The following is a 115,343-nucleotide window of genomic DNA, read 5'->3' on the forward strand; positions in this document are numbered from 1 at the left end:
AAAAGAGCCTCTATTTCATCCTGCGATACAAATTCAGGCTCCGGCTTTTCTTCTTTTTCCTTTTTGCCGTCATATCCCGAGAGCAGGGACTCAATTTCATTCTGAGAAATTGATTGTGTGTCAGGCTCATCAGCTGAAACAACAGGTTTGCTTGAAAAAAGGCTGTCAATATCGTCCTGGGATACAGTTTCAAAAGTTGCAGGTTCCGCAGGTTTTGGAGGCTCCGGCTTTATTGCAGCGCCGAGAAGGGCATCAATATCATCCTGGGAAACGGTTGAAGACTCTGCTTTCTCCTGAACAGGCGCAGCAATTGGCTCTGGAACAGGTTCTGATATTGACCCCAAAAGACTGTCGATGTCGTCCTGGGAGATGGCTTTTGCAAGATCCTCTTTAGCTGGTTTTTTAGGTTCCGGCTTTGCAGTGCTTCCAAATAAAGAGTCTATGTCGTCCTGGGAAACAGTTGCCGATTCAATTTTTTCCGGCTTTTCAGGTTTTTCTGATACAGGCGCAGGAGTCTGTTGCGGAGCTTCCGGTTTCAGAGCAGCACCGAGAAGTGAGTCAATATCATCCTGGGAAACGGTCGAAGATTGAGGTTTTTCCTGAACAGGCTCAGCAATTGGCTCTGGAGGAGGTTCTGATATTGATCCCAAAAGGCTGTCAATGTCGTCCTGGGAGAAAACATCAAAATGACTTTCTGTCTGGGGTTTTGATTCAGCAGGTTTTTTATCGTCTGTTTTGAATACGGAAAGCAGACTGTCAATATCATCCTGATTAACTATGCTGCCAATGCCCGGGCTTTTTTCTTCTTTTGTTTCAGAAAGGTCTGTATCGATTGGTTTTATGCTGCTGAGAAGTGCATCTATATCGCCCTGGGAGACTGATTCGGCAATATCAGATGATTCTGGCCCGGTTTGCCCGGAGACAACAGGAGAACTCTGACCTTTTTCAGGATTTTTTTTACCTGATGAAGTCTCGGCCTTGTTTGTCTTTCCTGACAAAAGGGCATCAATATCATCCTGGGATATGGAGTCGAAATCCTGTTTGTCTTGGGCCATAATCAATCATCCCTGTTTATCTGTAGACCGAAAGGCGGGATCTGAGTTTGATGAGCGCTCCTGAATGTATCTGGCATATTCTTGATTCGGTCAGATCCATAACCCTTCCTATTTCCTTCAAGGTAAGTTCATCATAATAATAAAGGGAGATAACCACCTGTTCTTTTTTTGAAAGCAGACCTATTGCCTTTGCCACAGCCTTTTTCAGTTCTTCCTTTCCCATATTATCGGAAGGATCGTCTTCTCCCTGAAGATTATCCTGAAAAGTTCTTTTTGATTCCGTGTTTTCCTCGTTCCGTAAAAAAGTATCAAGGCTCAGTATGGATGCCGCATGAATCTCAAAAAGCATTTCATGATACTCTTCAATGGATATGTGCATTTCAGCAGCGATATCTTCGTCATCGGCAGGCTTTGCCTCCCTTGACTCAAAGGCGAATACCGCCTTTTCTATGTCGTGAATCCTTTTGCGCATCGATCTGGAATACCAGTCCATGCTTCGGAGTTCATCGAGTATTGCGCCCTTTATTCTGTACTGGGCATATGTCTTGAGACTGACATCTTTTTTTGGATTGAACTTGTCCACCGCATCTATTAGGCCAAGGCATCCTGCGCTTATAAGCTCGTTAAGATTAACTGAAGACGGCAGCCTTAAGGAAATTCTGTGTGCTATCTGTCTCACGAAAAACGCATATTTTACAATCTGAGCCTCCCTTTCCTCGGGTGAAAAAAAGCCTGATCCATGGCTTTCATAGGGATAAAAAAATGTATTCATGCTCATATGCAGATGAACCTTATTTATAAGCCTGGTTCATTTATCATGATACCGGCTTTCCTGAAGAGGTCTTTGGAGTGGTTTATATGCATTCATTCCAAAAAGAATAACCCTTGAACCATCCTTTTTTCTACAGGAATACCGAATTTCAGGAAAGCTTTTCTTATCAAGTGCTTAAAAAACTGATCATGCAATAGTCTGTCTATTAAAATAAAATAATGCCTGGATTTAGTATTTTAAATAAAAATAAATAATTATGGCTTAATTGCCCATATTGACGAATCTTTTTACAAAGAATTTTATATTACCGCCTGATTCGGATGTGCGCGGAGACATCATTATCATTCTTGCCAGTTTTTTTATGCTCTGGCTTGAGGCTGCTCCGGGATTGTCAACAATTACCGGAACCCTTTTAATTACGGATCTTTGAAGTGTTTCATCCTGTGGTATGAATCCCATGTATTCAATGACCACATTGCTAAGGAATTTCTGGGCAGCGTTGCTCAGGTTAAGATAAACGGCCTTTGCCTCTGAAGACTCCCTGACCATGTTTATGAGCAGCTTGAACCTTCTAATTCCGTGTTGGGTGTTCATGACCTTCATCATCGCGTAGGCGTCGGTTATGGAAGTTGGTTCCCTTGTTGCTATTATCATGCAGTCATCAGCCGCAGCATTGAAATAAAGGACATTTGGAGAGATTCCTGCGCCCGTGTCCACAAGAACTATATCAAAAGAGCCTTCGAGTGTACCAAGCTCCACAAGAAGATTCATTTTCTGACCCTGGGTAAGATGGGTCAGCTCGGTTACTCCTGAACCTGCCGGAAGAATTTTTATTCCTGTCGCTGTGGTGAGGAGAACTTCCGAAATGTTTTTTTCTCCGTCGATTACGTGGCCGATATGATACTCGGGATGCACCCCGAAAATTATATCAACATTTGAAAGTCCAAGGTCAGCGTCAATTATCAGGACTCTCTGCCCCATGGATCTGAATGCTTCCGCAAGGCTTGCGACTATATTTGTTTTACCAACTCCGCCTTTGCCACTGGTGACTGATAGGACTATGGTGTTTTTTGAATTTCCTGCCAGAGCAAATCCGGTTTCGGTTGTTTTCTGATCCATCAGTTTTCTTAGGCTGCTTGCCTGGTCAACCATTTGTGACTCCAGTCATTAAATTTAGGCGATATTCATAAAATTTGGATCAGGTAGAGCTTATCCTTAATCCGTTTTTCACCTTACGATGAAATTCTGCGGCTCTCAAATACAAATCCCATTATTTTTTTACGTGTGGCAGCCACAAGGTCGTCGGGAACTTTCTGGCCGTTGGTCATGAAAGCAACCGGCATGCGCATGTCCAGTATCTGGTCAAGGATGACACCTGGCCTGCATGTCTCGTCGAGCTTGGTAAAAACATAGGCTGAAGGATTCAATGCAGAGTATCTCTTTGAAGCTTCGAGCATGTCCTCTTTGGATGTGGTCGCGCTTAAGACAAGAAGGCTTGAAATATCGGCGTCTTTTTGAATCAGATCCGAGATCTCATTCATCTTCTGGGTGTCAAAATGACTATAACCTGCCGTGTCTATGAGAATGACATCCTTGCCTTCCATCTTGCTCATGGCAATGGCAAGATCTTCCCTTGAAAATGCGGCCATGCACTGGATTCCCATTATGGACGTATATGTTTTGATCTGTTCTATGGCCCCGATTCTGTAACCGTCAATCGAGATTACACCTACTTTGAGCTTTCTGACAATACTCAGTTCAGCCGCAAGTTTGGCTATGGTCGTTGTCTTTCCTGATCCAGTCGGGCCTATCAGCGCAAAAGCCTTGTTCTTTTTTGTATTGCCGCTGTTTATTTCTGTAAAAGGATCGGTTACTTCAAGGGTTCCGAGAAGAACATCTATCAGTTTTCTGTTAAAATCCGAAGCTGAAAATTCCTTTCCTTCCATGGCCTCATACGCAATGCTCATGAAACGTCTGGCTCTTCTCTCTGTCAGCCCGGTTCCTGCAAGTCTGTTAAATAAAGCCATACATTCAGGCAGGCGTCTTACTTCATCAGGAATTCCGTCCGAGAACGACAGCGTTTTAATCATGTCTTTGAGGGCATCAAGCTCAGCCTGGATTGTCGCAAGGGCAGAGTCCGGTTTTTCTTCATGACTTTGGCCGCTAAGCTGAGCCGGGTTGAACAGGTTCTGTACCGGTTGATTCTGAAGCCTTTCAGTTTTTTTTATGAGCGAGGCTCCCTGCTTTGAATTCTGTGAGGCAGGGCCTGATGACTGGGTTGCTATGACCTCGAACATGTCCTTGCCATATGGATCCCTGGTTTTTTTCGGCAGTCTTCTTGTGTTCAGAATGACAGCATCTGGTCCGATGCTTTCCTTTACCATGCTTATGGCTGCCTGTATGCTTTCTGCTGTAAATGTTCGGGATGCCATATTTTTTTCTCCAAGGTCTTAACGGTTTTTTAAAACTCAGCGTCCGGAGGTCTGTTATTTCGCTTCTCATTCAAGATGACACCAAGGCGGCAAGGAGGAAGCCCCGGAGGCCTACGTTGTTTGTACGCCGAGGAGCTGACGACGATGCCAACGCAGGTGCCGCTTGAATACGGATGTAAATTATATTTCTATTTTGGCCACAGCCCTGAGACTTATGCTCGGCATTATCTCGGCATGTGACGTTACAATTACTGCAGGCAAGAAGTGTTCCACCATTCTTCTGAGATGGCGTCTTACTCCCGGAGGAGTCAGGACAATTGGCTGTACATTCATGTCCATGGCCTTTTCAGTGGCCGTCTTGGTGGCAAGAATTATTTTTTCAGCAACATTAGGATCTATGGACATATATGTTCCATGATCAGTATGCTGGAGACTCTTCGTCAAAATATCCTCGACCTTTCTGTCCATGGTAATGACAGAAATTACCCCATCCGGCTGAACATATGGTGCAAGTATGGATCTGGACATTTTCTGGCGCACATATTCTGTTAGAAGATCAGGGTCTTTTGTCATTGTCGCATAATCTGCAAGGGTCTCAACTATTGTCAGCATGTCGCGTATTGATATGCGCTCACTGAGCAGATTCTGGAGAACTTTCTGAACCATGCCTATACTCATGAGGTTAGGAACAAGCTCTTCCACAGCTTTTGGACTCGATTTGGCAACATTTTCAATGAGATGCTGAACTTCCTGACGTCCGAGAAGATCAGAAGCATTGGATTTTATTATTTCCGTAAGATGAGTGGCCACAACGGTTGAGTTGTCCACAACCGTATATCCGGCAAATCTTGCCTCTTCTTCCCTTTCAGGCGGTATCCAGATGGCAGGGAGATTGAAAGCAGGTTCTCTTGTCGGTATTCCGTCAATCGGTCTCGCAACGTCTCCAGGGTCCATTGCCAGAAGGTGATTCACCATTAACTCTGATTTTGCCATTTCCACGCCTTTGATAATAAAGCGGTATTCTGACGGCCTCAGCTTGAGATTGTCCCTGATGTGAATTGGTGGAACAACCATGCCCAGGTCTGATGCGAACTGGCGCCTTATGGACTTTATCCTGGCGAGAAGACTTCCGTCCTGGGACTTGTCAACAAGCGGAATTATTCCGTAACCAACTTCAAGCTCCATGACATCCATTGAAAGAAGATGATCCACCTCTTCCGGGCCTGATGGTTCAGCTGCTTCTTCCTTATGGCCGGGCGCTCCTGGAAGAAGTGCTTTTTCTTCGGCTTTATCCTTGGAAAAATAATAAACGCTTCCGGACAGAGCAGCCGCAAGAAACATGAATGGAATGGCAGGGAGCCCGGGAACAAGTCCCAGGAAGAAAACTATTACTGAACCCATATAAATGGGAGCAGGGCGCTTGAAAATATGGTTTGAAAATTCCTTGCCCATTCTTTCTCCGCTTCCTGCCCTTGAAACAAGAACACCTGAGGCTGTGGAGATTATCAGGGCAGGGATCTGGCTGACAAGACCGTCGCCAACTGAAAGAAGGGTATAGTTTGACGCTGCTGTCGCCATGTCAAGCCCGTTTGAAACCCCTATTATGATTCCGCCGATTACATTTATCAGGGTAATTATTATGCCCGCGACAGCGTCCCCTCTTACAAACTTGCTGGCACCATCCATTGCTCCGTGGAATTCCGACTCATTGGCAACTTCTTTTCGTCTCGCTCTTGCTTCGTTTTCATCAATCATTCCTGCATTAAGGTCTGCGTCTATGGCCATCTGTTTTCCTGGCATGGCGTCGAGTGTGAAGCGTGCCGCAACTTCAGCAATACGGCCTGCGCCTTTGGTGATAACCATGAAATTGATGATGACCAGAATAACGAATATTATGAGACCTACGGTATAATTACCGCCAACTACGAATGCACCGAATGATTTGATTATGTCTCCGGCCGCATCCGGGCCTTCATTCCCGTGGAGAAGAATAAGTCTTGTGGATGCCACGTTCAGCGAAAGCCTGAAAAGGGTCAGGAAAAGCAGCATTGTAGGAAATATGGCAAAATCCAGTGGCTTTTCAGTATACATGGTCGTGATAAGAACGATGACCGAAAGAGTAATGCTGAGGGCCAGAAGAAAGTCGAGAATAAGGGTGGGTACAGGTAAAATCATCGCGAGGAGAATTGCTATTACGGCCGCGACCATCCCTATATCCGAGGACTCGTTCATGATTGCTTTTATAACGCCTGTGTTTTCAGCAGCCATCTTATTCACCTTTTATGTCATAATCTTGACTGTCTGTGCCAATAGTATGACGCTTTATGGATGTTTCAATAACCAAAATTATTCTTAATAAGAAGGGCAAGCTTTAGCGGCATAAATTATAATTATTGGAGTGCCGTCGTTATACAGAAGAAATCAGAACATTTTCTTGCCCTTAAGTTTGTATACATAGGCGAGGATTTCAGCAACGGTCTGGTAAAGATCCGGAGGAACCTCATCACCTATTTCTGCTAACTTATACAAATTTCGGGCCAAAGGTGGATTTTCCACGACAGGAACACCGGCTTCTGCGGCAATTTCCCTTATTTTCAGGGCAATTGCGCCTGCTCCTTTTGCAATTACCTTGGGCGCTGTCATGTTCATGGTGTCATACTGGAGTGCTACTGCAAAGTGGGTCGGGTTTGTTACTACAACATCGGCTTTAGGAACTTCATGCATCATTCTCTGGCGCGCGGCCTGCATCTGGATGCTTCTTATCCTGGATTTTATCTGGGGATCACCTTCTGTCTGCTTGTATTCGTCTTTTATTTCCTGCTTGGACATTTTCAGCTGCTGTTCATGGCTCCATTTCTGGAAACCGAAGTCTATAGCCGCAAGCACGAACATGGCAACAAGAACCCAGAAGAACATCCTGAAACAGTCATTTAGTATGAATATAACGATCTGTTCTATGGTGTTGTCGTAAAGCATGAATAGCTGTCCAATGCTTCCCTTTACCGAAGAATAAGCAACAGACGCGATTATGATTATCTTGAAGATGCTCTTTACAAGTTCCATGGCGGATTTTTTCGAAAAAATGCGGCCAAAGCCTTTCATTGGGTCGAGTTTGTCAGGTTTTGCCTCAATGGCCTGCCATGAGACCGTAAAACCAACCTGGATAAAGTTCGAAAAAAGGGCTGCAATAAAGGCTGCAAGTAAAACAGGTGCAATTGTTATGAAAAAGACAAAAGTGAAATGATAGGACTGCCTCACAAGTTCATGTATGTCCATCAGGGGGATTCTGTCAAAGGAAAGGCTGCGCCGGATAAGATCGTGCATCTTTCCGTATACAAAGCCTATGAGAAAATAAAGTGTGACAATCGAAGCAAGTAGCACGATTACAGAGGGAATTTCAACGCTTCGGGCGACCTGGCCTTCTTCTCTGGCTTTTTCCCGTTTTCGGGGGGTGGCCTCTTCGGTTCTTTCTTGTCCGCTTTCTTCAGGCATCAGCCCCCTCCCATAAGAGCCATAAAGCTCCTCAGAAGCAGATTAAGTCCTGAAACAAAAGATCTGCAGGCGATAAGGAAGGTGGTCAATGCTAATCCGCACATGAACAGTCCGCCTATTATTTTGACTGGGAATGCTACTGTCAGGATATTCATCTGCGGGGCGAATTTGGTCATTATGCCGAATGCAGCGTCAATAAGAATCATTGTCGCCATTATTGGAGCCGCCATTTTGATTCCAAGGACGAACATGCCGGCGGGCATTTCGATCAGTTTTTTAGCCAGATCCGGGCCATAAGTCAAAACACCGGGTTTGAGAAGTGTGAAACTGTCAACCACGGCAGAAAGGATTATATGGTGGCCTCCGATTTCAATAAAAATTACAAGAACAACCCAGTAGAACAGCTGATCAAGTACAGAGACCTGGCTTCCTGACTGGGGATCTATTACGTTGATCATTGAAAAACCGAGCTGGAAGCCCGCGATCTGTCCAGCCATCTGTACTGCCGCGACAAAAACCCTCACACTGAAGCTGAGAATAAAGCCCACCATGAATTCTATGACTCCCATCATGGCAACGCCTGATGCGGAATCAGGCCAAGCAGACGCATCAACTTTAACGACTGGAAAAAGAAAAATGGTAAGGGCAAAGGAAAGCCCTGCCTTTACAAATGCAGGGAATGAAGGGCTTCCGAAAAATGGGAACAGAAAAAGAATCGTGCTTATTCTGGTGAGAATAAGGAAAAAAGTTTTGTATTCTTCATGGGTAAAGGCGAAAAGTTCCATATTTTGGAAATTCTATCTGATATACATCGGAATGTTAGTGATAATTTTTTCTATGAAAGTCACCAGTTTTTCAAGCATCCACGGCGCAAAAAACAGAAGTCCCATAAAAACAGCGAGTATTTTTGGCACGAAGCTGAGTGTCATTTCCTGAATGGATGTGACAGCCTGGAAAATACTGATGGCAAGCCCTACGATAAGCCCCAGCCCAAGCATTGGCATGGACACAAGTATCGTAAGCATTATCGCTTCCTTGGCAAATCCCACAACAAATTCCGGCGTCATAGGTTCACCACAAAGCTTTTTATGAGAGAGCCCGCAAGAATATTCCATCCGTCAGCAAGTACAAACAGAATGAGTTTGAAGGGTAGGGAGATCATTACCGGAGGAAGCATCATCATACCCATGGCAAGAAGGACGCTGGCCACAACCATATCAATAATAAGAAACGGCACATAAAGGATGAATCCTATAATGAATGCCGTCTTTAGTTCGCTTATCACAAAGGCAGGGATGAGGGTCGTAAGTGAAACATCATCCTTTGTCTGGGGCCTTTCAAATTTGCCGAGTTTTATGAAAAGCGCCAGATCCTTTTCCCTGGTGTTTGCGAGCATGAATTTTTTCATTGGTTTTTCAGCATTAACAAGTGCTTCCTTATAAGTTATCTTGCTGTCAAGATAAGGAGTCAGGGCGTTTTTATATACATCGTCCCATACAGGTTTCATTATAAAGAAGGTCATGAACATGGCAAGCCCGATCAGCACCTGGTTCGGCGGAGAGGATTGGGTTCCTATTGCCTGTCTGAGGAAATGCAGCGCCACAGCCACTCTTGTGAACGATGTCATGAGAATGACTATGGATGGGGCTAAGGACAGAATTGTGAGAAGGGCGATTATCTCAAGTGCAACAGCCACCTGGTCGGTGTTCTGGGCCTTTTCCACTCCGATTTTTATTGAAGGGATCGGCATTATGGGAATGTCTGCCCCAAAGCAGGGGAGGGCAATGGCAAAAATAAAAAACAGCGCCATTACGGCAGCTATAATGCTTTTATTATTGACGGATATTTTTTTTATAAATTCAGGCATATTTTATTCCTGTAGACAAATTCCAACTATACAGCGCATGGTCTCAAATTGAGGTTTTCAAAATAACTCCTTCTCCACCGCTCCGGGGGAGAAGGTTGGGATGAGGGGGCTGAAATCATTCAGTTTAGCCCTCACCCTGACCTGTAATTCCGCCGATTAACGATTTGTTATGTAGGTCGGGTTAGAGCGCTCTTTGCTCGTAACCCGACATAAAGCTGCCGCCGCTTTATTTTTCAGATTCCATTCTCACCTCAAGCTCTTTTCTGAATGCCTGATCATCTGCTTCAGAATGCTTTTCCTGAGTTTCAAAGACTTCAATTTTCTCTATTCTTCCAGGAGTGACTCCAAGAAGAATTTTTTTGCCGAAGACCTCCACGATCACAAGCTTTTCCCTCGGAGAAAAGTGTCTTGCCCCGATTATTTTTATTTCTTCCTGACGGCCTGGAAGGGAGGTGAATCTTTTTGCAACGAAAAGAATGGCTGCAAGGATTCCGATAATAATAACAAGTGCTCCGCCTGTCTTGAAGACAAGAGGCCATATTTCAGGAATTATATTGGGGCTTATTGAAGGATCCATTTCAGAACCTATGACGTTTTAGTGGCTGCAAGGCTTCTGACCCTTTCAAGCGGACTTATTATGTCCGTCAGACGTACCCCGAATTTTTCGTTTACAACTACGACTTCGCCCTTTGCAACGAGCTTGCCGTTTATGTAAACTTCAAGCGGCTCACCTGCCAGCTTGTTAAGTTCTATGATGGAACCCTGCCCGAGTTGCAGCAGATCGTTTATGAGCATCCTGCTTCTGCCCAATTCCACCGATAATTCCAGAGGAATATCAAGTATAAAGGCAAGTTCCTTGTCAAGATGCCCTATTTCTGCCCTGGTTTCGTTGGCGTCATCACTCATATAAAGACCTCATTTAAGTAAAAGCTTTTCATCAACCCGAAATGCCTGGAATCCTCTCTGAACTCCTGCGAATCCGGTTATCTTGTCAAACCCTTCGATTTTTGCGGTGATGGGGTCTGCCGCATCCTGATCAAGCTGGATTATATCTCCCGGCTTAAGCGACAGAAGCTTTTCACCTGTTATTTCTGTGGAGCCAAGCATGACCTGTAGGTCAACATGGGACTCCAGAATGATTTCCTTCATTCTTTTTACCCAGGTCAGGTCAATATCTTCTGTCTCTGCCTGGAATCCTGCTGTGAGCTTGTTTCTGAGCGGTTCTATCATTGCGTAAGGCATACAAAGAATCAGCATGCCCGCAGCCTGCTCAAGCTCCACCTCGAATTTTGCGACTATTACAAGGTCTGTTGGCAGAACTATTGTTGCGAACTGGGGGTTTACTTCAGATCTTACAAGATGCGTTTTTACAGGTTCAACAGGAGCCCAGGCTGTTTCAAGATCCATGAGGCAGGATTGCACGACCTTCTTGATCATTTTTTCTTCGATCGGAGTAAATTCGCGGCCTTCGATTTTTGCCTTGCCCATTCCTTTTCCGCCGAAAAAAGTATCAATGAGATTGAATACAAGCTGGCTTTCAAGAACAAGCAGGGCGTGACCCCTTAAAGGCTCCATCCTGAAAACGTGCAGGCTTGTGGGAACAGGAAGTGATCGTCCGAAATCAGAAAATTTGATGGTGTCAAGATTCTCGCTGCTTATGTCAACTGTTGTATGAAGAATGGAGCTGAGGCTGGAGCGCATTTCCCTTGCAAAACGCTCGTTTATTACCTCAAAGGTGGGCATCCTGCCGCGGATGACCCTTTCCTGACTCATGAAGTCGTAGAGGGCTACCCCCGTAGTATCCTTGGGGACGTCTGTCTCAACCTCTACTTTTCCGGAGCTCAGACCGCTGAGTAAACTGTCAACTTCATCCTGGGTTAAAATATCGCCCATAATCAGACCTGCCTACTGTATTGTGAATTCAGTGAAAAAAATATTTTTAGGCCTGGTTTTTCCATCAGTTACCTTTTCCGATATCCTTGAAATTTCGAGCTTCAGCTTCAGCTTTTCACTGAAATTGAGAAGTTCGTCTTTGTTTTTGGTTGCTATTATCTGTCCCAGTTGCTTAAGGGTTTCAGGCGCATATTCCTCAAAAGCCTTTTTTTCTTCCGCATTTTTAAATTCGAGCGCAAGGCGGATAATGAGAAATTTCTGGCCTTCCTTGGGCTGTTCTTCTTGTTCCTTTGCCTTCTTAAGCGTCATTTTTTTGGCTTTCCCATCGTCTTCCTTTACAGGAGGGGACAGAGGAAGCGTAAGTCGATCCGTGAAAAATATTGCAGGGAAAAAGGTTTTCTCATCCGGCTTTTTAGGTTCTCCTTCGCCTTTTTTTTCTTCTTTTTCAGGCTTTTCCTCTTTGCCCTTTTTTTCTTCCTTTGCGCTTTCAGGGGCTTTTTTGTCCTGCCCTTTGCCTTTAAAGAAGAAATATACGGCTGTTAAAATTATTATAAGCACTAAAGCAATAACCGCGCCAATAATCAGCCATTTTTTTAGGGGCTTTTTGCCTTCTGCAGAAGCTTCTGTTTTTTCGTGTCCTGCTTTATGTTCCGGTTTACTTTCTGGTTTATGATCTGAACTCATTTGGGTTTCCTCAGTATGAATTCTATTCTTCGGTTTCTTGTCCTGTTTTTATCAGAATCGTTTGAAAATGCTGGTCTTGAGTCTCCGTATCCGCCTGCTGCAATTCTTGACGCAGGGACATCAACTCTCTCATTCAGGTATTTTGCAACTGCGAGTGCCCTTTCGACAGAGAGTTCCATATTGCTGCCGTATTTGTCTGTCTTAACAGGAATGTCGTCTGTGTGCCCCATTATTATTATATCATTGTCAATATTCCTGAATAACACCCCGAGAGCGTCAAGCAGATGCCAACCTGATAACGGCACCCTTGCTTCTCCTGACTGGAAAAGAGCATCAGATGACAAAGATATGGATATTCCCCTTTCATCCTCTTCCGCGTTTATTTTTTTCAGTACTTCCTGATTTTCGAGTTCTTTTTTGAGCATTTCTTTTCCGAGGATTATTTTTTTCTTCTGGCCTACCACAGGAATATCACCTGAAGAGTCTTCTATATGTGCATGCTTGAAAAGCTGGGAGAAAACATCTCTTATGAACAGTTTGTCTATGGATCTGGTGCTGAAAATCATTACAAAAAAGGTAAGAAGCAGCATTACAAGGTCTGTGAACGTGACAAGCCATGCATTGGGATCAGGCCCTATGTTATTGATTTTTTTTGATTCTTCCTGGTATTCTTCTTCGTCCATGATCAGTCCAGAACCTTGAAGATAAAATCTTTGAATTTCAATGATTCATCTTCTTCTAAGCCGCTTCCGGCTTTAAAGGTTATTTCCATATAGTCCGGCGCTTTGCCTTCAATATCTGTTTTCGCGTCTTCGGGGGATCTTTTGCCTGTCCAGGAAAAAGAGCTTAATCTGTTTATGGGAATATTGCCTTTTTCAGAAAGATGAAGGGCTATTGTCATTGCCCTGAGTGCCGAGACTCTTGATTCTTTTGGGCTAAAGGCGGAAGGGTAGCCTGTTATTTCGGCAGAATATCCGCCTTTTCTGATCAGATCGGCTATTTTGTCCAGGGACTCGATGGAGCCCTGACGTATTTTGGTATCTGTTCCTTCAAAAAAGTAATCGGCAGGAACTACAAGTGCGGAATATTCATATTCCACCCTTATTTCCGCATATTTTGCAAGCTCCGAGTCTCCTGAAATTATGGGAGAGAAATCAACAGGCGCCTTTGCAATACGTTTCTGGTTTATAGGGGCTTCTGTTTTTCTTTCAGCCATGGACAGTCCGCCGAATGTTTTTTCAACAGAAGCCAGAAGGGATGTTTTTTTATTTTTTTCAGGACTTGATATGGCCACAGTGAAAATGAAAAATGCCAGCACAATAATAAACAGGGACAGGGCAATGGTGTTGGATCCTCCTGAAGGGAGCTGGTCTTCTTCTTCTCTTTGATCCTGATTGCTCATGGCTTTTTCATGGCTCTATTTGTTTTTTTTGCCAAAGGTTCTATCCTTGCCTGATACGAAGCTCAACATTTTCTGTTCCATTATGCGGGGATTTTCTCCATTAGCCAGGGATACCACTCCTTCAACAATCATTTCCTTGGTTCTTGCTTCTTCCTTGCTTTTAGTCCTGAGCTTTCCGGCCACAGGAAGAAAGACAAGATTGGAAAGAACAGCTCCGTAAAAGGTCGTGATCAGAGCCACAGCCATGGCCGGGCCTATGGATTCTGGGTTGTTCATGGATTTGAGCATCTGGACTAGTCCGATGAGTGTTCCTATCATCCCAAGTGCTGGTGCGTATGTTCCCATTGCCGTGAAAATTTCAGACCCTCCCTGGTGTCTTTCCCTTATGGATGAAATTTCCGAGTTCATTATGTTTCTTATGGAATGGGGCTCAAATCCATCCACCGTCAGTTGCAGCCCTTTTTTTATGAAAAGATCTGATACTGTTCTTAGATCCGAGTCTATGGAAAGGATTCCTTCCCTTCTTGCTTTTACTGAAAGAGCTATGAAATTAGTGATTACGACCCTGGGTTCAGTGTCCTTTTTAATGAAAAAAGCGTGTTTTAGAGTGGAAAAAGAAGCTATGACATCCTTTGAAGGATAATTTATCATGGTTGCTCCCACGGTTCCTCCAAGAACGATCAGAATTGAAGGGAGATCAAAAAATATTCCTATGCCTCCGCCAAATCCCATTGCTATGGCAATCAGCCCGAAGGCGGAAAGAAAACCTATTATTGTGGCTAAATCAAATCTAGTTTTCAAGATGATATCCCTGCCGAGAATGAAAAACTTTCTGAATCCGAGTTTTTTTTGTGCGCGGGGCCAAATTACTGACAGATGATATTGAGAAATTTCCGGAACAGCCCGGAAGAGTATTGATGGACTCGCAAAAAGTCAAAATAAGGAGTCTGCGTCATGCCGGACTTGATCCGGCATCCAGTATTTTCAGATTATTCTGGATTCCGGCCTGCACCGGAATGACGGTAATCAAACTATTTGCGGCCTTGTCAGTATTGAGTTCCCGCATATAAAATATGGATGCTGTTTTCAGTCTATAACATAACGGGAGAATCATGCCAACGGAATAGGTGTGGGGCAGGAAACCTTAGCCAATGAAAAAAATATCCGGTTTCCACAGGCGATTCAGCTTACGGGGAAACCGGATAAACGAGATTATCTCTTCATGTTGATAACTTCACCAAGAAGGGTATCAACTGTTGTTACTATTTTGGAGTTGGCCTGGAAGCCTCTCTGGGTAACGATCATTTTTACAAATTCCGTTGCCATGTCAACGTTGGACATTTCAAGGGAGTTTGGTGATAGCGCTCCGAGCCCGTTGGTGCCAGGTTTGTTTGTTATTGGGCTTCCGCTGTCCCTTGTTTCCCTGTAGAGATTGCCGCCTTCCTTGAAAAGACCCTGGTTGTTTAGAAATTTTGCAAGTGCAACCCTGTAAAGTGGAATTAGTTCGCCGTTTGAATATATACCGGTCATGACCCCGTCGCTTGCCACGTCAACGCCCTGAAGGTCTCCTGCTCCGTACCCGTTTGCATTCTGGAATGTTGTAGTGGACGATCTTGCATACTGGGTCGTGGACAGTGACTCATTAACAAAACGGCCTGTTCCGTCGTCCTTTGTCCCTATGTCAAATTCGATCAGGTTGTCTGTCGCCCCGGCCGCACCTCCAAGAAAATCAGTAAGGAATTCGTAATACCCGTTGTCGTTTGTTTTCTGGGCTTCCCATGCGGTGCTTCCTTCAAGATCGAATTTTATTGTGCTGTTTGTGGCTCCTCCGCCTGTTGTAAGAGGATCCTCGAAACGGAATTCAATATCATTGGTCCCGTCGTTGTTCATGTCTAGAAATACCTTGTCCCTGTCGCCTGAGATGGAGGCATTCGCGTATGCGTCAGGTGTATATACTGTGGTAGAAAAATTCATGGCAGCGGCGTCACCTGCTCCGCCTGTCCCGAGCGGAGGGTTGAAAGTATATACTATTGTTGAAACCCCGCCTGTCGCCGCATTGGTAAGAGTCAGGGTCATGGAGTTCTCATCGCCTGCTATGGTTGTTCCCGCGCCAGCGTATGCTGAACCTACGGCGCTTGGATCTGAAGCTGCTGCAAATGACCACGAACCAGCTCCTCCAGTTCCGTTGTACTGTAATCCGAAGGGACCTGCATTAACGAGAGCCTGGGGATTTGTCACAGCATATGTGAAATCTGTGGTCGCGATATTTGCCATTGATGAATGGGAAAGGGAATCAGGAACATATCCCATTGGCCTTACTTCCTTAAACGTACTTACATCGAATGACCCAACGTCCCCTGCGCCGGCGGTGCCAAGCGGTGTGGCAAAAGTATATGTCAGATTTGTCGTTCCACCTGTCGCGTTTGTCAGGGCAACAGTTACAGAATTGTTGTCGCCCGTAACCGTTGCAGCCGTGTATGGCGGCGGTATCGCAGGAGCCGCTATTGACCAGCTCGTTGCAGTGCCTGTTCCGTCATATTGCAGTGTGAATGGCGCTGTAGTATTAACGAGGGCGCTGGTGTCCGATACTGCGAAAGTGGTATTGGCCGCAGTCACTGATCCTGTGAAGTTGGCCATGGAGTGGATGTTGCCCCATGACCAGAATGGAGTCGTTCCGGCCGCATTCCACACTATGGTGTTGTTAGGTGCGTTGTCTGTTAGCACTTCAGGGTTGTGAATGAACAGTGTGGTGTTGTCATTGGCGGTGTCGCCAGTGTACAGGGTGTTGTTAACTCCCTGTACTTGCAGCCTGTTGGGATCATTAAGATTAAAGGTGACAGAGTCAAACGGCTGCACAGGCTCATCGAAGTTTATCGTAAGGTCGTTCACGCCTGCGACATCATTGTCAAAATTTATGCTTACGCTGTTGGCATCCCCGGTTAATACGGCATTGTCGTAAGGAGGATCAAGTCTGCCGAAAGCATTGTTGAATCTCCAGTTTGTACCGTCGAATTCAAGCCCTATGTCATAATAATCCTGATTAAAGACATCGTAGTTGTTTATTGTGAAATGTGTTTTTTCTTTAACAAGGGAACCGCCTGTCTGGATATTTCCTATAAGTCCTGTCATTCTTTCCATTGTAAGATTGGAAACAGTACCGCTGCTGTCACTGAAGGTTATCACACCCCTTGCAAGTATTCCTGCAGCGGTGGTGCCCTGCACAAGACTTCTCTGGTCTTCGGCAGGATTGCATGCAATCATGTATTCCCATTTTGCGCCGTCTTTCTTGTCATAGTATACGGTTACATCATGGGTGCTGCCCAGGGAGTCATATACCTTGACAACAGTCTGGTATTCGTAGTTGGACGATGTGATCTGGGTGTCTTCTGTCGCATCCCACACATTTGACATTACCGCAGTTTTGCTTGTCTTGTCAGCGTTTAGATTGGTCACCACCCTTATATGATCTGTTTCCTTCGGAGGAGAAGTAAAGGATTCAAGAAGAACGTCTGTCACCGCTCCAATATCTTCACCTGTATCTGAGTCGAGCTTCCATCCCTGTACAATATAGCCTTCAGGATTTACAAGATATCCTGCTTTGTCAAAATTGAAATTGCCTGCCCTTGTATAGTATTCCCTTTCCGTGCCTGACTGTCTGAGTACAAAAAAACCGTCGCCGCCGATGGAGAGGTCTGTGGTGTTTCCTGTTGATTCGAATGATCCCTGGTCAAAGGATGAGTCAACGCTTCCAAGCGCCATGCCTCGTCCAACCTGGGCGCTTCCTGACTGGGTTGAAACTGACTGGCTCAGGAGATCGGCAAAAGTGTACCTGTTGCCTTTAAAACCCACTGTATTGACGTTGGCCACGTTATCGCCAATGACCTGCATGGCGTTACCCATGTTGGTCATGCCGCTTGTTCCTGTGAATAATGAACTTGTAAGAGACATGAAACACCTCCCTGTTTATACTGAACTCACCTGCAAACCTATTTTTTACAGATAGTCTATGATTCTTTAATTTGTCTTACTGCTCCAGGATTCATAAGCACAGAACCCGAACCTGTTGAGACCTGAAGATACGGATATCCGTCCTCGTAGGTTACGCCTGTCACCTCGCCCGTAAGCACCGGATCTATGCTTGAATATCCTGTGGAATCCTTGACAAGGATCTTGAAATCGTAACTTCCGTTTGCGGCTGTGTTGCCGTCTGAATCCTTGACATCCCATCCGATTTCATGAACGCCGCTGCCGAGGCTTCCGAGATTTATTCTTCTTATTTCCTTGCCGCTTGGATCTTGGATGGAAACAAGAACTTCTGACTCACTGTTTTTAAGCGTGAAATATCCTTCTGTAGCCACTCCGCTCGAGACAAGCACCTCGCCTGTCTGTCCAGTAACTGTTTTTCCTATGTGGTTGACGTAATCGGATGTAGACGTGTTCGTGGTGGTATCGGAGGTTCCAACAGAACCTATTGTTGATGGATCCAAAAGGACGGTCTTTGTGCTTCCTGTCGGAACAACCTCCATATACTGCTTACCGTTTTTGTAGGTTACGCCTGTGACCTGTCCCTTTACAGAGGTGTCAAGCTTTGAGTAGCCGTTATCTCCAAGTACAAAGACATCATAGCTGTAATTGCCGTCAGCGACGATTTTATCGTCCGTGTCTTTTCCGTCCCAGCTAAAGCTGTTTGTTCCTGCATTCTGCTGGCCGAGATAAATTCTTTTAATCTCGGTTCCACTTGAGTCATAAACAGCTACGACGGCCTCGCCTGCCTGAGCCATGGAAAAATATCCTGTTGTTGCTTCTCCGTCACTCACGGACATTGTATTAAGGTTGCCGGTTATTGTTTTTCCTATATATCCAACATAGTCTTTGCTATCTGTGCCATTCATTGATTCCAGCATTTTCGTCAGCGTAGAATCCATATTCATGGTTTTTTCAAGCTGGGTGAACTGGGCAAGCTGGGCCGTAAAATCGGTTCCGTCCATTGGATTCAGGGGATCCTGGTTTTTAAGCTGGGCGATCAGCATGGTAAGGAAAGCCTCTTTTCCCAAGGGATCTTCATCGGTCTTTCTTGCCGTGTACTGGGATGAAATATTATTTATTGCACTGCTGCTTGATGTCGTTGTCATATTGGCCTCCTAAAAACATTATCAGGCGGTGAGACTTACCCTGTCATCGATTGTCATATTTTCATCATCATCTGATGTTTGTGTCCCGGTTCCGTCCTGGCCGCCATCCTCACTTTTTTTGTTTTTCCGTCTTCCTGATTCCTGATGCGATTGATCTTTTAACGACGCCATTGTTTGGTCAAAATTGAAGGCAAGCTGGATATCGACCTTGTCAATCTTTATGCCGCTTTCAGCAAGGAATGCCGTGAGATCGTTTTTGTTCGCATTTAGCACTTCGGAAGCCATGCTCTTTTCCGCAATGATCTGAACTTTCACCCCTGCTTCAGAATTTTCAATTCTTATCTGCATGCGTCCCAATTCAGCCGGCTTTATCTGAAGAACTATTTCTTTTTCATTTGCGTTTATAGCTTTCAGAATGCCTTTGGCAGCCTGATTGGCTACGTACGCTGGAAGAGGTTTTTGGCTCTGCTCACCCGATAATGTTTCGGAAGAAGTCAGCTCTTTGCCTGAAATCATGTCAAAAATTCTTGCGGCAAAATCAAGACTGTCTTCTGACTTTGAGGCAATATGGTCATTTTTTTCCGAGCCCATGGTTTTTTCAACGGCAATTTCAGCCTTCACGACATTTGCTGTCTTGTCTGTCTGTGGCTGGTTTGCCTGATTTTCATGTGACTGCTTAGAGCTTTTTAGGGTTGTTGTTTTATCGGTTTTGGACTTCTGGGCATCCTCTGTTGTTTTATCCTCTTCCTTGATCTGCATTCTTGCAAGCATTGCCCTTGAAGATCCTGCCGGGTCAGAAGATGAAAGATTTACTTTTACCGCATCTACGGCCTTTGAAAATGCGTCTTTCATTATTGCTGAATTTACGGTAGTAGCTGTTGAGTCAGAAGCATTGTTTTCAAGAATTGCAATGAGTCTTCCAAGGCTCATCTTGCCGTTCCTGTCATTGCTATCAATTTCTATGCCTATCTGGTCAAGTATGTCGGATGCATTAACAGCCCCCTGGGAGTCATCCGAAAAAAGCGCAGCGCTGTTTATTTTTGAATTTTCCATTGATTTAAGCGCTTTAACAAGCTTGCCGAGATTTATGCCTTTTTCTCCATCAGTTGCGTCTTCAAGCATATTCTTGACAGTTTCAGCATCCAGCCCCATGTGGGTCAGAAGAGTCTGGAGGTATGGCTGGGCCGAGACTTCAAGAAAGAATTCATCCTTGAAATAGTCGCTGTCTTCCATTGTGTTCAGCTCGGCAAAAACTTCCTTCAGGGAAATTGTGCCGTTTGTCATTTTTGCCTTGAGAGAGGAAATTATGGTTGAAACTTTGTCAGGATCAGCGCCTGATTTAAGCAGAAGTTTTTCAATTTTTGAAAGCGCTTCCAGGTCAATCTTGCTCTCCTCAAAATTTGTAATGCCTTTTCCGATAAGGGCTTTTTTGAGGCTTTCAATTATCTGTTTGCCGCTTGCCTCAATGTTCTCTTCAATATCGTTCCCAGTTTTATTGGCAAGGGCAAGACCGGCTTTTGTCCTCACGTCCTTACCATTCGCAAGACCTTTGAGGATTGAACTGAATTCATCCCTGGTGGTTGCTTTTCCACCTGTCTTCTGGGCGGCACTGCTCCCTTTGAGAGACGCTAATATCTGACTGAAATCCGAAATATCTATTGACTGGTTCATAGTTGCCTCCCTGGCAATATCTGAAGATTCTGCAAGGTATACAGCAACCAGTATGCCAATGTTTGTCTTGTCGCATATTTGGTTTTAAATCAGTTGGTTGTATGTTGAGACTTTTATTTGGAGCGAACATAAACTGCCGGTTTCAGTAAAATTCAGATGTCTCGGGGAAAAAATTGCCTGTAGCATTTATGCAGAACTGATATAAAAAATTCATATATCATCGAGATGAGATGTTTTTCAGAAAATTTGAAACAATACTTTTGGATAACGAATGAATAATGGCTGGACATATAAAGATATAATAGATCTTGAGTACGCTTTTTTTCTGGATTCCAGAAATTCTGACCTTGGGCCTGAAGATAAAGAAAAAAGAGACAGAGGGATTTTTATCGGGCTTAAGAGCAAGGGGCTTGTGGATGACTTATCTTCTGACAGCTCTCTTGTTCTTGAATGGGCAAGGGCAATAACCGCATCTTATGGATTCAGGAAAACCCCAGGCACAGCCTTGCTGATAATATGGAAGTATTTTTTGGCTGTCATGGCTCTGGCAGGATTTGTTGCAGGGGCCTCAGCTGTGTCAGCGGTGCTTTATTATAAAGGTGAAGCGCCTGTAAATGTCGCTATTTTTCTGGCCATTACTGTTCTGCCACACTGGATTTTTCTTTTTATTCTTGGTCTGAGATTTTTTTTTAGTCTGTTTTCTGCGGAAGAAAACCGGAAATGCTATCCATTGCTTTATTTATTCATTTCCCGGGCCATTTCCTGGCTGACCCTTGGGCAGGGAAACAATTTTAGAAAAAATGGTGGAGACTCGTTTGATTCATGGATAATTAAACTCTTAAAAGTCTATTCTTCTACTTTTTTTTGGCCTATTTTGGTTCTTGCCCAGGTTTTCGGGCTTGGCGCTGGCATTGCCTCATTACTTGTGACATTTATAAAAATAGCCTTTACTGATTTAGCTTTTGGCTGGCAATCTACACTCGTCACAGCACCTGAAAAGATTCACGCTGTGGCTTCCTTTTTAGCGATCCCCTGGAAATGGCTTTTTCATGAAGGATCAGGCTTTCCTGACCTGGCGAGTGTTGAAGGATCAAGGATAATTCTCAAAGACGGAATCCTGAGCCTTTCAACTCCTGATCTTGCATCATGGTGGCCTTTTCTTTGTCTTTGCATTATTTTTTATGCTGTTATTCCGAGGCTTTTTCTTCTGCTTTCAGGATTGTGGATAGCAAATAAAAAACCGGATACTCTTGTTTTCAGTCATGCTGACTGCGCCCATCTTGTCTTTAGGATGCGCTCTCCTATATTTGACACAAGGGCTGTTGAAAAGTCTTTTGAGGATGATGAACCCACGGCTTTTGACAGAATTATTGAGGAAAAAAATGAGCCCGTTCATCAAATTGCTCATGAAATTGTCCAAAAGCCTGTTATCGAGCCTGTATCTGAATCAGATTCCCTTTCAACTCCTGCTTGCAATTCTTTAGCAAACATCAGTGTGGCAATGGTTTCAGGTGATTTCATGGATCTTGGCAGCGAGGAAAATATTATTAATGAGATTTCAAGGGTCACGGGCCATAAGGTTTCCAGAGTAATAACCTATGATCCTGAACCTGATTCAGAGAAAAAGGCTCTTGGGCAGCTTGAAGAAATTATTTCACAGCTAAGCTCTTTTTCCGTAAGTCTTATAATGGAAGCGTGGCAGCCGCCCATTATTGAAACAATGGATTTTGTAAATATGACAAGGGCTGTAGCAGGCAGGGAGAAGATTATGAACATAATCCTTACAGGCAAACCAAACAGTTCCTCCTATTTTACCAGACCAACAGACACAGACAGGATCATATGGAATGCATTCATTGGAAAGCTTGCGGATCCTTATATTTTACTAACCGAATTCGGGAAATATGATGCTTAAAGATTGCTCTCTCTGCTTTGCCATTGTAGGCCACCCCAATGAAGGCAAATCGTCCGTAGTGTCAACACTTGCAGAAGATGATTCTGTCCGGATCAGTCCATATCCCGGAGAAACCAGGATAAAGCAGGTTTTTCCCTTCAGGCTTGATGGAAAAGAAATTTTAAGATTCATAGATACCCCTGGTTTTCAGAGACCCGGAGCAGTTCTTGAATGGATAAAGGCGAGGGAAGGTCTTTCATCAGATCCAGTGGCTGATTTTATTAAAGAGTTTTCAGGAAATAAAGATTTTACTGATGAGATGGAGATTTTTGAATCAATCTCCAAAAGTTCAGGCATCATTTATGTGGCGGATTGCTCCAAGCCCCTGAGGCGTCAGGACAAATTCGAGATGGAAATTCTCCGCCTGACAGGTAGGCCAAGAATGGCTGTTCTGAACAGCAAGGAAGATGGCAGCGATTTTGTTCAGGATTGGAAAAATGAATTCATGAGGAATTTCAATTCAGTCAGAATATTCAACGCGCACAAGGCTCTATGGGTTGAACGCCTTGATCTGCTTGAATCCCTGAGGCTCATGGATCAGGCTTGGAGCGATGATCTTGCTGAAGCGATAAAGAGCCTCAAAATGGATTGGGACAGAAGAATTTCAGAAGCTTCCATGCTGATTATTGAAATGCTTGAAACATGCCTCGGATATTTTGTCGAGGAAATGGTTTCAGGTTCGTCATCCCTGGAATCATCGAAAAAAAAACTGGTTGATTCTTACAGGAAAAAAGTATCCGAGATTGAAAAAAAGACCCTTTCCTCCATACGCTCATTATTCAGGCACAGGGTTTTTGATGTGGAAATTTCTGGTTCTCCTGAAATAAATTCAGAAGATCTGTTTTCAAAATCAACTTGGAAAGTGCTTGGTCTGAACCCTGGACAGCTCGCAGCTGCTGGCGGAGCTGCCGGAGCTTCTGTCGGCGCTGTTGTGGATATTGCTGCTCACGGACTTACAATGGGCGCTTTTACGGCAATCGGCGCTATCGCCGGAGCTGCCGGAGCATGGCTCAAGGGCGAGGATATGGTCACCGCAAAAGCTGCAGGAATGCCCCTTGGAGGATATAAAGTCAAGGCAGGGCCGTGCAGAAATGTCCAGTTAATGTATGTGCTCATGGACAGAGTTATGATGTATTTCTCGCACATGATAAGAAGACCCCACGGCCTTAGATATAATCCTGTGGTTTCAGCTGTAATTGATGAGTTTTCTGAAAAAAGCTTTCTTTCAAGAAACTGGGATTCCAAAAGGAAAAAAACAGCCGCAGCATTTTTTGCTTCTTTCGGATCAGGCCAGAGACAGAGTCAGATTCATAGTCATAGTCATAGACGGCCAGAAATCAGGGACGAAATGGATTCATTGATCAGGGCCGTGCTTGGGGAAATCTGCGGTAATTGATGGATTCTTTTATGCGGCCTACCTGATTTCCAGTTAATAAAGGCCTCCGGCGGGTCGCTTTTTGGAAAAAGCTCCGCAAAAACTTTAGGGTGCCTCTAAAAATTAGAATTTTTGATGTGGAAGCAAGGAAGCGGCGCACGGAGAACCGGAGTTTATGCGGTATAAATGAGGATTCGAGTACGACGCTGACGCTGCTAACGCGCAAAAAGACTATTTTTAGAGGTACCCCTTTATGGTTTTTGTCTGGGTGTAAAAATAATAATATTTTCAAAGCTTTATGGATGTTTAGATTCGTGGGTCGAATTAGAGCGCCCTTTGCTCGTAATCCGACATTCAGCTGAGCATAGCCACTTTATCTGTATAATTTATAGGGAATCAGGGAGATCAAATGTCGGATGATACAGCCATAAATATAGTCCTGATCGGCATGCCAGCTGCAGGAAAAAGTACGTCCGGGATTCTGCTTGCCAAAAAAGCCGGATATGGTTTTGTTGATACCGACATCCTCATTCAGACCAGAACAGGGAAAATGCTCAGTGATATTCTTGCGGAATCAGGCATAGAAGGTTTTCTTGAAACAGAGGAACAGGCAGCCCTTAGCATTAACGGAAAAACCATGGTCATTGCCACCGGCGGAAGCATGGTCTACAGTGAAAAGGCGATGGACTTCCTTAAACGGGGCAGGTCAATTGCAGTTTATCTGAAGCAGGATCTTGACAGGCTTTTGAAAAGAATGGGCGATCCAGGAATAAGGGGCGTTGTCTGTCCCCACGGTAAAAGCATCCAAGATCTTTATGCTGAGAGGCATCCTTTATATATGAAATATGCCGATTTTATAATCGAATGCGGAGAGAAGCTTCCTGATGTTGTTTCCGAGGAAATTCTCAGGGGATCTGCATCTTTTTTTAATAACTGATCCCAATTCCAAATCAAAGCGCTATCTACGTTGGCATCGTCGTCAGCTCCTCAACGTACAAACAACGTACGTTTGCGTCGCTTCCTCCTTGCCGCCTTGATTTCATCTTTGATTTGAAAATGGAATTCAACAAATCCTATTTAATCTGATTAAATCCGGGGCTTTCTAATTTTGGAACTATTCTTTGATTTAAAAAAAAGATTTGATGAATACTTGCGGATGTTTGATACAGAAGATCCTTTGGATTCGAATGCAATAAAGCTGAAAGTAATTCATTCCATCAGGGTTGCAAATCAGATTCTTCATCTTGGGAAAATCCTTGGTCTTGATCCTGAAAAACTCGAAATAGCCCGAATTGTCGGACTTTTCCATGACATAGGACGTTTCAGGCAGTATGCTGTTTACAAGACATTTAAAGATTCAAAATCCGAGAATCACGCTCTTCTTGGTTTGACAGAGATAGACAGGTTTGATCTTTTTTCTGGAATGCCTGATGCAAAGGCTCATAAAATCAGAATAGCCATAGGGAATCATAATATTATAAAACTGCCTGATATTAGTGATCCTGATACCAGATTTCTTTCCATGCTACTTAGGGACGCTGACAAGCTCGATATCTGGCGGGTTATGATTGCTCATGTCAAAAAAGCCAGTACCGGGCGTCAGGATCCCGTCACCCAGAATCTTCCCCTTGGCGATAATGTATCGCTAAAGCTTCTTGAGTATCTTGACACTGGAACGCCAATACCTCTTTCAGAGGTTGAAAATGTTAATGATTACAAATTGTTTTTGCTGAGCTGGTTTTTTGATCTTAATTTCAGACCAAGTATTGAGGCTGCACTAAGAAGAAAGATAATAACGCAGTTGTCCGATACCCTGCCAGCTTCTGATAATTTAAAGAAGAGTGTGGCCAGGCTTGAAAAAAGGCTTGGAGAGATGGTTCATGCTTTTTGATAGATAGTTGATTTTAAAGGTGAAAATTTGTTTGAATCCGAAAAGATGACATTTTTGCCTCTCCATATGCATATATAAGGAATGGTTATTGCTTTTGTAATCATTAACTGCGGGATTTATCTCTGGAACAGATGGGAGTTGTTCATTGGGCTATTTTGTCTGTGCCTGCAAATACAGTGGTTTTTAAGCAATTCACAGAGAAAAGATGGATATGCAAAGATATTTAAAAATTTTGATCGCTGCGTTTTTTTTGACAGTGCTTCTTTGCGTCCCTGTTTTTTCTCTTGAAAGCGAAGATTCTTCGCCAGATGAAGCCCCTGCCGTCTCCAGCGGGAATGTGAAGACTAATGCTCCGGCTCGGATAGTGCCTGCATCAGGAGGAGACTCCCTGTTTCCTGTGAAGGGCCGTTCAGGTGTCCCTTATACGAGGGGAAGCAGCATGAGAAACTCCATGAGTCAGGGATTATCCGCTGTTCGTCAGCCATCACCAGGCAATGTTTCTCCAAGGGCCAATCAAAACAAGGCTAATTTTTCAACCTCGTCACTTTCACCTGAAAAGCTTAGGGACGCATATACTTCCGGGTATGCAAGAAGTCCTGTTTCGCCATATGCCGGACTTCCTGGAAGACTCAGAAATGCAGAGCCTTTCCTCATGGAAAAACCTGAATGGGACAAGAAATACAAGACAAATTCCTTCAAAGGCTCACGGCCTGTTGATCTTTCGCTGAATCCGGCACTTATGAACAACGCCTCTTCCGGGAACCCTAATGCCGCAGCTTCAAGGCCGTGGTCTCCAAAATCAGTTGTAATCGAAAAAAATACTCCTGAGTCATCATCTGTTGACAGTGATGTCCCGTCTGTTGTCAATGCCCAGAATGTGAGAATTCTCCTTAAAAGAGTTTCCGGAAGCATTACTGTGGAGACAAGCGCCGGTATTCTTGTTTCAGGAGGCGAAGACACAGTCGGCGTCACAAGGGTAAGCGGCAAGATCATTATAGATGCCAAGGATGATAAAATAGTATCTGAAGACAGAACTCTCGGTGAAAAAATTTGTCAGATAAAGCCCTCAACATCGGGCATAAAGATCGATGGCAAGCCATACAGGGGGTATCTGACCTTGTACGCCGAAGGCAATACCCTTACGGTTGTAAACAGTCTTCCCATGGAAGCTTATCTTCTTGGGGTCGTGCCTGCTGAAATGCCTTCAAGCTGGGGAGAGGAAGCCTTAAAGGCCCAGGCTGTGGCTTCAAGATCCTATGCTGTATTTCACTTGCAGGATAACGGCGATGACAGGCTCTGGGATCTTGAAGATACAGAGACTGATCAGGTCTATGGAGGTATGGATTCCGAAAAACCCCAGGCCACCCTTGCCATTTATGCCACAAAGGGTCAGATTATTCTTTATGGCGGACGTCCGGCAGAAGCTCTTTTTCATGCTGACAGCGGAGGTTATACGGACAGCCCCGGAGATGTATGGAAAAAGGATTACCCATATTTAAGAAGCGTAAACGATCGCTTTACTTCGGCAGGAGGCCCTTTTAAATGGGAGTATTTTGTTCCTGCCGACAAGTTTTTCAGCAGGCTCCGCAGCGCAGGGATAAAAGCTGGTTCAGAAGACGAGGTTAAAATTTCGGAAAAAACTGCATCTGGCAGGGTTATGCAGGTTGCTGTGGGCGATTCCCTTGTGCCTGGAAACAGACTCAGGCAGATTCTTGATCCAAAGGAAATGAAGAGTGCCAAATATGAAGTAAAAGAATACGGCGGCGGATTCCTTTTCTCAGGAAAAGGATATGGCCACGGAGTCGGCCTCAGCCAGAATGGCGCAAAACAGATGGCTGAAATGGGCTATTCTTATCAATCTATCCTTAAATTCTATTACAAGGGAGTCCGCATAGGAAGGATGAATTCGGTGCTTTACGCAGGTCGCGACAATCCTTACAGGAAAAAAGAAATATATCAGTAATTATAGTTCAAAGAATAAACATTGGATAAAGTATGTGGCTTTTTTATCGGACTGTTTGTATAAGTTTTTAGCCCAAGTTTTTGAGCTTTTGGCGTAAAAACAAGCCCTACGGATGGCCATGCAAATTGCCCCAATAATGGGTTGATGTTATGTCTGATTAGATCAGGTATGCAGTATTCTTAGCAAGTTCTGGATTCCAATGAAGTCTAAACAAAAACTAGAAAGTGTCAGATTCGTTATTCTTTTTTTTGCAGCTTTTGCTGTTCTTCAGCTTACTATCTTTATCTCTGCAAAAAAGATTGAGCCGTACATAGCAGAGGCTCTTCACGTAAAGCCCATATGTCATATTATTTCTATACTTACTTCTTCTGTTCCTGTTTCCCAGAATGGAATAAACATCGTGTCTTCAAATTTCAGCCTTTCGGTGGATTCTGCCTGCAATGGCCTTGATGCAATCCTTTTGGTTGTTTCAGCGATTATTGCTTTCAGGTCAAATATCCTGAAAAAAATTGCGGGGATCATTTTAGGCAGTCTGTTTCTTTATGCGTTTAATATTTTAAGAATCCTGTTTCTTTTCTATTCCAATGCCTTTGCTCCGGACTTCTTTGATTTTCTGCACGTTTACGCTGGCCAGACCCTCGCAGTCATAGTAGGCGTAGCTTTTTTCTTTTTGTGGGCTTCATGGTCGACTTCCGAAAATATGGTATCACGGGTTGATGATGAGAATTAATGAGCTGGCGCAGGGCAAGCTTTTAAGGATTTTCGGATTATTTGTTCTGAGTTATTTTTTGATCTCCATTATTCTTTATTTCTCTACGCCCTTTCTTTCAAGGTTGATGTTGCCTTTCTTTGAGTTTGCCACTGAAAGAGTATCAATGGATTATGATGTCCGGAACTGCTATTACGAAAAAAATCCTGACCGGATCACTTTTGAAGTGAATGTAAACCGGATGGTTTCCATTTCTTCCAAAGGGAAGCGCTACGAATCTTTTTCACTTAAGGAATCATTGAGATCCGAAATAATCGGCATTCATTTTTTACTGGTCTTTTCTCTTTTATCAGTATGGCCTGGTCTTTTGCCAAAGACAAGAATCCGTCTTTTTCTGATTTTAATTCCTGTGCTTGTTTTTCTGACTTCATTCGACGCAGCTTTTACTCTCAGCGGTAGGATTGAAGGATATTATAATGCCCTTGTTTCTGGAAAAGCCATTTCTACGGATCATTATTCCGCAGAAACAGGGTTTGCTGGTCATTTGATTATAAAAGGCGGAAGGCATATTACTTCACTTGCAGTTTTTTTTGTAAGTCTGTATCTTGTCAGAAAAAAAACTAAACTCCCTGTCTCAGGAGTTGAAAGAAACAGCTCCTGTCCATGCGGAAGCGGCAGAAAATACAAGAAATGCTGTATGAAGAACGTATCCTGAACCTATGTTTTAAGTTTCCTCAATCACCCTTATTATTTCAAAATTTGTTTTTACACTTGTTTAAGTCTTAGTTGCTGAGTCTTAAATGCTTTTTTAGCCCATAATTTCATAGAAGCAAAAGCTCATGTTTTTCCATTTATAAATTTGATCAAGCTTTTGTTGTGTTTGTTCCAAATCACTGAATTTTTACTTGCACGCAATTAGATTGTGTGTAATTGATTTTGTAATTCGATGAAAAAATAGGCTTTTTACGCCAAAATCAAACCCCAACGGAGGAAAAAAATGATCCTTTTCAATCCAAAACTCCACAATAGAAAATATTCGGACGAAAAAACAAAGAACCTCATGCAGAAGACCATAGATTTCCTTGAAGCCAAAGGTCTCAAGTCAATCAAGAAGGATTGGCATGAGAAGAAATGGAATTTCGACTTTGTGGAATTCATGAAGGAAAATCAGGCTTTTGCCACACTCATGACCCCAAAGGGTTATGGCCCTGAAGATTCAAGATGGGATTCGTACAGAAACTCGGCTTTCGCGGAAATCACAGGCTTTTACGGAATCACCTACTGGTACACATTTCAGGTTTCAATGCTCGGCCTCGGGCCTGTCTGGCTTGGGTCAAACGAGGAAGTAAAACAAAAGACTGTAAGGCTTCTTCAGGAAGGCCGTGTTTTCGCTTTTGGTCTTTCAGAAAAGGAACACGGCGCAGATATATATTCAACAGACATGATGCTCTATCCCCAGGCTGACGGAACATACAAGGCTAACGGCGACAAATACTACATCGGAAACGGCAACGAGGCAGCTCTTGTCTCTACATTTGCAAAGATGGCTGACACCGGCGAATATGTGTGGTTCAACGTAGATTCAAAGCATCCAAACTATGAGCTCATCAAAAATACTGTAAACGAGCAGAATTATGTTTCTGAATATGCTCTTCACGACTATCCGATCACAGAAGCTGACATAATGGAAAAGGGTGACAAGGCATGGGACAATATGCTCAACACCATCAACTTCTGCAAATTCAACCTCGGATGGGGCGCAATCGGAATGTGTACACATGCATTCTATGAAGCGATTGACCATGCCGCAAACAGAAATGTCTACGGTAAATGGGTAACCGATTTTCCCCATGTAAGAAGACTCTTTGTCGATGCCTATTCTCGTCTCTGCGCCATGAAGATCTTCTCCGAGCGCGCCATTGACTATATGAGAAGCGCTTCAGCCGATGACAGACGCTATCTTCTTTACAATCCAATGGTTAAAATGAAGGTTACATCAGAAGGCGAGCATGTAATCAACCATCTCTGGGACATCATTGCAGCCAAGGGTTTTGAAAAAGAGCCATTCTTTGAAGTTGCCGCACATGAAATCAGAATGCTTCCAAAGCTTGAAGGAACAGTCCATGTTAACATGGCTCTCATCATCAAGTTCATGAACAACTACTTCTTCAACGCAAAGGAATTTCCTGCGCTTCCAAAGAGAATGGATACAGGAAACGACGATTTCCTTTTCAATCAGGGCGCCACAAAGGGCCTGAGTTCGGTTCAGTTCCATGATTACAGCATAGCCTACAACAGCGTAAATCTTCCGAATGTCAATGTTTTCAAGCAGCAGATCGAGGCTTTCAAGGCTTTCCTTGTGAAAGCGACTCCTGACAAGAATCAGGCAAAAGACATCGACTATCTACTCTCGCTTGGTGATTGCTTTACCCTCGTTGCTTATGGCCAGCTTATCCTTGAAAACAAGCCTCTCATGGAAGTTGAAGATGACCTTGTAGATCAGATTTTTGATGTAATGATCAGGGATTTCTCGAAATTTGCCATTGATATTCATACCAAGCCAAGCAATTCTGACAAGCAGAAGGAAATGGCCCTTGGAATGATCAAGGCTCCGGTTCCGAATCCTGAAAGATTCAACCGCATCTGGGAAAAAGAAGTTTACGCCCTTAAAGGTCAGTACAAGATGAACGATGAATAATTGACAATGTCGCAAAAAGTCCTATTATCGTTATTCCGGCGCAGCCCGAAACCCAGAAGTTACTGAAGTTACTGGATCCCGGATCAAGTCCGGCATGACGTCGATGCCTTTTGGGACTTTTTGTGAGTTCATCAATAATTAACATTTTCTATGATTTTATTTTGGGCGCTGGTACCCAGCGCCCAAACAATAATAATCATTCCTCCATTCCCAATTTTATTTGTATATTTTTTACATATGCGAATAAATCTTCCATTTTCTGTTGATTTCAGCTTATATTGCCGGATTAAAAAACGTCGTTCCTAAACAATTAAGATCTTGTTTAATGCCATATTTTTTTATGGTGTAATTTGTCTGTTATCTGTTTGATGCTGTGTGGCCGGTATTATGAAACGCCTTCATTCTAAAAAAAAACATAAATCTGAAGTCTGTACACCTAAAATGGTTGCCTGTTTAAAAAAGCGAATCAGTGATCTCGAAGAAGCAGAAAAAGAACGTGACAAGGCCCTTGATTCCTTGCGCCTTTCGGAAAAAATGTTTTCCAAGATTCTTACTTTTAGCCCTGACTCAATAATAATCAGCTCGATGGCAGATGGAAGATATATAAATGTAAATGACAGCTTTCTCAACGCTGTCGGTTTTAAGCGTGAAGATCTGATAGGAAACACTTCCATATCTCTTAATATATGGGACGAATCATCAGAGAGAGACAAATTTATAGAGACATTGCTTGAAAACGGCTTTGTACAGAATTTCGAGGCAAAATTCAGAAAGAGCAGCGGATGCGTCGGCACAGTCCTCATGTCGGCTGAAATGGTTGATATCGACGGAGAGCGCTGCCTCATAACTCTTTCCAAGGATATTACCGACAGAAAAAAGGCCGAGATCGCACTAAGAGACAGTGAACAGAGGCTAAGAACCATCTTTGAGACAAGCCCTGACGCCATAATAATGACAACCATGGGAGACGATGAAATCCTGGAGTTCAATCAGGTTTTTCTGGATATTTCAGGGTACACAAGGGCCGAAATAGAGTCAGGATCCATACGGCTAACAGACAGGCTGCTTGACATAAGCGGGTATCGTGTCTTCAGGGAAAAACTTGGGAAAGACGGCTTTGTAAGAAATCTAGAATTCCAGTTTTCAAGATGTGACGGAGTCGTGAAAACAGGTCTCATTTCAGCCCGTATGGTGACGATTAACGGCTCTGCCTGCGTATTATCGATCATAAAAGATATTGATGATCTTAAGCAAGTAAGGCTTGAAATAGAGTGCCAGAAAGCCAAGCTTGCCGAGTCCAAGAGAAAAATCGAAAAACTCTCGCTTCAGACCGAACAGTTCAGCCTTGCTGCTGCGTCCATGATAACAATGAAGGACGAGGATGAGTTCTTTGTAAGAATCAGCAAGGCAATAGCTGAATATTCAGATTTTAACAGGGTCGTGATTTTTTATTTCAAAGAATCATTCCCATATAGGGATATTATTGGATCCGAAGGCTTCTCAGAGGAAGAAATAAAGATTATTTCCGGTCTTGAAGCAAGAAAAGACTGGTTTTCTAGGATATTTGAGGTTGGCTCCAAGGTTGGGCAGTTTTCTTTCCATATAAATCCAAGGGCTCTGCTTTCGGAATATCCGGGCCTTGTCATGCCTGGAAGCCCTCCGTGCAATCCTGTGTCTTCCGGCTGGAATAAGGATGACTGCCTCTTTGTCAGGCTGAGTGACCAGAAGGGCAATTCTGCCGGATTCATATGCGTGGATGGCTCCAAGTCGGGTTTAATGCCTACTGATGACATGGTCAGGCCCCTTGAAATATTTGCCAGCCTCATAGCTCAGATAATCATTTCAAGAAAAATTCATGAGGAAAGGATCAAATCAGAGATCAGATACAGAACGATTCTTGAAAAGATAGATGATCCCTATTTTGAGCTTGATCTTGAAGGTAATTATAGCTTTTACAATACAGCTCTCAATAATACTCTCGGCTATTCTGACTTAGAGTTACTGAATTCGAATTTTAAAAACCATCTCCCCCAAGACGATGTTGAATCCGTTTGCTCAGAGATATTTTCCCTGAAGAGCGCCAAGACCATTCAATATGAAATTGTCAAAAAGGGCGGACGTATTATCCCCGTTGAGACTCATTTCTCTGTAATTGAGGATTCGGATGGAATCCCTGTGGGATACAGAGGTATCTCCAGAGATATTTCCATGCATAAGCAGGTCGAGTCTGAGCTGACCAAGGCCAAGGATACGGCAGAGGCGACTGGACGGGCCCAGCGGAGCTTTCTTGCAAATATAAGCCATGAAATAAGAACTCCCCTCAGCGGCGTAATCGGCATGTGCAAGCTTATGATGGATACTTCTCTGACTAACGAGCAGCAGGAGTATATTGGCTCGCTTAACGAGTCTGCCGATTTTTTGATGAATGTTATCAATGACGTACTCGATTTTTCAAAGCTTCAGGCCGGGCAGTTTACTTTGGAAAAGAGCGAATTCTCTGTTTATGATATTGTCAACAGGGCAGTCATGATCCTTAAAAATCAGGCGATGCAGAAGGGGCTTGATACTCATATTGTGGTATCTCCTGATGTGCCTGAAAGAATTTATGGAGATGCCGGACGTATTGGGCAGATTCTTGTCAATATTGTAGGCAATGCCATCAAGTTTACGGATACAGGCCATATCGAGATCAGCGTTGAACTTTCTGAAAATACTGACGATGACCTTTTATTGAAGTTCAGGGTTAAAGATACCGGCATAGGCATTCCTTTTGAAAAAATGAACAAGCTTTTCAGACCTTTTTCCCAGATTGATGCCTCGTTGACGCGTCATTATAGGGGAACCGGACTCGGACTTGCCATCTCACGGCAGCTGGCGGAGCTTATGGGCGGCACCATAGGTGTAAAAAGCAATATTGGAAGCGGTTCTACCTTCTGGTTTACTGTGAAGGTGAAAAAGGCGGCTTTGAATTTAGTAAAGCAAAAAGACCCGGAAATTAAGGACAGGCCATATTCAAGGCCTGTTGAATACGTGGCTGATTCCGTATCAGATGCTGATGGCAAGAAGAAGATTCTTATTGCGGAAGACAATGAAATTAATCAGCTTCTTGTAAAGAAATACATGGAAAAACTGGGTTTTTTCAGCAAGTGCGCAAGAAACGGCAGAGCCGCGATCGATATGCTGAAAATCGAGGACTTTGATCTTGTTTTAATGGATCTCCAGATGCCTGAGATGAGCGGAATAGACGCAACAAAAGCTATCAGGGGCGGAAGTTTCGGCGTCTTAAGAAAAGATATTCCAATAATAGCCGTAACTGCCCACGCCATGAAAGAAGACAGGGACAGGTGTCTTGCTGTCGGCATGAACGACTATATTTCAAAGCCCATAACCCTCCAGGCGCTTTCAGAAGTAATTTACAAATTTATACCCAAAGATTGATGTATGAAATGTAGCGTTGCAAAAACGCTCCCTGAAGTATTGTTTTTTGTCAGGCCTTGCTACCCGGATACGGGCAGACTTCAAGGAGATAGCATTCTTCGCACAAAGGCTTTCTGGCCTTGCACGGCCCCCTGCCAGTCATAATCAGTTCAAGGGAAAAGTCATTCCACCTTGATTTCGGGATAATTTTCATCAGATCCTTTTCGATCTGCTCCGGGTTTTTGCTTTTTGTGAGTCCAAGTCGACCGGCAATTCTTCCGACATGGGTATCCACAACCATGCCAGGGATTCCGAACGCCATTCCAAGAACAACATTCGCTGTTTTTCTGCCAACTCCGGGAAGAGAAACGAGTTTTTCAAGTTCAGCAGGAACTTCGCTCCCATATTTTTCAACCAGCATTGCAGAACAGCTTTTTATGTTTTTAGCCTTATTATGATAGAATCCTGTCGATTTTATAAGTTTCTCTATCTCTGTGATGTCTGCCTTCATAAGACTTTCGGGATCAGGGAAAGCTGCAAAAAGGGCAGGGGTTGTCAGATTAACCTGTCTGTCAGTACACTGGGCAGACAGTATTGTCGCTATAAGAAGCTCGAAAGGGTTCTTATGGTCAAGCTGGGTATTGACATTGGGGTATTGTGACTTTAGGATGCCCAGGATTTTTTCAATTCTTTCTTTTTTTTTCATGTAGAAAATCCGTACGGTTATTTTTGGATTTTTGTAACTTATTACCTGTTTTTATAAAAGCAATAGATCTATTGATGGAAAATAATTCAAACAGAACCGTAAAAGCCCTTGGTCTTTCTTCCGGTGGACTTGACAGTATACTTGCAGCCTTGGTGCTGAGGCGTCAGGGCATTGATGTTACATGGATATCCTTTGTTACCCCTTTTTTTTCTTCGGATAATGCTGAAAAAGCGGCAAAGCGTTATAAAATACCGATAATTGTCAGTGATATTTCTGAACAATACCTTGTAATGCTAAAAAATCCACCTTGTGGTTACGGTCAGAATATGAATCCCTGCATTGACTGCCATACCATGATGTTCGCAGAAGCAGGGAAAATCATGAAGGAAAATGGCTTTGACTTTCTTTTCAGCGGCGAGGTATCAGGCCAGAGGCCTATGTCCCAGACAAAACACGCCCTAAGGTATGTCGAGAAAAGATCAGGGTTTGATGGCTCTATAGTCCGCCCATTAAGCGCAAAAGTTTTGCCTGAGACAAAGCCCGAAGAGGATGGACTGGTTGACCGTTCTCAGCTGCTTGGTTTTAACGGAAGAACAAGAAAGCCCCAGATGGAGCTTGCAAAAGAGTTGGGGGTAAAGGACTATCCTGCTCCTGCCGGAGGATGCCTCCTTACCGACGTCAGGTATTCGATCAAGCTGAGGGATCTGATGGCGTTTAATCCTTTTGCAAGGATATCCGAGTATCATCTCTTAAAGGGCGGCAGGCATTTAAGGCTTGATGACAACACCAAAGTTATTGTGGGCCGGGATAAAAATGATAATGCCATTATAATGCAATATTATGATACTGCGCATGACCTGCTTTTCAAGATGAAGGACAAGCCAGGGCCTTTGGTCGTAGTGACATGCAGCGCAGGTGTTCCTGAATCCCATATAACTGAAAAAGCAGCTGTTATCTGCGCCTCATATGGCAAAACCGTGCCCGGAGAAACCGTTGAAGTTTATGTGACAATCCCTGGCTATGACGACAGGCTTGTGCAGGTGATTGCAGGGGATGCCTCGGATTTCAGTGGTATTATGATTTCATGAATTGGATCATGATTCTTGATTTCAGAATTTGGATTTATGATTGATTGCACTATTTCAAAAATCAGCAATCAAAAATTCTTAGATTCAGGTCGGGTTAGAGCGCCATTGCTCGTAACCCGACTTTGATTTTATTCTTCTTCCAGCCTTTCTTGCCTGCTCCTTGCATTTGCGCTGAGCTGACCGCAGGCAGCCGCGATGTCCGCGCCTTTGCTTTTTCTGATAATGGCAGTGTATCCTTTATCCAGAAGAAACTGAAGAAATCCGTTGATTCTTGAGTCGTCAGGCCTTTTAAACTCAGAGCCAGGGCTTTCGTTATAAGGGATGAGATTTATTTTCGCCTTAACCCCGTGCAGAAGGCTTGTGATTCTTCTGGCATCTGCCATGCTATCATTCAGATCTCTTATAAGAATATACTCAAACGTAATCTTCTGTCTTGGATCAAGCGGATATCTTTTGCATGCGTCTATTAGGGTTTTAAGAGGAAAGCTTTTGTTTATGGGCATCAGCATATCTCTTGTGTCATCATCAGTAGCGTTTAGGGATATGGCAAGATTGGCCCTGGTCATTTTTGCAAGATCCTGGAATTTCGGAACAAGACCGCATGTTGATACAGTGACTCTTCTGTGGGATAATTTCAGTCCACAGTCTCCATTTGTAATTATTTCGAGAGCTTTTGAAACATTTTCAAGATTTGCAAGTGGCTCCCCCATTCCCATGAATACGATATTCTTTAAATCAAGATCGTCTGGGCAGTCAGATTTAATTATTTCCCTGCGGACTTCGACAATCTGATCTGTTATTTCAGACTGGGTCAGGTTTCTTATGAAGCCGGCCTTTGCTGTCATGCAGAATCTGCACCCTTGGGCGCAGCCAACCTGGGAAGAAATGCACAGTGTTGATCTGTCTTTCCCGGGAATAAGAACACTTTCAATATAATTACCATCTTCAAGCTGGAAAAGATATTTTTTGGTTCCGTCAGTGGATTCCGCTGTCTCAATGGTTTTTAGGGCGCCTATGACAAATTTTTCTGCAAGTTTTGTTCTCAGATCCTTGCTGAGGTCTGTCATTTCGGAAAAATCGGATACGAGCCTTAGATAGAGCCATTTGAATATCTGGGTGCTCCTGTATGGTTCAAGTCCTGTTTCTTTAAGCCAATCCCTCATTTCCTGCATGGATAGATTTTTTATGTCTTGTTTCAATTTTTAATTCCCGGCTTGTTATTTGACGGCTTTTTCTTTACCATCTGTTTAAAAAGACATCTATTCTTATTCGGATTCTTCAGAATCATGTTGTATAAATGTCAGTTTGACTGTAAATCAGGCAATTACTTTTTCGTATCTTCATAATTTTAAAGATATTAATTGCTTTCTATTTTTCTTGACTTAGCATGCGCTAAATATTAGTTTCAAGAGTTTAGTTTAAAAGGGATAGGTGCGTAAATGTTTGATAACCTGACCGAGCGGCTGGGCCTCGCATTCAAGAAGCTCAGGGGGCACGGAAAATTAACTGAAAAAAATATTGAAGAAGGTCTTAAGGAAGTCAGAATGGCGCTCCTTGAGGCTGATGTTCACTACAGGGTTGTAAAGCAGTTCATCTCGGATATCAAGGAAAGAGCAATAGGCTCGGAAGTCCTCGAGAGTCTTACCCCTGCCCAGCATATTATTAAAATTGTAAACGAAGAACTGACCAAGCTCATGGGCAGCGGCCACGACGGCTTAAGCCTTTCCGGGCCAAAACCTGTTCCCATAATGCTGGCTGGTCTCCAGGGTTCAGGAAAAACGACAACCGCAGGTAAGCTCGCGCTTTTTCTGTCCAAGCAGGGTAAAAAACCCTTTCTTGTTCCTGCGGACATTTACAGGCCGGCGGCCATCGAACAGCTTACAAAGGTAGGTGCCCAGCTCGGATTCCCGGTCTTTGCATCAAAACCAGAGATGGATCCTGTCGATATCTGTAAAAATGCCGTGACAGAGGCAAGAAGCCAGGGCTGTGATGTCATTATTCTTGATACTGCAGGCAGGCTTCACGTGGATGAAGCTCTCATGGACGAGCTTTCCAAAATCAAAGACGCTGTCATGCCCAATGAGATTCTTTTTGTGGCTGACGCAATGACAGGCCAGGATGCGGTGAATGTAGCCAAATCCTTTAATGACAGAATAGGCATAACAGGCGTTGTTCTTACAAAGCTTGACGGCGACGCCAGAGGCGGAGCCGCGCTTTCAATACGTTCAGTTATTGAAAAACCTGTCAAATATATAGGTCTTGGCGAGAAGATGGACGCTTTCGAGCCTTTCCATCCTGACAGAATGGCTTCCCGTATTCTTGGAATGGGGGATGCTCTCACATTTATTGAAAAGGCCCAGAATCTCGTTGATGAGAAAAAGGCCATGGAAATGGAAAAGAAGCTCAGAAAAAACCAGTTTACACTGGAAGATTTCCGTGAGCAGCTTTCCCAGATCAGAAGAATGGGCGGTATAGCGGATTTGCTCAAACTGCTTCCAGGCATGGGCTCCAGCAAGCATATGAAAAAGCTGGATGTCGATGACAGGGAGCTTGTTCGTATAGAGGCAATTATCAGTTCCATGACTCCCCAGGAAAGGCGACAGTATACTATTATAAATGCTGGCCGCCGCAAACGTATTGCCATGGGAAGCGGGACAACTGTTCAGGATGTGAATAACCTCCTTAAGAACTATGTCCAGGTAATGAAGCTGGTAAAGAAATTCAATAAGGGCGGTATGCGCGGTATGGGTATGGGCAGGCGCATGCCATTTTAATGGAGGATAAAGGAAAGGCATAATGGCTGTTAGAATCAGACTTGCAAGACAAGGCGCAAAAAAGAAACCGTTTTACAGAATCGTAGTGGCAAACTCTGAAAGCCGTAGAGACGGCAGTTTTCTCGAGATTGTAGGTACTTACAACCCTATTACAAATCCAGCGGAAGTAACTTTAAAGCAGGAAAGAGTGGAACACTGGCTGGGCGAAGGCGCAAAGCCTACTGACACAGTTAGAAGTCTTATGAAAGACAAGGGTATTAAAGTCCCGGCATAACCTGTTCCAAAAGATACTCCGTCGTTTCGCAACCTCAGAAAGGAGATTATAATGAAAGAACTGATCGAATACGTTGCTCGCACGCTTGTGGATCATCCGGATCAGGTGGAGGTTTCCGAGGTTGAGGGGAATCAGACGTCAGTCTTGGAACTCAAGGTCGCAAAAGAGGATTTGGGTAAGATAATCGGTAAACAGGGAAGAACAGCCAGGGCTATGAGGACAATACTGAGCGCCGCATCAGCCAAGGTTAGAAAACGTACCGTACTGGAAATTATTGAATAAATGACATCTGAACTTCTGCTCGTTGCTAAAACATCGTCAGCTCATGGTCTGTACGGCAAGATAAGAATCGTGCTGTTTACAGAGGACCTCGGGCTATTCAAGAAGGGACGGAAGGTCTTAATTTCCAGAGAAGGAAAAAACGAGAAATCATTTGAAATCGTTTCGGCTTCCCCTTATAAAAGAAAATTTGCCATACTTACTCTATCCGGCATTGATGACCGGAATCAGGCCGAAGAAATATCAGGTTATGATATGTTTGTTGATAAAGCATATCTGCCGCCTCTGGAATCCGAAGACACCTTTTATTGGAAGGATCTTATCGGTATTTCGGTCTATGATGAGGAAGGGACATTTCTTGGAATTTTGGAAAGCATTATAGAGACAGGCAGCAACGATGTTTATGTCGTAAAAAAAGATGAGGAGGAAATCCTCATTCCTGCGCTTGCCTCTGTGGTCAAGGCTGTTGATGTTTCAAAAAGATCCATGCACGTTTCAATTCCTGAAGGTCTTCTTTAATAGAAATGTGTCATAGAAGATGAAATTTGCCGTACTTACTCTTTTTCCTGAGATGCTTGATGTTTTCTGGAGTACCGGGATCATCAGGCGGGCCGTGTCAAGCGGTCTTATATCAGGAGATAGCGTTTACATCAGGAATTTTGCTTCCGACAGGCATAAAACCTGTGATGACAGACCCTATGGTGGCGGTTGCGGCATGGTCATGAAGCCCGAGCCTCTGGCCCGAGCTTTGATGGATACTAAAGAGAGGATACCTGGTGCGCTTACGGTACTCATGAGTCCGCAGGGCAAACCTTTTGATCAGAAGACAGCCGAAAAAATGGCTTCTTTGGAATCATTGATAATAGTCTGTGGCCGGTATGAAGGCATAGATGAAAGGTTTGTCTCAGATTATGTGGATGAGGAGATATCGATAGGTGACTATGTGCTTTCCGGCGGCGAGATCGGAGCCATGGCAGTAATAGACTCCATCAGTCGTCTCATACCTGGTGTGCTTGGAGGCGGAATAGAGTCCGCTGAACTCGACACATTTTCAACAGGTTTGATTGAGCATGCGCATTACACAAGACCCGAGATTTTTGAAGGTCAAAAAGTGCCGGATGTTTTGCTCTCTGGGAATCACAAAGAAATCGACAAATGGCGGCTTGAGTCATCCTTGAAAAGAACTTTTCTGAAACGTCCTGATTTACTTGAGAACAGAACTTTTACCGCAGATGAGAAAGCGGTTTTCAAAAAGTGGAGAGAGGAGCTGAAAAGGCTTGTCAGCGTCTAATATTTATGTGGCCTTGATCCACTTTCCGGTAATGAATAAAAGAGGTGATGTTATTGCTTCTGCCGTAACGAACCTCGACCTGCATGATATAGCAAGAGCTTCCGCTACTTTTGGAGTTAAGAGTTTTTTTGTCGTCACTCCAATAGAAGATCAGAAGGAACTGTCAGCCAGGGTTATGGCTCACTGGATCGAAGGATTCGGAGGAGAATATAATCCTGACAGAAAAAAAGCCTTGTCAATGGTCAGGATTACGGATTCGGTCGAGGAAACCGTGCTTGAGATTGAAAAAATCGAAGGCCGGAAACCTAATGTGATCGCGACCTGTGCCAGACCGTGCAACGGAGCTTTGAGTTTCAGGGAACTCAGAAGCAGGATTTCTTCAACCGGAGAACCATATCTGCTCATGCTGGGAACGGGATGGGGGCTTTCTCCCAGCCTTATAGAAGGCGCCTCCGCGGTTCTTGAGCCAATAAGCGGAAATACAGATTATAATCATCTTTCAGTTAGAGCTGCGGCGGCCATAATGTTAGATCGGCTTCTGGGCGCTGAATGGTACAGTTAATTTTAATAAGCCTTTGATGGCACGATAATCCAATATTGGTGGGGGATTATGAATATAATTGAAAGCATTGAAAGAGAACAGATGAGACTTGATATGCCTGACTTCGCGCCAGGAGATACAATCAAGGTTCATGTAAAAATCAAAGAAGGTGACAAACAGCGTATCCAGGTTTATGAAGGCGTTGTGATTGCAAGACGCAATAACGGCATAGGCTCAAGCTTTACAGTTCGTAAGATTTCTGACGGAATTGGCGTTGAACGTGTTTTCCAGCTTCATTCTCCGATTATTGAGAAGGTTGATGTGGTAACCCGTGGACGCGTTCGCAGAGCCAAAATCTACTACCTCCGTAACCTTAGAGGTAAAGCTGCAAGAATCCGTGAGAAACGTACAAGATAGTAATATTTGGAAATTTGAAGAGGATGTGCGCTCAAAAGGCCATATCCTCATAGCAGGTCTTGATGAGGCTGGCCGGGGTCCCATGGCCGGCCCTGTCGTTTCTGCGGCTGTTATTCTTCCCCCTGATTTTGCTGCGTACGGCATTACTGATTCCAAAAAGCTCTCTCCCAAAAAGCGCGACTATTTTTTTGATTATATAATGGAGAAAGCGCTGCATGTCGGCGTTGGCATTGTAGGTCCCGAAGAAATAGATTCGATGAACATACTCAGGGCATCCCTTTATTCAATGCTCAAGGCTGTTCAGGAGCTTACAGTCGTGCCGGATTTTCTGCTCATAGACGGAATTTTCAAGATAGACTCTCCTATACCTCAGCTTCCTATCAAGAAGGGTGATTCATTAAGCATTTCCATTGCTTCAGCTTCCATAATAGCAAAGGTAACACGTGACAGGATCATGGATGAGTATGACAGGCTATATCCTCAGTATGGTTTTAAGGGCCATAAAGGTTATCCTACGTCGGCGCATAAAGAAGCCATCATAAGATCCGGTGTCTCACCCATACACAGAAAAACATTCAAAGGCGTAAAAGAATGCCTTTAGGCGTCTTTAAACTATTTAAATCAGCCGGTTCTCTCTCTGGCAAGGAGTTGGGGAAAGCGGCCGAAGATGACGCTGAAAGTTTTCTTGCTGATAGAGGATATAAAATCCTTGAAAGAAATTACAGGTCAAGATTCGGAGAAATAGATATTATTGCAATGGACGGAAATGTGACGGTCTTCATTGAAGTCAAGGCAAGACGAAATGATAAAAAAGGTTCCTCTTCCAGCGCTGTTACACCAAATAAACAGAAAAAAATCGGTTTGACCGCCCTAAGTTATTTGAAAGAAAAGAATATCTATGATCAGAAGGCCAGATTTGATGTTGTTGCAGTGGACGGCTCAGGCCATAATTTGAGATTCAGGCTTATTCAGAATGCATTCGAAATCAAAAACTAAAAAAACGGATTCACCTGCATTGCAGGGCGAGGGCATATTATATGTTGTTGCGACTCCCATAGGTAACCTCGAGGATATAACTTTCAGGGCAGTAAGAATACTTGGGGAAGTTGATCTCATCGCGGCAGAGGATACGAGGAATACGGCTCGTCTTCTTTCCCATTTTGAAATAAATACCAAGCTCATATCATGCCATGACCACAACGAAGATGTCCGTTCGGAATACATAATTGAACAGATCAGATCCGGGCAGTCTGTCGCCATCGTATCAGATGCGGGAACCCCTCTTATTTCAGATCCAGGTTACAGAGTAGTTGAGGCCGCAGCTTCAAGCGGAATAAAAATAGTTCCTGTGCCAGGAGCCTCATCACTCCTTGCCGCGCTCAGCGCATCAGGTCTGCCTGTGGAAAGATTCGTATTTATGGGGTTTGCACCGAGATCATCAGGTAAAAGAAGGGCGTTTCTTGAAGAATCTGCAAGATTTCAATTCTCAACCGTATATTTCGAGTCACCCCACAGAATCATCGATCTGTTGAAAGATATGCTCGCAATTTTTGGGAACAGGCCAGCGGTTCTTTCAAGGGAATTGACCAAGATGTATGAAGAGATCATAAGGGGTAGTATTTCAGAAATAATTGAGAAACTGTTAGCAAAGGATTCTGTCAAAGGCGAGATCGTTCTGATTGTCGGAGGCCCTGATGAAAATTCTGTCCAAGTCGAACAAGCAAGTGAACTTGATATTGACCAGGAAATACTCGGCCTGATAGAATCTGGAATTAAAGCATCTGAAGTTGCCAAGAAGATATCCGAAAAGTTCAAAATGCCGAGGCAGGTAGTTTATTCAAAGGTGCTGGATATTAAGAATAAATGACATTTCAACTATTTAATCTGTTAAACTTCATCATTTCATGATTGTAAAATCGAATTTTTAAGCCGCTTTCAAATTCAGGCCAATAAATGTAGTCATAACTCCCCCTTAAAAAATGAAATTTTAAAATGGTTATCATGCATACGCACAGAGGAAAACTGTGAAAGACTATCAGCCTTATAAAAAGGACAAAAACATTTTTGCAAGAATACTTGTTTCGATTTTTGCAATTGGGACTTTCACCGCCATTGCGACTGCTGTTTTATGGTTTTCTCAATGGGGACAGATAACAGAGTGCAGATATCATTTTAGCAAACTTGAGAAAAGTTTTACCGATAAAGACTGGCGCCGGATGATATCTCGTTGGATGGGTGGGATTAACACTTGGCGATGGGGAATGACAACCAGAGAATGGGCAATTGATGACAAATCCATCCCGGTCGATAAATGGAAAAACATCTCAAACTCAAACATTGCTGAGCACATGAAAATTGCAGCAGATTGGGCTGAAAAAATCAATAATCCCTCCATAAAATCTGAAGTCTATCGGAGTCTTGCAGATGTGTATGGAAGACGTTTGGGAGACAGGGCCGCAGCATCCATATACCTGAGAAAATGGATTTCAACAGCAAAGAGTATCTCAGATGAAGGAGCAAGGCAGACTGCTTTTCTTGATATCATGGAGATAGCCGGGGGGCTGAATGATCGAGAGTCTGGTTTGGTTTTACTTGAGGAAATAGCCTCTGAGTTGAGACGATTGAACAATGACATTGCGAGGGGGTACGGATTTCGCTTTCTTGCTGAAGCAGCAGGAAAAATGGGATCAGGGGAAAAGGTAGCAGCTTATATTCACGAAGCCTGTAAATCAGGAGATCTTACTAACGACATATGTTTCAAACCAATTCTGCCGGAAGCAGCTATATTCCTAATTAGGGATGACAGATCTTTAGAAGATTATTTTTCAAAATCTTTATCTTACGTCAAATCAAATTCTTATGGATTTGATCGGGCGTGCTGCTTGGGCAATCTTGCCAAAACCGCAGCTCTTGCTTTTGATAAGTGGACTTCGCTTAACTACATGAACCAGTTTAAAGCCGAATTTTTTGCACAAATGGATGGTGTATCAAAACAGACATTGATTGAAAAAATGGCTGAAGCTGCCTGTATGCTTCCAGACAGAGAGTTCGCTCTATCTTTTTTGAAATCATTATATGAAGACGTACAAACAATAAATCCTCAGTGGCCTAGGTCAATGGCATATCAGGCAATTGCTGGGGCCGCGCATCTTCTTGGAGATGACCGCGCTTCATTCAGCGATTTTATTTTTGCTGCCGAGGCAGCGCTGCAGAATGAGACTCCAAGGAAAATTGGTTGGAATATTTCTAATTTTCTTTTAGATAAGGCTGAAGAAATCGGGTTCAATCTAAAGAAATATGATTTGATGGCCAAACTCGATGTTGCTGCCTCACAAGTAGAGATAGATAACAAATGTGGTAACGCTGGAGAAGACCAGTTTTTAGTATATATGCATTTTGCTAGGATAGCGGAACGAATTGGTGAAAAAGAAAAAGGTCGACAATACTTGTCCAAGGCAAAAAGAATCTTGGTAGGCATCACATTACCGAATTCAATGCATAACGATGTGCTGGATATGGCCATAACGGCAAAAAATCTGGGGGAATTGGCCTTGGCTAGTGATCTGGGCATGAAAGCCTTTGATATGGCAAAATTGGAGAGCCAGAAAAGCCCTTTGCGTTTTTTGTGTATTTCAACAGTTGCAGGAGTAGCCAGATTGTATACCGGAATCGGAGATATTCGTTACGCCTGTTCTTTGGCTGAATCTGAAGGTTTTACCGCAGAGGACAAAGCAGAAATAATGTGTTCTGTAATGGCTGAATACTCAAAAAATCAATACCGCAGGATAAAGTCAGAATGAATAAAAATAATCTCCAAACGAATTGCAAGACAAACTCTATAGTTATTGGCGACATGAATCAATCGGCCTGGAAAAACATTGAATTTGTTAAAGTTAAAGACTAAAATTGATAGCTATGAGGCTTATGCAATTTACAGTATATTTGGGGGGTGAAGCAATGAGAGTTCCCGCGTGATGCTTTCACCAACCATTCGTTAAATGGAATAGACATAAAGTTTTACCGAGCTTTTTTTTAAAAGCGACTCGCCGAAGGAGCTCATAACTTAAAATAAGACAGACCCACAAAAAAAGCCGGACATCATAAAGACATCCGGCCTAATTTAAGCAATTTTTTCTTTTGTCAGACTACATGAGTTCTTTGTTCTTGAATGTGTATGGATATTCAAGGTGGTCTGTGTAAGTTCCCTTGAGTATACCAACAACGTCTTCAACAAAAACGAGTTCTTCGTTTGTTGGAATCATGAATACCTTGACTTTGGAGTTCGGAGTGGAAATCTCTGTTTCTCCGTTCTTGCTTCTGGTGTTCATGTTCTTTTCTGTGTCAAGTTCAAGAGAGAGGCATTCAAGTGCTTCAGCGGTCTTCTGACGGATAAGGCCCGAGTTTTCGCCAACACCGGCAGTGAATACTACTGCGTCAACTCTGCCAAGCGCAGCAGCATATGAACCAAGATATTTTCTGAGACGATAAGCTTCAATTTCAATTGCAAGCTTGCAGCGAGCATCGCCTTCACCTGCAGCAATTTCAACATCGCGTCTGTCTGTGTATTTGCCGGTAACACCAAGGATACCTGATTTTTTGTTCAGGAGCGAATCCATATATTTCGGACCAACATCAAGCTGACGCATCATGAACATAGGAATTGCAGGATCAATGTCACCGCAGCGGGTTCCCATGATCGCACCCTCAAGAGGAGTGAAGCCCATTGAAGTGTCGATTGAAACACCATTTTTGATGGCGCAGCATGAAACACCGTTACCGATATGAAGGGTAATGATGTTGCATTCTTTTGCGTCTTTTCCAAGAAGGGCAGCAGCTCTCTTGGAAACATAGAGATGGCTTGTTCCGTGGAAACCATAGCGTCTTACTGACTGATCCTTGTACCACTCATAAGGAACCGGATACATATATGCGCATGCAGGCATTGTCTGATGGAAAGCTGTATCGAAAATTGCAACATGAGGCACTTCAGGGAAAGACGCTCTTGCAGCACGGATACCAACAAGGTTTGCCGGGTTATGAAGTGGAGCAAGGTGTGAGATTTCAGCTATGTGGTTCACGATATCATCTGTGATCAGAACGCTCTTTTTGAATTTCTCACCACCATGAACAACTCTGTGGCCAACGGCAGAAATTTCGGCCATGCTTGAGAGTACAGCTCCTCCACCTGTAGTAAGCGCATTTATTACCCACTGCATTGCTACTTCATGGTTGTCTATGGCATATTTTATTGTACCTGACTTGCCAAGCTGAACTGCTTCATGTTTTATGAAAGAGTCGCCGATTCCGATACGTTCAACTATGCCCTGAGCAACAACCTGTTTTGCTTCCCAGTCAAAGAGCTGATATTTAAGTGAAGAGCTGCCGCAGTTGAGAGCCAATATTTTCATCTGGAAAATCTCCTTGATATTTTATGATGCCTGAACAGCCGTAATGGCCGCAACATTAACTATGTCCATATATTTGCAGCCGCGGGAAAGATCGTTGACCGGCTTTGCCAGACCCTGGATTATCGGCCCGATTGCTTCGGCTCCCGAGAATCTTTCCACAAGTTTGTAACCTATGTTGCCTGACTGAAGGTCTGGGAATATGAGGGTGTTTGCTTTACCGGCTATTTGGCTGCCAGGAGCTTTCTTGGCACCAACAGCTGCAACAAGGGCAGCATCAGCCTGGAGTTCACCGTCAACAGCAAGGCCAGGAACTTTTTCCTTGAGGATCTCAACAGCCTTTGAAACTTTGTCAACAACTTCATGGGAAGCGCTGCCTTTTGTGGAAAAAGACAGCATCGCAACTTTAGGTTCAACTTCAAGAAAATTCTTGCAGCTTTCAGCAGATGCAGCAGCTATGTCAGCAAGCTGATTGGAGTCTGGCATCGGATTGACGGCACAGTCTGCAAAAATAAGATTGCCTTCGTGTCCGAATTCTTTTTTATCAGAAACCATTATAAAGCAGCTTGATACGGTTTTCATTCCAGGTTTGGTTCCAATGATCTGGATTGCTGCCCTTAGAACATCACCAGTTGTATTTTTGGCGCCGGCAACAGCACCGTCAGCTTTCCCTGTTCTGACGAGCATGGCACCGAAGAACAGAACGTTTTTCATTTGTTCATCAGCTTTTTCAGGTGTCATTCCCTTGCTTTTTCTCATTTCATAGAATTCATTTGCAAAGGCTTTTCTAAGATCAGATGTTTCAGGATTAATGATATCGCATTTGACTTCATAACCTTTTGCAGCAAAGGCTTTTTTTACTTCCGCCTCGTCCCCGAGAATGATAACCTTGCCTGCAAGTCCCTGTTTTACGATTTCGTTCGCAGCATCTATTGTGCGTTCATCATCGCCTTCAGGCAGAACTATTGTTTTCTGCCTTTGTTTAGCTATGTCCAAGAATTTTTGCATTACAGACACAATGCACCTCCCAAAATTATATAAAGATTAAACTTACAGCCGACGGCTGACAAAAACAGTGTTGACGTGCGGCAATATGTTTTTGCAACACATTGATTTTAAAGTTAAAATCTATTAAAAGCGTGCTTTTTGCCGCAAAAAAGAAACTATAGTTGCTAATGATTAGAAGTGCAATAAAAAATATGAATTCCGATTATTTTGAAATCACCGGTAAAAGCTCTGGCTTTTCAGATGGTGACTGTCTTTTGAATGTGGTTTTAAAGATCATTGATAAATCTTATTTTTCAGGATTTACGCCCAGACAAAAGGCTGAGCAGCTTAGCATTTTGGCGCGAAAGGCTGCCTTGATGAGTGCGGAGCTGTCAGGAATCTGTGTTGGTATTTCATTTCATAAGAACAGCGAGGGGATGCCTTTATCTCAGAATGGAATATGGTGGGGAGTCTCGCATAAACCTGAAATTGTTGCAGGAGCTGTTTCCCACAGCCCAGTAGGATTAGATGTCGAAATCATAAGACCAGTTTCTGAAAGGCTAATGGAAAGAGTTTCTGATAAATCAGAGCGAACCCTGTTCAAGGATGATCCTGTGATAACATTTTTTAAAATATGGACATCCAAGGAGGCTGTCCTGAAGCTGCTTGGGAAAGGGCTTTCCGGGCTTTCAGAATGCAAAATCCATGATGTAATAGCAAATGATCATATTTCAGTAAGATACAAAGAAAGAATATTTTCTGTGACCTGCTTTGTTAGTGGAACTTATATTATCTCTGTTGTATCATTGCCGGATAAAGTAAAATTAGTATACGATTGCTAAAGGTGTGCAGAGTCTGTCCAGGCTGCTCTCTTATTGACTCCCTTCATTGATCTCTGCTTAAAAGCCCTGTTCTTTTTTCACTACTGCTTAATGGATTTGAGCATAATCTCATATTTAGTTTTACTTAAATAAAAAAAAGTGCTCAAGTTATTGACACTCCTGATTTTTTTGTAATAATCATGTTACGATTTTTTGGATGACTAACTTGATTTCCAGTGAAAACTGATTAAGGTCTTACAATCACTTTAAAAAGTGAAGGGGCTTTTTTTGCTTTTAAATAGGCATTGATGAACTCGCAAAAACTCGGATTTCCGTCATTCCGGTCTGCGCCGGAATCCAGAGGTATCTAAAAAATGCTGGATGCCGGATAAGGTACGGCATGACTTTTAAGTTCTTTTTCGACTTTTGCGGTCTTCTCATATTTTAAATAATGGTATTTTTTTGCTGACCGCTTTTTAAAGATTCTGCAGGTGAAAAAATGAAAATTGACCGCTCTTTTATCGGGGAGGTTTCAAAACGCAGTGGGCAAAGCTTTGATGGGTGTTTTCACTGCATGTGCTGTTCAGGCGGCTGTCCAGTCTCGGATATTATGGATTATCTGCCGAACCAGATTGTAAGGATGATGCAGCTTGGCATGCGAAAGCAGGTTCTTGAGAGCAGGGCTATATGGGACTGTATTGGCTGCTATAGTTGTGTTTCTCAATGTCCTAACAGAATTCATATACCCCATATGATGGATACTCTCAGGGAAATGGCTCTTGCTGAAGGTGTAGTAGTCGGTGAACCGGATATCTGGACATTCCACAGAGAGTTTCTCAAGCAGGTTGATAAAAGAGGCCGGGTATATGAGCTTGAATTTATGGCAAGATACAAACTTTCATCAAGGAATTTTTTCCAGGATGTGGTGCCTGGCATGAAAATGCTTTTTAAGGGAAGGCTTGAGCTCCTTCCGAAAACAGTTCACGGACTTGATGAGATTCGTAAGATTGGAGATGCCTGCTATGACCCAAAAAGAAGAAAATAAAAAAGACAGAAGAACAGGACGTTCGAGGATATACTACTATCCTGGCTGCTCGCTCATGTCCAGCGCAAGGGAGCTTGGGGACTCACTTTTTCAGATGGCCAAGATACACGGAAGCTGGCTGTCGGAACTTCAGGACTGGAATTGCTGCGGCGCATCTCCTGCTCACAGTGTTAATCAGGACTATGCACTCATGCTCGCAGGAAGGAATCTGGTTCTTGCCGAAAGGCAGGGCATAGATTCTCTTCACGTAATCTGCCCAAGCTGTTTTGTTAGGTTGAGAACAGCCGCAAAAATACTTGAAAATGAGCCTGAAAAAAATGAGATGCTTGAGTCTGTTCTTGGGAAAAAGTACCAAGGTACAGTTGAGCTAAAATTCTTTCTGGAAATGGTTACGGAAAACCGTCTGGAAATGTTCAGGGAGGCGGTTGTCAATCCTCTCAAGGGACTTAAGGGCGTGCTTTATTTCGGGTGTCTCCTGACAAGACCGGAATGGCTCACCGGCTTTGATGTGCGTCCATATGAGGAAAATCTGAATGAACTGGTAGGGGCGCTTGGGGTTGAGACGGTTAACTGGGGGTATGCAAAACAGTGCTGCGGAAGCCATCTTGCTGTTACAAAGCCGGATACGGTCGATGATATGGTCGACAGGATCAGGGACCAGGCCAGAAGGGTTGGCGCTAACTGCATGATCGTTTTCTGTCCTCTCTGCCAGGTCAATCTTGAGCTGAGAGGTAAAAATGTCGAGCCTCTTCCGGTTTTCTATGCTTCCGAGCTGATTGGCATGGCTGCAAAACTGCCGGGACACAGGGACTGGCTCAATAAACATCTAATTGATCCGAATCCTTTGCTTTCGTCTCTTAAGCTTATATAGTAAATATTGTTTTCAAGACCCGGCGTCCTTTTATTATGGATTGCCGGGTTTTTATTTCCAATAAGACCTTGCTGTTTTTTTTCTATTTTTATATGGTTTCAAGTTGATTTTTGACATTTGATTTTTATTATAAATAGGCTTTTTAAAGAACCTAACTCCAAATGATTTTTTAAGGATGGATATATGGGCGACTCTTCAAATCATACATGTGAGCAGCTGTTGATGCCTGGAGTGAATTTTTCGACTTTTATACTGTCACTTAACTCCTCGGCTCTTGTTAATCTCGGTCAGATTCCTGATCCGGCAACAGGAGCAAGGAATAAAAATCTTCAGCTTGCTAAATACAGCATCGACGTGATCATGCTTCTTGAGGAAAAAACAAGGGGTAATCTGTCAACTGAGGAGACAAATCTTATAAAGAATATTTTGCACGATCTCAAACTTGCTTACGTGAGGGAATGCAAATAGACATGATCCTGTAATTTTAAGAAGTCGCAAGGGGGATATGTGTTTGTCAGGCGGCTAAACTTAAACCTTGGGAGAAAAATATGACTTCAGGTAGTTATCTGAAAAAAAAGAAAAATGCAATTTTTGTTCTGTCTGTTCTGTTTTGTCTTTGCTTTAATGTTTCAACGTCCCATTCAGCTGTTGGACAGGCTGACGGCCAAACCGAAATGATTCCGTCGGGATTTGACAAGATAGCCGAAGCCGTAGGCCCGGCCGTTGTAAACATCAGGGCTGAAAAATTGAAGAATGTGGGGCCTGTGTTTGAGCATTTTTTCAAGGGCAATCCTTATGGAAAAGGAAATCCTTTTGATGAATTCATGGGCGAAGCGCCAAACGGAAACTCAAAGTCCTATAGGGAAAGAAGTCTTGGTACAGGCTTCATAATTGATAAGTCAGGCTATATTGCAACAAATAATCATGTGGTTGAAGATGCTGAAAAGATCCAGGTTAAACTTAAAAGTGGCGAGGAGTATGACGCTGAGATAGTTGGCCGAGATCCAAGCACAGATATCGCTCTTATCAAGATAAAACCGTCCAATGATCTTCCTGCCCTTGAGTTCGGAAATTCGGATTCAATGAAAGTTGGGCAGTGGGTTGTGGCAATAGGAAGTCCATTCGGCCTCGAGCAGACAGTGACAGCAGGTATAGTCAGCGCCAAGGGCAGGGTGATCGGCCAGGGCGCTTATGATGATTTTATTCAGACTGACGCGTCGATTAACCCTGGAAACAGCGGTGGGCCACTTCTTTCTCTGGATGGCAAAGTAATAGGTATTAATACCGCAATAATTGCGAGTGCCCAGGGAATTGGTTTTGCCATCCCGATAAACATGGCCTCCACCATCATTGAGCAGCTTAAATCAAGCGGATCTGTGGTAAGGGGCTGGCTCGGCATAACCATGAAAGATATAGACAAGGGACTCGCTGATTATCTGAAGCTCCAGGAGGCCAAGGGCGTTCTTGTCGATTCTGTGGTCAAAGGAGATCCTGCGGACAAGGCCGGAATCCATGCGAATGACGTCATTACAGATGTCAACGGAAAGAAGATTGAAGGCAGCAGGGATCTTGCAAAAATAATCGCTGCGCTTAAGGTTGGTGACAAGGCGCTTATATCTGTTGTCAGGGATGGAAAGAAAAAGGACGTTGAGGTACTTATTGCAAAAAGGACTGATGAGAAGGCCGGAGGAAAATTGCCTGCCGCAGAAGGCTCCCTTGGCATAAAAGTATCCCAGATGACCCCTGATATCGCTGAAAGACTCGGCTATACTGGTGAAGGTGGTGTTGTTGTCGAAGGCGTTGCGCCTGACGGCAAGGCAGCTCTCGCAGGTCTCAGGATGGGGGACGTTATAAAGGAAATCAACCACAAGAAACTTAATTCTCCGTCTGAGTTTAAAAATGCCGTCACTGAAGCAGGCGCTAATTTAAGAATGCTTGTATGGAGACAGGGCTTAGGCCTGCTTGTAATAGAGCTTTCTTCTAAATAACACAATGACAGGGATGAAAAGATTGGAAAAAAAGATTAACCTGCTTGCGCCCGCTAAAATAAATGCGTTTCTTGAAATTATGGGCAGGCGCAGTGACGGTTATCATGACCTGAAGACCCTTTTTATTCCTGTCTCCCTTTATGATAAAATTGAGCTTGATCTAATTTCTGATGGAATAAAAGTATTCTGCTCAGATGAAGATGCTCCAAGCGATGAGAACAATCTGGCTGCAAAGGCGGCCAGGTTGTTTTTTGAAAGAACAGGGATAGAGTCCGGTCTTGAAATAAGAATTGAGAAAAATATCCCTGTGGCTGCTGGACTGGGTGGGGGCAGCAGTGATGCTGCCGCTGTTCTGAAAGGCCTGAATTCATATTTTGGCGCACCCTTTGGTATCCGGGAGTTATGCTCAATGGGCCTTGGCCTCGGCGCGGATGTGCCTTTCTTCATTCACTCTGTGCCGTCATATGCTGAGGGCATCGGAGAGATTCTCGCACCTGTCGAAAAGATGGTTCCTTATGAAGTTTTGATTGTCAATCCTGGTGTTCCTTTGTCAACTGCCGAGGTATATAAAAATCTTAATTTGGGATTGACAAAGTGTAAAAAAGAAAATAAATATCCAGCCTTAAATCAAGGTCTTTGTGATATAAAAGAAATTCTTTGCAATGATCTTGAAATATCGGCCATGAGCCTTTGCCCGGTCATTGAGGAAATCAAGGCGTATATTACCGGCCAGGACGCTGACGGAGTTTTAATGTCCGGTAGTGGTCCGTCGGTTTTTGGGCTTTTCAGTGATGCGGACAAGGCAAAAAAAGCGGCCGGTATAATAAAAGCAAATACAAAATGGTGGGCGTGTCAGGTTGAAATGATCCTGGGCCCTTATGGATTTGCCGCGTAAGGCTTATTGCTGCGCGGCGGTTTTTTGTTTGGGGCGTCGTCAAGCGGTAAGACACTGGTTTTTGATACCAGCATTCGTAGGTTCGAATCCTTCCGCCCCAGCCATTCAAACTCAGTTTTTTTAAAAAAAGTGGCGGGTCTAAATGACGATGAAAGGCTATTCGATTTTTACTGGTAATTCGAACCCTCAGCTTGCCCAGAAGGTTTCTGAATATCTGGACAAACCGTTGAGCGGGAGTAAAGTTACCCAGTTCAGCGACGGCGAGATTCAGATCGAGATAAATGAAAATGTGAGATCAAAGGATGTTTTCATTATTCAGTCGACCTGTGCGCCGGTAAACGACAATCTTATAGAGCTTTTACTCATGATAGACGCTGTAAAACGTTCTTCAGCCAGAAGGATAACGGCTGTAATTCCATATTTCGGATATGCCCGTCAGGATAAGAAAGTGGCTCCGAGAGTTCCGATTAGTGCCAAGCTGGTTGCGGATATAATCACAAATGCAGGGGCCAATCGCGTAATTACATTGGATCTTCATGCCGGACAGATACAGGGGTTTTTTAATATCCCTGTGGACAATTTATATGCAGCACCGGTATTGATCGATTATATAAAGAGAAATTTTGCCGCAGAAGTTGCAAATGGCGAGCTTGTAATTGTTTCGCCTGACGCGGGCGGTGTTGAGAGAGCGAGAGCTTTTGCAAAAAGGCTTGGGGATGAGGTTGACTGGGCAATTGTCGACAAGAGGCGTTCGGCACCAAATGTTGCTCAGGCAATGGCAGTCATTGGAGATGTTGCAAATAAAGTGGCTATTCTTCTTGATGATATGGTTGATACCGCAGGTACGCTGACAGAAGCTGCAAGGGCTCTTGAAAGCAAAGGTGTAAAAGAGGTCCATGCATGCTGCTCCCATGCCGTTCTTTCCGGGCCTGCCATAGACAGAATAGAGGCGTCGCCGGTAAAAACACTGGTGACAACAGATTCTATTCCCCTAATTGAAAAGATCAGGTCCTCGTCAAAAATCAAGGTTCTGACAATATCGGAACTTGTTGGCGAGGCAATAATACGTTGTCACAGGGGTGATTCTGTTACATCACTTTTTAAATAAGTTCATCAGCTTTTTCGAAGCTTTTAAGGAGGTATATTTTGAAGCTAGTAGATCTTAATGCGACCGTACGCGAAAAAACAGGCAAGGAAGCTGCTCTCAAGATGAGAGCTTCCGGCCAGATTCCTGCAATTATTTATGGAGCAGACGGAGATAAGGCAATGCCTGTTTCTGTATCTGCCCGTGAGCTTGAAAAAATCATCAAGGATACCAAAACATCCCAGGTGTTTTTAAGGCTTACTGATGTAAGCGGTTCTTTCGAGCCCAAGAATGCTCTTTTAAAGGAGCTTCAGACAAATCCTGGCAGCAGAGCAATACTGCATGCAGATTTCTATGAAATAGCGTCCATGGACAAAAAAATCAGAACCAAGGCTCTTGTCACTACTGTAGGCAAACCTGCTGGTATCATTCTTGGCGGCGTTCTCAAAATAATCATCCGCGAGCTTGACATAATATGCTCTTCAGCCGATGTTCCCGAAACAATTGAAATAGATGTTGCGGACATGAAGCTTGGTGACACAATCCTTGCCGGGGACATAGACCTCGGAGACAGCGTCAAGATAGCAAACGATCCAAGTGTCGCTGTTGTTACTCTGGTTCCGCCAAAACGTTCCGAAAGCGCTGAGAAATAGTCGGCCAGAAATGATCTTTGAAAAAAGTTTTAAATGAAATGAAAGAAGGCGGAATAAATTTTGTTGTCGGTCTTGGCAATCCAGGCAAAGACTACGAAAAAACAAGGCATAATATAGGCTTCATGGTTGTTGATGAGGTCGCAAAAGCTTGCTCCATATCACTTGAGAAAAGCAAGTTTGACGGTCTGCTTGGAAAAGGTCGGGTTTTCTCAAGGCAGATAATTTTGCTTAAGCCGATGACCTTCATGAACAGAAGCGGTAATTCTGTGTCGCGTGTTCTTGATTATTTCGGACTTGATTCCGCAAATATGCTTGTGATTTATGATGACCTTGATCTTGAATTCGGGAAAATTCGAATTAAGGAAAAAGGTGGCCACGGTGGCCATAACGGTATGAGATCAATTATTTCCTCGGTCGGGATTTCCGAATTTCCGAGAATAAGAATTGGCATAGGGCGCCCCTCAGGAGAAAAGGATGTTACCGCACATGTATTGGGCGGCTTTTCAAAAGAGGAAAAAAAGACGCTTGATGATCTTATTTTACTTGCAAAAGATGCTGTTATGGCAACCCTGGAAGATGATCTGAATTATGCAATGAACCGGTTCAACTAGGATTCATTGTTAGTTTACGTTTTAACCTTATAACCATTTAATTTTTAGGGAGGATGGCATGGCTACATTAATGGCTAACATTCCACTGCTCTGTACACTCGTTGGTGTATCGGGCATCCTGTTTGCTCTCGTTCTTGCTGGCGTTGTAAAAGCTGCTCCAGCTGGTAATGAAAGAATGCAGGAAATCGCGGCAGCTATTCAGGAAGGTTCTATTGCTTACCTGAATCGTCAGCTCAAAAGCATGGGTATCGTTGGTGTTATTATTACAGCGGTAATCTTTTTTGCTCCTGGCCTTGGCCCAGTATACGCAGCAGGTTTTGTTGTAGGCGCGGTTGCTTCATTCATCGCTGGCTACATCGGAATGCGCGTATCAGTTATCGCAAACGTACGTACTGCAGAAGCTTCTCGTAACGGCCTCAACGCTGGCCTTACAATGGGTTTCAAGGGTGGTACAGTTACCGGTATGATCGTTGCTGGTCTTGCTCTTACTGCTACTGCTGGTTTCTTCATGGTTACCAAGCAGGTTATGCCTCTCGTTGCGCTTGGCTTCGGTGGATCTCTTATTTCCATCTTTGCTCGTCTTGGCGGCGGTATCTTTACCAAGGCTGCTGACGTTGGTGCTGACCTTGTTGGTAAGGTAGAAGCAAACATTCCAGAAGATGATCCACGTAACCCTGCAACCATCGCAGATAACGTTGGTGACAACGTTGGTGACTGTGCTGGTATGGCTGCTGACCTCTTTGAAACCTATGCCGTAACTGTTGTTGCTGCAATGGTTCTTGCTCATCTTATGTTCAAGGGCAATGCTACTCTTATCCTTTATCCGCTCATACTTGGCGCGGTATCAATCATCACTTCAATGATTGCTACTTTCTTCGTACGTCTGAGCAAGGGTAGTGAATACATCATGGGCGCTCTTTACAAAGGTATGTTCGGCGCAGCTATCCTTTCAGCTGTTGCTTTCTACTTTGTAACTAAGGCGTTCCTTGTAGGAGTTGAAGGCGTTAACGCTGATGCTCTTTACTACTGCACACTTGTAGGTCTTGTACTTACAGTTCTTATCGTTATCATCACTGAGTACTACACCGGTATATTCAAGCCAGTTAAAGACATCGCTCTTGCTTCAACTACAGGTCATGGTACCAACATCATAGCTGGTCTTGCAGTATCTATGCAGTCAACTGCTGCTCCAGTTCTTACCATCTGTGCAGCTATTGCAACTGCTCATGCTCTTGGCGGTCTTTTCGGTATCGCTATTGCAGCTGTGTCAATGCTTTCAATGACTGGTATGGTTATCGCGATCGACGCTTTCGGTCCGATCACTGACAATGCTGGTGGTATTGCTGAAATGTCAGAACTTGATGATTCAGTACGCGTTGTAACTGACGCTCTTGATGCTGTTGGTAACACCACTAAGGCTGTTACTAAGGGTTATGCAATCGGTTCTGCTGGTCTTGCTTCACTTGTTCTTTTTGCTTGCTATGTTCAGGAATTTGCTGTTCACGGCGGAAAAGATGCTGCTGCGATCAGATTTGACCTTTCAGACGTAAACGTAATCATCGGTCTCTTCATCGGTGGTCTTCTTCCTTACCTTTTCGGTTCAATTGCAATGAGAGCCGTTGGTAAAGCAGCTGGACACGTTGTTGAAGAAGTTCGTCGTCAGTTCCGTGAAATCCCAGGCATCATGGAAGGTACCGCAAAACCTGATTATGCTGCATGCGTTGACATCGTTACCGTTTTCGCACTCAGAGAAATGATCGTTCCTGCGCTTCTTCCAGTAGTTGCTCCAGTTGTAGTTGGTTTCCTTCTTGGAAAAGTTGCTCTTGGTGGCCTTCTTATCGGTTCAATCGTTACCGGTATCTTCTGCGCAATCTCCATGACTACTGGTGGTGCTGCATGGGATAACGCTAAGAAATACATCGAAAGCGGTGTTTTCGGCGGAAAGAAATCTGATGCTCACAAGGCAGCAGTTACTGGCGATACTGTAGGCGACCCTTACAAAGATACCGCTGGTCCTGCGATCAACCCAATGATCAAGATTCTCAACGTTGTTGCTCTTCTTATGGTTCCTTTCCTTATGTAATAAGGATTAACCAAATATTGTAAGTCCAGGGAGTCGGTATTTATACCGGCTCCCTTTTTTTGTTTGTATTGATTCTCTGCCTATGATATAAATTCTTTTTTTAAAGATAATACGTCGCTTTTCAGGTAACCCAAAATATAAGGATTTTTGTGAAATGGCAGAAAACATGATCCAGGAAAGAGCGTTTCAGGTTGGTGACCTTGCAGTATACCCAGCCCACGGTGTGGGACGCATCGAGGCCATTGAAAGCAGGGATGTCAACGGCGGAAAGCACGAGTTTTATATTCTTAAGATCATTGAGAATGGCATGGTAATCATGATTCCAACGACCAATGTTCATTCAGTTGGTCTCAGGGATGTCATTGGTAAAAATGATATTCCAAAAGTTTATGAGGTTATAAAAAAGAAAAAGGATTCCAATTCAGACAGCCAGACATGGAACCGTCGTTACAGAGAGTATATGGAAAAAATCAAGACCGGCTCTCTCTATGATGTGGCTGCAGTATTCAGGGACCTTTTTATGCTCAAGCTAACAAAGGATCTTTCTTTTGGCGAGCGCAAACTTCTTGATACTGCCCAGGGGCTCCTTCTTAAAGAACTCAGCCTCGCAAATGATACTGACGAGGCAACCATTCTCAGTGAAATTGAACAGCTGTTCGAATAAGTCTATTTAATGACAATAAATCCAGGCGAGTCTTTTAGTTTTGAAGTATCTGATGAGGAAAACGGTGAGAGGTTTGATTCTGTTGTATCAGACAGAATATCTGGAGTTTCGAGATCCCAGATAACCTCAATGATAAAGTCTGGACTAATAAAAATTGATGATTCTGATAAAAGGCCCGGTTATCGAGTTCGCTATGGCGAAATGGTAAACGGGCTTTTGCCTTTTCCCAAAGCCTACTCCTGTGAGGCCGAGGATATTGAAATTGAAGCCATCTATGAAGATAATGATCTTATTGTCATAAACAAACCAGCAGGCCTTGTTGTTCATCCTGCGCCCGGACATGAGTCAGGAACACTTGTAAATGCAATACTGTCTAAATGTCCTGACCTTCAGGGAATAGGCGGTGAGATCAGGCCTGGCATTGTTCATCGGCTTGATAAAGACACTAGCGGACTCATGATCGTTGCCAAGAACCAGAATACGCATGTCGCACTGATCGACATGTTTAAAGAAAGAGCTGTTTATAAAAAATATTTAGCAATTACTGCCGGAAATCCCATAAATGATTCAGGCGTCATAGATTTGCCGATCGGCAGGCATCCTGTTGACAGGAAAAAAATGTCAGTCGTCTCAAAAGCGCCGCGTTCAGCCCTGACATTATGGTCTGTAAGGGAGAGATATGGAATTGCCTCATTGCTTGAAGCCGAGATCAAGAGCGGAAGAACCCACCAGATAAGGGTTCATCTTGATTCATTCGGATATCCGGTTCTTGGGGATTTGGTGTATGGCGTTAAGAAAAATTCCCTTCTGAAAAAAAACATCGGGTCAGAATATTTCCCGAATAGACATATGCTTCATTCATGGAAGCTTGGTTTCTGTCACCCTTCAACCAATGAGATGCTCGAGTTCCAGTCTGATTTACCCAAGGATATGGCGGATTTTATACAATTCATCAAGAGCACGGATTTTGAATAAAATTTTTCCGGCTAAAGTGTTTAGGGGAACTCTTATTAGAAAATTCCCCTTTTAGGCATCTTGATAATGAGATGTTACGGATTCTTTTCGAATTTGATCAATGGGCACCCACCGCAGACATCAAGCCCAGGCCATGACTCTCCTCCTTTTCCAAGAAGTGACGGACCTCCGAGTTTCTCTATCCTGTTTTTAAGACTCTCCGCAGTAGTTAAAATCTCGTTTCCTGGGATAAAGAAATTCAGGTAGTTCATTTCTGTCTTTCCGGAAGTCTTTGATCCTGCGCACATTGTCATCATATTTGCTGTCTGATTCTGGAAAGAGTATATGCTTCCGCCGCAAACAGCCGAGTTGGCAGTAGCCTTGAACATAAGATGTGATTTTCCGGTGGCGCTCATGTATTCATTCAATAAATGATATGACTGATAAGGAGTTACCATGAAAAAAACAACGTCAGGCACGAAGTCTCTGTTGTCGTACAGATCAAGGGGCGCAAAATAAATACCGCCCTTGGCTTCATCTGAAAGTTTGTTTTTTATGTTGATCAGTTCCCATGATAATTCCTCGTTCATTGTGTATTTTAAATGCGCCTTTGAATCTTTATCTTTGTCAGGATCTTTGTAGCCCATGCCAATCTGTGCATTTCTACATGACAGTTCGTCAGGTCTCATGAGAAGTTCGTGGCGGGAACTTCTGGCGGCAGCCAGGAACTGACAGTACGAAAGACGGGATTTTGCCTTGTGAGTAGTTTTGATCAAAGATGCATCATTTTCTGAGGCTATAAATTTTATGCCGACAGGATCGAAATCCAGTCTGTAATTCCATATGAATAAATCATAGGCACTTTTGAATCTGGTATTGTCTGACATTTAAGCATCCTCCATAATTGAATCGGATAAGTTTTTCTTATTGATGAGACATTATTAATGTATGAAGATTAAATCAAGTATTAGTATTACTAACAAAACTCCGGGGTAAAACAGCAGGAACTAAGTTTTTATTTGGAAATTAAGATTTATTCGGGGATTATATGCTTGACAAGAACAGGTCAGGGCTATAGAAATTATTTTTCCTTTTTGAGGGACTTTTGGGGGAAGCCCTCTAATCATTGCTGATACTCAATCTTCAGACCATATTTTGGACGTCAATTATGAAAATGTCGGATGCGTTTCTACTTGATTACATCTACATAATGGTTTTTCTTTTGTTCGGCTTTTTTGCCGCATTTTTCCCTTTTATATTTGCCTGGCTGATCAAGCCTCGAACTGCAAGATCCTTAAAAAAATTCGAAACATATGAATGTGGTATGGATACATTTGGCGACGCCTGGGATTTCAGGTATGGCGTGGCCTATTATCTGTATGCGCTCATCTTTTTGGCTTTTGATGTTGATATTCTTTATCTTTTCCCGGTTGCAACAGCCTTTAAAGAAGTTTCTGCCTGGAGGGGAGTAATAGAGATTTTCATATTCGTCGGAGTTCTTACTCTTGCGATAGTTTATGCCTGGGTCAAGGGAGTGTTTAGATGGGACAGGAAAACAAAGAGTTTTTAGGCGTTGATGATTTCGCAGCTGCCTTGCGGGAACGCTACAGAAAATATGAAACCGATGAGTCTTCATTTGATGATCCAGGACTGCTCATAAGGCTTCCTTATGCTGATAAAATTATCAGGCATTGTCAGGCTAATTCCCTCTGGCCCATGACTTTTGGTTTGGCCTGCTGTGCCATTGAGATGATGGCGACCGGTATGGCAAGATGGGATATTTCAAGATACGGAGCCGAAGCTTTCAGGCCTTCTCCCCGTCAGAGCGATGTTCTTATTGTTGCCGGAACTGTAACCCGTAAAATGGCTGAGGCTGTAATTACTCTATATGAGCAGATGCCCGAGCCAAAATGGGTTATCGCAATGGGGAATTGTGCAATTTCAGGCGGCCCCTTTGCTATCAAAGAAAACTACAACGTCATTGAAGGCGTAGATAAGCTTATTCCAGTTGACATATATGTTCCAGGCTGCCCTCCGAGGCCGGAAGGACTGCTTGAAGGCATATTCAAGCTCCAGGAAAAGATAACAGGGGTTCGTCATCCATTCCCACAGAACAAACATCCGATGGGAGCATAACCTGTATGGACTCAAGTGCTGAAATAATTAAAAAATTCGAGGCTGCGGGCATTGCCTGTGAAAGGACCGAATCCTCAAAATTCGGCTATGATATAAAGGTATCTCTTGTTTCTGATAATGTGAGACCATTTGCTACCCTGATGCTCGAAAGCGGGTTTTATCTTGTATATGTTGCAGGTTTTCACGTTTCTCCTTTCATGAAGGTCGTCTATGAAATGGCAAGCTTTGAAAGTGGGGTAAGGGTTCTGGCTATGGCGGACGCAAGCAAGGACAACACAGTGCCGACCATATCGGATATCTACCACGGAGCCTCATGGCATGAGAGAGAAACCCGGGATTTTTTCGGAATAGTATTTGATGGTAATCCCGATATGAGACCGCTGCTTCTCATGGATACAGATGTTGATTTTCACCCGCTTCTTAAAAATGAAGGCCAGCTCAAATCCGTGGAGTCTGTCACATGGGCGCCAGAACCTGAAAAAAAAGTCGCTGAAACGCCAGCTTCATAAGGTGCAAAATGATTTTTCCGACAATTGACACAGAAAAAATTAAAGGCCAGAGACAGTTCTTCCTGAACATGGGGCCCCAGCATCCGAGTACACACGGTGTTCTGAGGGTTGTTCTTGAGATGGACGGTGAATATGTCCTGGATCTTGACCCTGTGATCGGATACTGCCACAGGATGCACGAAAAGATGGGCGAATGCAGGCCCTGGCCTTCTTTTTTGCCCAATACTTCAAGAATGGACTATGTCTGCGCTTTGCCCTACAACCACGGCTATGTGGCTGTTATAGAGAAGGCCACAGGCATAGTGCCGACAAGAAGGGCAGAGTTTATAAGGGTTATCTCGTCGGAGCTGAACAGAGTATCGAGCCACCTGCTCTGGCTTGGTGCCTATCTTCTGGATCTTGGTGCTTTTACTCCGATTCTTTACTGCTTTGATGATCGTGAGCAGATATTAGACGCCCTCGAAGACGTCACAGGATCGAGACTCACCTACAGCTATTTCAGGGTGGGGGGCGTGTACAGGGATATTGACGAAAAGTTCGTTGAAAGAACCAGGGCCTTTGTAAAAAGACTCAGGGGAAGATTTCAGATGTACGAACAGCTCGTCACAGGCAATGTGATTTTCAGAAAGCGCGTTGAAGAAAACGGCGTAATATCGAGGGACATGGCTTTGCGCTATGGGGTCACCGGGCCTAGCCTGCGCGGGTCAGGAATCGAATATGACATAAGAAAGAAGATGCCTTATTCGATTTATAACGAATTCGATTTTGATATACCAACAGGAACGATTGGTGATTCCTTTGACCGATATATGGTCAGGTTTCTTGAAATGGAACAGAGTCTGAGAATCATTGAACAGGCCCTGGACAATCTTCCTGACGGACCATATATGGCTAAGGTGCCGAAGAAAGTTAAAATACCGGCAGGCTCATACAGCTCGTCAGTCGAAACTGGAAGAGGCGAACTGTCGTATCATTTGGTAAGTGATGGATCAGATATACCATACAGACTTAAAGTGAGAACTCCTTCTTATTGCAATCTGAGTATTCTCCGTGAGCTTTGCAGCGGTATGCTTCTGGCCGACCTTGTGGCTGCAATTGGAAGCCTTGATCTGGTTATACCCGAGATAGATAGGTAAATAAATGGAATCTATTCTGGCCATATTTCCACCCGAACTTTTGAGAATCCTGATTTCAGGCATATTAGTAATTGCACTGGTGTTTCTCAATGGTCTCGTAATGGTTTATTTTGAAAGAAAGCTTGCAGGTTACATGCAGTACAGATGCGGTCTGATGGAAATCGGATGGCAGGGAGTGCTGCAGAGTCTTGTTGACGGAATAAAGCTTATCTCAAAAAGACTCGTTATACCAAAAAACGTTGACGGACCATTATACCGTATCGCACCCCTTCTTGCTTTTACTCCTGTTGTTCTGCCATTTCTTGTTGTTCCGTTTGGCAAGCATCTGCAGGTAAGGGATCTGAATGTTGGTCTGATATTTGTGATGGCAATGGGTTCGCTTAATGTTATGGCAATATTTATGGCGGGCTGGAGTTCAAACAACAAATACTCCATGTTTGGAGCCATGAGAACGGTTGCCCAGAATATCGCGTACGAGATTCCCATTCTTCTTTCTCTTCTTTCAGTAGTTCTCGTTACAAACACCTTTAGCATGAGTGGCATAGTTGACGCCCAGAGCGGAGGGTCCTGGTTCATACTTCTTCAGCCAGTGGCTTTCCTCATCTATCTTGTAGCTGGTGTGGCCGAAACAAACAGGGCTCCATTCGACCTTCCAGAAGCAGAGAGCGAACTGACCGCAGGTTTTCATACCGAATACAGCGGAATAGCATTTGGCCTTTTCTTCCTTGGCGAATACGCAAACATGCTGACTGTCAGCTGCGTTGCAACCACACTTTTTCTTGGAGGATGGCATGGCCCATGGGAAGAATACTTCGGGACACTCTGGTTTTTTCTTAAAGCGTATTCCATCATGTTCTTCATGATATGGATAAGATGGACTTTTCCTCGTGTAAGGTTTGACCAGCTGATGAATCTGGCATGGAAATATCTTATACCTTTTGCGTTAGTTAACCTTTTAGTCACAGCGGCCGCAGTAAAATTTCTGCCGCTAATTTTTGTGTAGGCTATGGGCGGATATTTTTCAGATTTAATAGAAGGCGGCAAGAGTCTGGCTTCCGGGCTTGCGGTTACTTTCAAGGCAATGATCTCACCTGTGGTCACAGTACAGTACCCCCGTGAGAAAATTGAAATAACACCGAATTTTCGTGGCCACATTGAACTCACCCTGGATGCTGAGCAGAGGATTAAGTGCATTGCCTGCGGTATGTGTGAAAAATCATGCCCTTCAGGGTGCATTAACGTAATCTCTGAAAAAAAGGAAGGGGAGAAGAAGAAGTCTCTGACTTCCTTCATGCTCAATTTCACAAAATGCAGCCTCTGCGGAATCTGTTGTGAATCCTGTCCTGCGGATGCGATCAGGTACTCTAACGAATATAATCTTGCAGGATTCACGAGGGAAGATTTTATAATGGATCTTGTAAAGAGGCTGGAGGACAAGAAATAATGGAACTTTACAGCCTTGTGTCGGAATTTCTTTTTTTTGCTTTCATGGGTATAACCGCATCAGGTGCGATTGTAGCTGTCAGGGCAAAAATACTCATGCATGCTGTTTTCGGGCTTGCGGTCTGCCTTCTTGGCGTGGGCGGTCTTTACTATTATCTGGGCAGCATGTTTCTTACAATGATGCAGATACTGGTATATGTGGGCGCGATCTGTATTCTGATGGTTTTCGGAATAATGGTTGGCTACACTCCGAATCAGGTCGCTGAAAAAAATCTCAAAGGAAAGCATTCTTTACTTGCGGGACTTACTGCCCTTTCAGGTGTGATTCTTATAGGAACCTCAATAGTCAGAAACAAAGGAATTTGGATAAGCACAGGCGAAAGGGTAGGCGACTACTCTCTCAATCATTTGGGTTCCAGATTCCTTCATGAATACTGCCTGGCGTTCGAACTTATATCGGTTGTACTTCTGGCTGCGATCATAGGATCAATAATACTTGCAACCATAAGGGAAGATGGAGGAGATGATGCAGCTTAATGCTTTCTACCCGAGCCTGAATCTCGAAACATACCTTATTATATCTGTGTTTCTGCTGATTACGGGCCTTTATGGAATGATACAGCATAGAACAATAATTGGCATGCTGATATCCACAGAGCTGATTCTGAACGGAGCCTGTCTTAATTTCATGGCCTTTGCAAAGTTTCTTGGCCCGGACGCAGCCACCGGACAGGTATACACCCTTTTTATCATGGGAATTGCTGCGGCCGAGGCTGCAATAGTTGTCAGTATGATGCTTGCTGTGTTCAGAAAATTCAGAAGCATTGATCCTGAAGAAATTAACGGGCTTAAACATTGACGAACCGGAATAATCCTGGGAACTCCTTAAGGTAATATGAGCATGGAAACGATTGTAACAAGTAAGATCCTGATGGCACCATTCATACCGATGGTAACAGCGGCTCTTGTCATGGCATCAGGTAAAAGACCCAACATCAGGGAATCCTGGTCTATTATCGGTGCTGTTCTGACGTTTTTGTCAGTGGCGTTCCTCGTACCTCACATATTGAAAGGCGTGAATTATTCATATGAACTTTTCTCCCTTTACCCAGGTATCACGGTTCGCTTTAATGTGGATGCCCTGGGTATTCTTTTTGCGGGGACTTCGTCATTCTTATGGATACTCGCAGGGTTCTACTGCATAGGATATATGAGGGGGCTTAACGAACACGCCCAGACAAGATTCTATGTTTGCTATGCCGTATCAGTCGGTGCTGCCGTGGGAGCAGCCTTCAGCGGAAACCTTTTTACTCTGTACCTGTTTTACGAAATAATTTCGATATTCACATATCCTCTTGTCATGCACCATCAGGATGCGGAAGGCTATGAGGGAAGCAGAAAATACCTTGTTTATCTGATGTTTACCTCAAAGGCTCTTCTTCTTCCAGCTATGGCCATAATTTACGTCCAGTGCGGAACCCTCGATTTTGCCGCCGGTGATATAGTCAACGGGATATTTCCGAGTGACGCGTCCAGGGTGCTTGTAACAGTAAGCTACTTCATGTGTCTTTTTGGTTTTGCCAAAGCAGGTATCATGCCGTTTCATAACTGGCTGCCGTCTGCCATGGTCGCTCCGACTCCTGTCAGCGCACTTCTTCATGCGGTTGTCGTTGTAAAGGTCGGTGTTTTTTCGATATGCAGGGTAATGCTTTCCCTGTTCGGAACAAAAATTCTGTCTGATCTCGGTCTGGGAATAATCACCTGTTATATTGCTTCCTTCACCATTCTGACTGCTTCCATAATAGCGCTTACAAAGACAAATCTAAAGGCAAGGCTCGCTTATTCAACTATAAGTCAGCTTTCATATATAATACTTGGTGTGGCCATGCTGGTGCCCGAGGGAATAACAGGCGGTCTTATACACATCGCAAATCATGCATTTTCCAAAATCACTCTGTTCTTTTGTGCAGGAGCGATTTTTGTTGTTTCCGGTAAAAAGGAAATTTCAGAACTTAATGGCATTGGGTACAGAATGCCCCTTACAATGATCGCTTTTGGTATAGCCTCCCTCAGCATGATCGGTGCTCCGCCTGTTAGCGGGTTCGTGAGTAAATGGTATCTTGCACTCGGAGCCATGAAAATACACAGCGTAATACTTTTATGCGTACTTCTCATAAGCAGCCTTTTGAATGCCGGATATTTCGTACCTGTTTTTTATACGTCTTTTTTTGGCAAGAATTTGAATCCAGGCGGCGAAACAGGCAGTTTAGAGAATACAACAATAGCGCGCCTGATGATTATTCCGCTATGCATTACGGCAGTCGCGTCCGCTGTTTTTGGGGTGTTTCCGGATTTGTTCCTGAAAATAATAAACTTGCTGGTGGTTTAATATGCTCGTTAAATTGATAGGCTATCTTCGTGACAGATCAGGGCTGCTAAGAATTCTTTTTTTCGGCCTTCTTGTCTGTATAGTTGGATTTGACTTCATTGCAGAACGTCATGAGGCTCATTTCTGGGGTGATAAAATTCCCGGATTCTGGGCTGTGGCCGGATTCTGCGGATGTGTCATCATGACCCTGATATGGAAGGGCCTTGCTCACTTTATCCTGACGAAGGACGAGGGGTTTTACGATAATGAGTGATTTTTTTGTACATCCGTCGATTCTGTTTATACTGGGAGCAGTTACACTGCCTTTTTTCAGAAAAATGCGTCTTGACAAGATTCTGCTTGTCCTGATTCCCGTACTCGCATTCTGGCAGATCAGATATCTTCCAGAAATTTTCGGGCAGATGAACTATCTTGGGTTTGAGATAGTATTCGGAAAAGTGGACAGGCTGACCTATGTATTTCTCCATGTATTTACCCTCATGGCAATTATAGGAGCCATATACGGGCTAAAAACCAAAGATACTGGCCAGCAGATAGCAGCAATGCTCTATGTTGCAGGTTCGCTTGGTGTTACCCTCGCCGGAGACTACCTCACGCTGTTCATTTTCTGGGAACTCATGGCTTTTGCCTCAACTTTTCTTGTCTGGTACAGAAAAAAGAAGAAGTCAGTTGATGCCGGATTCAGATATCTGCTTGTACATATGGCTGGCGGGCTTATTCTGCTTGGCGGTATTTTCCTCAGGTACAAGAATATACATGATCTGACCTTTACCCAGATAATTCCAGCTGATGCAACAATGGCTGATTATCTGATCCTGATTGGCTTTGCGCTAAATGCGGCTGTTCCTCCGATTCACGCTTGGTTGCCCGACGCATATCCGGAGGCGACTGTCACAGGCGCTGTTTTCATGTGCGCCTTTACCACAAAGACCGCAGTATATGTTCTTGCAAGAGCATTTCCCGGTTTTGAGATCCTTGCGATACTCGGAGCAGTGATGACACTATATGGTGTCGGATACGCAATAATTGAGAATGATGCCCGAAGGATTCTTGCCTACCATATTGTCAGCCAGGTCGGATACATGGTCTGCGCAGTCGGAATAGGGTCTGCAATGGCTATAAACGGAGCCTGTGCCCACGCATACGCCCATATTATATATAAGGCTCTTCTTTTCATGGGCGCTGGCGCGGTTCTTGAGATGACAGGCAAATCCAAGCTGAGCGAACTCGGCGGTCTGTGGAAAAAAATGCCTTTAACGATGATCTTTACAGTGATCGGAGGGATTTCGATTTCGGGGTTTCCTCTTACAAGCGGATTTGTCAGCAAGTCAATGATTGTGGTCGCGGCTGGAGAAGGCCACAGAATAGTTATCATGCTGATGCTTCTTCTTGCTTCTGTCGGAACTTTTCTCTCTGTCGGCGTCAAGCTTCCTTATTTTATCTGGTTTGGCAAGGATTCAGGAGTCGAGGCAAAAGAAGCTCCCATAAATATGCATATTGCAATGGGGATAGCAGCTTTTCTGTGCTTCTTCATAGGCGTTTATCCTGAGTATCTTTATAATCTATTGCCATACGCCACCGAGTACAAGCCTTATTCAGCATATCATCTCTCGGAATCGATGCAGATTCTCGGTTTTACAGGACTCGGGTTTTATCTGATGCTCAAGAAGCTTCATCCTAAAGACTATATAAATCTCGATGTTGACTGGTTTTACAGAAGAGGCGCCCAGTTTTTTATGTGGATTGCCAGAAAGCCGGTCGCAAAAACAGACGATGTAGCAAATGAGGTCTATAGAACTGTCGGCCTCAGAATGACCATGATGATAGCCAGATTCATGTCATGGTTTGACTGGAGAGCCATAGACGGAGCCATTGACGGCAGTGCACGCGGAGTAGTCAAAGCCGGTGACGGTCTCAGGCATATTCAGACAGGCAAGCTTCAGCAGTATATTGGCGCTGCGGTCTTAATCCTGTTCACGGTTATAATGATAACGGTTTTCATTTAATTGAATAAAGAGTTTGCTGCAGATAATTCACAGCAGCAAATATTGTGTTCAGATTCTATAATCTGGTTTTAATAAGGCTTGGAAATGGATCAACATCTAATTTACAACTCGATCGGATACCCTGTACTGTCCGCAGTGACATTTATTCCTCTGGCGGGCGCGCTTGTCGCTTTATTCATAAAAAATGAAACAATGCTGAAGCTGTGGGGTTTTCTTGTAACTGTATTTGCACTTGTGCTGTCGCTTCCACTTTATACGAATTTCGATGCGACGTCGGTTAAATTTCAGTTTGCCGAGGTTTACCCGTGGTTTCCGGCTCTTAACCTTGACTATGTAGTCGGGGTCGATGGCATGAGCACGCTGCTTGTGCTTCTGACCACATTTATAATGCCACTTTGTATCCTGTGTTCCTGGAATTATATAAAAGACAGGCTCCAGGAATTTATATTTGTGGTTCTTCTCATGGAGACCGCAATGATAGGTGTTTTTATAAGTCTTAACACAGTCATGTTTTACATATTCTGGGAAGCGATGCTCCTTCCGATGTACCTTATAATAGCAGTGTGGGGTGGGCCAAGAAAGGATTACGCATCCATCAAATTCTTTCTTTATACCCTCATAGGAAGCGTATTTCTTCTTGTTGCTATCATCGCCCTTTATATTAAGACCGGAACCTTTTTTATACCCGATCTCATGGGACAGAATTACGCTTTCATGTTCCAGTTCTGGATATTTCTTGCCTGTGCACTCGCGTTTGCCATCAAGATACCAATGTTTCCGCTTCATACCTGGCTTCCGGCGGCCCATGTCGAGGCGCCGACTGCCGGCAGCGTAATACTTGCAAGTATTCTCCTTAAAATGGGCGGATACGGATTTTTAAGACTCTGTCTTCCCATAACTCCGGAAGCTGTAGCAGTATGCGCTCCATATATGATCGGAATATCAGTAGTTTCAATACTTGCAGGTGGCTACCTTGCTCTTGGTCAGTCTGATATAAAAAAGCTGATTGCCTATTCCAGCGTAGGTCATATGGGATTTGTGACCCTTGGCGTGTTTTTGCTGAATTCCCAAGGGATAAAAGGCGCAATGCTCCAGATGATCAATCATGGAATTACAACTGGAGCGCTGTTTATCTGCGTCGGAATTATTTATGAAAGAACCCATAGCAGGGAAATTTCTGCAAACTCGGCCCTTGGAATGTTCATGCCGATTTATGTTACCTTTCTTGGTATCTTCTCCCTTTCTTCCCTTGCGTTTCCTGGAACTAATTCCTTTGTGGGTGAGTTCCTGGTTCTTCTGGCGGCTTTCGGTAAATACCCGGTGGTCGGAGGTCTCGCCGTTGTTGGCGCTGTACTTGCTGCGGCCTATATGCTCAGACTTCTTCAGAAAATGGTTTGGGCCGATTCAGACGGGCACGCCCACCACGGCCACGATGAAGGACACCACGGTCATGAAAAGGAAGAACATCATCTTTCTGACCTTGGTTTCAGGGAGGCTGCAATGCTTGTGTTTCTGACTATTTTTGTATTCTGGATAGGTCTGAATCCATCGCCTATCCTTAAAATCATGAATGCAAGCGTTGATAATCTGGTTACCCAGGCAGGCGCTGACAAGGTTGTGGGCGTGACTGCAGCAATGAAATAATTATGTTCTTAAGAATAATTCTGGCTTTAATAGATTAAATTATATGGAAAATTAGTATGCAGGGTTTGATATTCATTCCAGAGTTGGCGTTTATTGCGGTTTCACTGATTTTTTTCTTTATATCCCTTGGCAAGCCTTCCCGGGCCTTTGTCCAGAATGCAGCAATCGTGCTTTCTGCGATCCTTGTCCTTGCATCTCTTGGAGGGTTATGTGAAAAAGGAAGCCTCTTTTACGATGCGTACAGGATTGATGCTTATTCCCAGATTTTCAAGGTAATCATCAGCATAGGTCTGTTTCTGATTATTTTCATGGGATATGGCTTGCGGGGCATATCCGAGAAATACCACCCAGAATATCTGATGTTTCTGACCATAAGCTCTATGGGGCTTGTATTTTTGACAAGTTCGGTTGAACTGATCACCATGGTATTGAGCCTTGAGATATCATCATTCTCACTTTATGTGATCATACCCTTTAGAAAAACCGCCGGGTTTGACAAGCAGATGGAATCTGGCATCAAGTATGTACTTTTCGGCGCGGTCGCAAGCGGTATCTCTCTTTATGGATCTAGCTACGTTTACGGAGCCTGCGGAACCACCTATTTTTATCAGCTATCCAAAATAATTCCTGGAATGATAGCGACAAGTCCAATGGCAATGATTGGCCTGTTGATGCTCATGACCGGGTTTTTCTTTAAGCTTGCAATGTTTCCGATGCACTTCTGGACGCCTGATGTTTACGAAGGTGCTGCCAACGAGACAGCAGGTTTTGTGGCCACACTTCCAAAAATAGGCGCAATCGCGCTTCTTATAAGACTTGCCGCTTTTGCCGGAGTTGACAGGCCTGATTTTGTCAAGGTTCTCATGATCCTTTCGTTTTTCTCCATGACCATCGGGAACCTTTCCGCTCTTGTTCAGACAGATCTGAAGAGGCTTGCGGCTTATTCCAGTATAGCCCATGCCGGTTACATCATGATTGGTCTGCTGACCCTCAGCACATCAGGCTTTTCAGCGGCCATATACTACGGAGCCGGTTATGTCCTGATGAATGTGGCGCTTTTCTATGTAATTTACCATGTGGCTGCGGAAGGCGGAAATGTCACCTTTGACAGCCTTAAAGGGCTTTACAAGAGATCTCCTATTCTTGCCATGACACTAGCAGTTAGTGCCCTTGCACTTGCCGGAATTCCACCGACAATGGGTTTCACCGGTAAATTCATGCTTTTTACGGCAGCCATAGAAAAAAAATATTATGCAATAGTAATTCTCGCTGTAATAAATGCCGGCATAGCAGGTTTTTACTATCTGAAGCTCATTAGGGCCGCCTATACGACCACAGAAGAGAATATCGAAAAGACAGTCCTTCCTGCATCGTCTTATTGCCTGGGTTGTGTTCTGATCGTTGGTATAATAGCAATTGGTATAATGCCTCAGTTTCTTATTGAGATGGCCCTGAAGGCGCTTGAGACGATTCTGTAGCGCCTCGCTAATAATTGATGAATAAAGGGAGAATGCTGATGTGTTCTCCTTTTTTTATTTTATGACCAAGCTAAGTGTTAAAAAAACAGATTTGACGGTCTCGCAAAAAGCCAGAAAAGGGCGTCATGGTCATAACGGATTTGATACGGCATCTTTGTATTTTCAGATATTTATGGGTTCCAACCTTCGCCGGACTGGCTGAAAGATGGCTTTTTGCGACCTTGGCAGATTTGAATTAAAAATTCATGCTTCTTGAATTTTTTTTAAGCCATAATTCCTGCTCCCTGTAGTCAGGCAAAAGTTCTTCAACCTTGTCCCAGAAAAGTTTGGAGTGGTTTCTGACCTTAATGTGGGCGAGTTCATGTACAATCACATAATCAATTACCTCAACCGGGCACATTGCAAGTCTCCATGACAGATTGATATTCCCCCTGTGACCGCACGAGCCCCATCTTTTTTTTGCGCCTGTTATTTTGAGGCTTGAGGGTCTTATGCCCGTCTTTTCGGACACCATGGCGCATCTCTCGGACAGAATTTTCAATGCTTGATTTTTATACCATTCAAAGAGCTTTTTTTCAGCATCATGGAGAAAGGATTCCGGGATTTCTAAACGGTCACCGTTAACACCAATATTGTTTCTGTTTAAGGTGGATTGAAGAATATAACTTGATCCGAGGAAGGGGAAACTCTCGCCTGGAGCGAAAGCCTTTTCTTTGATGTTGCTTATCTGTCCAATTTTGTCCTTTATCCATGCGTGTTTCTTAAGAACAATGTCAAAAATGATTTCATCACTTAGTCCAAGTGGTGCTCTGACTATAATTTCTGATTTCGGGGTAATCGTTATGGAAACCGACTTTCGCCTTGTTCTGATCAGTCTGTCAATGTAAAGATTCTGTTTTTTTGAGTTCATTGGATGGAAGTATTTGGGAAAAGTCTATGAAACAAAAAAACGGATTCCGATTATTTCGGAACCCGTTGTTTTAAACCTGCTTTGACCTGGCGGAGAGAGAGGGATTCGAACCCTCGATACGCTTTTACGGCGTATACTCGCTTAGCAGGCGAGCGCCTTCGACCTGCTCGGCCATCTCTCCTGACAAGGTGTTTTATGGCGGAGGAGGTAGGATTTGAACCCACGGAGCTGTTACACTCAACGGTTTTCAAGACCGCCGCCTTAAGCCACTCGGCCACTCCTCCGAAAAAACACGCTATCTTTATCACTTAGGTATGGACAGGTCAATAACTTTTTATTGGGTTGCCAGGTCTTTGTGTTGATTATTTAGTAATTATTAAATAAATAACTGATTTAAAAATGAAAAAAAATGATGAAAAAAACTCGTGTAAAATTATGACGGTGCAAAATCAGGTAAATATCGCCCACGGCGACCATTAATAAAAATGAGCAACTTTAATTGGTGGTATAGCAAAAAGTCAAAATGGGCTGTGTTGTAATGTCTGTCTTGATTAAGCATCTTTGTAATTTCAGACAGTTCTGGATTTCAGTCTGCGCCGGAATGACGGGAATCAGACATTTTGCGAGTCCATCACAGTTCAGGCACTGAAAGGATCAATGCCGATAAAAAATACCAAAAATAAATAGAGGATCAGATGAATTTTGTTTTAATGAATAAGATCTGGTTTTTTCGAATCTTGGTTGACTTTGGTGCATTATGATTTATAAATATTGAGACTAAAGGCAGTATAACTACAAGTGCCTTAATTTGAGGAGAGAATAGGAATGAAGAGTAAATATCTTCTGAGTAAGCAGGATGGAGCCATTGTAATTGAGGAGAGGGGAGAACTCGATCCTGGTACTTTTTCATCTTTATCCGAGAAAAAAATGGATATCGAGGATTTTGATGAAGCAGTAAAAATAGGTACTGCGGCTGTTGTAGAGGTTTTCAGGGATAATAATATTTTCCCACCAAGCTCGTATGCTAATCAGATAGCAGAAGCCATAATCGAGATGCTCAAAGACGGAGCAGAACCGGAAAAAGAACTGTTATTCAATGATCTTGATTTTCTGGTCAAAGGCGAACGTCCAATTATTGTCGCTCCTGATGTCGAGTCTGAAGCAGCTGAAATAGATATCATTGATGACATGCTTGCTGATGATGTGGATGAAGAAGCAGCATTCATCGAAGATGATTTTTCAAGTCTTGAAGATCCTGAGAGCGGATCCCTCAAAGTTGCAGATGATGATATCGGTGACATGGATATCGACGTGTAACTTTAAATGATTTTTGCATTCAAGAACCAATCCGGCTAAGAGGATGCAAGCTTTGTATCGGGTTAACAAACCGGCTGTTAAGCTAACAGCCGGTTTTTAATTTTCAAGGGAAACAGGATTTTTTTGAGCTTCCATCAAAACTGATGGTCTCGCAAAAAGCCGGAAAATCGTTTAAGCGTCATGCTGGACTTGAGCCTGTATCTTTGTATTTTCAGGGGCTCCTGGATTCCGGCCTGCGCCGGAATGACGAAAATCAGACTTTTCGTGACATTGTCAAAACCGGCTAAACCTCAAATATCTGTCTGGTGTTGTCCTTGTGATCTATTACGTAAAGTAATTCCCCATGTTTTTTCATCTCTTCAAGAATGGAGGGGATCGTGTTCCTTTCTATGTCATAAATCCTTAAGTATACGTTTATGAATCCATCGGGACTCTTTTCAGACGAACTTAAAACGCTAGCTGTTCTTCCCTTGAACTGATGGATTATATCCCTCATTTCCTTTATGGATCCAGGATTGTCCTTGAGCTGGATCGCTATCTGGATTCCCCTTCCAGCCAGGCATGTCAGGGATATTAGGAGTCTGAAAATATCGCTTTTGGTTATTATTCCCTCAAGTTTTCCCTTGTCATCAGTAACAGGCAGTCCTGAAATTCGCTTTTCCAGCATTATAGCCGCAGCTTCCTCGGCAGAAGTATCAGGAGAAATTCTGTAAGGGTTCTTTTTCATGAGATCTTTGATTTTTATTTTTGATGTCAGATAAATGAGCTCATGAATATCAAGGCTGGTAGCATCTGACGGTGACGCCTTTTTAAGGTCTCCGTCGCTGATGATGCCAACGAGCTCTCCCTTGTCCATTACTGGAAGAAGGCGCAGTTTGTGCTCTTTTAATATATGAATAGCGTGCTGCATCGAGTCATCTGCATTGACCGTAATCACGTCCTTTGTCATCCATTTTTTGACCAGCATGGTTTGCCTCCTTTGAATTCAGTTTAAATCATCACAATATATATTGCATAAAGCTTTGAGGCCGGCAATCACCTATTTCATATACTCCCAGACCTTTCTTGACTTGACCGCTAAAATTCTTTATTCAAGATAGCGCATTCGAAGTTATTGAAATATCCTGATAAAGAGGTGGCATTTTATATGATTCTTGAAGTTCTACGCAGTACTGTTTCTGAGGCCCTTAAAAAGGCGAACGCAGACGGAAGCCTTACAATTGATATAGCGGGCATGCCAGAGATTATGCTTGAAGAGCCGAAGATTGAGGCTCATGGTGATTTTTCCACAAATCTTGCAATGACAATGGCAAAATCCCAGAAAATGCCGCCGAGAAAGGTTGCTGAAATACTTCTCCCTTTAATCGATACTGAAAAAAGTATTATTGAAAAGGTTGAGATAGCAGGTCCGGGTTTCATCAATTTCTATCTTAAAAAAGATGCCTGGCTGCCTGTACTCGATGAAGTTCTGAAAGACGGTAAGGATTATGGTCGGGTGTTTTTCGGAAAAGGACAGAAAGTCCAGGTTGAATTCGTAAGCGCAAATCCCACAGGGCCGCTTCATGTAGGTCATGGAAGAGGAGCAGCCGTTGGTGATGCTGTTGCTGACCTTCTTTCATTCTGCGGATACGACGTGGTCAAGGAATACTATATAAATGATTCAGGCCGTCAGATAAGTACCCTTGGCGGTTCAGTATATTTAAGGTTCAAAGAGCTTCATGGCGAGAAAATAGAGTTCCCTGAAGATTATTACCAGGGCGATTATATCATTGACCTTGCAAAGGAACTTGACGGGATTCGCGGGGCCGAGATTCTGTCCCTGCCTGAAGCAGATGGACGGCTTATCTGTGCAAGATATGCCGCTGACCAGATAATGGAAGGCATAAAAGATGATCTCAATGCTTTTGGCGTAAATCACAATAAATGGTACAGTGAGCAGAGTCTCTATGATTCTGGCAAAGTTGAAAAAGCCATAGAAGATCTTAAAGCGCGGGGCGTTATCTATGAAAACGACGGCGCATGGTGGTTCAGAACAACTGATTACGGCGATGAAAAAGACAGGGTTGTTGTAAGAAGTAATGGGGATACCACATATTTTGCCTCTGACATTGCCTATCATATGGAAAAATATGAGCGCGGTTTTGACAGGGTAATAGATGTCTGGGGCGCGGATCACCACGGTTATATTCCGAGGATGAACGCATGCATCCAGGCTTCAGGGAATTCAAAAGACAAATTCAATGTCATCCTTGTCCAGCTTGTCGCTCTTTTAAGGGCTGGCGAGCCAGTTGCCATGTCCACAAGAACCGGGGAATTCGTTACCTTGAAGGAAGTAGTGGACGAGACAGGAAAGGATGCCGCGCGTTTCATGTTCCTCATGCGTCATTATGACAGCCACCTTGACTTTGACCTTGAGCTGGCCAAGAAAAAAACAAATGAAAATCCTGTTTATTATGTGCAGTATGTCCATGCCAGAATAGCGAGCATACTTAAGAAGGCATTAGATGAAGGCAGGGCAGCATGCGTTTCATCTGATGCGTCGGGTCTTATTGAAACCGAAGAAGAAATGAGAATGATAAAGGCTATGGCAAGGTATTCCCAGATTGTGGGTCTTGCCGGCAAGAATCTGGAGCCTCACAGAATCACTTTTTATCTTATGGATCTGGCCGGTCTTTTCCATGCTTTTTATAACAAGCACAAGGTTCTGACCGAAGATGCCTCGGTTGCATCGGCAAGGCTTCTTCTCATTTCAGCAGTTCAGACTGTAATACGAAACGGGCTGAGCCTTCTTGGAATATCTGCTCCGGAACATATGTGATAAGATATGACCATTGAGTTTGATAGAAAAGAAGGAACTGAACCTGAATTTCCGGGTAAGAAGAAAAAGACGGTTACACTTGAGCGAAGAGTGATCTTTGGCTGGTGGATTTTTCTTACTTCTGTGGCTGCGTGGATGTTTTATCTTGGAATACTCGTGGGCAGGGAAAGCGCTCCCGTGTATTTTGATTCTCACCAGCTTGATTTCGATCTCATGGCCATGGTTAGCTCCGCCGTAAATCCTGAAAGTACGGATGTTGTTTTGCCTGAAACAACCGAATCCCAGGAGCTGGAGTTTTTTGAGGCTTTGAAGGATAATAAGGGCGGAAGTAAAAAAATTGAAGAACTGGCGTCTCTTCAGTCAAAAGCCAAGCTGGCTGCGCTTGAGCCTGAAAGGCTTCCTTCAACTTCAAAAGCGGCAAATAAGGATTCTGATAAAGAGGAAGGTGTTTCAAAGACTCCGGCTGATTCATCTGATAATGGCAATGCTTCAAAGTCCAAAAGCATTTCGCCTGTAAAACCGGGTGAAAAAACGGTTGCTTCTGCCAAAGAAGTGAAAGCAGCGCAGGAAAAAACTGACAAGAAGACTGATGTAAAAAAGCCGGAAGATAAAAAGACTGACGATAAAAAAACAGTTGAAATAAAGACAGGCGATAAAAAACATACTGAAATTAAGACTGATGCCTCAAAAACAGATACTAAGAAGCCTGAAAAAGAAAAAACGCCTGGCTCAGTGAAAAAAGACTCGAAGCCTGCGGTTGATACGGCAAGAAATACCCAGCAAAAACAGGATACAAAGGCTGCCTCTGCTTCTGACAAAACAAAGGATTCTAAAAAGCAGACAGATGTAAAAACTATTATGCAGGACATTGCAGCAAAAAAAGCTGAAAAGCCTACAGACTCAGTTGCTGTAACGACTTTGGATCAGTTGAAGAATCAGACAATAGCTAAAGAGCAGCCTCAGAAAATTGTCGAGCCGGTGAAGCAGGAAAAACCAAAGGAAGCAACTGCTACCAAAGCAGGGGCTGTTAAAACAGAAAATAAAACTGCCGACAAGCAGACCGTGAATAAAGAGCAGTCAAAGCCGGTCAAGTACTCGATACAGGCCGGGGCATACACAACCCAGAATGATGCCGACGCATACGCCAAAAAACTATCCGGTGCCGGATACAGCACTTCCGTTGTTAAAGGCAAGGGTAGTGATGGCAAAGAATGGTACAGAATCCGGGTGGGTACATACGGCGACAAGCAAAAGGCTGTGAAAATGGCTGAAACCATCAAGGGCGCCGGATTTCCGGCCATGGTCATTAACGTTCCTCAGGAATAAAGCATGAAGATTACAAAAGAACAGGTAGTGCAGGTTGCCCATCTTGCCCGTCTTGAAGTGGATGAGGCAGATATGGAAAGAATAGCCGAGCAGATTGATAAGATTCTTGAATATATTGACACGCTCGCTAAGGCTGACACAGAAGGCGTTGAGCCTTCGTTCCAGGGTATAGATCATGATACGGCTTTCAGGGAAGATGTTCCTGTAGGTCATGTCGGTCAGGAAAATGCCACAGCCAACGCTCCTTCTTCGGAGGACGGATATTTCATTGTTCCAAAGGTTATAGGATAAGGAAGTCAGCCATGAAACTGCATGAACTGAAAATACATGAAGCACATGAGCTTCTTAAGAAAAAGGAAATTTCCTCAAGCGAGCTGACCCAGTCAGTTCTTGGAAGAATAAGAGAAATTGAGGAAAAAGTCGGCGCCTATATCACAGTTGACGAAGACTTTTCCATGGCCCAGGCCATTGCCGCTGACAAAGTAATTTCAGAAGGGAATATTAAAACCCTCACAGGGATTCCTTTGGGTATCAAGGATCTTATCTGCACAAAGGGAATGAAGACAACCTGCGGCTCGAAATTTCTCGATGATTTTGTTCCACCCTATGACGCCACAGTCATGGCAAAACTCTACTCAGACGGTGCTGTCGTTTCTGGAAAGCTCAATATGGATGAGTTTGCCATGGGGTCATCCACAGAGAATTCTGCGATGAAGCTGACAAGAAATCCCTGGGATCTTTCAAGAATTCCCGGAGGCTCCAGCGGCGGTTCTGCTGCGGCTGTCGCTGCTGACATGTGTCTGGGGTCTCTTGGCTCTGATACGGGCGGATCCATTCGTCAGCCAGCCTCGCATTGCGGAGTTGTGGGAATCAAGCCGACTTACGGAAGCGTTTCCCGTTACGGTCTTGTAGCATATGCGTCATCCCTTGACCAGATCGGCCCGATAACTAAGGATGTAAGGGATTCTGCAATCCTCATGAACGCGATCTGCGGTTTTGATGGGAAGGATTCAACCTCGGCAAGAAGGGAATTCCCTGATTTCGTATCAGCAATAAATAATGCGGGTGACAATCTCAAGGGCATCAGAATAGGGCTTCCTGAGGAATACAATAACGCCGAAGGCCTTGATCCTGACGTTGCCGAGTCAGTAAAAAAATCCATGAAAATAATGGAGTCTCTGGGCGCTGAATTTGTTCCTGTAAGTCTTCCAAATACAAAATACGCCGTTGCTGTCTATTATGTAATAGCTCCCTGTGAGGCAAGCTCCAATCTGGCCAGATACGATGGCGTAAGATACGGCAGAAGAGCGGAGGACACTGAAGGCGGAATCATCGGCATGTATAAGGCCACTCGTCTTAAAGGGCTTGGAGAAGAGGTTAAGAGAAGAATCATAATAGGAACATATGCCCTTTCCGAAGGCTATTATGACGCTTACTACGGCAAAGCTGCCCAGGTGAGGACTCTTATCAAGCAGGATTTCAATAAGGCTTTTGAAAAATGCGACATGATCCTTTCGCCTGTTGCTCCAACTCCTGCATTCAAGATTGGAGAAAAGACCGGTGATCCTCTGACCATGTATCTTTCGGATATTTTTACGCTTTCCACAAATCTTGCGGGTATTCCGGGAATCAGCGTGCCATGCGGATATTCCAAAGAAGGTCTGCCCATCGGTCTTCAGCTCCAGGCAGGATATTTCTGCGAGGAAAAACTTCTCAAGGCGGCTTATGTTTTTGAAAAAGCTGCGGCGCTTGAGAAACGAAAACCAGCTATAAAATAATAGTCTTGTATTGTTGATGGGCTCGCAAAAAGTCCGATTCCTGTCATTCCGGCGCAGGCCTGAATCCAGGACTAACTGAAAATACAAGGATGCCGGATTAACTCCGGCCCTTTTTGGGACTTTTTGCGACCTTGTCATTGTTAAATAGCCATAAAAAAGCCAATTCGTAGGTCGGATTAGAGCGTTCTTTGCTCGTAATCCGACATTGATCCGAATGCCGCCGGTGCGTGGAAATGTCCCTGCACCGGATTCAAATTTCCCCTTGGAGGTTCATTTTGTCAGCCAGAATATCAGATAAAATATTTCCTGAAGGTGAATTTTTAAGAAAGGCTGTAAAATGGATAAACTCCGAGCTTAAAGCAGGAAGTAAAAAATCCGTCAGCATTCTTGTGGATGAAGCTTGCCTGCGTTTTAATCTCTCCCCCTCAGATTCGCTTATCCTTGAAAAGTCTTTCAAAAATCCCGAATAGATCACTCATCAAGCAGGTTTGAATGTCAAGAGTCAGAGTCCTTCCTGATATAATAATAAATAAAATTGCCGCCGGAGAAGTGGTTGAAAGACCTGCGTCCATAGTCAAGGAACTTGTGGAGAACAGCCTTGACGCCGGAAGCACAAGGATTTTTGTTGATATTGAAGATGGCGGAAAAAGGCAGATAAAGATTTCTGACAACGGAGAAGGCATGGAATATGAAGATGCCCTTCTCGCCATTGAAAGACACGCCACAAGCAAGATCATATCAGACGCGGATCTTTTTTCCATAAACACCCTTGGTTTCAGGGGCGAGGCTCTTCCAAGCATAGCATCTATTTCAAGATTCAGCCTGGAGACAAAGACAAAGACTTCGCAATCAGGCGTTTCTATTCATATTAATGGTGGGAAAATTCTGAATGTCGAAGACTCAGGATGCGCTCCCGGCACAATCATCTCTGTCAAAGATATTTTTTTCAACACTCCGGCAAGACGCAAATTCCTCAAAACTTCACCTACTGAAATGGCCCATATTACGGAGATTCTGACATGTCTTGCTCTTCCCTGGCCATCTGTAAATTTCAGGCTTTCAGGAGACGGAAAAGTTGTTAAGAATCTTCCTGCGGTTGTTTCTCCTTTTGAAAGGGCTGTGGATGTTCTTGGCAGGGATCTAAGGGGCAAGATGCTCTATGTCGAGCGCGAGACTGAACACGTTACTCTTTCGGGCTGGATTTCGGAACCTGATGTGACAAGGGGATCAGGGCAGAAAATATATATTTTCGTAAATGGCCGATATGTAAAGGACAGGGGCATTATCCACGCCATGTGCGATGCCTATAAAGGAAGCCTGATGAAGGGACGGTTTCCGATGGCAGTTCTTTTCATGGATCTTCCGAATGGTACTGTTGACGTGAATGTGCATCCGACAAAGCAGGAAGTACGGTTTTCAAACCAGAGGGATATATATGGGGCAGTAAGGGCAGCATGCCATGATGCGCTCATGAAAAGAGAAGCAGCGCGAAATGTTCCCCAGAGACCGCAGGGCAGTCTGGCAATTTCCAACAGAGCTCCAAAACCGTATGAGCCTCCTATTTTCAGAAATACTGAATCCTATGCTAAGCCAGTAATCCCGGACATTACAGCTAAGAATGCTGACAGGGTATCTTCTGGCAAGCTGTCCCATGATAAGCTGTATAGTGATAAGCTGCCTGCTGATAAAAATGACTTGCCAGATAAAGAACGGCAATCTCTTTTCAAATCAGCGGAAAGCGCGTCAAAAGATATAAAAATACCAGATGTTCAGGAACTTAAGGCCTCTTTTGACAAGACTTCTTTTAAGGAAAATCTGCCCTGTGATAATGATTCTTTGTCAAAGCCTGTAGTTGAGCAAGAAGTCCAGAACCTTAAACAAGATCAGGATTTGAATCGAGATCTTAATTTGAGTCAAGACTTGAACGGACAGGGCAGCATCGATGAATATCGTGCAGAGCCAGAAGAGCAGGGATATGCCGAAGTTCTTGAATCCTTGGTGACAGATGACAAGGCCATATCCGCAGATTTATCTGAGAATATGGATCTGGAGACTCAGGAAGCCAATAAGGATGACTATAGATATGGAGAAAAAGCTTCTGAAGCACATTCCATATTCTCTTCCCTGAAAATAATTGGCCAGTTTAAAAAATCTTATATTTTATGTGATTCTGCTTCTGGCCTTGTGATCTTTGATCAGCACGCAGCACATGAACGCGTTGTTTATGAGAGATTCCAGCAGATGGCTTCAGGGAAGCTGCGTCCATCTGTCCAAAGGCTTCTTATGCCGGAGATTGTTGAATTTTCGCCCAAGGAGACCCTTGTGCTCATGGAAATTCTTCAGGAACTTTCAACATCCGGTATTGAAATTGAGCATTTCGGGGAGAATTCATTTGCTGTCAGGGCTGTGCCGTCTCTTCTGCCTGAAAACAGGATCAAGGATCTTCTCCAGGATATTATTGACAGACTTATAGAGTTCAGCGGGAAAAAGCCGGATCATGAAGAAATTTTCGGAGAGTGTTTTGCGGTGATGGCCTGCCACGCTGCCATAAGAAGCGGCCACGAACTTGCTGCTTCTGACATGAAAAATCTTCTTAATGATCTTTCATTGTGTGGGAATCCATTTCATTGTCCCCATGGAAGACCTGTCTATATGGTTTTGTCCGGGGACGAGATGGAGAAAAAATTCGGCAGAAAAGGGTGATCGGTTCCGCTTAGATTTAGGCGGCGAAAAGTTTGCCGGAAGGATTGCCGTATTGGCCGTAAATGGCAAAAAGAGCCCACCATTCAAGGTCATTATCAAATTTCACGGCCATTCCTTTGTCATCTATTCTTGATACAGCCCCCTTGGTATGGAGAATTATATGGCTGTGCCTGGCATTCAGTACAATTTCCACATCGCATGGCGTTTGAGGCCCTAAAAAATCAGGGATTTCTATGTAGATTCCTCCCATGCCGATATTTTTCGAGGTGCCCTCGGATATGAATGTCTCATCCAGGGATTTGACATTTACCCTGGTCTCGAAAACCACCCTGTTTCTCTGTCTTCTTTCATCTATGATCATATTTGCCTCCACATCTGTACGCATTTTTTTTCTATACCATGAACCAGGAAATATGTGTAAGCAATTTTAAGCTTTTAAAACGCTGTTTTATGAACGTTAATTGTATTGACCGGGCCATATTTTAAAGTTAATAGCAAGGATTTCGGCAGTGCCAATCAGGCATATGCCATCACGGATTCTTATTCTGGAGGGAAAATGGGTTTAGCAGAATTGATGGCAATAGCCGTTGCCCTTGCCATGGACGCATTCTCCGTAGCTATCGCATCGGGCGCGTCAATGAAGTCTGTCAGTCTCAGGCAGACATTCAGACTCGCCTGGCATTTCGGGCTTTTTCAGGCATTGATGCCTGTTATCGGATGGCTGGCCGGAAAGAGCATAGTTCGATACGTTTCGGAATTTGATCACTGGGTGGCTTTTGTTCTGCTTCTTTTTGTCGGACTCAATATGATAAGAAATTCCTTTTCAGGAGGGGATGACGAAGAAGCGGAACGTAAGGACCCCACAAAGGGCGGAACCCTTATAATACTCTCTGTCGCAACAAGTATAGACGCGCTTGCCGTGGGTTTCAGCATTTCAATGGCAGGCGTTGATATAATGATGCCGGCAGCTGTTATAGGCATTGTGGCCCTTGTTTTTACGGCAGGAGGCCTTCACCTTGGCAGAAAAATAGGCCAGATTCCAAAGTTAGGGGCTTTCTCCGAAGTTTTCGGAGGGCTTGCGCTTATTGGTATTGGGATCAGAATTCTCTATGAGCACGGCATCAGGCTGCCTTTTTGAATTATTTACCGCTCATCATGAACAAAGATTTATGACTGCGTTCGGGATGGCGTTAAGTGGCAGAATCCTGTCCACGCCGCCCTTTTTTATGGCTTCGTTCGGCATTCCAAATACTATGCATGAAGCCTCGTCCTGGGCGATATTGTAAGCTCCTGCCTGTTTCATCTCAAGCATTCCCTGGGCGCCGTCATCGCCCATGCCGGTCATTATGACTCCAACCGCGTTGGCTCCCGCATATCTTGCGGTTGATCTGAAAAGAACATCCACAGACGGTCTGTGGCGGCTCACAAGCGGCCCTTCCTTTATTTCGACATAATACCTTGCCCCGCTTCTTTTCAGGAGTGTGTGCTTGTTGCCGGGAGCTATGAGTGCTCTTCCCCTGAGAACGGTGTCTCCGTTTTCAGCTTCCTTGACTTCTATCCTGCACGTTGAATTGAGTCTCCTTGCAAAGGCTGCCGTGAAATTCTCAGGCATATGCTGAACTATGACGATTCCAGGGCAGTCAACAGGAAACGCTTCGAGGAAAACCTTGAGCGCCTCAGTACCGCCTGTTGAGGCCCCCACCGCAACTATTCTCTCCGTTGTCTGGGCCATTGCCCATGTAGACGGCTTTGGAATTATCACATCAGCGGAAAGCTTTTTTTCGATTTTCCTGACTTGTCCGATCGCTTTGGGACGCACGACAGAAGCTGCTTTTACCGCATCGCATATGGCTATGGATGATTCCAGCAGAAACTGTTTTGTGCCGAGTTTGGGCTTCTGGATTATTTCAACAGCTCCGTATTCAAGGGCCTTGAGTGTGGTTTCGCATCCTTTTTCAGTGAGGCTTGAGCACATGACCACGGGGATTGGGTGCTGGGACATTATTTTATGCAGAAAAGTAATGCCGTCCATGCGCGGCATTTCCACATCAAGGGTTATTACATCAGGGACTTCCAGTCTGATTTTGTCAGCTGCCGCAAAAGGATCCGGCGCTGTTCCCATGACCTCTATTGCAGGATCAGATTCAAGGATTGATTTCAGGGTTTCCCTTACAATGGCTGAATCATCAACTATAAGAACGCGGATTTTTTTCGGCATAGGATTACCTAATATTCCTCTTTTCTGTAAACTGTGGATCCCATATGTACGAGCGGGACAGATAAACCGTTAAGATTCTCGGAATGCCCTGTAAAAAGATATCCGCCCGGAATAAGACAGCGGCAGAGCCTGTTTATTACCTTTTCCTGGACAGCCCTCTCGAAATAAATGAGTACGTTTCTGCAGAAGATAACATCCAGAGGCCCGTCGCTGTCATACTTTTCGTCCATGAAATTAACCCTCTTGAAATATACCTGGCTTCTGAGTGCGGGAATTATTCTGACTGTATTCTCGTATTTCCCTTTTCCCCTGAGAAGATATTTTTTACGCAGATTGGCATCTATAACTTCGACCCTTTCGTGGTCGTATATGGCAAGTTCCGCCTTTTTAAGGACATCCGTGCTTATGTCCGTCCCAAGTATTGAAAACGAGAATCCCTTATGAACAGCGGCAAACTCGTTAAGGCACATGGCAAGGGTGTAAGGTTCTTCGCCTGTTGAACACGGAGCGCTCCAGATCCTGAATTTTTTTTTGAATCCTGCTCCGTTTCTGTTTATGAGCTCGGGGATGATTCTTTTTGTCAGAATATCGAAATGATTGGGCTCCCTTAAAAAATCGGTTTTGTTTGTGGTTACGGAATCTATGAAAATGAACAGCTCTTCTGACCGGCCTTTTTCTGTTTTTAGATATTCGATATACCCTGCGAATGATGACAGACCAAGGATTCTGATTCGCTTAAGCAGTCTTGACAGCAGCATGCTTTTTTTTGCCGGAGGCATCTTTATTCCCGTCTCAGAGTTCACTATGGAACTGAGTTCAAGGAATTCCTTGTCCGTCATTTTAAGATTCTGGATATTATTGGCTGACATTTATTCTCCTGGCTTTGATTTATCTGAATTTTGGGCCAGCACAGAGACACGCTATCACCAAGCCGCACAGGAAAGATTCAAAAAAAACAAATATCAGAAAATAATAATTTCCTCTGTCTTTCCTGCCTCCTTCAATATCTGCTCCTGCTTTCTCTGCTCTTCTGTCATGATATTTTTTATGGCTGCCGGTATTATCTTTTTTATGAAAACGACTCCTGTGTCAGTATGAAACAGAACTTTTCTCCCTGCATCACCGCCAAGACTGCAACTCGCGAGCCTGAGCCCTTCCTGTTCAAGAAATTCGATAACAAACTCTGAATTTCTGATTCCGATGTGATCCTTGGAATTCATGGCGGACAGTGTGCATGCCCCTCCGAAAGCCTTGGCAATTATTATTTTTCTTTCTGCTCCGAGCTTCATCATCCTATTTATGAGTAGTTCCATGGCATTGATTCCGTATCTGGCCGAAAAATCGAAGTCATTCCAGTTGGCTGTTCCTGGCAAGAGTATGTGGTTCATTCCCCCGATTTTTTTGACAGGTTCAAAAAGGCATACTGCGACGCACGATCCCACCACTGTTGATATTATTTCAGGACGGCCCGATGCGTGGTATTCCCCTATATGTATGGAGACATGTCTTTTTGATTCGTGTATATACCTTCTCATTTTAATCTGTCATGCCTGTCTCTTCTCTTTGTTTTTCAAGGTTGTTTGCTATTGCTATTTCTTCGGACGAAAAAACTTTGTCAATGTCGAGTATTATGACGAAGTCCTCGCCTAACTTTCCCATACCTTTGATGAAATCGGTCTTTAGTCTTGTTCCGATTCTAGGTGGAGGCAGAATCATATCTGAATCTATATCGCATACTTCTTCCACGGAATCTGCAATGACTCCGAGAATTGTGGGATCTCCGTCTATCATTACCTCCACTATGATGATTCTGGTATGAACGGTCTTTACCGTTTCCGGCATGCCCATCTTGAGCCTAAGGTCAATAACAGGAACAACTCCTCCCCTCAGATTTATCACGCCTCGCATGAAATCAGGAGTCCTCGGAACCTTTGTTATTGTGGTAAAGTCCAGCACCTCTTTGACCTGGGTTATGTCCAGGCTGAATTTTTCCTCGTCCAGATGAAAGGTCAGATACTGTTTTGTCTCGATTTGTATTTTCTCGGCCATGCTAAATTTTCTCCGCCTTTTTGTGATCTTTTCTAATGATGACTGTTCACCATATTCATTTCCATGGTAAATGCCATCTGTGAAAGCTGGTTGACATCCAGCATGAGAGCAATGGTTCCATCGCCAAGAATTGTTGCTCCTGACACTCCTTCGACGTCCCTGTATACCCTGCCAAGCGATTTGATGACTGTCTGGTGCTGGCCTATCACCCTGTCAACCACAAAGCCGATTCTTGAGCCGTCCACTTCAGCAATGGCTATCTGGGAAATATCCGGGTGAGCGGAATTTATGCCGAAGAATTCACGCAGGGAAATATAAGGCACGAGTTCTCCCCTTAAAGTTGCCATATGGCGGCCATGGGCCTTGTTTATCGTGTCTGATGTAAGCTCTATGCATTCCTCCACAACAGAGAGGGGAAGAACAAAGCTTGTTGTTCCTATCTCGACAAGCAGACCGTCTATTATCGCAAGTGTCAGTGGCAGTTTGAGGGTAATTGTTGTGCCCCCTCCTTTTACGCTTTCTATTTCTATGGTTCCCCTAAGCGCCTCTATGCTTTTTTTGACAACGTCCATACCAACGCCCCGGCCGGAGACATCTGTGATTTCCTTGGCAGTCGAGAATCCGGGATTGAAAATGAGGGAGAATATCTCTTTTTCAGGCAGGTCTGCGTCACGGTCAATGAGTCCTTTTTCTATTCCTTTTTTCTTTATGGCTTCGGCATCCAGGCCTGCTCCGTCATCTTTTATCTTGATAAGGACATTTGTTCCTCTGTGTTCGGCGCTCAGCTTGACGGTCCCATGGGCAGGTTTCCCCGTGCTTTTTCTGATATCAGCCTGTTCTATACCGTGGTCTATGCTGTTGCGGATTATGTGTACAAGGGGATCGCTCAGGCGTTCTATAACTGTCTTGTCAAGTTCCGTGTCTCCGCCTTCGGTGATCATTTCAATGGATTTTCCAAGCTCGTCGGACAGATCCCTGACAAGCCGCTTGAATTTGCTGAAAGTCGTTCCAATGGGCAGCATTCTGATTCCCATGGCATTGTCCCTGAGGTCCGCGGTCAGGCGTTCCACCTCCTCAGCTATCATGACAAGCTCGGAATCATTCTGGACAGACGCTTTCTGGGTGAGTCTGGCCTGAACAGTAACAAGTTCGCCAACAAGATCCACAAGCTTGTCGAGTTTGTCTGCAGCCACCCTTATGCTCGAGGCCGCGACTGTTTCCTGCCTCTTTTTGCGTATATCCCTTATGTATTCCTGTTCTACGAGTGCAGACTCGACAGCTTCTGGTTCAGCCTGTCTTGACGCCACAATCAGTTCACCTATTTTTACTTTTTCGCCAAGGATCTGATTGAGGCCGTCAGAAGAAATCTCGCCCCTGCCGACCAGAATCTGGCCAAGGGGACGATATTCAACATCATCTTCTATGTCTTCGCTGTCTATTTCCTCTATGCTTATATCACTGCCGTCCTCAACAAAAATGAATACATCCCTGATTTCATTAACGCCGTTTTTTGTTGTCAGAAGTATGTCCCAGCCCATCTGGCAGGTTATGGGGTCAAGATTTTCAAGAATTGGGATTCTGTCAGGTCTTGCAGTTATTCTGCATCTGCCCAGCTCTTTCAGCTCATCCATGAGAAACAGGGGATTGCCGCCTGTGGCAAGGATCTGGGGATTGGGATAAAAACGGATTCTGTATGTGGCTTCCCTGGTTTTTTCTTCCTTTATTATTTCGGCGGGCTTTTCTTCATGGGAAGATGGCTTTTGCATTATCTCCCTGAAGCCTGAAAGGATATGCTCTGATCTGCCTTTGTCTATGGTTTCGCCTTCGACCATTTTACGGATCTGGTCACAGGCCTGGAGAGTAAGGTTGATGATTTGTTTTGTGACATGGATTTCTCCCGCCCTGACAAGGTCAAAAAACGTTTCCACATCATGGGTGAATTCGGCAATGTCATCAAAGCCGAACATTGCACCTGAACCCTTTATGGTGTGCATTGCCCGGAAAACCCGGCCTATGAGTTCCATGTCATCAGGTGTTTCCTCAAGCTCGAGAAGCGAAGCCTCGAGTTCTGTCAGAAGTTCATTCGCCTCTTCCTGATATGCCGCCTTGTGAATGTCCATTTTTCTCTCCCGTTTTTATTATCCTATGACCTTTTTCACCACCGCAATAAGCTGCTCAGGATTAAATGGCTTTACTATCCATCCTGTGGCTCCTGCTTCCTTGCCGGCCATTTTTTTGTCGGCCTGGGATTCGGTTGTGAGCATGATGATTGGAACGAATTTATATTCAGGAATTGCCCTTACCCGGCGTATCAGTTCGATTCCGTCCAGATTAGGCATGTTCAGGTCAGTGATGAGCATGTTGACGGCACAGCTTTTAATTTTCAGAAGAGCATCCTTTCCGTCAACAGCTTCGATTATGTCATATCCAGCCTGTTTAAGGGTAAAATTGATCATCTGCCGTACACTGTTGGAGTCGTCGGCCGTAAGAATCACCTTGGCCATTTATACCTCCTTTTCATCATGCTTTATGAGCTTCTCAATGGACAGGCATGCATTGTCCAGGGTCTGGAGGATTGATTCAGGGATGTTTGTGAAAGTCAGTTTTTTGCGGAGTCTGGCGGCTGATTTGCCTGCCGAATAAAGCAGCTGAATTGCCGTGAGGTCGCAGTCTGAAACCGAGCCAAGATCAATGTAGAGCTCGTCTCCTTTTTCAAATCCTGACAAAAGCTCGTTTTTGAACGCCTCTGCCTCATAAATGCTTAGGACTCCGCTTATTTTAAGGAGTGTTTTATCGTTTTCGGTTTCTGTCATGAACGCCATATGGTCTCCTTATTTTTTCCATTTAATGTGACGAAACGGCCAGCCTGTTCCTGAAAGGGCTATGGCCTGAACGTCAACTGCAATCAGAAAAGTTCGACATTATTGCCAAAATCATCATCCTTGTTTTTTTGACCTGGTTTTTCAGACTCTTCGGCCGCATTGGAATCAATGACTTCTTTTTTCAGGATTTCTTCTCCATTTTCACTGACAGTTCCCGCATCGTTACTGTCAGTCGTATCAAACAGCTCTATATTGTCCCACAGCTCGACAGGCGCTTCGGCTGCCATAACCGCTTTTGTTTTTGAGGCCAGCATCTTTTCATGAACTTCTCTCTGCTGTTGCATTGTGTAAGTTTCTGCGAGACTGTCCGCAGATTCCGCCATATATGAACCCTGATTTTGAGTCCATGGCTCAAGGGCTACCAGATCATTCTCTATTCCCGATTTTATTTTTCCGAAATCTTTGGCAAGAATTTTAATGAAATCAAGATCTTTAACTGTTTCTGATATTGTCGAGCCTAATTCAGAGGCCTTTATTTTTGCGGCCGATTTTTTCCGCTCAAACAGATCATAGGTTTCCGCAAGCATTCTGGTTGTTTTTTCCAGATACACATAGGATTCATCATCTTTCAGATCCATTGAATTCAGTTTTTCGATCTGTTTGTTCGTATCCGAGATTATGACGTTTACCTCAGAGACTATTTCATTGATCTGGTTTGAAAGTCCCACAAGGATCTGGGCCAGTTCTTCGAGTGTTCTTCCCTCTGCTCCGAGATGGGCCGCCTTGATGATGGCGTTCAGGGCTATCAGATGGGTGTCTGTGTTTACCCTGTCCACTGTTTTCATATATTCAGAAAGTCTTGATGCCGTAGATCCTGCCTTGGCCGTGACTTCTTTAAGTATGTCCGCGATTGCCCTTGATCTTTTCATGAGCAAGGCCAGCTCTGAAAAAGACTGTTTCAGGCGCCGGAAAGGATCCCTATCCTTTGAGGCTGCATCTTCTTCTGTCTGGAGGTCGTTTATGAGGTTTTCTATGTTTGATTTTATTTCCGCAAACGCATTCCCGCATTTATGAAATACTTCTTCAACTTCCTCTGACATCGCTGCAAGCTGTGCATGCTGAAGATTGATTATTGCGTAAGCAGCCCCGATTCTCTCATTTTTTGCCTCTGATCCGGCGCCGGCTGAGATGGCTTCCCTGACCCTTGATTCCGCTTCGTTCAGAGAGCTGCTCATATGCTCTATCCTCTGGCGCATGCTGTCGTGAAACTGCATCTGCATAACGATTTCGCCGGTCTGTCTGGAGATCTTTCCCGAATTATACGTGGCCTTTTCCATGATGTTTCTTGAAAGTACCATCAGGTTTTCTATGTCATTTACAGCTTCTTTTACTGTGGATGAGGCATCCTCAGCCATTTCTCCAAATTCGGCAAGGCCGGATTCAATGCTTTTTGTGGCTGTCTGCTGGGCTTTTCTGGCATTTTCCGCATCTTCTCTTATGGCCGAGATTATCTCGATGATTTTTTCGGAAAGTGGTCTCATTTCTTCTGAAATGAACCCGAACATTTCGTTCGCAGCCGGTGATCTTCTGCTTTCAATTTTTATATTAAGTCCAACAGATCTGAAAAAACCCGCAGCTTTCTCAAATGAGTCACACAATCTGAAAAGCTTGTTCAAATTTCCTGAAATGGCTGCCATATCCGCTGATTTTTCGTGCACAAGATTTCTGTATGCATCAAGATCTTTCAGTGCTTTATCCGCAATCTCACCCGCGCTGTTTATGCCCCCGTTGCCGTCTTCTTTGCCTATCTGTTCTGCTGCCTCATTAATCAGGCACAGGAGATCCGATATGTTTTTATGAAAACTGAAAAGACCGCTTCCGAGCCGAGTGAAATTGTTTTCTGATTTTTTGCTCCTTGAAACAAGGCCTGCGCCTGATTTATTTATATTTTCAATTACTTCGTACATTGCTTTATTGGAAGGAACCATGGCTGGCTTATGGCTGAAAAAGGCAGACAGTCTTCCCCCTGTTTTTATGATTAGATTCCTGATTGAATTTATTAATCTGGGAGTCGGATTCTTCAAGAAAAGCCTCTTGATGTCTGTTTATGGTCTTGGGGAACCCTGGAATAAAGCGGCCGCCCAAAGAGTCATTTGGATAAAGCCTGGATTAGAATTGGAATTATTAAATGGAATTACTGATCAGTAAAACTGGACAAGGTATCAAAAAGTCCGATTACAGTCATTCCGGAGCAGGACGGAATCCAGAAACAGCTGAAATTATAAAGATGCCGGATCAAGTCCTGCATGACGACAAGGCCATTTTTAGACTTTTTGCGATTCCATCTAACTTGAATAATGTTCGGATTTTATGATGTATGCTGAAAATTAAGACAAAAACAATGTCTTGTTTTTTTATAGCGTTTCCTCAAGATAAGATCAATCAATTTAACCCACGTCAAAACAGGCCTCAATGATACTGATCTTGTATTCAGCTGCATCAAATAAAGATCCTACATTATCTCGGATGAAGAATTGAATTCAGGACTGTGGGGTAGAATATTTCCATTGATATGGGTTTTGAAATATAGTCATCCATCCCGGCCAAAAGACATTTTTCCCTGTCTCCCCTCATGGCGTGGGCAGTTAAGGCGATGATAGGGGTATTTTGGTTTTCCCCGGACTTCCTGATAATTTTTGTGGCCTCGATTCCCGATACCACAGGCATCTGAACATCCATGATGATAAGATCAAATGTCAGGGTTGAAAGATGATCAAGTGCTTCCTGGCCATTTTTTGCACATACAGGGAAAATGTCTATTTTTGAAAGCATTTTTTCACATAGCTCCCTGTTTACGGGGTGATCTTCTGCAAGCAGGACTTTCAGTTCTTTTTTCCCTTTTGAGGCCAGATGGTCATGGACATGCTTTTTGTAAAGTTCCAGATCCAGTCCGTTTTGCCCGGTTTTTTCATGAGAGCGGCCTGATAATGATTCAAGGCCAGGTTGTGAATACGGTAATGTTATGGTGAAGGTAAATAAGGAGCCTTTGCCTTTTTCGCTTTCTACTTCAATTTTTCCGTTCATCAGGGATGCGAGCTGTCTTGATATGGCAAGTCCCAGACCTGTGCCACCATATTTTCTTGTCATTGAACCGTCAATCTGGCTGAAAGCCTTGAAAAGACGGTCTATTTTGTCTTTGTCCATTCCTATGCCAGCGTCTTTTATCATGAAGCTTACGCAAGCTTCATGTTCATTTTTCCAGGAACATTCCAGCTCTATCTGAACATCCCTGTTTTCAGAAAATTTAACGGCATTGTCAGCGAGGTTCATTACAATCTGCTTTATTCTCAGTGCATCGCCCATAAGAAGACCTGGAAAAGATTCTGATTTATCGAATATGATGTTTATTCCCTTTTCCAGGGCTCTTGGAGTCAATGTGTCAATTATCTCTTCGATTATTTTTTCAGGCTTGAATAAATCAGGGTAGATTATCAGCTGACGGGCCTCTATCTTTGAAAAATCCAGAATGTCGTTTAAAAGATCAAGCAGATTTTCACCGCACGAGTTTATAAGATTCAGGTAATGCATCTGCTCGTCTGACAGTTCTGTATCCATGAGAATTTTTGTCATTCCCATAACTCCGTTCATGGGAGTTCTTATCTCATGGCTCATATTTGCAAGAAAAAGGCTTTTTGCCTGGCTTGCAGCTTCAGCTGCTTTTTTTGCCATTTCAAGGGCCTGTTCAGCGAGTTTTCTTGGTGTTATATCCCTTGTGACTCCTCTGAAGCCTGTCGGAGTGCCATTATGGTTTTTCATGAGTGTAATGGAGGTTTCGAGGAACCTTGGATTCCCGTCCTTATGGATGATTTCGTAAGCGACTCCCCGCATGGGTTCGCCGTTTTTATAAACTTTGTTGAATGCCTCGTAGAGGTTTTTAGCGTTTTCAGGAGTCATATAGGCCCTGTTATTCATGGCTAACATTTCTTCTGCGCTATAACCAAGGACTTTGGTTATTCCCTGATTGACAAACAAGGTTTTCCCTGAAAGATCCACCTCGTAATATCCGTCTTCGATCTCATTCAGGATTTCCTGATGCTTTTTAAGTATATGGGATTGATTTACTACCCGTCTGTACCATAAAAGCGAAGCTATTGACCCTCCTGCGGAAATCCCAAGAATAAAGTCCAGGTTTGGCGTGTTTTTGATGTTCAGGATATTGGTGAATTCAGGGCGCAGGAATAGCATCCCTGCAAATGCGGCGAGGGCTGCGAGAAGAAAAGCTATGACATTTTTTTTAATCTTGTGCTTCATTTAGATAGTATTTGTGCCGAGATGATTACGCTTAAGGCATTTTGAGCGGCAAGTGTCTTATGTCGAACTTTATCGATACTAACAGCATTTCATCCTGTTTGGTATAAAAAAGTCTTTTTTTTGTTGGCTATCTTCTTATTAAATCAAGATTTATAATGTAGATCGGATTAGAGCGTTCTTTGCTCGTAATCCGACATAAATCTTCGCTATTTCAACAGTATTGCATTCTGTATAGTCCCCGGAGTTATTGCGTTTTATGATGAAAGTGAATCACCATGGCGGTCATTTTTCAATTTTCTGAAGATCAGCGTTTCTGTTTTTTGTGAGATCAGTTCCGCCGAACACATCATCATCTTTTGGAAGAACCATATAGAAACCATTGCATATGTCTATTTTGCATTCGGCATTTTTTGTTTCAAAGGAAAGTATGTGACCGCCTTTTGTCCTGTCTTTTGAAAGAAAATGAAGATGATATCCTGGGACATTTAACCCTTTGACAAAAGGCGGACATCTGAATCCGACGATTGTTCCACTTATATTCCTCATTTTGAATCTCGGCTGATTTTTTGTTATTTCAGAAAGAGGGGAGTAGGGCTTTCTCTGGGCAGGGACGCTTCTTGTTTCCATAAAACTGAAGTCACCATCAATTCTTATGGCGCAAAACAGGTTTTTGTTTGGAGAGGCCATATCTATGATGTCTTCCATGGCTTTAAAATCAGTTTTATTTTCAATTGTTACGGTTTTTTCAGGCTTGAAATCGCAAATGGAGGCAAAAGGGCTTCCCGTATTCAAATCAGGAGAATAAACATTCCCGTCAGCCTTGATCTGGTAAATTTTCCCGTCAAGCACGACCATTTCTCCATCAAGCCCCTGAAAAGTTCCGAGACCGAAATCCCCGTTTTGGAGAAGTTCTCCGCACGACATATGACCGTCATAATTGCCGGCAATAAGAGAATCAATTGTGGAAATCTGCATTATTGTGTCAGGCCTTGATATTGAACAGCCTGAGAAGATAATGCACAGAATGGAAAGATAAATAAATGTTGTTTTTTTCATAATGAGCTCACCTTTTTATTTGCTGAAATTCTTTGAAGTGTAATCCACATCCCCAGCATCAAACATCCTGCAACAAGGCTTACCACCCCTATTGTCCTGATCTTGTTTTCCCAGTCCAGGGATATCATCCACATTGAAATGGCGCCGAATATGAAATATGAAAAAATCATGATGGATGATGCGGCTCCGGCGTTTTTGTCCACCTGCTCAAGAACGAGATTGTTGCTTGGTGGACGGCTCAGGCCTATGGAAAAAGTCAAAAGAGCCATTGGCAGGGCAAGGCTGTATGGGCCATGTCCGGCAAAAAGCAGCATCCATAAACCTCCTGTCAGGATTCCGATAAATCCGGCTGTCATAAGATGTTTTGATGACATTACCCTTAGAAGTCTTGAGCATGAAAACGAACCCGCCATGAAGGCCAGCGCGTTTGCTCCGAAGAAGTATCCGAAGGTCTGTTCTGTAAGTCCGAGCCTTGTGATGTATATGTCCGCAGAACCGCCAATGAACGCAAAAAGCGGAAACGCTGCTATGGCGACCATTATGGCGTAACCCATGAACTTCACATTCTTGAAAAGATATATGTAACCTGAGGCAAGTTCAGATACCTTTACTTTAATTGGATTTTTAAGGGTTTCTTCCATTTTGTAAACCCCGGCGAGTGAAATTGCCCCGAGAATCGCCTGGGACACAAAAATCCACGGCCATGAAAACCATTTTAAGAGCCATCCACCTAAAACAGGGGCGAGCATTGGCGCAAGCGATACTATCACGGCGATCACTGCCAGAATCTGTTCCCTTTCTTTTCCAGTAAAAAGATCCTTACTGATCGCCATGGCAAGGGTCGCTGCAGCTGCAGCTCCTGCTGCCTGGATTATTCTTGAAACAATAAGGCTTTCCGCGTTTGGAGAAAGAGCGCAGAGAATGCATGCCAGAATATATAAACCTATTCCAGCCATGAGCGGCGGTCTTCTTCCGTATCTGTCGGAGACAGGCCCGTAAACCAGAAGCGAAATGCAGTAGGCTATGAAAAAGCAGACAAGCGTCAGATTAATGACTGACAATGGCTGGTTCCACTGCTTCTGAAGAGTTGGTATTGCAGGGAGGTACATGTCTGTCGCAAGTGGTGGAAATGCGGTCAGAAGGGCTAACAAAGGGAGCTTTTTGTTCATGGTATACAACTTTATTTTAAAATGGGCCTTTGGGGCAAATTAACAAAAGCCCGATTAAATCGGATCTAATCAGACCCAATCGGGCTTTGTTTTTTTAACTTCAGAGAATCACATACTTATAAATATAGCGCTTTTCAATGCTTTTTAAATTTGACAAGGTCGCAATAAGTCAGATTGCCGTCATTCCGGCGCAGGCCGGAATCCAGAAGCGGCTAAAATTACAAAGATGCCGAATCAAGTCCGGCATGACGCTTAAGCCATTTTTAGACTTTTTGCGAGACCATCAAGCCTGGCTGAAATTCCTTAAATCCTCATAAAGATTGGCGTGCATTAATAGAATATTTTTAAGATCTATCCTTATCTTTTCAGAATCAATGGCCTGTTTACTCATGACACTGTGGGCCGCGAAAGCGTCTATTATGGCGTTCATTATCTCGCCTGCAAGATCAGGAGAGTTTGAAAACTGTTCCTTTGTGTTGTTCAAGGCCTGCTGCCTCAGAATTTCAGATTCAAGCAGCTTGCCTTTTAGCGCATGGTTCACATAAACAAGCCTGTCATTATCCGTGAGATCGCCTTCAAAAAGCTCATTCAGCTTTGAAATAAGCTCTTCAAGAAATACTCTCTGCTTTTCATTTACTGCGCCTGTTCCAGCTTCTGCCACAGGATAGAGCTTCGGATTTTCTCCGTTTGCGCCAAGCGGAACATCCTGTCTGCCCTTGTTTTTCAGGTTATGATGGGTGAGAACAAGCTTTGAAAGGTCTATGGAATCCCTTTCCCTGCCAAATGCCAGAAGCGGAAGAAGTCTCTTGTAAAACATATGACGTTTTTCAATCGCAGTGTTTCCATAGTCGAAAATCTGGGAAAGAAAGGAATATATTCTCTGATAGGTTCCAATGTCTTTTTTGAAAAGAAGCAGGGCATTAATCTCGTTCTGGGCGTCTGTTTCAGCCTGACTGTCTTTTCTGGCTTTCGCGTTTTTAAGATCCTCCACGGCATTCTTGTATTTCTGCAAAAGCCTCTGGCTGACCGGCTCTATGGCAGCAACAAGATCGCTTTGTCTGGATTTTTCGTTAAGCTCGACATTAACAACCCTGTCTATCTCAAAATCATCATAATAACCGGCTGAATCAAGCTTCATGCGCAGATCATAGACAAGATTCGGGTCTGAAACTCCTGAAAGCTCGGCAGTGGTGTAATATGTTTTAAATGCCTCAAGAACATCTTCAGGCTCATTCACAAAATCGACTATGAAAGTTGTGTCCTTGCCCGGATATGAACGGTTCAGGCGGGAAAGTGTCTGTACCGCCTGAATTCCCGAAAGCTTTTTGTCCACATACATTCCGCATAAAAGGGGCTGATCGAATCCTGTCTGGAATTTGTTTGCCACAAGGAGAATCTGGTATTCGTCCGTATTGAATGCCTCTCTTATGTCCCTGCCTTTGAGACCGGAATTCATGGCAGAGGATGTTTCAGTAAATGGATCTTCCCCGGAATCCTTATCAATCACCTCGCCGGAAAAGGCCACAAGGGTTCCCATTTTTAAGCCCTGTTCCCTGATGTATTTGTCCATGGCAAGTTTCCAGCGCACGGCCTCGATTCTGCTTGCCACAACAACCATTGCCTTTCCTTTTCCTTCAAGAAGAGGAGAAACATTTTCCAGAAAATGCTCGACAACAACCTGAACCTTTTGGGAAATATTATAAGGATGAAGCTTTACCCAGCGCATTATGCCTTTCATGGCCTCGCTGCGCTCAACCTCTTTTTCTGACAGCTCCTTTCCTGAACTTGCAAGCTTGAAAGCAAGTTTATATGGCGTGTAATTTTTCAGAACATCCAGAATGAAACCTTCTTCTATGGCCTGACGCATGGAATAGACATGAAATGGCTCCGGAAGATTATCAGGCCCGGCAGGAAGCCCTGGTTTCGGCCTTGTTCCGAAAAGCTCTATTGTCTTTGCTTTCGGGGTCGCAGTGAATGCGACGTATGTGATTCCGCTCTCTGATGCCCTTGCCGTCATCTGTGCGGCAAGAATATCTTCGGTTCCTATTTCTCCGCCGTCCGAGAGTTCTTTCAGTTCTTCCGCGTTCAGCACAGCCTTTAGTTTTGCGGCAGCGTCTCCGGTCTGGGAAGAATGAGCCTCGTCAGCAATTACTGCAAAGCGTTTGTTTTGAGTGGCCGAGAGTTCCTGAACAGCTTTTAAAGCAAAAGGAAAGGTCTGAATTGTGCAGACAACAATCTTTTTTCCGCCTGATAATGCCTTGGCAAGCTCTCCGCTCTTGCTTGTGCCTTCGCCTTTTATTGTGGCAACAACTCCGGTGGTTCTCTCAAAATCAAAAATTGCTTCCTGAAGCTGGGTGTCGAGGACTGTTCTGTCTGAAACCACAAGAACAGTATCAAAAAGCTTTTCATGGTTTGAATCATGAAGATCAGCCAGAAAATGGGCAGTCCAGGCAATGGAGTTTGTTTTTCCAGATCCTGCCGAATGCTGGATAAGATATTTCTGGCCAGGGCCGTCTTCAAGAACCTTGGCGAGCATTTTTCTTGTCGCGTCGAGCTGGTGAAAGCGGGGGAATATGATCTTTTTAATCTGCTTTTTTTTGTCTTTCTGGCTGACAATATACCTGCCTATTATCTCGAGAAAGCTTTCCCTTTCCCATATTTCCTCCCAGAGATAGGCCGTTCTGTGGCCTTTTTCGTTTAAAGGATTTCCGGCAGCTCCGCCATCTCCCTTGTTGAATGGAAGAAAAAACGTCGAAGCTCCTTGAAGATGGGTTGTCATGCGGACTTCCATGTTACTGACCGCAAAATGAACAAGTGCGCCATTCGGAAAGGAAAGAACAGGTTCAGAAGTTTGCTGGCCCTTTGGTTTGGGATGCCTGTCAAATCTGTACTGGTCAACGGCATCTTCGACGGACTGGGTGAAATCTGTCTTAAGCTCGCATGTGGCGACAGCGATTCCATTAACGAAAAGAACAAGGTCTATGCAGTTTTCATTGAAAAGGGAATATCGTAACTGACGGACAATTCTCAGCCTGTTTGCTGAATATTTGGAAAGGATATCAGGATTCATGGCAAGGGCTGGCTTGAACTGGCTCATGGAAATGGGAGATCTCAAGCCTATCATTTCAAAGCCGTGCCTGATTATTTCAAGCGTTCCGCGCTGGTTTATGGAATCCCTTAAACGGCTTAAAACAGCATCAGCCGCGTTTGTTCCGTGACTTTTTTCGAGCGCTTCCCAGGATTTTGGCTGGGTTGACCTTATCCATTCGATGACATCAGGCGGGAAAAGGGCGGTTTTTCTGTCATAAAGCTTTGCGTCGTCCTTTGAATAGATCCAGCCTTTGGATAAAAGTGACCCGCAGATCTCGTCCTCGAAACTGATTTCCTTGTGCAGACTGCTCATGCTGCCACCACGCTTTCTGAATCAGGGACAAAACCCCGGACGTCGATCTTGCCTGTGACTGCTGCCGAGATGAGGGCTGTTCTGCGCTCCTGGAGGAGGGTTATGGCTTTTTGGGCTTCGGAGATGAGGGTGTCGAGTTTGGAGGTTTCTTTGTCAAGAAAAGCAGCAATAGCTTGTTGCTCGGAGATACTTGGAGTTACAAACTTAAATTTTTTAATAATTTCAATAGTAAAACGAGGCATTGCCCCACCCACAAGACTATTCAATATAAAAGTTTTAAAAGATCTTGAATTTAGATGGTATGCTAAATATCTGGAATCAAAACAATCAGGATTCGGACGAAGCATTGCGACACTGGAAAGTAATGAAAATGGAGTATCTATAGTATTTATTGTGGCTATTCCTGCTGTTGCTCCATCCTTGATGTACAAAACGTCCCCTTTACAAACTGGACATCGTTTGTAAATTTCATCATGATCATCTTTACTAATATAAGATACATCTGAAAGATCTATGCCCCATTCCTTAATATTTTTTGCAGTAATGTAAAGATAATCTCCGCAGACATCACTTGCAGGGCTAAAGTGGGTGCCATCTTGAAGTTTATCAAGAATATAAATGGATTTTTTCACACTCCAATGCTCCGGCACATCGCCCAGCCATTCGATTCCTGAATCCTTCATCTTTGCATCAGGATTCAGACCTTTGGTGACTGCATGGGAGATAACAGCCTGACGCTTTTCCTTTAAAAGTTCTATCAGCTTCTGCTGTTCCGCAATCAGATTATCTATTTTGGCGGTTTCAGAATGCAGAAAATTTGCAATGAAATTTTGTTCAGACAATGTAGGTGATATTATTTCTATATTACCAAGCATAGATCTACTTATTCTGTCTCTTGTTCCTCCTCTTGCAACAACCTCAATAAAAGAAAGGTAAGACGTAGTTGAAAGCATAAATACAATATAATGAGGATCAAAATCTGGAGAAACCTTCACAATGCAATTATCAACGGAAGTAATCATTTTTACTCCAAGAGATGGAGCTAAGCATGCACGCCCTGCTAGAATTGTACGAGATGACTGCAATCTGCATATCAGTACGTCATTTGGATTAACTTCTGTGCATGATAATTTTTGAAAAGTTTCTTCTGATACATATCTAAAGCCTTGTTCTTCATAGACGCCAGTTCCAATATTGCCGCATTGTATTAGCCTAACGCCCTCATTTGTTATATAAGGAGTCTCAATCCAATCCCCATCAATAAAAGATTTGGAATCAGGTTTTGCAATATGCTTAATACGAACTTTTTCCCAATGCTCCGGCACTTCCCCAAGCCATTCAACCCCGCTGTCCTTATATTTCTCGTACCTCGGAAAACTCATGCTTCGTCCTCGTCTGTCACATTCTGAAGATAAGATTCATGCGGATCTGTAGGTCGGATTAGAGCGTCCTTTGCTCGTAATCCGACATGAACCGCCTTTGCATGGATGGTGCGTCGGATTACGGACAAAAAGCGTCCTGATCCGACCTACGAAAACCTTATCTTTGTCAATGGTTCTGCCATAATAAAAAATGAAAGGCGCTTGTTTTAAAAAAATTTGCCAATAAACTCATCATGCCCAAGATGGGCATGTAGGGTGCGTGCCGTCCTTGCACTCACCATTGCCTGATAAAAACGGTGCGTGGAAAAGCGCCACGCACCCTACGTTTCGGATTCATGCCAAGGAGATGGTTAAGCTTTCTTTTTCATGAAAGTTCATCCTGAAAAAATCAAAAATCCCGAATTCAAAAACCTAAAATCCACGGCGTTTTTTCTCGTACCCCGGAAAACTCATGCTTAGTCCTCGTCTGTAACATTCTGAAGATAAAATTCATGCAGCTTTGCCTGAAGAAGTTTCTTGTCAGGCAACAGGGTCTGGTATTCGGCAATCATGGCTGGAGACAGGGAACGGCTCAAGGCATATTCCACAACTTCCTCGTCCTTGCTGGCGCAGAGCAATACTCCAATGGCAGGGTTTTCGTGGGCTTTTTTCACATCACGGTCAAGTGCTTCGAGGTAAAAATCCAGCTTGCCAAGATATTCAGGCTCGAATCTTCCAACCTTCAATTCTATTGCCACCAGACAGTTCAGGCCACGATGAAAAAAAAGCAGGTCAATGCTGAAATCACGGTTGCCGACCTGCAAAGGAAATTCAGAGCCTACAAAACAGAAATCCCTGCCAAGCTCTATGAGAAAAGCCTTGAGCCTGTGCAGAAGTCCCTTGTGAAGGTCGCTTTCATCATGACCTTCCGGCATATTAAGAAACTCCACAATATATGAATCTTTGAATACATTCAGGGCATCAGGATAAATTTGTGTCACCGCTGGTGACACTTTTACAGGATTAAGGACAGTGCGCTCAAAAAGGGCGTTTTTAAACTGGCGTTCAAGTTCCCTCTTGCTCCACTTCTCCCGGATTGCCATTCTCAGGTAGAATTCACGCTCTTCTTCACGTTTGCTCTGGCCAAGAATAATCAGATTGTGGCTCCAGGACAATTGTCGCACCAGTGGCGCGACTTTTTCATCATGCCTGTAAGTCTCGTAAAACTGCCTCATTCGGAACAGATTTCTACCTGTAAAACCCTTGAGTCCTGGCTGGCTTCCGGCAATGTGCGCGGCAAGCTGTTTTACAACGCCGTCACCCCATTCCGCAGCTTCAATCTTTCGACTGATATATGCGCCCACCTGCCAGTAAAGATCAATCAGGGTTGTATTTACGGACTGATAAGCCTTCTGGCGGGCATTCCCAATGAGTTCCAGAACTTCGTCAAAGGAAACGCCTGTTGTAATCTGTGGTTTATTATTCATAATATTGAATTCAGGAGGTCTTTTTTTGCCGTTTCCCAATCTACAAACCTGTCTTTACCATCTGCAACGGCTTTTTCACGTTCGTTTAATATTTCACCATGCCAATCCGGAGACGAAAATTTTTTTTGGCTTTTGCACAGATCATCCCAAAGCATTTCCATTGCCATCAGTTTTTCTTCTGTTGTCATGTTCTGTATATTAATAGTCATAACATCTTCAAAAAAACGATATTTGACATTATCAGCGTTTAATAAAAGAATAAACTCTTTGAAGTCTCGGTTCTGCACCGTACCTCCATAAATGATACTCCTGCCTGATTTGCTCAAGAGCATCAAGCCTGAGAGCGGGTGGTTGTGAAGTCCAGTATCCGTAATCACTTTGCTGATCACGAAGATTCACTTTGGTGACTGTTTTTTTGATCTGATGTGTTTTTTCCATAAACGAAATATAATATCAGGGTGATTTGCTTACAACCGTTATATTATTAGCCTATTTTTAAGCAATCCATAAAGCGCATCATACAAACCATAACCAAAAGTTTTTGCGGAGCTTTTTTCAAAAAGCGACCGTTCGAGGCAAGCGCATCTGGTGCGCAAGCCTTAGAGCTTGAGCACCCTACGATAGGCCTAATTTACCAATCAACTCATCACGCCCCAAGCCCTTTTATCATCGTCATTATCCGGTCAGTAACAATTTTCAGGTCAGTGTCGATTTCCGTAAGAGATCTTGGAGGCTCGAAAACGTAAAAATGGCGGTTGAACGGAATCTCGTAGCCTGTCTTTGTCTTTTCGTGGTCTATCCAGGCATCTGGAACATGGGGCAGAACCTCGCGCCTGAAATATTCCTCGATGTCTTCATCAAGGGGAATGTTTTCGGTGTCCCTGAGGTTGGTGTCTGGCATGGGCTTGCCTTTCAGCTTGCCCTTTGTTCCGATTACAGGCTTTCCGTTTTCGTCTTTCTGGGGTCTTTCGACTGTTATTGTTCTGTATCCGAAAGCGGAATTTTTGAATATGCGTGAAAGTGGCGCAATCTTGACTTTTCCGCCTTCTGGCACAGCAGGCTCTTTTTCGCCTTGCAGGATTATCAGGCGGTCAGTTTCCTTTCCGTTTGAATCAAAAACATAGGCAATTTTAGCTTCTGTGAAGCTTCCGAAAAGTCTTGTTATGTCTGAAATATGCTGATCAGAAAGCTCTTTTCTCTTGCTTCCGAGACTTTTTCTCATTTTCTGCCAGAAGGAGCTTGCGTCAATGAGCTGGACAAAGCCTTTCCTGTTGTCTGGCTTGCGGTTCGAGAGAATCCAGATATAGGTTGAAATGCCTGTGTTGTAGAACATATCTGTTGGAAGCCCGATTATTGCCTCGACCAGATCGTTTTCAAGAACATAGCGCCTGATCTCGCTTTCACCTGATCCTGCGCCGCCGGTAAAAAGAGGGGAACCGTTTAAGACAATGCCGAACCTGCTTCCTCCGGCTGCGGCTGGCTGCATTTTGCTTAAAAGATGCATCAGAAAAAGAAGTGAACCGTCCGAAACCCTTGGAAGGCCGGGGCCAAAACGTCCGTTAAAGCCCTGCTGTTCATGCTCCTTGCGGATTTCCTTTTCAACTTTTTTCCATTCAACACCAAAAGGCGGATTTGAAAGCATATAGTCAAATTTACTATGGCCGTGGCCGTCATCCGAAAGAGTATTGCCTGGGATGATGTTTGCGACTTCCTGACCCTTTATGAGCATGTCGGCCTTGCATATGGCGTAGGATTCGTCGTTCAGCTCCTGTCCGTGCATTGTCAGACGGGCCGTCGGGTTATGTTCTTCAAGATATTCTCCTGCGACCGAGAGCATTCCGCCTGTTCCTGCTGTGGGATCGTATATTGTACGGACAACTCCGGGCTTGGACAGAATCTCGTCGTCCTCCACAAAAATCAGGTTGACCATGAGGCGGATTACTTCCCGGGGCGTAAAATGTTCTCCTGCTGTCTCGTTGGAAATTTCCGCAAATTTTCTGATAAGCTCTTCAAACACAAGGCCCATCTGGAAATTTGAGACAGTTTCAGGGTGAAGGTCGATTCCTGAAAATTTCTCAGTGACAAGATAAAGAAGGCCGCATTTGTTAAGACGATCTATCTGGGTGTAAAAATCGAAACGCTCGAAAATATCCCGGACAGAGGGCGAAAAAGCCTGGATATACTGCTCGAGATTTTGCCTGATATGATCCTGATCTCCCATGAGCTTTTTCATGTCCATGGGAGAGGTGTTGTAGAATTTAAGGCCTGAAACCCTTAAAAGAAAAGGCTCTGGATTGAGTCCCATCTTCTGCTTTGCTTCAAATTCCGCAAGAACAGCTTCTTTGGTTTCCTCAAGAACGCAGTCAATACGCCTTAAAACCGTGAACGGCAGAATTACCTTGCCATATTCTGACTGTTTGTAATCTCCGCGAAGAAGATCAGCCACTGACCATATAAAAGATGAAAGTTCCTGCTGGTTCATGTGATTCCTGTTTGCGTTCGGGCGAACTCTAAAAATTGCCTTTTTGCCAAAGTTTAATCGGGCAGCGTCAGCGTCGAATCCTCATTTATACCGCATAACCTCCGGTTCTTAGTGCGACGCTGCTGATTCCCATGTGCTACCACATCAAAAATTCTAATTTTTAGAGCCACCCTTCAGTTTATAACTGTTCTGGGTGTGTCGAAATAAGGGAGTTAAAAAAATGATGGCCACAGTAAGATGAACAGCGCCAAACTATCAAGACTTATCTTGGGATTTAAAGGACGCAAGTGCCATTTATTGAGTCTTTCCATGATCTTTTGGGGTGCATCCTGTATTGACTTGGATAATAAACGGGTGTTACTTGATCCGGGTTGGCAATTTCTGAAAAGATAATCGAACCGGAGTTTTCTGATGATAATAACCGAAATACTGGCCAGAAACGCGAGGCTTTTTCCTGATGATACGGCGCTTGTGGAAAGAGATCCTGCAAACGGAACAAGAAAAAGCATTACTTGGACGGAATTTGATTCGGTCTCGAACAGAATCGCAAACGCACTTGTGAAAAGAGGGGTCAAAAAGGGTGGCAGTGTGGTGCATCTCATGACCAACTGCCTTGAATGGCTTCCGGTTTATTTCGGGATTTTAAGAACAGGCGCAAAGGCCGTGCCTCTTAATTTCAGGTTTACGGAGGAGCTGATCGCCATGTGCGCAAATGTTTCCGAAGCCAGCGTGATTTTTTTCGGCGAGGAATTTATTGACCGTGTTGCATCAGCCAAGACCGAGCTTGATCTTTCAATTACAACATATATATTTACTGGCCCCAAAGAGCATACACCCCGTTATGCCGAACATCTGGATGATTTTATCAAAAAGAGCGAGCCTGAATTTTTCGGCCCTGAAATCATTATCACAGACAATGCCGCCATATATTTCACTTCAGGCACGACAGGAGTTCCCAAGGGCGTTCTCCTGACCCACAGGAATCTCGAATTTTCCTGCTATGTGGAAAACAATCATCATTCCCAGAAAAAAGAAGACTCCTTTCTCTGCATTCCGCCCCTTTATCACACAGGAGCCAAAATGCATTGGTTCGGCAATTTTCTTGTGGGCGCTCCGGCTGTAATTCTAAAAGGGATAAAACCTGACTGGATTCTTGAGGCAGTTTCAGAGGAAAAGGTTTCAATAGTCTGGCTTCTCGTGCCCTGGGCCCATGATATTCTTCTTGCCATCGAGCGAGGTGAAATCAAGCTTGATAATTATGATCTTTCCAGATGGAGACTCATGCACATAGGCGCACAGCCGGTTCCTCCGAGTCTTATCCAGAAATGGGGTGAAGTATTCCCGCTTCATGAATTTGACGTGAATTACGGACTTACAGAAGCAACCGGCCCTGGATGCCTTCACCTTGGAATCCCTAACCGCCACAAGACCGGCTCCATCGGAATTGCGGGCTTTGACTGGGAATTTTCAATAGTTGACAGAAACCTTGATCCTGTACCGCTTGGGGAGCCGGGCGAGCTTATTGTAAAAGGGCCGGGAGTAATGAAGGAGTATTTCAAAAATCCCAAGGAAACCGCTACAAGCCTTGTTAATGGCTGGTTAAGGACAGGGGACATAGCCAGAATAGACAAGGACGGTTTTGTATGGCTGCTTGATCGCAAAAAAGACGTGATCATAACAGGCGGCGAGAATATCTATCCTGTCGAAATAGAGCATTTCCTGAGCCATCACGCAAGAATTCAGGATGTGGCAGTAATCGGCATTCCTGATGAAAGATTGGGAGAGGTTGTGGCTGCTGTAATCAAGCTTAAACCCGGCAAGAATATGACAGAGGAAGAAGTCATGACTCTTTGTGAGCTTCTCCCAAGATACAAGAGACCGAAATTCATATATTTCGACGATGTTCCGAGGAATCCTACCGGAAAAATTGAAAAACCTGCGTTAAGAAAGAAATATGCCGGTATTTACAGCAGTTTTAAGATGTCTTGATTGTTAGATGGGGAGGTCGGATTAGGACGCCTTTGTCCCTAATCCGACATTGATCTAAAGTGCATGCCTCCGGGGAGTCAATTTACCCCTTATAAGCCAAAGTTAGACAGGAATTATAAGGGTATTTAATGACACCGTTTACAAGGATAACTCCGGCGGGTCGCTTTTTGAAAAAAGCTCCGCAAAAACTTAATGATTTTTGTCGGTTGGCAAGAACACTGAATAGAATTGGTTCCCACGCAAAACATGAAAATTGGTTGTGCGCAAGTTGGTTCCTATGCCTTTCCAAATTTTTTGTCGAGCGCCATATTCAGGCGCAGAACATTCACCCTCGGCTCGCCGAAAATAAATAAATCCCTGCCTTCAGTAGTGTTTTCAATAATCTTTTTAATCATTTCAGGATCTGCGTTTCTGGATTTTGCTATTCTTGGAATCTGCCACATTGCAGCTTCGGTCGAAATATGCGGATCAAGCCCGCTTGCAGAAGCCATAACAAGTTCCACAGGCACAGGGCCTTTTGCGTCCGGGTTTTCTTTGATAAGACGTTCAGTATCTGTTTTTATCCTTTCCCTTAGTTTCTGTGAAGAAGGTCCGAGATTCGATCCACCCGAACTTGAAGCATCATAACCGTTTCCGGCAGCTGATGGTCTTGGCTGGAAATAGGAAGGCTTTGAAAATGCTTGTGCAATCAGTTTTGATCCGACAGTCTCGCCCTTTTCATTTTTAATCATGCTGCCGTTTGCCTTGTCAGGAAAGATAACCTGAGCAATTCCTGTGACAGCCAAAGGATATATTATCCCGGTAAGTATGAGGGTTACAATGGCCACCCTTAATGCGATGATTATATTTTTCATGCTTTGTTCCTTTATATTCGGCTTTCTGGTGCGCAAGCCTTGCGGCTTGAGCACCCTACGATTACATAATTTTCGATTTTCACGCCGACATATTCCTGTAATAATCGGAAATCCAGATTCAAAAATCTAAAATCCATGAAGTTTTTGCGGAGCTTTTTACAAAAAGCGACCCGCCGGAGGCACTTTGCCTCCTCATCATATCAGCCCTGCCACCTGAAGCATCATGTCAATCAGCTTTATTCCGACAAAAGGCGCTATAACTCCGCCAAGGCCATAAATCAGAAGAGAACGCCTGAGAAGAGCTGAAGCACCTATGGGTCTGTATTTTACGCCGCGCAATGACAGCGGAATCAGCAGTATAATAATGATTGCATTGAATATTACGGCGGACAGAATAGCGCTCTGGGGCGAGGCAAGGCGCATGATGTTGAGAGGCGCAATCTGGGGGAGTGCCGAAACAAACAGAGCCGGAAGAATCGCAAAATACTTGGCTATATCATTTGCGATTGAAAAAGTGGTGAGCGAGCCTCTTGTCATGAGGAGCTGTTTTCCAACCTCGACCACTTCAAGAAGCTTTGTGGGGTTGGAATCAAGGTCTATCATGTTTCCAGCTTCCTTGGCAGCCTGGGTCCCTGTGTTCATGGCAACCCCGACATCAGCCTGGGCAAGGGCAGGGGCGTCGTTTGTTCCGTCTCCTGTCATTGCGACAAGCTTGCCTTTTGCCTGTTCTTCCTTGATGAACCTCATTTTGTCTTCCGGGGTGGCTTCAGCAAGAAAATCGTCAACTCCTGCTTCCTTTGCTATACATGCGGCTGTTCTTTTGTTGTCTCCTGTTATCATGACAGTCCTGATTCCCATGGCCCGGAAACGCTCGAACCTGTCCTTTATGCCTTCCTTGACCACGTCCTTGAGATGGATTATGCCGAGAATCCTTGCTCCGTCTGCGACAGCCAGCGGAGTTCCTCCGTTGTCAGCGATCAGGTTGGTTATATCATGTATTTCCTGGGGTATTTCTCCTCCAAGTTTTGTTACATATACGCAGATGGCGTCAACAGCTCCTTTTCTTATTTCCCTGCCGTCTATGTCGCATCCGCTCATGCGGGTATGGGCTGAAAAAGGAATGAAATGAGCATCATGGGATATAAGATCCCTGCCCCTGAGATGGAATTCCTCTTTAACCAGAACAACAATTGATCTGCCTTCAGGTGTTTCATCAGCAAGGCTCGAAAGCTGGGCAGCGTCCGCAAGCTCATTTATGTCAATTCCCGGAGTCGGAATCAGGTCTGTAGCCAGGCGGTTTCCGAGGGTTATGGTTCCTGTCTTGTCAAGAAGAAGGGTGTCCACATCTCCTGCTGCTTCCACTGCGCGTCCGCTCATGGCAATAACATTTTTACGGATCAGGCGATCCATGCCAGCAATGCCAATCGCGGAAAGAAGCCCGCCGATTGTTGTGGGAATGAGACAGACCAGAAGGGCGATCATGACTGTTGCAGAAAGATGAATGCCTGAATACGCGGCCATTGGCACAAGACTTACGCATACAATCAGAAAGACGATGGTAAGCCCGACAAGAAGAATATGAAGAGCAAGCTCGTTAGGCGTTTTCTGGCGGGAAGTGCCTTCCACAAGGGATATCATCCTGTCTAAAAAAGAGCCTCCGGGATCCGCGCCTATTTTAATGACAATCCGGTCAGAAAGAACCTTTGTGCCTCCTGTTACTGCGGATCTGTCGCCTCCTGATTCACGGATTACAGGTGCTGATTCGCCTGTTATTGCGGATTCATCGACCGAGGCTATTCCCTCGATAACCTCGCCGTCTCCGGGTATCATGTCGCCAGCCTCGCACACCACCATGTCTCCCTTTCTGAGAGTCGAGGATGCAACTGATTCTTCTTTCCCGGAAACCAGTATGCGGGCTTTTATATCCTGACGGAGCTTTCGAAGGGATGCGGCCTGGGCCTTGCCCCTTCCTTCTGCCACAGCTTCCGCAAAATTGGCAAACAGAAGGGTAAACCAGAGCCATGCTGTTATGCTTCCAGTAAACCATAACGGAGCGGAATCAGCGTCAGGAGCCACAATATCCCTCAGAAATGCTGCTGTTGTGAGTATGCTGCCGATCTCAACGACAAACATCACCGGATTTTTGATGACATGCACGGGGCTAAGTTTGCGAACGCTGTCAATGACAGCCTGCATGAGAATATCTTTATTAAAAAGAGAAACTGTTTTTGTATCAGACATTTTTTAACCTCATCAAAAAGTTGTGCCGGTTACGGCCGCGAAATGCTCCACAATCGGCCCCAGAGTAAGTGCGGGGAAAAAAGTCAAAGCTCCGACTATTATGATGACAGATAGAAGCAGGACAAGGAACATTCCTCCGTCAGTATGGAAAGTGCCTGGGCCAGCTGGAACCGTCTTTTTAGCAGCCATTGAACCTGCGATGGCAAGGACAGGTATGATCATGAAGAAACGGCCAAACAGCATGGACAGGCCGAGGGTTATATTATACCAGTCTGTGTTGGCGTTAAGTCCTGCAAAGGCTGACCCGTTGTTTCCTGCTGCGCTGGTGAATGCGTACAGGATTTCTGAAAGTCCGTGGGGCCCGCTGTTGTTCAGGGACGAAACTCCGTAGGGCGCAACTGCCCCCCAGGCCGTGAATCCGAGTATTATAATCGGGAATATGAGCACATAGAGCATCACGAACTTCATCTCGTTAGCTTCTATTTTTTTTCCAAGGTATTCTGGAGTGCGTCCAACCATGAGCCCTGCTATGAATACTGTCAGGATAACGAACATAAGCATTCCGTAAAGCCCTGCCCCGACTCCGCCAAATATTACCTCTCCAAGCTGGATATTCAGCATAGGGACAAGGCCGCCTATTGGGTTAAAGCTGTCATGCATGGAATTGACAGCACCGCAGGACGCGTCTGTTGTTACTGTCGCAAAAAGGGAAGATCCTGTTATCCCGAATCTTGTTTCCTTGCCTTCCATATTGCCCGACTGCACACCCATATTGATTCCTGCAACAGCGGCATTCGGATGGGATTCCGCCCAGTATGTTGTTGCTACTCCGGCAGTAAACAGAATTGCCATTGCAGCCCAGATAATCCATCCGTCCTTTTGGCTTTTGGCCATTCGGCCATAAGTGTATGTCAAAGCCGAAGGAATCGCAAAAATGAGTATCATTTCAAACATATTGGAAAGCGGTGTCGGATTTTCAAAAGGATGAGCGCTGTTTGCATTGAAAAAACCGCCTCCGTTTGTGCCAAGTTCCTTGATAGCTTCCTGAGAAGCCACAGGCCCCATTGCAATGATCTGGCTCGATCCTTCAATGGTCATGATTTCATGGTAGGCGCTGAAATTCTGGATAACTCCCTGGGAGACAAGAAAAATTGCGGCTATAAAGCTGATGGGCAGAAGCACGTAAATCGTACCCCTGATGAGATCTGCCCAGAAATTGCCGATTGTGGACGGCATTCCAGGTTTTATCTTTCTGGTGAAACCGCGGGCAATTGCAAGGGCAACGCCGATTCCTGCCGCAGCAGATGTGAAGTTGTGCCACGCGAGCCCTGCCATCTGCGAGAAATAGCTCATGGTCGTCTCGCCTGAATATGCCTGCCAGTTGGTATTAGTCGTAAAGCTGATGGAGGTGTTCATGGCGAGCCATGCAGGCACTGGCCCGAATTTCTGGGGGTTCAGAGGTAAAAGATTCTGAAACCTCAGGATCGCGTAAGTGATCAGCATGCTGATCACGCTGAACATAATTAGAGAGGCGGCGTATTCTTTCCAGCCCTGTTCCTCATCAGGATTAATTCCGCACACCTTGAAAAAGAATCTTTCCAAAGGGCCGAAAATTCGCGGCAGAGGTCTTTTGGGCCCTTCGAACACACTAAAAAGGTATGTTCCAAGCGGCTTGGTCAAGGCAAATACGACTGCCAAAAATATTAAAATCTGCAACCATCCGTTAAGTGTCATTTTGAACTCCGGGCATTAAAATTTTTCAGGTCTTATCAGGCTGTAAAAGAGATAGATCATCAAAAATACAGCGATGGCGGCACTAATAAGGTATTCGGGATTCATTTTCTATTTCCTTAGTTTTTCAAGTCCGGACAAGTACATGACGCACATGCCGAAAAAGATCATAGTCATGGTTATTGCAAGAAGGTCATTCATTGTTTGTATTTCTCCTGTTTTGTAGTGTGCTTAAAAATGGATATTCATAAGCTTACGCCATAATTAAGAGCATATTGCATGCCATATGCTCGTGTTTATATGAATAGTATTATCAATGATTTATGTGTGTATGGTGTGCGCATGCTTTGTTTTTTGCATATAGCCATAAAAAGAGTATTGCAAAATGCAAGCACTCTATTAATCCGAATGAAAGCCTTTTCCTTCAGGAGGGCAGATATGACGTGAAAGAATGTTTTTAAATGCTTGGAGGTTATGTGATACTGTCAGAACTAATTCATCCTGTTGACTACTCTCATTGAAAGCCCTGCGCCCTATGAATATACTTATAATAGACGATGAACCAAATATCAGAAAAACCCTGTCCATGTGCCTTGAGTCTTCGGGGCACAGGACAAAGACAGTGAGTTGTTCAAAAGATGCCATTTCAGAGCTGGAGTCAGAGGTTTTTGATCTTGCTTTTGTGGATCTGAGGCTTGGAACTGAAAGCGGGCTCGATCTTATTCCTTCTATTGTATCTGTTTCTCCTTGGACAAAAATGGTTGTGATAACCGCGTTTGCTTCTGTCGAGACTGCTGTTGAGGCCATGAAGCTTGGCGCTTCGGATTATCTTGCAAAGCCTTTCAAGCCTGATCAGGTTCTTTTAATAGCAGAGCGAGTCGGTAAAATACGCCGCATGGAGCAGAAAATCATCAATCTTCAGAATGATATTGAACGGCTTCATCCTTCGGTTTCATATTCATCATCAAATCCATCAATGCAGAAGGCTTTGGATCTGGCAGCCGAGGTTGCCGGGTCAGAAGCTGTTGTCATGCTGAGGGGGCCTAGCGGAACCGGTAAAACTGTTCTTGCAAAAGCCATTCATTCATGGAGCAAAAGAGCTGACAAGCCGCTTGCAGTAATATCATGCCCGTCTCTTTCGGCAGAGCTTCTTGAAAGCGAGCTTTTCGGTCATGTCAAGGGAGCATTCACAGGAGCGCTCCGGGATAATCCAGGCAGAATAGCTTCCTGCGAAGGAGGGACTCTTTTTCTTGACGAGATTGGAGACCTTCCTCTCCATGTTCAGCCCAAACTGCTTAGATTTTTACAGGACAGGGAATATGAACGTGTTGGCGATCATAAAACCAGAAAGGCAGACGTAAGAATAATAGCGGCAACAAACGCTGATCTTGAAAAAGCTGTCAGGGACGGCAGGTTCAGGGAAGATCTGTATTACCGCCTGAATGTGATTCAGATTGATCTTCCGCCTCTTTCAGAAAGACCTTCGGATGTTGAAAAAATAGCGTCTGACATGCTTTCCTTTTTCGGAGGCCAGAATCATAAAATGTTCAAGGGCTTTTCAGAAGAAGCCATGAAAGCCATGAAAGAATATTTATGGCCTGGAAACATCCGCGAACTTAGAAATGTGGTGGAAAGGGCGGCCATACTCTGCAAATCTGACACAGTCGATTTATGCCATCTTCCTGATTTTATTCATGTCAGAAGTTCTGCCATGCGCATCGGTGATCCGGTTTCCATTTCAGAAATAGAAGAACAGCATATAAGGCGTGTTCTTGCTTCAACAAAAGTCATGCAGGAAGCCTCCGGGATTCTTGGAATAGATCAGGCAACTCTCTGGAGGAAGCGAAAGCAGTACGGGATATAGATTTCAGCTTCTTTACTGATGTCTTGCATTTTGCAAGCCTCTTTTCTGCAATTCTTGTTTTTTTTAAGGCTCTGTTCCAGTTAAATGTTTAAATATGTAGAACAAATTGTTTTTAGTTTATTTTCTTGGGGATCTTTTTGAAAAAAGATCCCCAAACCCCTCAAAAACTTTATGATTTTTTATGATAACAGCCCATTATTTATATCATTGAAAGTTTTTGCGGAGCTTTTTTCAAAAAGCGACCCGCCGGAGGCAGCTTTTTATATTTCAATATCAAATGGTTATTACATATATCCTTCTCCACACTTAAGGGGAACAGGCCTTTTAAGGCAACAACCTTATTATTATTTATCCATTCGTTAATCTATTCAGATTTAAATCTGGCACAAATCCTGCTTTTTCAGAAAATAAGGAGTTTAATATGATCGGAATACGCCAGAAGCTTGCTCTCGGATTTTTAAGTATTCTTGCAGTCAGTGCCGTAATTGGAGTCATGACAATGAGGCAGATGGATGATCTGGGAAAAGCCATAGATGTGATCCTCAGGGAAAATTACCGTAGCGTAATTGCCTGCCAGGACATGAAGGAAGCCCTTGAACGCATTGACAGCGCAGCTCTTATCTCTCTTACAGGAAATGAGCCAGTAAATATTGATGAACAAATCCTGAAATTCGATTCCGCACTTGAAACAGAGCTTGGAAATCTGACAATTCAGGGCGAGGCTGAAAAGGCTAACAAAATAAGAGCTTTATTCGGAGAATACCTGCCAATACTCAAAATGGTTACAGATACTTCCATTACTATAGATTCCCGCCGTGAAATATATTTCAATAAGCTGTATCCATTGTTTTCAGGGATTAAAAACAATGCCCAGG

Annotated in this window: 105 protein-coding genes, 3 tRNA genes and 1 pseudogene (1 of these 109 running past the window's edge); 59 read left to right on the top strand and 50 right to left on the bottom strand. The window is 44.0% G+C overall.

Annotation, left to right across the window (positions count from 1 at the left end; translation table 11 throughout):
* From K245_RS0103415 to K245_RS0103510, 19 genes and pseudogenes are all read right to left on the bottom strand, one after another.
* Positions 1 to 1,055: pseudogene (locus tag K245_RS0103415) on the bottom strand (hypothetical protein); the annotation flags it as partial.
* 16 nt (positions 1,056 to 1,071) lie between these two features.
* Positions 1,072 to 1,827: a FliA/WhiG family RNA polymerase sigma factor gene (locus K245_RS22905; protein ID WP_051283855.1), complete on the bottom strand. Its 756-nt coding sequence runs from the start codon at positions 1,825 to 1,827 to the stop codon at positions 1,072 to 1,074.
* 261 nt (positions 1,828 to 2,088) lie between these two features.
* A complete protein-coding gene (locus tag K245_RS0103425; protein WP_035276406.1) occupies positions 2,089 to 2,979 on the bottom strand; it encodes a MinD/ParA family protein in 891 nt (296 codons plus the stop codon).
* A gap of 80 nt (positions 2,980 to 3,059) precedes the next feature.
* Entirely contained in the window at positions 3,060 to 4,259 is a 1,200-nt protein-coding gene (gene flhF, locus K245_RS0103430) for a flagellar biosynthesis protein FlhF (protein ID WP_027358180.1), read from the bottom strand.
* A 180-nt stretch (positions 4,260 to 4,439) separates the two neighbouring features.
* The gene (flhA, locus tag K245_RS0103435) at positions 4,440 to 6,527 is read right to left on the bottom strand and encodes a flagellar biosynthesis protein FlhA (protein WP_027358181.1); all 2,088 of its coding nucleotides are present in this window, start codon (positions 6,525 to 6,527) and stop codon (positions 4,440 to 4,442) included.
* A 153-nt stretch (positions 6,528 to 6,680) separates the two neighbouring features.
* The gene (gene flhB / locus K245_RS0103440; protein WP_027358182.1) at positions 6,681 to 7,751 is read right to left on the bottom strand and encodes a flagellar biosynthesis protein FlhB; all 1,071 of its coding nucleotides are present in this window, start codon (positions 7,749 to 7,751) and stop codon (positions 6,681 to 6,683) included.
* The gene (fliR, locus tag K245_RS22910; protein WP_051283835.1) at positions 7,751 to 8,536 is read right to left on the bottom strand and encodes a flagellar biosynthetic protein FliR; all 786 of its coding nucleotides are present in this window, start codon (positions 8,534 to 8,536) and stop codon (positions 7,751 to 7,753) included. The genes flhB and fliR overlap by 1 nt, the downstream gene beginning before the upstream one ends.
* Positions 8,537 to 8,548: 12 nt before the next feature.
* Positions 8,549 to 8,818: a flagellar biosynthesis protein FliQ gene (gene fliQ / locus K245_RS0103450; protein WP_027358183.1), complete on the bottom strand. Its 270-nt coding sequence runs from the start codon at positions 8,816 to 8,818 to the stop codon at positions 8,549 to 8,551.
* Positions 8,815 to 9,618, bottom strand: coding sequence for a flagellar type III secretion system pore protein FliP (fliP, locus tag K245_RS22915; protein ID WP_232223791.1), 804 nt, complete (start codon positions 9,616 to 9,618; stop codon positions 8,815 to 8,817). Before fliP ends, fliQ begins: the two co-directional genes overlap by 4 nt.
* Before the next feature lie 226 nt (positions 9,619 to 9,844).
* Entirely contained in the window at positions 9,845 to 10,195 is a 351-nt protein-coding gene (fliO, locus tag K245_RS22920; RefSeq protein WP_035276407.1) for a flagellar biosynthetic protein FliO, read from the bottom strand.
* A gap of 8 nt (positions 10,196 to 10,203) precedes the next feature.
* Positions 10,204 to 10,524: a flagellar motor switch protein FliN gene (fliN, locus tag K245_RS0103465; protein WP_027358184.1), complete on the bottom strand. Its 321-nt coding sequence runs from the start codon at positions 10,522 to 10,524 to the stop codon at positions 10,204 to 10,206.
* A gap of 9 nt (positions 10,525 to 10,533) precedes the next feature.
* On the bottom strand, positions 10,534 to 11,511 hold the full coding sequence (gene fliM / locus K245_RS0103470) for a flagellar motor switch protein FliM (protein ID WP_027358185.1): 978 nt from the start codon (positions 11,509 to 11,511) through the stop codon (positions 10,534 to 10,536).
* A 12-nt stretch (positions 11,512 to 11,523) separates the two neighbouring features.
* Complete coding sequence (locus K245_RS0103475; protein WP_027358186.1) at positions 11,524 to 12,195, bottom strand: flagellar basal body-associated FliL family protein; 672 nt, start codon at positions 12,193 to 12,195, stop codon at positions 11,524 to 11,526.
* On the bottom strand, positions 12,192 to 12,878 hold the full coding sequence (locus K245_RS0103480; RefSeq protein WP_027358187.1) for an OmpA/MotB family protein: 687 nt from the start codon (positions 12,876 to 12,878) through the stop codon (positions 12,192 to 12,194). Before K245_RS0103480 ends, K245_RS0103475 begins: the two co-directional genes overlap by 4 nt.
* A gap of 2 nt (positions 12,879 to 12,880) precedes the next feature.
* Complete coding sequence (locus K245_RS0103485) at positions 12,881 to 13,597, bottom strand: OmpA family protein (protein WP_027358188.1); 717 nt, start codon at positions 13,595 to 13,597, stop codon at positions 12,881 to 12,883.
* Between the two features lie 15 nt (positions 13,598 to 13,612).
* Positions 13,613 to 14,398, bottom strand: coding sequence for a motility protein A (locus K245_RS0103490; RefSeq protein ID WP_035276408.1), 786 nt, complete (start codon positions 14,396 to 14,398; stop codon positions 13,613 to 13,615).
* Positions 14,399 to 14,809: 411 nt separating this feature from the next.
* On the bottom strand, positions 14,810 to 17,545 hold the full coding sequence (locus K245_RS0103500) for a flagellar hook-basal body complex protein (RefSeq protein ID WP_027358190.1): 2,736 nt from the start codon (positions 17,543 to 17,545) through the stop codon (positions 14,810 to 14,812).
* A gap of 56 nt (positions 17,546 to 17,601) precedes the next feature.
* Complete coding sequence (locus tag K245_RS0103505; protein WP_027358191.1) at positions 17,602 to 18,729, bottom strand: FlgD immunoglobulin-like domain containing protein; 1,128 nt, start codon at positions 18,727 to 18,729, stop codon at positions 17,602 to 17,604.
* Between the two features lie 21 nt (positions 18,730 to 18,750).
* Positions 18,751 to 20,400 carry a flagellar hook-length control protein FliK gene (locus K245_RS0103510; protein WP_027358192.1) on the bottom strand — a complete coding sequence of 550 codons (1,650 nt, stop codon included), beginning with the start codon at positions 20,398 to 20,400 and terminating at the stop codon, positions 18,751 to 18,753.
* 271 nt (positions 20,401 to 20,671) lie between these two features.
* On the opposite strand from K245_RS0103510, the gene K245_RS0103515 reads away from it, so the two are divergent.
* From K245_RS0103515 to K245_RS26290, 9 genes are all read left to right on the top strand, one after another.
* Complete coding sequence (locus tag K245_RS0103515; protein WP_027358193.1) at positions 20,672 to 22,315, top strand: DUF2868 domain-containing protein; 1,644 nt, start codon at positions 20,672 to 20,674, stop codon at positions 22,313 to 22,315.
* Positions 22,305 to 23,750: a GTPase/DUF3482 domain-containing protein gene (locus K245_RS22925; protein ID WP_084156111.1), complete on the top strand. Its 1,446-nt coding sequence runs from the start codon at positions 22,305 to 22,307 to the stop codon at positions 23,748 to 23,750. The genes K245_RS0103515 and K245_RS22925 overlap by 11 nt, the downstream gene beginning before the upstream one ends.
* Positions 23,751 to 24,138: 388 nt before the next feature.
* Complete coding sequence (locus K245_RS0103525) at positions 24,139 to 24,666, top strand: shikimate kinase (protein ID WP_027358194.1); 528 nt, start codon at positions 24,139 to 24,141, stop codon at positions 24,664 to 24,666.
* A gap of 219 nt (positions 24,667 to 24,885) precedes the next feature.
* Positions 24,886 to 25,620 (top strand): HD domain-containing protein, encoded by a 735-nt coding sequence (locus K245_RS0103530; RefSeq protein WP_156906686.1) that lies wholly within the window; start codon positions 24,886 to 24,888, stop codon positions 25,618 to 25,620.
* Between the two features lie 205 nt (positions 25,621 to 25,825).
* Complete coding sequence (locus tag K245_RS26285; protein WP_051283837.1) at positions 25,826 to 27,583, top strand: SpoIID/LytB domain-containing protein; 1,758 nt, start codon at positions 25,826 to 25,828, stop codon at positions 27,581 to 27,583.
* 199 nt (positions 27,584 to 27,782) lie between these two features.
* The gene (locus K245_RS0103540) at positions 27,783 to 28,313 is read left to right on the top strand and encodes an archaeosortase/exosortase family protein (RefSeq protein WP_027358196.1); all 531 of its coding nucleotides are present in this window, start codon (positions 27,783 to 27,785) and stop codon (positions 28,311 to 28,313) included.
* Positions 28,300 to 29,007 carry an SEC-C metal-binding domain-containing protein gene (locus K245_RS0103545; RefSeq protein WP_084156112.1) on the top strand — a complete coding sequence of 236 codons (708 nt, stop codon included), beginning with the start codon at positions 28,300 to 28,302 and terminating at the stop codon, positions 29,005 to 29,007. Before K245_RS0103540 ends, K245_RS0103545 begins: the two co-directional genes overlap by 14 nt.
* Before the next feature lie 282 nt (positions 29,008 to 29,289).
* Positions 29,290 to 30,990 (top strand): acyl-CoA dehydrogenase family protein, encoded by a 1,701-nt coding sequence (locus K245_RS0103550; protein ID WP_027358198.1) that lies wholly within the window; start codon positions 29,290 to 29,292, stop codon positions 30,988 to 30,990.
* Between the two features lie 387 nt (positions 30,991 to 31,377).
* Complete coding sequence (locus tag K245_RS26290) at positions 31,378 to 34,428, top strand: PAS domain S-box protein (protein WP_051283838.1); 3,051 nt, start codon at positions 31,378 to 31,380, stop codon at positions 34,426 to 34,428.
* 49 nt (positions 34,429 to 34,477) lie between these two features.
* On the opposite strand, the gene nth is transcribed toward K245_RS26290, so the two are convergent.
* Positions 34,478 to 35,113, bottom strand: coding sequence for an endonuclease III (gene nth, locus K245_RS0103560; RefSeq protein WP_027358199.1), 636 nt, complete (start codon positions 35,111 to 35,113; stop codon positions 34,478 to 34,480).
* A 74-nt stretch (positions 35,114 to 35,187) separates the two neighbouring features.
* Between nth and K245_RS22940 the strand changes: the two genes are divergently transcribed.
* Positions 35,188 to 36,201, top strand: coding sequence for a DUF814 domain-containing protein (locus K245_RS22940; protein WP_035276410.1), 1,014 nt, complete (start codon positions 35,188 to 35,190; stop codon positions 36,199 to 36,201).
* Positions 36,202 to 36,329: 128 nt separating this feature from the next.
* Here K245_RS22940 and rlmN read toward each other — a convergent pair whose 3' ends face one another.
* Positions 36,330 to 37,400, bottom strand: coding sequence for a 23S rRNA (adenine(2503)-C(2))-methyltransferase RlmN (gene rlmN, locus K245_RS0103570; protein WP_027358200.1), 1,071 nt, complete (start codon positions 37,398 to 37,400; stop codon positions 36,330 to 36,332).
* A gap of 240 nt (positions 37,401 to 37,640) precedes the next feature.
* On the opposite strand from rlmN, the gene ffh reads away from it, so the two are divergent.
* Genes ffh through rsmI form a run of 10 tightly spaced genes read left to right on the top strand, consistent with a single transcriptional unit; the run spans position 37,641 to position 43,644 of the window.
* Entirely contained in the window at positions 37,641 to 38,975 is a 1,335-nt protein-coding gene (ffh, locus tag K245_RS0103575) for a signal recognition particle protein (RefSeq protein ID WP_027358201.1), read from the top strand.
* A 22-nt stretch (positions 38,976 to 38,997) separates the two neighbouring features.
* Positions 38,998 to 39,249 carry a 30S ribosomal protein S16 gene (rpsP, locus tag K245_RS0103580; RefSeq protein ID WP_027358202.1) on the top strand — a complete coding sequence of 84 codons (252 nt, stop codon included), beginning with the start codon at positions 38,998 to 39,000 and terminating at the stop codon, positions 39,247 to 39,249.
* Positions 39,250 to 39,300: 51 nt separating this feature from the next.
* Positions 39,301 to 39,531 (top strand): KH domain-containing protein, encoded by a 231-nt coding sequence (locus K245_RS0103585; protein WP_084156113.1) that lies wholly within the window; start codon positions 39,301 to 39,303, stop codon positions 39,529 to 39,531.
* Positions 39,532 to 40,047, top strand: coding sequence for a ribosome maturation factor RimM (gene rimM / locus K245_RS0103590; protein WP_027358204.1), 516 nt, complete (start codon positions 39,532 to 39,534; stop codon positions 40,045 to 40,047).
* 19 nt (positions 40,048 to 40,066) lie between these two features.
* Entirely contained in the window at positions 40,067 to 40,819 is a 753-nt protein-coding gene (gene trmD, locus K245_RS0103595) for a tRNA (guanosine(37)-N1)-methyltransferase TrmD (protein ID WP_027358205.1), read from the top strand.
* Positions 40,806 to 41,381: an RNA methyltransferase gene (locus K245_RS0103600; protein ID WP_027358206.1), complete on the top strand. Its 576-nt coding sequence runs from the start codon at positions 40,806 to 40,808 to the stop codon at positions 41,379 to 41,381. The genes trmD and K245_RS0103600 overlap by 14 nt, the downstream gene beginning before the upstream one ends.
* A gap of 48 nt (positions 41,382 to 41,429) precedes the next feature.
* Positions 41,430 to 41,777: a 50S ribosomal protein L19 gene (rplS, locus tag K245_RS0103605; RefSeq protein ID WP_027358207.1), complete on the top strand. Its 348-nt coding sequence runs from the start codon at positions 41,430 to 41,432 to the stop codon at positions 41,775 to 41,777.
* Positions 41,758 to 42,378, top strand: a complete 621-nt coding sequence (locus K245_RS0103610; protein ID WP_084156114.1) for a ribonuclease HII — start codon at positions 41,758 to 41,760, stop codon at positions 42,376 to 42,378. Before rplS ends, K245_RS0103610 begins: the two co-directional genes overlap by 20 nt.
* Entirely contained in the window at positions 42,369 to 42,773 is a 405-nt protein-coding gene (locus K245_RS0103615; protein WP_084156115.1) for a YraN family protein, read from the top strand. Before K245_RS0103610 ends, K245_RS0103615 begins: the two co-directional genes overlap by 10 nt.
* A complete protein-coding gene (gene rsmI / locus K245_RS0103620) occupies positions 42,751 to 43,644 on the top strand; it encodes a 16S rRNA (cytidine(1402)-2'-O)-methyltransferase (RefSeq protein WP_027358210.1) in 894 nt (297 codons plus the stop codon). The genes K245_RS0103615 and rsmI overlap by 23 nt, the downstream gene beginning before the upstream one ends.
* Before the next feature lie 540 nt (positions 43,645 to 44,184).
* Here the strand turns inward: rsmI and K245_RS27600 are convergent.
* On the bottom strand, positions 44,185 to 44,322 hold the full coding sequence (locus K245_RS27600; protein WP_156906687.1) for a hypothetical protein: 138 nt from the start codon (positions 44,320 to 44,322) through the stop codon (positions 44,185 to 44,187).
* On the opposite strand from K245_RS27600, the gene K245_RS0103625 reads away from it, so the two are divergent.
* Positions 44,321 to 45,577: a hypothetical protein gene (locus tag K245_RS0103625; protein ID WP_156906688.1), complete on the top strand. Its 1,257-nt coding sequence runs from the start codon at positions 44,321 to 44,323 to the stop codon at positions 45,575 to 45,577. The genes K245_RS27600 and K245_RS0103625 overlap by 2 nt on opposite strands.
* A 345-nt stretch (positions 45,578 to 45,922) precedes the next feature.
* Here K245_RS0103625 and K245_RS0103635 read toward each other — a convergent pair whose 3' ends face one another.
* Both K245_RS0103635 and pta read right to left on the bottom strand, forming a co-directional pair.
* Positions 45,923 to 47,185 carry an acetate kinase gene (locus K245_RS0103635; RefSeq protein WP_027358212.1) on the bottom strand — a complete coding sequence of 421 codons (1,263 nt, stop codon included), beginning with the start codon at positions 47,183 to 47,185 and terminating at the stop codon, positions 45,923 to 45,925.
* 21 nt (positions 47,186 to 47,206) lie between these two features.
* Positions 47,207 to 48,190, bottom strand: a complete 984-nt coding sequence (gene pta, locus K245_RS0103640) for a phosphate acetyltransferase (protein ID WP_198013818.1) — start codon at positions 48,188 to 48,190, stop codon at positions 47,207 to 47,209.
* Positions 48,191 to 48,381: 191 nt separating this feature from the next.
* Between pta and K245_RS0103645 the strand changes: the two genes are divergently transcribed.
* The 13 genes from K245_RS0103645 to K245_RS0103705 all read left to right on the top strand — a co-directional run bounded on the left by K245_RS0103645 (position 48,382) and on the right by K245_RS0103705 (position 59,859).
* Positions 48,382 to 49,011, top strand: a complete 630-nt coding sequence (locus K245_RS0103645) for a 4'-phosphopantetheinyl transferase family protein (RefSeq protein ID WP_198013819.1) — start codon at positions 48,382 to 48,384, stop codon at positions 49,009 to 49,011.
* Positions 49,012 to 49,489: 478 nt separating this feature from the next.
* Positions 49,490 to 50,035 carry a 4Fe-4S dicluster domain-containing protein gene (locus K245_RS22945; protein ID WP_035276411.1) on the top strand — a complete coding sequence of 182 codons (546 nt, stop codon included), beginning with the start codon at positions 49,490 to 49,492 and terminating at the stop codon, positions 50,033 to 50,035.
* A complete protein-coding gene (locus K245_RS0103655) occupies positions 50,013 to 50,906 on the top strand; it encodes a CoB--CoM heterodisulfide reductase iron-sulfur subunit B family protein (protein WP_051283839.1) in 894 nt (297 codons plus the stop codon). The genes K245_RS22945 and K245_RS0103655 overlap by 23 nt, the downstream gene beginning before the upstream one ends.
* A 183-nt stretch (positions 50,907 to 51,089) precedes the next feature.
* Positions 51,090 to 51,374: a DUF1844 domain-containing protein gene (locus tag K245_RS22950; RefSeq protein WP_035276412.1), complete on the top strand. Its 285-nt coding sequence runs from the start codon at positions 51,090 to 51,092 to the stop codon at positions 51,372 to 51,374.
* 80 nt (positions 51,375 to 51,454) lie between these two features.
* Positions 51,455 to 52,894: a Do family serine endopeptidase gene (locus K245_RS22955; RefSeq protein WP_051283840.1), complete on the top strand. Its 1,440-nt coding sequence runs from the start codon at positions 51,455 to 51,457 to the stop codon at positions 52,892 to 52,894.
* A gap of 22 nt (positions 52,895 to 52,916) precedes the next feature.
* A complete protein-coding gene (locus K245_RS0103670) occupies positions 52,917 to 53,789 on the top strand; it encodes a 4-(cytidine 5'-diphospho)-2-C-methyl-D-erythritol kinase (RefSeq protein WP_027358216.1) in 873 nt (290 codons plus the stop codon).
* Positions 53,790 to 53,818: 29 nt separating this feature from the next.
* Positions 53,819 to 53,893, top strand: a tRNA-Gln gene (locus K245_RS0103675).
* Between the two features lie 44 nt (positions 53,894 to 53,937).
* Positions 53,938 to 54,897: a ribose-phosphate pyrophosphokinase gene (locus tag K245_RS0103680; protein WP_027358217.1), complete on the top strand. Its 960-nt coding sequence runs from the start codon at positions 53,938 to 53,940 to the stop codon at positions 54,895 to 54,897.
* Between the two features lie 38 nt (positions 54,898 to 54,935).
* A complete protein-coding gene (locus K245_RS22960; protein WP_051283842.1) occupies positions 54,936 to 55,526 on the top strand; it encodes a 50S ribosomal protein L25 in 591 nt (196 codons plus the stop codon).
* 17 nt (positions 55,527 to 55,543) lie between these two features.
* A complete protein-coding gene (gene pth / locus K245_RS0103690) occupies positions 55,544 to 56,137 on the top strand; it encodes an aminoacyl-tRNA hydrolase (protein ID WP_198013820.1) in 594 nt (197 codons plus the stop codon).
* Positions 56,138 to 56,195: 58 nt separating this feature from the next.
* Positions 56,196 to 58,220, top strand: coding sequence for a sodium-translocating pyrophosphatase (locus K245_RS0103695; protein ID WP_156906689.1), 2,025 nt, complete (start codon positions 56,196 to 56,198; stop codon positions 58,218 to 58,220).
* A gap of 154 nt (positions 58,221 to 58,374) precedes the next feature.
* Complete coding sequence (locus tag K245_RS0103700) at positions 58,375 to 58,884, top strand: CarD family transcriptional regulator (RefSeq protein WP_027358220.1); 510 nt, start codon at positions 58,375 to 58,377, stop codon at positions 58,882 to 58,884.
* A gap of 9 nt (positions 58,885 to 58,893) precedes the next feature.
* Positions 58,894 to 59,859: an RluA family pseudouridine synthase gene (locus tag K245_RS0103705; protein ID WP_035276414.1), complete on the top strand. Its 966-nt coding sequence runs from the start codon at positions 58,894 to 58,896 to the stop codon at positions 59,857 to 59,859.
* Positions 59,860 to 59,933: 74 nt separating this feature from the next.
* Here the strand turns inward: K245_RS0103705 and K245_RS22965 are convergent, their stop codons facing one another.
* A complete protein-coding gene (locus K245_RS22965; protein WP_035276415.1) occupies positions 59,934 to 60,725 on the bottom strand; it encodes a DUF169 domain-containing protein in 792 nt (263 codons plus the stop codon).
* Between the two features lie 281 nt (positions 60,726 to 61,006).
* Here K245_RS22965 and K245_RS0103715 point away from each other — a divergent pair, with 281 nt between their 5' ends.
* The 13 genes from K245_RS0103715 to K245_RS0103775 all read left to right on the top strand — a co-directional run bounded on the left by K245_RS0103715 (position 61,007) and on the right by K245_RS0103775 (position 72,579).
* Positions 61,007 to 61,408: an NADH-quinone oxidoreductase subunit A gene (locus K245_RS0103715; protein ID WP_198013821.1), complete on the top strand. Its 402-nt coding sequence runs from the start codon at positions 61,007 to 61,009 to the stop codon at positions 61,406 to 61,408.
* Positions 61,381 to 61,974, top strand: coding sequence for an NADH-quinone oxidoreductase subunit B (locus K245_RS0103720; RefSeq protein WP_084156118.1), 594 nt, complete (start codon positions 61,381 to 61,383; stop codon positions 61,972 to 61,974). Before K245_RS0103715 ends, K245_RS0103720 begins: the two co-directional genes overlap by 28 nt.
* A gap of 5 nt (positions 61,975 to 61,979) precedes the next feature.
* The gene (locus K245_RS26295; protein ID WP_051283843.1) at positions 61,980 to 62,483 is read left to right on the top strand and encodes an NADH-quinone oxidoreductase subunit C; all 504 of its coding nucleotides are present in this window, start codon (positions 61,980 to 61,982) and stop codon (positions 62,481 to 62,483) included.
* A gap of 8 nt (positions 62,484 to 62,491) precedes the next feature.
* Positions 62,492 to 63,619: an NADH-quinone oxidoreductase subunit D gene (locus K245_RS0103730; protein ID WP_051283844.1), complete on the top strand. Its 1,128-nt coding sequence runs from the start codon at positions 62,492 to 62,494 to the stop codon at positions 63,617 to 63,619.
* Positions 63,620 to 63,623: 4 nt separating this feature from the next.
* A complete protein-coding gene (gene nuoH, locus K245_RS0103735) occupies positions 63,624 to 64,622 on the top strand; it encodes an NADH-quinone oxidoreductase subunit NuoH (protein WP_027358225.1) in 999 nt (332 codons plus the stop codon).
* Between the two features lie 3 nt (positions 64,623 to 64,625).
* On the top strand, positions 64,626 to 65,063 hold the full coding sequence (locus tag K245_RS0103740; RefSeq protein ID WP_027358226.1) for a NuoI/complex I 23 kDa subunit family protein: 438 nt from the start codon (positions 64,626 to 64,628) through the stop codon (positions 65,061 to 65,063).
* The gene (locus tag K245_RS22975; RefSeq protein ID WP_051283845.1) at positions 65,063 to 65,599 is read left to right on the top strand and encodes an NADH-quinone oxidoreductase subunit J family protein; all 537 of its coding nucleotides are present in this window, start codon (positions 65,063 to 65,065) and stop codon (positions 65,597 to 65,599) included. Before K245_RS0103740 ends, K245_RS22975 begins: the two co-directional genes overlap by 1 nt.
* Positions 65,586 to 65,921 carry an NADH-quinone oxidoreductase subunit NuoK gene (gene nuoK, locus K245_RS0103750; RefSeq protein ID WP_232223792.1) on the top strand — a complete coding sequence of 112 codons (336 nt, stop codon included), beginning with the start codon at positions 65,586 to 65,588 and terminating at the stop codon, positions 65,919 to 65,921. The genes K245_RS22975 and nuoK overlap by 14 nt, the downstream gene beginning before the upstream one ends.
* A gap of 42 nt (positions 65,922 to 65,963) precedes the next feature.
* Positions 65,964 to 67,451: a monovalent cation/H+ antiporter subunit D family protein gene (locus K245_RS0103755; RefSeq protein ID WP_027358228.1), complete on the top strand. Its 1,488-nt coding sequence runs from the start codon at positions 65,964 to 65,966 to the stop codon at positions 67,449 to 67,451.
* A 1-nt stretch (position 67,452) separates the two neighbouring features.
* A complete protein-coding gene (locus K245_RS0103760; RefSeq protein WP_035276417.1) occupies positions 67,453 to 67,704 on the top strand; it encodes a hypothetical protein in 252 nt (83 codons plus the stop codon).
* On the top strand, positions 67,697 to 69,457 hold the full coding sequence (locus K245_RS0103765; protein ID WP_027358230.1) for a Na(+)/H(+) antiporter subunit D: 1,761 nt from the start codon (positions 67,697 to 67,699) through the stop codon (positions 69,455 to 69,457). Before K245_RS0103760 ends, K245_RS0103765 begins: the two co-directional genes overlap by 8 nt.
* 84 nt (positions 69,458 to 69,541) lie before the next feature.
* Positions 69,542 to 71,101 (top strand): complex I subunit 4 family protein, encoded by a 1,560-nt coding sequence (locus K245_RS0103770; protein ID WP_027358231.1) that lies wholly within the window; start codon positions 69,542 to 69,544, stop codon positions 71,099 to 71,101.
* 56 nt (positions 71,102 to 71,157) lie between these two features.
* Complete coding sequence (locus K245_RS0103775) at positions 71,158 to 72,579, top strand: NADH-quinone oxidoreductase subunit N (protein WP_027358232.1); 1,422 nt, start codon at positions 71,158 to 71,160, stop codon at positions 72,577 to 72,579.
* 235 nt (positions 72,580 to 72,814) lie between these two features.
* On the opposite strand, the gene K245_RS0103780 is transcribed toward K245_RS0103775, so the two are convergent.
* The 3 genes from K245_RS0103780 to K245_RS0103790 all read right to left on the bottom strand — a co-directional run bounded on the left by K245_RS0103780 (position 72,815) and on the right by K245_RS0103790 (position 73,773).
* A complete protein-coding gene (locus K245_RS0103780; RefSeq protein ID WP_027358233.1) occupies positions 72,815 to 73,489 on the bottom strand; it encodes a M48 family metallopeptidase in 675 nt (224 codons plus the stop codon).
* Between the two features lie 87 nt (positions 73,490 to 73,576).
* A tRNA-Ser gene (locus K245_RS0103785) sits at positions 73,577 to 73,670 on the bottom strand.
* 15 nt (positions 73,671 to 73,685) lie between these two features.
* A tRNA-Ser gene (locus K245_RS0103790) sits at positions 73,686 to 73,773 on the bottom strand.
* Between the two features lie 541 nt (positions 73,774 to 74,314).
* On the opposite strand from K245_RS0103790, the gene K245_RS0103795 reads away from it, so the two are divergent.
* A complete protein-coding gene (locus K245_RS0103795; RefSeq protein ID WP_027358234.1) occupies positions 74,315 to 74,806 on the top strand; it encodes a hypothetical protein in 492 nt (163 codons plus the stop codon).
* 283 nt (positions 74,807 to 75,089) lie between these two features.
* Here K245_RS0103795 and K245_RS0103805 read toward each other — a convergent pair whose 3' ends face one another.
* The gene (locus tag K245_RS0103805) at positions 75,090 to 75,773 is read right to left on the bottom strand and encodes a CBS and ACT domain-containing protein (protein ID WP_027358235.1); all 684 of its coding nucleotides are present in this window, start codon (positions 75,771 to 75,773) and stop codon (positions 75,090 to 75,092) included.
* A 180-nt stretch (positions 75,774 to 75,953) separates the two neighbouring features.
* Between K245_RS0103805 and argS the strand changes: the two genes are divergently transcribed.
* From argS to mutL, 6 genes are all read left to right on the top strand, one after another.
* Positions 75,954 to 77,624, top strand: a complete 1,671-nt coding sequence (argS, locus tag K245_RS0103810; protein WP_035276418.1) for an arginine--tRNA ligase — start codon at positions 75,954 to 75,956, stop codon at positions 77,622 to 77,624.
* A gap of 6 nt (positions 77,625 to 77,630) precedes the next feature.
* Entirely contained in the window at positions 77,631 to 78,950 is a 1,320-nt protein-coding gene (locus K245_RS0103815) for an SPOR domain-containing protein (RefSeq protein WP_027358237.1), read from the top strand.
* A 3-nt stretch (positions 78,951 to 78,953) separates the two neighbouring features.
* Positions 78,954 to 79,241 carry an Asp-tRNA(Asn)/Glu-tRNA(Gln) amidotransferase subunit GatC gene (gene gatC, locus K245_RS0103820; RefSeq protein ID WP_027358238.1) on the top strand — a complete coding sequence of 96 codons (288 nt, stop codon included), beginning with the start codon at positions 78,954 to 78,956 and terminating at the stop codon, positions 79,239 to 79,241.
* Between the two features lie 11 nt (positions 79,242 to 79,252).
* Positions 79,253 to 80,728, top strand: a complete 1,476-nt coding sequence (gene gatA / locus K245_RS0103825) for an Asp-tRNA(Asn)/Glu-tRNA(Gln) amidotransferase subunit GatA (RefSeq protein WP_027358239.1) — start codon at positions 79,253 to 79,255, stop codon at positions 80,726 to 80,728.
* Between the two features lie 275 nt (positions 80,729 to 81,003).
* A complete protein-coding gene (locus K245_RS22980; protein WP_035276419.1) occupies positions 81,004 to 81,198 on the top strand; it encodes a hypothetical protein in 195 nt (64 codons plus the stop codon).
* Between the two features lie 22 nt (positions 81,199 to 81,220).
* Positions 81,221 to 83,431, top strand: a complete 2,211-nt coding sequence (gene mutL / locus K245_RS0103835; RefSeq protein ID WP_027358240.1) for a DNA mismatch repair endonuclease MutL — start codon at positions 81,221 to 81,223, stop codon at positions 83,429 to 83,431.
* Between the two features lie 16 nt (positions 83,432 to 83,447).
* On the opposite strand, the gene K245_RS0103840 is transcribed toward mutL, so the two are convergent.
* A complete protein-coding gene (locus tag K245_RS0103840) occupies positions 83,448 to 83,792 on the bottom strand; it encodes a PilZ domain-containing protein (protein ID WP_027358241.1) in 345 nt (114 codons plus the stop codon).
* Between the two features lie 195 nt (positions 83,793 to 83,987).
* On the opposite strand from K245_RS0103840, the gene K245_RS0103845 reads away from it, so the two are divergent.
* Positions 83,988 to 84,569, top strand: coding sequence for a manganese efflux pump MntP (locus tag K245_RS0103845; protein WP_027358242.1), 582 nt, complete (start codon positions 83,988 to 83,990; stop codon positions 84,567 to 84,569).
* 15 nt (positions 84,570 to 84,584) lie between these two features.
* On the opposite strand, the gene K245_RS0103850 is transcribed toward K245_RS0103845, so the two are convergent.
* The 8 genes from K245_RS0103850 to K245_RS0103885 form a co-directional block, all read right to left on the bottom strand.
* Positions 84,585 to 85,649: a protein-glutamate methylesterase/protein-glutamine glutaminase gene (locus K245_RS0103850; protein WP_027358243.1), complete on the bottom strand. Its 1,065-nt coding sequence runs from the start codon at positions 85,647 to 85,649 to the stop codon at positions 84,585 to 84,587.
* Positions 85,650 to 85,657: 8 nt separating this feature from the next.
* Positions 85,658 to 86,518: a CheR family methyltransferase gene (locus K245_RS0103855; RefSeq protein ID WP_027358244.1), complete on the bottom strand. Its 861-nt coding sequence runs from the start codon at positions 86,516 to 86,518 to the stop codon at positions 85,658 to 85,660.
* A gap of 93 nt (positions 86,519 to 86,611) precedes the next feature.
* Positions 86,612 to 87,184: a chemotaxis protein CheD gene (locus K245_RS0103860; protein WP_035276420.1), complete on the bottom strand. Its 573-nt coding sequence runs from the start codon at positions 87,182 to 87,184 to the stop codon at positions 86,612 to 86,614.
* A gap of 1 nt (position 87,185) precedes the next feature.
* The gene (locus K245_RS0103865; RefSeq protein WP_027358246.1) at positions 87,186 to 87,698 is read right to left on the bottom strand and encodes a chemotaxis protein CheW; all 513 of its coding nucleotides are present in this window, start codon (positions 87,696 to 87,698) and stop codon (positions 87,186 to 87,188) included.
* A 32-nt stretch (positions 87,699 to 87,730) separates the two neighbouring features.
* A complete protein-coding gene (locus tag K245_RS0103870) occupies positions 87,731 to 89,818 on the bottom strand; it encodes a chemotaxis protein CheA (RefSeq protein ID WP_027358247.1) in 2,088 nt (695 codons plus the stop codon).
* Between the two features lie 18 nt (positions 89,819 to 89,836).
* The gene (locus K245_RS0103875) at positions 89,837 to 90,202 is read right to left on the bottom strand and encodes a response regulator (RefSeq protein WP_027358248.1); all 366 of its coding nucleotides are present in this window, start codon (positions 90,200 to 90,202) and stop codon (positions 89,837 to 89,839) included.
* Positions 90,203 to 90,511, bottom strand: a complete 309-nt coding sequence (locus K245_RS0103880; protein WP_198013822.1) for an STAS domain-containing protein — start codon at positions 90,509 to 90,511, stop codon at positions 90,203 to 90,205.
* Between the two features lie 92 nt (positions 90,512 to 90,603).
* Positions 90,604 to 92,604, bottom strand: coding sequence for a hypothetical protein (locus K245_RS0103885; RefSeq protein WP_156906690.1), 2,001 nt, complete (start codon positions 92,602 to 92,604; stop codon positions 90,604 to 90,606).
* Between the two features lie 104 nt (positions 92,605 to 92,708).
* Here K245_RS0103885 and K245_RS28000 point away from each other — a divergent pair, with 104 nt between their 5' ends.
* On the top strand, positions 92,709 to 92,894 hold the full coding sequence (locus K245_RS28000) for a hypothetical protein (protein WP_027358252.1): 186 nt from the start codon (positions 92,709 to 92,711) through the stop codon (positions 92,892 to 92,894).
* 143 nt (positions 92,895 to 93,037) lie between these two features.
* On the opposite strand, the gene K245_RS22985 is transcribed toward K245_RS28000, so the two are convergent.
* From K245_RS22985 to K245_RS0103940, 8 genes are all read right to left on the bottom strand, one after another.
* Positions 93,038 to 94,831, bottom strand: a complete 1,794-nt coding sequence (locus K245_RS22985) for a PAS domain-containing hybrid sensor histidine kinase/response regulator (protein ID WP_051283846.1) — start codon at positions 94,829 to 94,831, stop codon at positions 93,038 to 93,040.
* Positions 94,832 to 95,113: 282 nt separating this feature from the next.
* The gene (gene budA, locus K245_RS0103905) at positions 95,114 to 95,887 is read right to left on the bottom strand and encodes an acetolactate decarboxylase (RefSeq protein ID WP_035276421.1); all 774 of its coding nucleotides are present in this window, start codon (positions 95,885 to 95,887) and stop codon (positions 95,114 to 95,116) included.
* Positions 95,884 to 97,056 (bottom strand): multidrug effflux MFS transporter, encoded by a 1,173-nt coding sequence (locus K245_RS0103910; RefSeq protein WP_027358254.1) that lies wholly within the window; start codon positions 97,054 to 97,056, stop codon positions 95,884 to 95,886. The genes budA and K245_RS0103910 overlap by 4 nt, the downstream gene beginning before the upstream one ends.
* A 283-nt stretch (positions 97,057 to 97,339) precedes the next feature.
* Positions 97,340 to 100,459, bottom strand: coding sequence for a type I restriction endonuclease subunit R (locus K245_RS0103915; RefSeq protein WP_027358255.1), 3,120 nt, complete (start codon positions 100,457 to 100,459; stop codon positions 97,340 to 97,342).
* The gene (locus tag K245_RS0103920; RefSeq protein WP_027358256.1) at positions 100,456 to 101,841 is read right to left on the bottom strand and encodes a restriction endonuclease subunit S; all 1,386 of its coding nucleotides are present in this window, start codon (positions 101,839 to 101,841) and stop codon (positions 100,456 to 100,458) included. The genes K245_RS0103915 and K245_RS0103920 overlap by 4 nt, the downstream gene beginning before the upstream one ends.
* Before the next feature lie 455 nt (positions 101,842 to 102,296).
* The gene (locus K245_RS0103930) at positions 102,297 to 103,307 is read right to left on the bottom strand and encodes a PDDEXK nuclease domain-containing protein (protein ID WP_027358257.1); all 1,011 of its coding nucleotides are present in this window, start codon (positions 103,305 to 103,307) and stop codon (positions 102,297 to 102,299) included.
* Positions 103,304 to 103,696, bottom strand: coding sequence for an addiction module protein (locus tag K245_RS28005; protein ID WP_198013824.1), 393 nt, complete (start codon positions 103,694 to 103,696; stop codon positions 103,304 to 103,306). Before K245_RS28005 ends, K245_RS0103930 begins: the two co-directional genes overlap by 4 nt.
* A gap of 257 nt (positions 103,697 to 103,953) precedes the next feature.
* On the bottom strand, positions 103,954 to 105,789 hold the full coding sequence (locus K245_RS0103940; protein ID WP_027358259.1) for a type I restriction-modification system subunit M: 1,836 nt from the start codon (positions 105,787 to 105,789) through the stop codon (positions 103,954 to 103,956).
* Between the two features lie 411 nt (positions 105,790 to 106,200).
* On the opposite strand from K245_RS0103940, the gene K245_RS0103945 reads away from it, so the two are divergent.
* A complete protein-coding gene (locus K245_RS0103945) occupies positions 106,201 to 107,778 on the top strand; it encodes a class I adenylate-forming enzyme family protein (RefSeq protein WP_027358260.1) in 1,578 nt (525 codons plus the stop codon).
* 275 nt (positions 107,779 to 108,053) lie between these two features.
* Here the strand turns inward: K245_RS0103945 and kdpC are convergent, their stop codons facing one another.
* The 4 genes from kdpC to kdpF all read right to left on the bottom strand — a co-directional run bounded on the left by kdpC (position 108,054) and on the right by kdpF (position 112,712).
* Complete coding sequence (gene kdpC, locus K245_RS0103950) at positions 108,054 to 108,632, bottom strand: potassium-transporting ATPase subunit KdpC (RefSeq protein ID WP_035276422.1); 579 nt, start codon at positions 108,630 to 108,632, stop codon at positions 108,054 to 108,056.
* Between the two features lie 195 nt (positions 108,633 to 108,827).
* Positions 108,828 to 110,873, bottom strand: a complete 2,046-nt coding sequence (gene kdpB, locus K245_RS0103955; RefSeq protein WP_027358262.1) for a potassium-transporting ATPase subunit KdpB — start codon at positions 110,871 to 110,873, stop codon at positions 108,828 to 108,830.
* Positions 110,874 to 110,885: 12 nt separating this feature from the next.
* Positions 110,886 to 112,607, bottom strand: a complete 1,722-nt coding sequence (gene kdpA, locus K245_RS0103960) for a potassium-transporting ATPase subunit KdpA (RefSeq protein WP_027358263.1) — start codon at positions 112,605 to 112,607, stop codon at positions 110,886 to 110,888.
* A 15-nt stretch (positions 112,608 to 112,622) separates the two neighbouring features.
* Positions 112,623 to 112,712, bottom strand: coding sequence for a K(+)-transporting ATPase subunit F (kdpF, locus tag K245_RS28525; protein WP_035276423.1), 90 nt, complete (start codon positions 112,710 to 112,712; stop codon positions 112,623 to 112,625).
* Between the two features lie 427 nt (positions 112,713 to 113,139).
* Between kdpF and K245_RS0103975 the strand changes: the two genes are divergently transcribed.
* Together K245_RS0103975 and K245_RS22995 are read left to right on the top strand one after the other, a co-directional pair.
* The gene (locus K245_RS0103975; protein ID WP_035276424.1) at positions 113,140 to 114,468 is read left to right on the top strand and encodes a sigma-54-dependent transcriptional regulator; all 1,329 of its coding nucleotides are present in this window, start codon (positions 113,140 to 113,142) and stop codon (positions 114,466 to 114,468) included.
* A gap of 421 nt (positions 114,469 to 114,889) precedes the next feature.
* On the top strand, positions 114,890 to 115,343 hold the beginning of the coding sequence (locus K245_RS22995) for an ATP-binding protein (protein WP_156906691.1). It continues 1,421 nt past the right edge of the window; the window shows 454 of its 1,875 coding nt (coding positions 1-454); its start codon is at positions 114,890 to 114,892; its stop codon lies beyond the right edge, outside the window.

The sequence above is a fragment of the Desulforegula conservatrix Mb1Pa genome (assembly GCF_000426225.1).
GTDB classification, from domain to species: Bacteria; Desulfobacterota; Desulfobacteria; order Desulfobacterales; family Desulforegulaceae; genus Desulforegula; species Desulforegula conservatrix.

What these genes read in the sequence shown, in the direction of transcription:
- K245_RS0103730 (WP_051283844.1), top strand. Translation starts at nt 62,492, where the DNA reads ATGATTTTTCCGACAATTGACACAGAAAAAATTAAAGGCCAGAGACAG.
- nuoH (WP_027358225.1), top strand. Translation starts at nt 63,624, where the DNA reads ATGGAATCTATTCTGGCCATATTTCCACCCGAACTTTTGAGAATCCTG.
- rsmI (WP_027358210.1), top strand. Translation starts at nt 42,751, where the DNA reads ATGCATTCGAAATCAAAAACTAAAAAAACGGATTCACCTGCATTGCAG.
- K245_RS0103865 (WP_027358246.1), bottom strand. Translation starts at nt 87,698, where the DNA reads ATGGCCGAGAAAATACAAATCGAGACAAAACAGTATCTGACCTTTCAT.
- K245_RS22965 (WP_035276415.1), bottom strand. Translation starts at nt 60,725, where the DNA reads ATGTCAGACAATACCAGATTCAAAAGTGCCTATGATTTATTCATATGG.
- K245_RS0103645 (WP_198013819.1), top strand. Translation starts at nt 48,382, where the DNA reads ATGAATTCCGATTATTTTGAAATCACCGGTAAAAGCTCTGGCTTTTCA.
- budA (WP_035276421.1), bottom strand. Translation starts at nt 95,887, where the DNA reads ATGAAAAAAACAACATTTATTTATCTTTCCATTCTGTGCATTATCTTC.
- flhF (WP_027358180.1), bottom strand. Translation starts at nt 4,259, where the DNA reads ATGGCATCCCGAACATTTACAGCAGAAAGCATACAGGCAGCCATAAGC.
- fliO (WP_035276407.1), bottom strand. Translation starts at nt 10,195, where the DNA reads ATGGATCCTTCAATAAGCCCCAATATAATTCCTGAAATATGGCCTCTT.
- nuoK (WP_232223792.1), top strand. Translation starts at nt 65,586, where the DNA reads ATGATGCAGCTTAATGCTTTCTACCCGAGCCTGAATCTCGAAACATAC.
- rpsP (WP_027358202.1), top strand. Translation starts at nt 38,998, where the DNA reads ATGGCTGTTAGAATCAGACTTGCAAGACAAGGCGCAAAAAAGAAACCG.
- K245_RS26295 (WP_051283843.1), top strand. Translation starts at nt 61,980, where the DNA reads ATGGACTCAAGTGCTGAAATAATTAAAAAATTCGAGGCTGCGGGCATT.
- K245_RS0103550 (WP_027358198.1), top strand. Translation starts at nt 29,290, where the DNA reads ATGATCCTTTTCAATCCAAAACTCCACAATAGAAAATATTCGGACGAA.
- K245_RS0103540 (WP_027358196.1), top strand. Translation starts at nt 27,783, where the DNA reads ATGAAGTCTAAACAAAAACTAGAAAGTGTCAGATTCGTTATTCTTTTT.
- K245_RS26285 (WP_051283837.1), top strand. Translation starts at nt 25,826, where the DNA reads ATGGATATGCAAAGATATTTAAAAATTTTGATCGCTGCGTTTTTTTTG.
- ffh (WP_027358201.1), top strand. Translation starts at nt 37,641, where the DNA reads ATGTTTGATAACCTGACCGAGCGGCTGGGCCTCGCATTCAAGAAGCTC.
- K245_RS0103485 (WP_027358188.1), bottom strand. Translation starts at nt 13,597, where the DNA reads ATGAGCAATCAGGATCAAAGAGAAGAAGAAGACCAGCTCCCTTCAGGA.
- K245_RS0103875 (WP_027358248.1), bottom strand. Translation starts at nt 90,202, where the DNA reads ATGGCCAAGGTGATTCTTACGGCCGACGACTCCAACAGTGTACGGCAG.
- K245_RS0103840 (WP_027358241.1), bottom strand. Translation starts at nt 83,792, where the DNA reads ATGATCATAGATGAAAGAAGACAGAGAAACAGGGTGGTTTTCGAGACC.
- K245_RS0103765 (WP_027358230.1), top strand. Translation starts at nt 67,697, where the DNA reads ATGAGTGATTTTTTTGTACATCCGTCGATTCTGTTTATACTGGGAGCA.
- K245_RS0103510 (WP_027358192.1), bottom strand. Translation starts at nt 20,400, where the DNA reads ATGAACCAGTCAATAGATATTTCGGATTTCAGTCAGATATTAGCGTCT.
- fliR (WP_051283835.1), bottom strand. Translation starts at nt 8,536, where the DNA reads ATGGAACTTTTCGCCTTTACCCATGAAGAATACAAAACTTTTTTCCTT.
- nth (WP_027358199.1), bottom strand. Translation starts at nt 35,113, where the DNA reads ATGAAAAAAAAAGAAAGAATTGAAAAAATCCTGGGCATCCTAAAGTCA.
- K245_RS0103780 (WP_027358233.1), bottom strand. Translation starts at nt 73,489, where the DNA reads ATGAACTCAAAAAAACAGAATCTTTACATTGACAGACTGATCAGAACA.
- K245_RS0103930 (WP_027358257.1), bottom strand. Translation starts at nt 103,307, where the DNA reads ATGAATAATAAACCACAGATTACAACAGGCGTTTCCTTTGACGAAGTT.
- gatC (WP_027358238.1), top strand. Translation starts at nt 78,954, where the DNA reads ATGAAGATTACAAAAGAACAGGTAGTGCAGGTTGCCCATCTTGCCCGT.
- K245_RS0103775 (WP_027358232.1), top strand. Translation starts at nt 71,158, where the DNA reads ATGCAGGGTTTGATATTCATTCCAGAGTTGGCGTTTATTGCGGTTTCA.
- K245_RS0103910 (WP_027358254.1), bottom strand. Translation starts at nt 97,056, where the DNA reads ATGAACAAAAAGCTCCCTTTGTTAGCCCTTCTGACCGCATTTCCACCA.
- K245_RS22975 (WP_051283845.1), top strand. Translation starts at nt 65,063, where the DNA reads ATGGAACTTTACAGCCTTGTGTCGGAATTTCTTTTTTTTGCTTTCATG.
- K245_RS26290 (WP_051283838.1), top strand. Translation starts at nt 31,378, where the DNA reads ATGAAACGCCTTCATTCTAAAAAAAAACATAAATCTGAAGTCTGTACA.
- fliQ (WP_027358183.1), bottom strand. Translation starts at nt 8,818, where the DNA reads ATGACGCCGGAATTTGTTGTGGGATTTGCCAAGGAAGCGATAATGCTT.
- kdpA (WP_027358263.1), bottom strand. Translation starts at nt 112,607, where the DNA reads ATGACACTTAACGGATGGTTGCAGATTTTAATATTTTTGGCAGTCGTA.
- K245_RS0103655 (WP_051283839.1), top strand. Translation starts at nt 50,013, where the DNA reads ATGACCCAAAAAGAAGAAAATAAAAAAGACAGAAGAACAGGACGTTCG.
- K245_RS0103855 (WP_027358244.1), bottom strand. Translation starts at nt 86,518, where the DNA reads ATGTCAGCCAATAATATCCAGAATCTTAAAATGACGGACAAGGAATTC.
- K245_RS0103705 (WP_035276414.1), top strand. Translation starts at nt 58,894, where the DNA reads ATGACAATAAATCCAGGCGAGTCTTTTAGTTTTGAAGTATCTGATGAG.
- pta (WP_198013818.1), bottom strand. Translation starts at nt 48,190, where the DNA reads ATGCAAAAATTCTTGGACATAGCTAAACAAAGGCAGAAAACAATAGTT.
- K245_RS22925 (WP_084156111.1), top strand. Translation starts at nt 22,305, where the DNA reads ATGATGCTTAAAGATTGCTCTCTCTGCTTTGCCATTGTAGGCCACCCC.
- K245_RS0103525 (WP_027358194.1), top strand. Translation starts at nt 24,139, where the DNA reads ATGTCGGATGATACAGCCATAAATATAGTCCTGATCGGCATGCCAGCT.
- K245_RS28000 (WP_027358252.1), top strand. Translation starts at nt 92,709, where the DNA reads ATGGAATTACTGATCAGTAAAACTGGACAAGGTATCAAAAAGTCCGAT.
- K245_RS0103515 (WP_027358193.1), top strand. Translation starts at nt 20,672, where the DNA reads ATGAATAATGGCTGGACATATAAAGATATAATAGATCTTGAGTACGCT.
- K245_RS0103795 (WP_027358234.1), top strand. Translation starts at nt 74,315, where the DNA reads ATGAAGAGTAAATATCTTCTGAGTAAGCAGGATGGAGCCATTGTAATT.
- K245_RS0103880 (WP_198013822.1), bottom strand. Translation starts at nt 90,511, where the DNA reads ATGACAGAAACCGAAAACGATAAAACACTCCTTAAAATAAGCGGAGTC.
- K245_RS0103945 (WP_027358260.1), top strand. Translation starts at nt 106,201, where the DNA reads ATGATAATAACCGAAATACTGGCCAGAAACGCGAGGCTTTTTCCTGAT.
- K245_RS0103805 (WP_027358235.1), bottom strand. Translation starts at nt 75,773, where the DNA reads ATGCTGGTCAAAAAATGGATGACAAAGGACGTGATTACGGTCAATGCA.
- kdpC (WP_035276422.1), bottom strand. Translation starts at nt 108,632, where the DNA reads ATGAAAAATATAATCATCGCATTAAGGGTGGCCATTGTAACCCTCATA.
- K245_RS0103850 (WP_027358243.1), bottom strand. Translation starts at nt 85,649, where the DNA reads ATGCCGAAAAAAATCCGCGTTCTTATAGTTGATGATTCAGCCATTGTA.
- K245_RS0103845 (WP_027358242.1), top strand. Translation starts at nt 83,988, where the DNA reads ATGGGTTTAGCAGAATTGATGGCAATAGCCGTTGCCCTTGCCATGGAC.
- fliN (WP_027358184.1), bottom strand. Translation starts at nt 10,524, where the DNA reads ATGAGTGATGACGCCAACGAAACCAGGGCAGAAATAGGGCATCTTGAC.
- K245_RS22985 (WP_051283846.1), bottom strand. Translation starts at nt 94,831, where the DNA reads ATGAAGCACAAGATTAAAAAAAATGTCATAGCTTTTCTTCTCGCAGCC.
- trmD (WP_027358205.1), top strand. Translation starts at nt 40,067, where the DNA reads ATGAAATTTGCCGTACTTACTCTTTTTCCTGAGATGCTTGATGTTTTC.
- flhB (WP_027358182.1), bottom strand. Translation starts at nt 7,751, where the DNA reads ATGCCTGAAGAAAGCGGACAAGAAAGAACCGAAGAGGCCACCCCCCGA.
- rimM (WP_027358204.1), top strand. Translation starts at nt 39,532, where the DNA reads ATGACATCTGAACTTCTGCTCGTTGCTAAAACATCGTCAGCTCATGGT.
- K245_RS0103915 (WP_027358255.1), bottom strand. Translation starts at nt 100,459, where the DNA reads ATGAGCAGTCTGCACAAGGAAATCAGTTTCGAGGACGAGATCTGCGGG.
- K245_RS0103860 (WP_035276420.1), bottom strand. Translation starts at nt 87,184, where the DNA reads ATGAGAAGGTATATACACGAATCAAAAAGACATGTCTCCATACATATA.
- K245_RS22905 (WP_051283855.1), bottom strand. Translation starts at nt 1,827, where the DNA reads ATGAATACATTTTTTTATCCCTATGAAAGCCATGGATCAGGCTTTTTT.
- K245_RS0103635 (WP_027358212.1), bottom strand. Translation starts at nt 47,185, where the DNA reads ATGAAAATATTGGCTCTCAACTGCGGCAGCTCTTCACTTAAATATCAG.
- fliP (WP_232223791.1), bottom strand. Translation starts at nt 9,618, where the DNA reads ATGCCTGAATTTATAAAAAAAATATCCGTCAATAATAAAAGCATTATA.
- fliM (WP_027358185.1), bottom strand. Translation starts at nt 11,511, where the DNA reads ATGGGCGATATTTTAACCCAGGATGAAGTTGACAGTTTACTCAGCGGT.
- K245_RS0103975 (WP_035276424.1), top strand. Translation starts at nt 113,140, where the DNA reads ATGAATATACTTATAATAGACGATGAACCAAATATCAGAAAAACCCTG.
- K245_RS0103700 (WP_027358220.1), top strand. Translation starts at nt 58,375, where the DNA reads ATGGCAGAAAACATGATCCAGGAAAGAGCGTTTCAGGTTGGTGACCTT.
- K245_RS22950 (WP_035276412.1), top strand. Translation starts at nt 51,090, where the DNA reads ATGGGCGACTCTTCAAATCATACATGTGAGCAGCTGTTGATGCCTGGA.
- K245_RS0103545 (WP_084156112.1), top strand. Translation starts at nt 28,300, where the DNA reads ATGATGAGAATTAATGAGCTGGCGCAGGGCAAGCTTTTAAGGATTTTC.
- K245_RS0103695 (WP_156906689.1), top strand. Translation starts at nt 56,196, where the DNA reads ATGGCTACATTAATGGCTAACATTCCACTGCTCTGTACACTCGTTGGT.
- K245_RS22945 (WP_035276411.1), top strand. Translation starts at nt 49,490, where the DNA reads ATGAAAATTGACCGCTCTTTTATCGGGGAGGTTTCAAAACGCAGTGGG.
- K245_RS0103425 (WP_035276406.1), bottom strand. Translation starts at nt 2,979, where the DNA reads ATGGTTGACCAGGCAAGCAGCCTAAGAAAACTGATGGATCAGAAAACA.
- K245_RS0103680 (WP_027358217.1), top strand. Translation starts at nt 53,938, where the DNA reads ATGAAAGGCTATTCGATTTTTACTGGTAATTCGAACCCTCAGCTTGCC.
- K245_RS0103625 (WP_156906688.1), top strand. Translation starts at nt 44,321, where the DNA reads ATGGAGATAGCCGGGGGGCTGAATGATCGAGAGTCTGGTTTGGTTTTA.
- K245_RS0103940 (WP_027358259.1), bottom strand. Translation starts at nt 105,789, where the DNA reads ATGAACCAGCAGGAACTTTCATCTTTTATATGGTCAGTGGCTGATCTT.
- K245_RS0103715 (WP_198013821.1), top strand. Translation starts at nt 61,007, where the DNA reads ATGAAAATGTCGGATGCGTTTCTACTTGATTACATCTACATAATGGTT.
- kdpB (WP_027358262.1), bottom strand. Translation starts at nt 110,873, where the DNA reads ATGTCTGATACAAAAACAGTTTCTCTTTTTAATAAAGATATTCTCATG.
- K245_RS22940 (WP_035276410.1), top strand. Translation starts at nt 35,188, where the DNA reads ATGGAAAATAATTCAAACAGAACCGTAAAAGCCCTTGGTCTTTCTTCC.
- K245_RS0103815 (WP_027358237.1), top strand. Translation starts at nt 77,631, where the DNA reads ATGACCATTGAGTTTGATAGAAAAGAAGGAACTGAACCTGAATTTCCG.
- rplS (WP_027358207.1), top strand. Translation starts at nt 41,430, where the DNA reads ATGAATATAATTGAAAGCATTGAAAGAGAACAGATGAGACTTGATATG.
- argS (WP_035276418.1), top strand. Translation starts at nt 75,954, where the DNA reads ATGATTCTTGAAGTTCTACGCAGTACTGTTTCTGAGGCCCTTAAAAAG.
- K245_RS0103530 (WP_156906686.1), top strand. Translation starts at nt 24,886, where the DNA reads ATGTTTGATACAGAAGATCCTTTGGATTCGAATGCAATAAAGCTGAAA.
- K245_RS0103770 (WP_027358231.1), top strand. Translation starts at nt 69,542, where the DNA reads ATGGATCAACATCTAATTTACAACTCGATCGGATACCCTGTACTGTCC.
- K245_RS27600 (WP_156906687.1), bottom strand. Translation starts at nt 44,322, where the DNA reads ATGATATCAAGAAAAGCAGTCTGCCTTGCTCCTTCATCTGAGATACTC.
- K245_RS0103870 (WP_027358247.1), bottom strand. Translation starts at nt 89,818, where the DNA reads ATGGACATTCACAAGGCGGCATATCAGGAAGAGGCGAATGAACTTCTG.
- K245_RS0103740 (WP_027358226.1), top strand. Translation starts at nt 64,626, where the DNA reads ATGGGCGGATATTTTTCAGATTTAATAGAAGGCGGCAAGAGTCTGGCT.
- K245_RS0103720 (WP_084156118.1), top strand. Translation starts at nt 61,381, where the DNA reads ATGGGACAGGAAAACAAAGAGTTTTTAGGCGTTGATGATTTCGCAGCT.
- K245_RS0103500 (WP_027358190.1), bottom strand. Translation starts at nt 17,545, where the DNA reads ATGTCTCTTACAAGTTCATTATTCACAGGAACAAGCGGCATGACCAAC.
- K245_RS0103760 (WP_035276417.1), top strand. Translation starts at nt 67,453, where the DNA reads ATGCTCGTTAAATTGATAGGCTATCTTCGTGACAGATCAGGGCTGCTA.
- K245_RS0103585 (WP_084156113.1), top strand. Translation starts at nt 39,301, where the DNA reads ATGAAAGAACTGATCGAATACGTTGCTCGCACGCTTGTGGATCATCCG.
- kdpF (WP_035276423.1), bottom strand. Translation starts at nt 112,712, where the DNA reads ATGAATCCCGAATACCTTATTAGTGCCGCCATCGCTGTATTTTTGATG.
- K245_RS0103920 (WP_027358256.1), bottom strand. Translation starts at nt 101,841, where the DNA reads ATGAGTTTTCCGAGGTACGAGAAATATAAGGACAGCGGGGTTGAATGG.
- gatA (WP_027358239.1), top strand. Translation starts at nt 79,253, where the DNA reads ATGAAACTGCATGAACTGAAAATACATGAAGCACATGAGCTTCTTAAG.
- mutL (WP_027358240.1), top strand. Translation starts at nt 81,221, where the DNA reads ATGTCAAGAGTCAGAGTCCTTCCTGATATAATAATAAATAAAATTGCC.
- K245_RS0103615 (WP_084156115.1), top strand. Translation starts at nt 42,369, where the DNA reads ATGCCTTTAGGCGTCTTTAAACTATTTAAATCAGCCGGTTCTCTCTCT.
- K245_RS22955 (WP_051283840.1), top strand. Translation starts at nt 51,455, where the DNA reads ATGACTTCAGGTAGTTATCTGAAAAAAAAGAAAAATGCAATTTTTGTT.
- K245_RS0103505 (WP_027358191.1), bottom strand. Translation starts at nt 18,729, where the DNA reads ATGACAACGACATCAAGCAGCAGTGCAATAAATAATATTTCATCCCAG.
- K245_RS0103475 (WP_027358186.1), bottom strand. Translation starts at nt 12,195, where the DNA reads ATGAGTTCAGATCATAAACCAGAAAGTAAACCGGAACATAAAGCAGGA.
- K245_RS0103755 (WP_027358228.1), top strand. Translation starts at nt 65,964, where the DNA reads ATGGAAACGATTGTAACAAGTAAGATCCTGATGGCACCATTCATACCG.
- flhA (WP_027358181.1), bottom strand. Translation starts at nt 6,527, where the DNA reads ATGGCTGCTGAAAACACAGGCGTTATAAAAGCAATCATGAACGAGTCC.
- K245_RS0103480 (WP_027358187.1), bottom strand. Translation starts at nt 12,878, where the DNA reads ATGGACGAAGAAGAATACCAGGAAGAATCAAAAAAAATCAATAACATA.